Annotated in this window: 106 protein-coding genes and 1 pseudogene (2 of these 107 running past the window's edge); 45 read left to right on the top strand and 62 right to left on the bottom strand. The window is 64.4% G+C overall.

The features are described from left to right. From JHD77_RS18535 to JHD77_RS18520, 4 genes are all read right to left on the bottom strand, one after another. Positions 1–875: the 5' portion of a nucleoside recognition domain-containing protein gene (locus tag JHD77_RS18535; RefSeq protein WP_003096953.1), read on the bottom strand. 355 nt of this gene lie to the left of the window's left edge; only the first 875 of its 1,230 coding nucleotides appear in the window; it begins with the start codon at positions 873–875; its stop codon lies beyond the left edge, outside the window. A 104-nt stretch (positions 876–979) separates the two neighbouring features. Beyond that, entirely contained in the window at positions 980–2,314 is a 1,335-nt protein-coding gene (gene gltP, locus JHD77_RS18530) for a glutamate/aspartate:proton symporter GltP (RefSeq protein ID WP_003096956.1), read from the bottom strand. A 712-nt stretch (positions 2,315–3,026) separates the two neighbouring features. Further along, positions 3,027–3,494: an inhibitor of vertebrate lysozyme family protein gene (locus tag JHD77_RS18525; RefSeq protein WP_003102842.1), complete on the bottom strand. Its 468-nt coding sequence runs from the start codon at positions 3,492–3,494 to the stop codon at positions 3,027–3,029. Between the two features lie 21 nt (positions 3,495–3,515). Continuing rightward, positions 3,516–3,677: a DUF1328 domain-containing protein gene (locus tag JHD77_RS18520; protein ID WP_003096961.1), complete on the bottom strand. Its 162-nt coding sequence runs from the start codon at positions 3,675–3,677 to the stop codon at positions 3,516–3,518. 474 nt (positions 3,678–4,151) lie between these two features. On the opposite strand from JHD77_RS18520, the gene algB reads away from it, so the two are divergent. Together algB and JHD77_RS18510 are read left to right on the top strand one after the other, a co-directional pair. Further along, positions 4,152–5,501 carry a sigma-54-dependent response regulator transcription factor AlgB gene (algB, locus tag JHD77_RS18515; RefSeq protein WP_003102840.1) on the top strand — a complete coding sequence of 450 codons (1,350 nt, stop codon included), beginning with the start codon at positions 4,152–4,154 and terminating at the stop codon, positions 5,499–5,501. Beyond that, positions 5,498–7,285, top strand: coding sequence for a KinB sensor domain-containing domain (locus tag JHD77_RS18510; RefSeq protein ID WP_003102837.1), 1,788 nt, complete (start codon positions 5,498–5,500; stop codon positions 7,283–7,285). Before algB ends, JHD77_RS18510 begins: the two co-directional genes overlap by 4 nt. A gap of 34 nt (positions 7,286–7,319) precedes the next feature. On the opposite strand, the gene ampDh2 is transcribed toward JHD77_RS18510, so the two are convergent. From ampDh2 to JHD77_RS18475, 7 genes are all read right to left on the bottom strand, one after another. Further along, positions 7,320–8,099, bottom strand: a complete 780-nt coding sequence (gene ampDh2, locus JHD77_RS18505) for an N-acetylmuramoyl-L-alanine amidase AmpDh2 (RefSeq protein ID WP_003096970.1) — start codon at positions 8,097–8,099, stop codon at positions 7,320–7,322. A gap of 29 nt (positions 8,100–8,128) precedes the next feature. Further along, complete coding sequence (locus JHD77_RS18500; protein WP_003102836.1) at positions 8,129–8,722, bottom strand: MarC family protein; 594 nt, start codon at positions 8,720–8,722, stop codon at positions 8,129–8,131. Between the two features lie 117 nt (positions 8,723–8,839). After that, complete coding sequence (dgcP, locus tag JHD77_RS18495; protein ID WP_031756760.1) at positions 8,840–10,855, bottom strand: diguanylate cyclase DgcP; 2,016 nt, start codon at positions 10,853–10,855, stop codon at positions 8,840–8,842. Next, a complete protein-coding gene (locus tag JHD77_RS18490) occupies positions 10,852–11,730 on the bottom strand; it encodes an endonuclease/exonuclease/phosphatase family protein (protein ID WP_003096975.1) in 879 nt (292 codons plus the stop codon). The genes dgcP and JHD77_RS18490 overlap by 4 nt, the downstream gene beginning before the upstream one ends. A gap of 15 nt (positions 11,731–11,745) precedes the next feature. Further along, positions 11,746–12,381 (bottom strand): thiol:disulfide interchange protein DsbA, encoded by a 636-nt coding sequence (dsbA, locus tag JHD77_RS18485; protein ID WP_003096976.1) that lies wholly within the window; start codon positions 12,379–12,381, stop codon positions 11,746–11,748. Between the two features lie 167 nt (positions 12,382–12,548). Further along, positions 12,549–13,154 (bottom strand): c-type cytochrome, encoded by a 606-nt coding sequence (locus JHD77_RS18480; RefSeq protein ID WP_003102831.1) that lies wholly within the window; start codon positions 13,152–13,154, stop codon positions 12,549–12,551. A 45-nt stretch (positions 13,155–13,199) separates the two neighbouring features. Then, positions 13,200–13,493, bottom strand: coding sequence for a c-type cytochrome (locus JHD77_RS18475; RefSeq protein ID WP_003096979.1), 294 nt, complete (start codon positions 13,491–13,493; stop codon positions 13,200–13,202). Positions 13,494–13,676: 183 nt separating this feature from the next. Here JHD77_RS18475 and yihA point away from each other — a divergent pair, with 183 nt between their 5' ends. Then, positions 13,677–14,324, top strand: a complete 648-nt coding sequence (gene yihA, locus JHD77_RS18470) for a ribosome biogenesis GTP-binding protein YihA/YsxC (protein WP_003161102.1) — start codon at positions 13,677–13,679, stop codon at positions 14,322–14,324. 263 nt (positions 14,325–14,587) lie between these two features. On the opposite strand, the gene polA is transcribed toward yihA, so the two are convergent. After that, on the bottom strand, positions 14,588–17,329 hold the full coding sequence (gene polA, locus JHD77_RS18465) for a DNA polymerase I (protein WP_031756761.1): 2,742 nt from the start codon (positions 17,327–17,329) through the stop codon (positions 14,588–14,590). A gap of 77 nt (positions 17,330–17,406) precedes the next feature. Here polA and JHD77_RS18460 point away from each other — a divergent pair, with 77 nt between their 5' ends. Both JHD77_RS18460 and JHD77_RS18455 read left to right on the top strand, forming a co-directional pair. After that, positions 17,407–17,697, top strand: a complete 291-nt coding sequence (locus JHD77_RS18460; RefSeq protein WP_003096984.1) for a DUF2782 domain-containing protein — start codon at positions 17,407–17,409, stop codon at positions 17,695–17,697. A 33-nt stretch (positions 17,698–17,730) separates the two neighbouring features. After that, positions 17,731–18,681, top strand: a complete 951-nt coding sequence (locus JHD77_RS18455) for a homoserine kinase (RefSeq protein ID WP_031756763.1) — start codon at positions 17,731–17,733, stop codon at positions 18,679–18,681. A 288-nt stretch (positions 18,682–18,969) separates the two neighbouring features. Here JHD77_RS18455 and JHD77_RS18450 read toward each other — a convergent pair whose 3' ends face one another. The 3 genes from JHD77_RS18450 to JHD77_RS18440 form a co-directional block, all read right to left on the bottom strand. Then, positions 18,970–19,659: a TSCPD domain-containing protein gene (locus JHD77_RS18450; protein WP_003096987.1), complete on the bottom strand. Its 690-nt coding sequence runs from the start codon at positions 19,657–19,659 to the stop codon at positions 18,970–18,972. Positions 19,660–19,675: 16 nt separating this feature from the next. Further along, the gene (locus JHD77_RS18445) at positions 19,676–21,880 is read right to left on the bottom strand and encodes an adenosylcobalamin-dependent ribonucleoside-diphosphate reductase (protein ID WP_191519381.1); all 2,205 of its coding nucleotides are present in this window, start codon (positions 21,878–21,880) and stop codon (positions 19,676–19,678) included. Positions 21,881–21,989: 109 nt separating this feature from the next. Continuing rightward, on the bottom strand, positions 21,990–22,913 hold the full coding sequence (locus tag JHD77_RS18440; RefSeq protein WP_003099734.1) for a zinc ABC transporter substrate-binding protein: 924 nt from the start codon (positions 22,911–22,913) through the stop codon (positions 21,990–21,992). 69 nt (positions 22,914–22,982) lie between these two features. On the opposite strand from JHD77_RS18440, the gene zur reads away from it, so the two are divergent. From zur to JHD77_RS18380, 12 genes are all read left to right on the top strand, one after another. Continuing rightward, positions 22,983–23,486 carry a zinc uptake transcriptional repressor Zur gene (gene zur, locus JHD77_RS18435; RefSeq protein WP_003096992.1) on the top strand — a complete coding sequence of 168 codons (504 nt, stop codon included), beginning with the start codon at positions 22,983–22,985 and terminating at the stop codon, positions 23,484–23,486. After that, a complete protein-coding gene (gene znuC / locus JHD77_RS18430; RefSeq protein WP_003099732.1) occupies positions 23,486–24,295 on the top strand; it encodes a zinc ABC transporter ATP-binding protein ZnuC in 810 nt (269 codons plus the stop codon). The genes zur and znuC overlap by 1 nt, the downstream gene beginning before the upstream one ends. Continuing rightward, the gene (gene znuB, locus JHD77_RS18425; RefSeq protein WP_003096998.1) at positions 24,288–25,076 is read left to right on the top strand and encodes a zinc ABC transporter permease subunit ZnuB; all 789 of its coding nucleotides are present in this window, start codon (positions 24,288–24,290) and stop codon (positions 25,074–25,076) included. The genes znuC and znuB overlap by 8 nt, the downstream gene beginning before the upstream one ends. 41 nt (positions 25,077–25,117) lie before the next feature. Further along, positions 25,118–25,906, top strand: a complete 789-nt coding sequence (locus tag JHD77_RS18420; protein ID WP_003122325.1) for a PA5502 family lipoprotein — start codon at positions 25,118–25,120, stop codon at positions 25,904–25,906. Positions 25,907–26,094: 188 nt separating this feature from the next. After that, positions 26,095–27,102, top strand: a complete 1,008-nt coding sequence (locus JHD77_RS18415; RefSeq protein WP_003097002.1) for a methionine ABC transporter ATP-binding protein — start codon at positions 26,095–26,097, stop codon at positions 27,100–27,102. Next, positions 27,102–27,779, top strand: a complete 678-nt coding sequence (locus JHD77_RS18410; RefSeq protein WP_003097004.1) for a methionine ABC transporter permease — start codon at positions 27,102–27,104, stop codon at positions 27,777–27,779. Before JHD77_RS18415 ends, JHD77_RS18410 begins: the two co-directional genes overlap by 1 nt. A 76-nt stretch (positions 27,780–27,855) precedes the next feature. Next, the gene (locus tag JHD77_RS18405; protein ID WP_003097007.1) at positions 27,856–28,638 is read left to right on the top strand and encodes a MetQ/NlpA family ABC transporter substrate-binding protein; all 783 of its coding nucleotides are present in this window, start codon (positions 27,856–27,858) and stop codon (positions 28,636–28,638) included. A 202-nt stretch (positions 28,639–28,840) separates the two neighbouring features. After that, on the top strand, positions 28,841–29,698 hold the full coding sequence (qapR, locus tag JHD77_RS18400) for a transcriptional repressor QapR (protein ID WP_003099726.1): 858 nt from the start codon (positions 28,841–28,843) through the stop codon (positions 29,696–29,698). Between the two features lie 4 nt (positions 29,699–29,702). After that, positions 29,703–30,356 (top strand): isochorismatase family cysteine hydrolase, encoded by a 654-nt coding sequence (locus tag JHD77_RS18395; protein ID WP_003099724.1) that lies wholly within the window; start codon positions 29,703–29,705, stop codon positions 30,354–30,356. Continuing rightward, positions 30,353–31,684 carry a glutamine synthetase family protein gene (locus tag JHD77_RS18390; RefSeq protein ID WP_003099720.1) on the top strand — a complete coding sequence of 444 codons (1,332 nt, stop codon included), beginning with the start codon at positions 30,353–30,355 and terminating at the stop codon, positions 31,682–31,684. Before JHD77_RS18395 ends, JHD77_RS18390 begins: the two co-directional genes overlap by 4 nt. 67 nt (positions 31,685–31,751) lie before the next feature. Then, entirely contained in the window at positions 31,752–32,420 is a 669-nt protein-coding gene (locus JHD77_RS18385; RefSeq protein WP_074231497.1) for an N-formylglutamate amidohydrolase, read from the top strand. Between the two features lie 101 nt (positions 32,421–32,521). Next, positions 32,522–33,871 carry an APC family permease gene (locus JHD77_RS18380; RefSeq protein ID WP_003099715.1) on the top strand — a complete coding sequence of 450 codons (1,350 nt, stop codon included), beginning with the start codon at positions 32,522–32,524 and terminating at the stop codon, positions 33,869–33,871. Between the two features lie 18 nt (positions 33,872–33,889). Here the strand turns inward: JHD77_RS18380 and JHD77_RS18375 are convergent, their stop codons facing one another. Both JHD77_RS18375 and JHD77_RS18370 read right to left on the bottom strand, forming a co-directional pair. Further along, positions 33,890–35,233 (bottom strand): sigma-54-dependent transcriptional regulator, encoded by a 1,344-nt coding sequence (locus JHD77_RS18375; protein ID WP_003099712.1) that lies wholly within the window; start codon positions 35,231–35,233, stop codon positions 33,890–33,892. Further along, positions 35,230–36,996: a sensor histidine kinase gene (locus JHD77_RS18370; protein WP_003114131.1), complete on the bottom strand. Its 1,767-nt coding sequence runs from the start codon at positions 36,994–36,996 to the stop codon at positions 35,230–35,232. The genes JHD77_RS18375 and JHD77_RS18370 overlap by 4 nt, the downstream gene beginning before the upstream one ends. Positions 36,997–37,077: 81 nt before the next feature. On the opposite strand from JHD77_RS18370, the gene poxA reads away from it, so the two are divergent. Together poxA and JHD77_RS18360 are read left to right on the top strand one after the other, a co-directional pair. Beyond that, positions 37,078–37,956 (top strand): alpha/beta hydrolase PoxA, encoded by an 879-nt coding sequence (gene poxA, locus JHD77_RS18365; protein WP_003099708.1) that lies wholly within the window; start codon positions 37,078–37,080, stop codon positions 37,954–37,956. 70 nt (positions 37,957–38,026) lie between these two features. Beyond that, positions 38,027–38,815, top strand: a complete 789-nt coding sequence (locus JHD77_RS18360; protein WP_003161965.1) for an OXA-50 family oxacillin-hydrolyzing class D beta-lactamase OXA-486 — start codon at positions 38,027–38,029, stop codon at positions 38,813–38,815. 12 nt (positions 38,816–38,827) lie between these two features. Here the strand turns inward: JHD77_RS18360 and JHD77_RS18355 are convergent, their stop codons facing one another. Continuing rightward, entirely contained in the window at positions 38,828–39,328 is a 501-nt protein-coding gene (locus tag JHD77_RS18355) for a DUF3301 domain-containing protein (protein WP_003121391.1), read from the bottom strand. 32 nt (positions 39,329–39,360) lie between these two features. On the opposite strand from JHD77_RS18355, the gene pdxY reads away from it, so the two are divergent. Genes pdxY through JHD77_RS18345 form a run of 3 tightly spaced genes read left to right on the top strand, consistent with a single transcriptional unit; the run spans position 39,361 to position 41,483 of the window. Then, positions 39,361–40,233: a pyridoxal kinase PdxY gene (pdxY, locus tag JHD77_RS18350; protein ID WP_003458375.1), complete on the top strand. Its 873-nt coding sequence runs from the start codon at positions 39,361–39,363 to the stop codon at positions 40,231–40,233. A 47-nt stretch (positions 40,234–40,280) separates the two neighbouring features. After that, positions 40,281–40,454 carry a hypothetical protein gene (locus JHD77_RS32415; protein WP_233410299.1) on the top strand — a complete coding sequence of 58 codons (174 nt, stop codon included), beginning with the start codon at positions 40,281–40,283 and terminating at the stop codon, positions 40,452–40,454. Positions 40,455–40,463: 9 nt separating this feature from the next. After that, complete coding sequence (locus tag JHD77_RS18345) at positions 40,464–41,483, top strand: acyltransferase family protein (RefSeq protein WP_265341990.1); 1,020 nt, start codon at positions 40,464–40,466, stop codon at positions 41,481–41,483. On the opposite strand, the gene JHD77_RS18340 is transcribed toward JHD77_RS18345, so the two are convergent. The 3 genes from JHD77_RS18340 to JHD77_RS18330 all read right to left on the bottom strand — a co-directional run bounded on the left by JHD77_RS18340 (position 41,480) and on the right by JHD77_RS18330 (position 44,630). Continuing rightward, the gene (locus tag JHD77_RS18340; RefSeq protein WP_003097034.1) at positions 41,480–42,064 is read right to left on the bottom strand and encodes a YqaA family protein; all 585 of its coding nucleotides are present in this window, start codon (positions 42,062–42,064) and stop codon (positions 41,480–41,482) included. The two genes, JHD77_RS18345 and JHD77_RS18340, sit on opposite strands and share 4 nt — an antisense overlap. Before the next feature lies 1 nt (position 42,065). Continuing rightward, positions 42,066–43,769 (bottom strand): YbaL family putative K(+) efflux transporter, encoded by a 1,704-nt coding sequence (gene ybaL / locus JHD77_RS18335; protein ID WP_003099695.1) that lies wholly within the window; start codon positions 43,767–43,769, stop codon positions 42,066–42,068. 378 nt (positions 43,770–44,147) lie between these two features. After that, positions 44,148–44,630, bottom strand: a complete 483-nt coding sequence (locus JHD77_RS18330) for an acyl-CoA thioesterase (protein ID WP_003097040.1) — start codon at positions 44,628–44,630, stop codon at positions 44,148–44,150. Between the two features lie 160 nt (positions 44,631–44,790). Here JHD77_RS18330 and JHD77_RS18325 point away from each other — a divergent pair, with 160 nt between their 5' ends. After that, on the top strand, positions 44,791–45,534 hold the full coding sequence (locus tag JHD77_RS18325; RefSeq protein ID WP_031756766.1) for a hypothetical protein: 744 nt from the start codon (positions 44,791–44,793) through the stop codon (positions 45,532–45,534). Positions 45,535–45,581: 47 nt separating this feature from the next. Here JHD77_RS18325 and JHD77_RS18320 read toward each other — a convergent pair whose 3' ends face one another. The 3 genes from JHD77_RS18320 to JHD77_RS18310 form a co-directional block, all read right to left on the bottom strand. Further along, entirely contained in the window at positions 45,582–46,340 is a 759-nt protein-coding gene (locus JHD77_RS18320) for an SDR family NAD(P)-dependent oxidoreductase (RefSeq protein ID WP_003097046.1), read from the bottom strand. A 94-nt stretch (positions 46,341–46,434) separates the two neighbouring features. After that, positions 46,435–47,802, bottom strand: coding sequence for a glutamine synthetase family protein (locus JHD77_RS18315; protein WP_031756768.1), 1,368 nt, complete (start codon positions 47,800–47,802; stop codon positions 46,435–46,437). 1 nt (position 47,803) lies between these two features. Further along, entirely contained in the window at positions 47,804–49,198 is a 1,395-nt protein-coding gene (locus JHD77_RS18310; protein ID WP_031756771.1) for an aspartate aminotransferase family protein, read from the bottom strand. 115 nt (positions 49,199–49,313) lie between these two features. On the opposite strand from JHD77_RS18310, the gene JHD77_RS18305 reads away from it, so the two are divergent. Beyond that, positions 49,314–50,096, top strand: coding sequence for an SDR family NAD(P)-dependent oxidoreductase (locus tag JHD77_RS18305; protein ID WP_003099690.1), 783 nt, complete (start codon positions 49,314–49,316; stop codon positions 50,094–50,096). Between the two features lie 64 nt (positions 50,097–50,160). After that, positions 50,161–50,841: a GntR family transcriptional regulator gene (locus tag JHD77_RS18300; protein ID WP_003097059.1), complete on the top strand. Its 681-nt coding sequence runs from the start codon at positions 50,161–50,163 to the stop codon at positions 50,839–50,841. Positions 50,842–50,857: 16 nt separating this feature from the next. Here the strand turns inward: JHD77_RS18300 and JHD77_RS18295 are convergent, their stop codons facing one another. From JHD77_RS18295 to JHD77_RS18285, 3 genes are all read right to left on the bottom strand, one after another. Continuing rightward, entirely contained in the window at positions 50,858–51,070 is a 213-nt protein-coding gene (locus tag JHD77_RS18295; protein WP_003097061.1) for a YgdI/YgdR family lipoprotein, read from the bottom strand. Between the two features lie 217 nt (positions 51,071–51,287). Then, positions 51,288–51,689 (bottom strand): SMI1/KNR4 family protein, encoded by a 402-nt coding sequence (locus tag JHD77_RS18290; RefSeq protein WP_003099687.1) that lies wholly within the window; start codon positions 51,687–51,689, stop codon positions 51,288–51,290. A 196-nt stretch (positions 51,690–51,885) separates the two neighbouring features. Further along, positions 51,886–52,740, bottom strand: a complete 855-nt coding sequence (locus JHD77_RS18285) for a Tim44 domain-containing protein (RefSeq protein ID WP_003161092.1) — start codon at positions 52,738–52,740, stop codon at positions 51,886–51,888. Between the two features lie 361 nt (positions 52,741–53,101). On the opposite strand from JHD77_RS18285, the gene JHD77_RS18280 reads away from it, so the two are divergent. Both JHD77_RS18280 and JHD77_RS18275 read left to right on the top strand, forming a co-directional pair. Further along, a complete protein-coding gene (locus JHD77_RS18280; RefSeq protein WP_003099684.1) occupies positions 53,102–54,859 on the top strand; it encodes a cation:proton antiporter in 1,758 nt (585 codons plus the stop codon). Positions 54,860–55,174: 315 nt separating this feature from the next. Continuing rightward, positions 55,175–56,482: an MFS transporter gene (locus JHD77_RS18275; protein WP_003097074.1), complete on the top strand. Its 1,308-nt coding sequence runs from the start codon at positions 55,175–55,177 to the stop codon at positions 56,480–56,482. A 415-nt stretch (positions 56,483–56,897) separates the two neighbouring features. Here the strand turns inward: JHD77_RS18275 and tonB1 are convergent, their stop codons facing one another. Both tonB1 and JHD77_RS18265 read right to left on the bottom strand, forming a co-directional pair. Beyond that, positions 56,898–57,929 (bottom strand): energy transducer TonB1, encoded by a 1,032-nt coding sequence (gene tonB1, locus JHD77_RS18270; RefSeq protein ID WP_023129363.1) that lies wholly within the window; start codon positions 57,927–57,929, stop codon positions 56,898–56,900. A gap of 92 nt (positions 57,930–58,021) precedes the next feature. Further along, a complete protein-coding gene (locus JHD77_RS18265) occupies positions 58,022–58,990 on the bottom strand; it encodes a CobW family GTP-binding protein (protein ID WP_003099680.1) in 969 nt (322 codons plus the stop codon). Between the two features lie 102 nt (positions 58,991–59,092). On the opposite strand from JHD77_RS18265, the gene JHD77_RS18260 reads away from it, so the two are divergent. Next, a complete protein-coding gene (locus JHD77_RS18260) occupies positions 59,093–59,461 on the top strand; it encodes a hypothetical protein (RefSeq protein ID WP_003099679.1) in 369 nt (122 codons plus the stop codon). Positions 59,462–59,613: 152 nt separating this feature from the next. Here the strand turns inward: JHD77_RS18260 and JHD77_RS18255 are convergent, their stop codons facing one another. The 3 genes from JHD77_RS18255 to dksA are packed head-to-tail and all read right to left on the bottom strand — an operon-like array spanning position 59,614 to position 61,873. Further along, complete coding sequence (locus tag JHD77_RS18255) at positions 59,614–60,255, bottom strand: DUF1826 domain-containing protein (RefSeq protein WP_003099676.1); 642 nt, start codon at positions 60,253–60,255, stop codon at positions 59,614–59,616. Beyond that, complete coding sequence (gene zigA / locus JHD77_RS18250) at positions 60,252–61,454, bottom strand: zinc metallochaperone GTPase ZigA (protein ID WP_003099674.1); 1,203 nt, start codon at positions 61,452–61,454, stop codon at positions 60,252–60,254. The genes JHD77_RS18255 and zigA overlap by 4 nt, the downstream gene beginning before the upstream one ends. 14 nt (positions 61,455–61,468) lie before the next feature. Continuing rightward, positions 61,469–61,873, bottom strand: a complete 405-nt coding sequence (gene dksA, locus JHD77_RS18245; RefSeq protein ID WP_015649887.1) for an RNA polymerase-binding protein DksA — start codon at positions 61,871–61,873, stop codon at positions 61,469–61,471. A 112-nt stretch (positions 61,874–61,985) separates the two neighbouring features. Here dksA and JHD77_RS18240 point away from each other — a divergent pair, with 112 nt between their 5' ends. Further along, positions 61,986–62,402, top strand: a complete 417-nt coding sequence (locus JHD77_RS18240) for a hypothetical protein (RefSeq protein ID WP_003099671.1) — start codon at positions 61,986–61,988, stop codon at positions 62,400–62,402. Here the strand turns inward: JHD77_RS18240 and JHD77_RS18235 are convergent. Then, positions 62,380–63,573: an N-acetylmuramoyl-L-alanine amidase gene (locus JHD77_RS18235; protein WP_003114144.1), complete on the bottom strand. Its 1,194-nt coding sequence runs from the start codon at positions 63,571–63,573 to the stop codon at positions 62,380–62,382. The genes JHD77_RS18240 and JHD77_RS18235 overlap by 23 nt on opposite strands. Positions 63,574–63,672: 99 nt before the next feature. Between JHD77_RS18235 and folE2 the strand changes: the two genes are divergently transcribed. Genes folE2 through JHD77_RS18220 form a run of 3 tightly spaced genes read left to right on the top strand, consistent with a single transcriptional unit; the run spans position 63,673 to position 66,466 of the window. Further along, entirely contained in the window at positions 63,673–64,569 is an 897-nt protein-coding gene (gene folE2, locus JHD77_RS18230; protein ID WP_003099665.1) for a GTP cyclohydrolase FolE2, read from the top strand. After that, complete coding sequence (locus tag JHD77_RS18225) at positions 64,566–65,126, top strand: gamma carbonic anhydrase family protein (RefSeq protein ID WP_003099663.1); 561 nt, start codon at positions 64,566–64,568, stop codon at positions 65,124–65,126. Before folE2 ends, JHD77_RS18225 begins: the two co-directional genes overlap by 4 nt. A gap of 2 nt (positions 65,127–65,128) precedes the next feature. After that, positions 65,129–66,466 (top strand): dihydroorotase, encoded by a 1,338-nt coding sequence (locus JHD77_RS18220; RefSeq protein WP_023110558.1) that lies wholly within the window; start codon positions 65,129–65,131, stop codon positions 66,464–66,466. Between the two features lie 44 nt (positions 66,467–66,510). Here the strand turns inward: JHD77_RS18220 and JHD77_RS18215 are convergent, their stop codons facing one another. The 5 genes from JHD77_RS18215 to cfaB form a co-directional block, all read right to left on the bottom strand. Next, positions 66,511–67,755 carry a serine hydrolase domain-containing protein gene (locus JHD77_RS18215; protein WP_023129362.1) on the bottom strand — a complete coding sequence of 415 codons (1,245 nt, stop codon included), beginning with the start codon at positions 67,753–67,755 and terminating at the stop codon, positions 66,511–66,513. 86 nt (positions 67,756–67,841) lie between these two features. Beyond that, positions 67,842–68,240: a DUF1850 domain-containing protein gene (locus tag JHD77_RS18210; RefSeq protein ID WP_003099655.1), complete on the bottom strand. Its 399-nt coding sequence runs from the start codon at positions 68,238–68,240 to the stop codon at positions 67,842–67,844. Further along, complete coding sequence (locus JHD77_RS18205) at positions 68,237–70,261, bottom strand: TRAP transporter permease (protein ID WP_003099653.1); 2,025 nt, start codon at positions 70,259–70,261, stop codon at positions 68,237–68,239. Before JHD77_RS18205 ends, JHD77_RS18210 begins: the two co-directional genes overlap by 4 nt. Positions 70,262–70,335: 74 nt before the next feature. Beyond that, positions 70,336–71,295 carry a TAXI family TRAP transporter solute-binding subunit gene (locus tag JHD77_RS18200; protein WP_003097103.1) on the bottom strand — a complete coding sequence of 320 codons (960 nt, stop codon included), beginning with the start codon at positions 71,293–71,295 and terminating at the stop codon, positions 70,336–70,338. Between the two features lie 163 nt (positions 71,296–71,458). Continuing rightward, positions 71,459–72,643 (bottom strand): C17 cyclopropane fatty acid synthase CfaB, encoded by a 1,185-nt coding sequence (cfaB, locus tag JHD77_RS18195; protein WP_191519382.1) that lies wholly within the window; start codon positions 72,641–72,643, stop codon positions 71,459–71,461. 237 nt (positions 72,644–72,880) lie between these two features. On the opposite strand from cfaB, the gene JHD77_RS18190 reads away from it, so the two are divergent. The 9 genes from JHD77_RS18190 (at position 72,881) to JHD77_RS18150 (ending at position 82,218) form a co-directional block, all read left to right on the top strand. Continuing rightward, positions 72,881–73,504 carry an HAD-IB family phosphatase gene (locus tag JHD77_RS18190; RefSeq protein ID WP_003099642.1) on the top strand — a complete coding sequence of 208 codons (624 nt, stop codon included), beginning with the start codon at positions 72,881–72,883 and terminating at the stop codon, positions 73,502–73,504. Between the two features lie 457 nt (positions 73,505–73,961). Further along, complete coding sequence (locus JHD77_RS18185; RefSeq protein ID WP_017001986.1) at positions 73,962–74,696, top strand: tRNA-dependent cyclodipeptide synthase; 735 nt, start codon at positions 73,962–73,964, stop codon at positions 74,694–74,696. A gap of 2 nt (positions 74,697–74,698) precedes the next feature. Next, positions 74,699–75,667 carry a 2OG-Fe(II) oxygenase family protein gene (locus tag JHD77_RS18180; protein WP_003100204.1) on the top strand — a complete coding sequence of 323 codons (969 nt, stop codon included), beginning with the start codon at positions 74,699–74,701 and terminating at the stop codon, positions 75,665–75,667. Further along, a complete protein-coding gene (locus JHD77_RS18175) occupies positions 75,664–76,605 on the top strand; it encodes a 2OG-Fe(II) oxygenase family protein (protein ID WP_023131430.1) in 942 nt (313 codons plus the stop codon). The genes JHD77_RS18180 and JHD77_RS18175 overlap by 4 nt, the downstream gene beginning before the upstream one ends. Continuing rightward, positions 76,602–78,032: a cytochrome P450 gene (locus JHD77_RS18170; protein ID WP_023131431.1), complete on the top strand. Its 1,431-nt coding sequence runs from the start codon at positions 76,602–76,604 to the stop codon at positions 78,030–78,032. Before JHD77_RS18175 ends, JHD77_RS18170 begins: the two co-directional genes overlap by 4 nt. Before the next feature lie 25 nt (positions 78,033–78,057). Further along, positions 78,058–78,939: a 2OG-Fe(II) oxygenase family protein gene (locus tag JHD77_RS18165; protein WP_003100213.1), complete on the top strand. Its 882-nt coding sequence runs from the start codon at positions 78,058–78,060 to the stop codon at positions 78,937–78,939. Between the two features lie 28 nt (positions 78,940–78,967). Then, positions 78,968–79,915, top strand: a complete 948-nt coding sequence (locus JHD77_RS32870; RefSeq protein ID WP_014603451.1) for a 2OG-Fe(II) oxygenase family protein — start codon at positions 78,968–78,970, stop codon at positions 79,913–79,915. A gap of 47 nt (positions 79,916–79,962) precedes the next feature. Beyond that, positions 79,963–80,853 carry a 2OG-Fe(II) oxygenase family protein gene (locus tag JHD77_RS18155; protein WP_003100219.1) on the top strand — a complete coding sequence of 297 codons (891 nt, stop codon included), beginning with the start codon at positions 79,963–79,965 and terminating at the stop codon, positions 80,851–80,853. A 159-nt stretch (positions 80,854–81,012) separates the two neighbouring features. Beyond that, a complete protein-coding gene (locus tag JHD77_RS18150) occupies positions 81,013–82,218 on the top strand; it encodes an MFS transporter (RefSeq protein ID WP_031756774.1) in 1,206 nt (401 codons plus the stop codon). A gap of 54 nt (positions 82,219–82,272) precedes the next feature. Here the strand turns inward: JHD77_RS18150 and glmS are convergent, their stop codons facing one another. The 22 genes from glmS to rpmH all read right to left on the bottom strand — a co-directional run bounded on the left by glmS (position 82,273) and on the right by rpmH (position 103,510). After that, on the bottom strand, positions 82,273–84,108 hold the full coding sequence (gene glmS / locus JHD77_RS18145; RefSeq protein ID WP_003097120.1) for a glutamine--fructose-6-phosphate transaminase (isomerizing): 1,836 nt from the start codon (positions 84,106–84,108) through the stop codon (positions 82,273–82,275). 15 nt (positions 84,109–84,123) lie between these two features. After that, positions 84,124–84,897: a DeoR/GlpR family DNA-binding transcription regulator gene (locus JHD77_RS18140; protein ID WP_074231487.1), complete on the bottom strand. Its 774-nt coding sequence runs from the start codon at positions 84,895–84,897 to the stop codon at positions 84,124–84,126. A 67-nt stretch (positions 84,898–84,964) separates the two neighbouring features. After that, the gene (locus JHD77_RS18135) at positions 84,965–85,474 is read right to left on the bottom strand and encodes a M23 family metallopeptidase (RefSeq protein ID WP_031756778.1); all 510 of its coding nucleotides are present in this window, start codon (positions 85,472–85,474) and stop codon (positions 84,965–84,967) included. A gap of 13 nt (positions 85,475–85,487) precedes the next feature. After that, complete coding sequence (gene glmU, locus JHD77_RS18130; RefSeq protein ID WP_031756780.1) at positions 85,488–86,852, bottom strand: bifunctional UDP-N-acetylglucosamine diphosphorylase/glucosamine-1-phosphate N-acetyltransferase GlmU; 1,365 nt, start codon at positions 86,850–86,852, stop codon at positions 85,488–85,490. 120 nt (positions 86,853–86,972) lie between these two features. Then, entirely contained in the window at positions 86,973–87,398 is a 426-nt protein-coding gene (locus JHD77_RS18125; RefSeq protein ID WP_003097128.1) for a F0F1 ATP synthase subunit epsilon, read from the bottom strand. Between the two features lie 41 nt (positions 87,399–87,439). Next, a complete protein-coding gene (gene atpD, locus JHD77_RS18120; RefSeq protein ID WP_003097130.1) occupies positions 87,440–88,816 on the bottom strand; it encodes a F0F1 ATP synthase subunit beta in 1,377 nt (458 codons plus the stop codon). A gap of 30 nt (positions 88,817–88,846) precedes the next feature. Next, the gene (atpG, locus tag JHD77_RS18115) at positions 88,847–89,707 is read right to left on the bottom strand and encodes a F0F1 ATP synthase subunit gamma (protein WP_003097132.1); all 861 of its coding nucleotides are present in this window, start codon (positions 89,705–89,707) and stop codon (positions 88,847–88,849) included. 50 nt (positions 89,708–89,757) lie between these two features. Further along, entirely contained in the window at positions 89,758–91,302 is a 1,545-nt protein-coding gene (atpA, locus tag JHD77_RS18110) for a F0F1 ATP synthase subunit alpha (protein ID WP_003097134.1), read from the bottom strand. Between the two features lie 18 nt (positions 91,303–91,320). Next, positions 91,321–91,857 (bottom strand): F0F1 ATP synthase subunit delta, encoded by a 537-nt coding sequence (locus tag JHD77_RS18105; protein ID WP_003097135.1) that lies wholly within the window; start codon positions 91,855–91,857, stop codon positions 91,321–91,323. Between the two features lie 11 nt (positions 91,858–91,868). Then, entirely contained in the window at positions 91,869–92,339 is a 471-nt protein-coding gene (locus tag JHD77_RS18100) for a F0F1 ATP synthase subunit B (protein WP_003100235.1), read from the bottom strand. Between the two features lie 57 nt (positions 92,340–92,396). After that, positions 92,397–92,654, bottom strand: coding sequence for a F0F1 ATP synthase subunit C (atpE, locus tag JHD77_RS18095; protein WP_003097235.1), 258 nt, complete (start codon positions 92,652–92,654; stop codon positions 92,397–92,399). A gap of 49 nt (positions 92,655–92,703) precedes the next feature. Continuing rightward, positions 92,704–93,573 carry a F0F1 ATP synthase subunit A gene (atpB, locus tag JHD77_RS18090; protein WP_003100237.1) on the bottom strand — a complete coding sequence of 290 codons (870 nt, stop codon included), beginning with the start codon at positions 93,571–93,573 and terminating at the stop codon, positions 92,704–92,706. A gap of 16 nt (positions 93,574–93,589) precedes the next feature. Then, positions 93,590–93,970, bottom strand: coding sequence for a F0F1 ATP synthase subunit I (locus JHD77_RS18085; protein ID WP_003118473.1), 381 nt, complete (start codon positions 93,968–93,970; stop codon positions 93,590–93,592). Between the two features lie 163 nt (positions 93,971–94,133). Beyond that, entirely contained in the window at positions 94,134–95,006 is an 873-nt protein-coding gene (locus JHD77_RS18080; RefSeq protein WP_004351900.1) for a ParB/RepB/Spo0J family partition protein, read from the bottom strand. A 9-nt stretch (positions 95,007–95,015) separates the two neighbouring features. Beyond that, complete coding sequence (soj, locus tag JHD77_RS18075; protein ID WP_003097243.1) at positions 95,016–95,804, bottom strand: chromosome partitioning protein Soj; 789 nt, start codon at positions 95,802–95,804, stop codon at positions 95,016–95,018. Between the two features lie 19 nt (positions 95,805–95,823). After that, complete coding sequence (rsmG, locus tag JHD77_RS18070) at positions 95,824–96,468, bottom strand: 16S rRNA (guanine(527)-N(7))-methyltransferase RsmG (RefSeq protein ID WP_024916303.1); 645 nt, start codon at positions 96,466–96,468, stop codon at positions 95,824–95,826. After that, positions 96,468–98,360 (bottom strand): tRNA uridine-5-carboxymethylaminomethyl(34) synthesis enzyme MnmG, encoded by a 1,893-nt coding sequence (mnmG, locus tag JHD77_RS18065; RefSeq protein WP_003100244.1) that lies wholly within the window; start codon positions 98,358–98,360, stop codon positions 96,468–96,470. Before mnmG ends, rsmG begins: the two co-directional genes overlap by 1 nt. Positions 98,361–98,833: 473 nt before the next feature. Further along, a complete protein-coding gene (locus JHD77_RS18060) occupies positions 98,834–99,046 on the bottom strand; it encodes a hypothetical protein (RefSeq protein WP_003458395.1) in 213 nt (70 codons plus the stop codon). A 492-nt stretch (positions 99,047–99,538) separates the two neighbouring features. Next, positions 99,539–100,906 (bottom strand): tRNA uridine-5-carboxymethylaminomethyl(34) synthesis GTPase MnmE, encoded by a 1,368-nt coding sequence (gene mnmE / locus JHD77_RS18055; RefSeq protein WP_003100248.1) that lies wholly within the window; start codon positions 100,904–100,906, stop codon positions 99,539–99,541. 70 nt (positions 100,907–100,976) lie between these two features. Further along, positions 100,977–102,713: a membrane protein insertase YidC gene (gene yidC / locus JHD77_RS18050; RefSeq protein ID WP_003097255.1), complete on the bottom strand. Its 1,737-nt coding sequence runs from the start codon at positions 102,711–102,713 to the stop codon at positions 100,977–100,979. A 240-nt stretch (positions 102,714–102,953) separates the two neighbouring features. Continuing rightward, positions 102,954–103,361: a ribonuclease P protein component gene (gene rnpA, locus JHD77_RS18045; RefSeq protein ID WP_003100251.1), complete on the bottom strand. Its 408-nt coding sequence runs from the start codon at positions 103,359–103,361 to the stop codon at positions 102,954–102,956. Positions 103,362–103,375: 14 nt separating this feature from the next. Beyond that, positions 103,376–103,510, bottom strand: a complete 135-nt coding sequence (gene rpmH / locus JHD77_RS18040) for a 50S ribosomal protein L34 (protein ID WP_003100258.1) — start codon at positions 103,508–103,510, stop codon at positions 103,376–103,378. A 525-nt stretch (positions 103,511–104,035) separates the two neighbouring features. Between rpmH and dnaA the strand changes: the two genes are divergently transcribed. From dnaA to gyrB, 4 genes and pseudogenes are all read left to right on the top strand, one after another. Then, complete coding sequence (gene dnaA, locus JHD77_RS18035) at positions 104,036–105,580, top strand: chromosomal replication initiator protein DnaA (protein ID WP_003109151.1); 1,545 nt, start codon at positions 104,036–104,038, stop codon at positions 105,578–105,580. Positions 105,581–105,608: 28 nt separating this feature from the next. Further along, positions 105,609–106,712: a DNA polymerase III subunit beta gene (gene dnaN, locus JHD77_RS18030; RefSeq protein ID WP_003097262.1), complete on the top strand. Its 1,104-nt coding sequence runs from the start codon at positions 105,609–105,611 to the stop codon at positions 106,710–106,712. Positions 106,713–106,721: 9 nt separating this feature from the next. Beyond that, positions 106,722–107,824 (top strand): annotated as a pseudogene (gene recF / locus JHD77_RS18025) (DNA replication/repair protein RecF). A gap of 3 nt (positions 107,825–107,827) precedes the next feature. Beyond that, positions 107,828–110,248, top strand: a complete 2,421-nt coding sequence (gyrB, locus tag JHD77_RS18020; RefSeq protein ID WP_003097268.1) for a DNA topoisomerase (ATP-hydrolyzing) subunit B — start codon at positions 107,828–107,830, stop codon at positions 110,246–110,248. A 180-nt stretch (positions 110,249–110,428) separates the two neighbouring features. On the opposite strand, the gene JHD77_RS18015 is transcribed toward gyrB, so the two are convergent. Then, the gene (locus JHD77_RS18015) at positions 110,429–113,467 is read right to left on the bottom strand and encodes a type I restriction endonuclease subunit R (RefSeq protein ID WP_031756783.1); all 3,039 of its coding nucleotides are present in this window, start codon (positions 113,465–113,467) and stop codon (positions 110,429–110,431) included. A gap of 5 nt (positions 113,468–113,472) precedes the next feature. Next, positions 113,473–113,603, bottom strand: the 3' portion of a protein-coding gene (locus JHD77_RS18010; RefSeq protein WP_071557652.1) for a restriction endonuclease subunit S. The gene runs 595 nt beyond the window's last position; only the last 131 of its 726 coding nucleotides appear in the window; its start codon lies beyond the right edge, outside the window — the gene reads right to left on this strand; it ends in the stop codon at positions 113,473–113,475.

Here is a 113,603-nt window from a genome sequence, read left to right as displayed (position 1 = left end):
AACACGCCAACCGCGCAAAGCATTGCGACCAGGTACGGCAACAGGTTCCTGGCGACGTCGAAACCTTCCTTCGCCCCCTCCACGAAGCTCTCGTAGACCGGCACCTTCTTCAGCGCGCCGACGATCAGGAACAGCACGATCAGGCTGAACAGCGTCAGGTTGCCCAGCAGCGAGGACAGCTGCGCCAGCGCGGTGGCCGAGAGCGTGCCGAGCACCGCCATGAAGCCGGCCAGCAGCAACGCGCCGGGGATCAGGTAGGCCAGCACCACCGGGTCCCACAGGCGCAGGCGCTGCATCAGCGCCACCGACAGCAGGCCGGCCAGGGTCGAGGCGCTGGTGGCCAGGAGGATCGGCAGGAATACCAGGGTCGGATCGGCCGCGCCCTGCTGCGCGCGGTACATGAAGATAGTCACCGGCAGCAGGGTCAGGGACGAGGCGTTGAGCACCAGGAAGAGGATCTGCGCATTGCTCGCGGTGGTGCTGCTGGGATTGAGCTCCTGCAACGCCTTCATCGCCTTCAGGCCGATCGGCGTGGCGGCGTTGTCCAGACCCAGGCCATTGGCGGCGAAGTTCAGGGTGATCAGGCCGATCGCCGGATGCCCCGGCGGCACTTCCGGCATCAGCCGGCGGAACAGCGGACCGAGCAGCACCGCCAGGCGCTCCACCAGCCCGGCCTTCTCGGCGATGCGCAGGAAACCGAGCCAGAGCGTCAGGGTGCCGAACAGCAGGACCATCACCTCGACCGCCAGCTTGGCCATGGCGAACAGGCTCTCCACCATCGCCGCGAACACCGTCGCATCGCCGCCGATCAACCAGCGCGCCAGCGCACTCGCCGCCGCCACCAGGAAAAAACCCAACCACAAGCCGTTCAGCATTCAGAATCCCCCGCGTTGCGCGGATGATAGCGGCGCAGGCGGTGCCGGCGCCAGAAACGCCGAGGCCCCGGACGATGCCGGGGCCTCCTGGGCGGGAAGCCGCCTTATTCGAGGGTGGCCTGCTTGCCCTTGGCTTCGCCGACCGCCTGCCGCAGGTGCGGCAGCGAATCCCAGTAGCGCTGGCCCTTGGCCGCGTCGTACATGCCTTCCCACTTGGAGATGACCAGCACCGCGAGGGCATTGCCGATCACGTTGAGGGCGGTGCGCGCCATGTCCATGATGCGGTCCACGCCGGCGATGAAGGCCAGGCCCTCGAGCGGGATGCCGACGCTGCCCAGGGTGGCGAGCAGCACCACGAAGGATACGCCCGGCACGCCGGCGATACCCTTGGAGGTCACCATCAGGGTCAGCACCAGCATGATCTGCTGGCCGATGGACAGGTCGATGCCGTAAAGCTGCGCGATGAAGATCGCCGCGATGCTCTGGTACAGGGTCGAGCCATCGAGGTTGAAGGAGTAGCCGGTGGGCACCACGAAGCTGCTGATCGCCTTCGGCGCGCCGTAGGCTTCCATTTTCTCGATGATGCGCGGCAGCACGGTTTCCGAGCTGGCGGTGGAATAGGCGAGGACCAGGTCGTCCTTGAAGATGCGGATCAGGCGCATGATCGAGAAGCCGAACATCCGCGCGATCAGGCCCAGCACCACCAGGGCGAAGAAGACGATGGCCACGTAGACCAGGATCACCAGCTTGGCCAGCGGCAGCAGCGAGGCGAAGCCGAAGTTGGCGACGGTCACCGCGATCAGGGCGAAGACACCGATAGGGGCGTACTTCATGATCATGTGGGTGACCTTGAACATGGTCTCGGAAACGCCCTGGAACACCTTCACCAGCGGCTCGCGCAGGTCGTTGGGCAGGCTCGACAGGCCGAGGCCGAACATCACCGAGAAGAAGATGATCGGCAGCATCTCGCCACGGGCGATGGCGGCGAAGACGTTGGAGGGAATCAGGTTGAGGATGGTCGCGATGAACGCATGGTCATGCTGCACTTCCTGGGTGGTCTTCTGGTACTGGGAAATGTCCACGGTACCCAGGGTGCTCATGTCGATGCCGGTGCCGGGCTGGAACAGGTTGGCCAGCAGCAGGCCGACGACGATGGCGACGGTGGTGACGATCTCGAAGTAGATGATGGTCTTCAGGCCGATGCGGCCAAGCTTCTTCGCGTCGCCGACGCCGGCGATGCCGACCACCAGCGAGGAAATCACGATCGGCACCACGATCATCTTGATCAGACGGATGAAGATGTCGCCGGCCGGTTGCAGCACGTTGGCGATCCACCAGGCCTTTTCGGCGCTGAAATGGTTGAGCACTGCGCCGACGGCGATACCGAGTGCCAGACCGATCACGATCTGCCAGGCGAGGCTTAGCTTGGCTTTACCCATGTTTCGTCACCCTTAATTCTTGTGGAAGTCGGGAGTCGCTCCAACGGGAGAGTCGCTCCCGACAGGCGAAAGGGCGCAATGATTCATGCGCTCCCCTACCCCGTCTAATGCCGTAAGTGACTGCCCCATGCCGAATCGGCATGAGAAATCACTAATGAAACGTCCGTCCCACAGGAAATTGCCCTTGATTTTCGTACAAGAACAGGGAGCGGAAGGCACTCCGTGCAAGGCCCGGGAGCCACGTGCCCATCCTGGGAAGTTGAAAGTCGCTCATCATCGCTGCGATGGATGGTCGCAGGACACGCAACGCCGTCCGGCACGCCATCGCCGGCTGTGGATAAGCGGCATTCTGTGGATAACCGCGCGGTAAAGCCCTTCTGGGAGGGCGCCTCGGAACGCGCGGGCGGTCGATTGTAAAACGACTCCGCCATCCACAGGCATTGATCGATATCAGGGAAGTTCGCGGAGTATCGGTGCGGAAGCCGACGCTCCGCCGGACGGCGGAGCGTCGTACCCCTTCTATATATAGAAGCGCGCCGGAAGGCAGCGAGACAACGGTGGCTCCCCTCCGGCGCGTTTTCGCCTGGCCCGACCCCGAAGGAGGTACTCCCTGTACCCCTGGAACCCGCCGGATCGACCTCACCCAGCGCATCCCGGTCCCCTGGCCATGCCCCGCTGCGGGCGGGGCGGTGTCACGCAAGCCCGTTCCGCCTCAGTACCAGTTCGGATCGGCCTTGAGTTGTTCGTCGAGGATCTTCTGTACCGCCGGTTCCGGCTTGCCCAGCCAGCGGAAGCTGGCGTGCTTGCTCGGCGACTTGTCCTGCGGCAGCCCTTCGGGCACCTGCACGTAGAGCCCGTAGGCATGACTCTTGTCCCAATCGAAGGCGACCAGCAGGCGATGGCCCTTGCAATCGGACTTCTCGCAGAGACCGCCAACCAGATACTTGTCGCCCTGGTCGTCGACGGCATGCATCGGCGTAGCGGTTCCCGAGAGATTCATCACCCAGTCGGGCAAGCGGCTCTCGTCTTCCACCAGGTTCTGCCAGGCCTTGCGGTATCCGGCATCGGTGCTCTGCAGTTCGTTCAAGCGGTATTCGCCGTCCCTGTCGGCCGCCACCGCCAGCGAACTGGCGGCGGCACCGAGCAGCAGTGCGTTCATCAGGTTACGCATGAGTCGCATCGCTTTCTCCTTGGCATCCGGCTAGCCGCGACGGCGTCCGAAGAAGAACGAGACCACGAAGAGCACCAGGAACAGCACGAAGAGGATCTTCGCGATTCCGGTGGCGGCACCTGCGATGCCACCAAACCCGAGGACGGCAGCGATGATGGCGATGATCAGAAAGGTGATAGCCCAACTAAGCATGATGTTTTCTCCTGTGTGCCTTCGGAACTGTCGGTACCGCCTCGGGGCCAGGCCCATCGGGGTAGCGAACCGGCCTGTGTCCATTTTTTCTTCAGGGAGACCGTGACTACCTCATTGCACGCCGCATGCCAGCCTTTCTGAAAAATAAAAAAACTTTTAATTCAATAAGTTATAAAACAACCCAGGTAGTCTGCGCAGTTCATCCTGCACGACGCGACAAATTATTCCGGGCGTTTTGCACGATCGGCGCGGTACGCTGTCACATGCAACAGGGAAGCGACCCGGCACCTGCTACCCGGAGCCATCCGTGGAGCCGCCACGGCTTCCCGAAAACCCAAGAACAGACATCGGCAGGTTGCACGCCGCCCTGGCCGCCCGGATGGGCGGCGGGGCGCTCTGCAACTTGCATGGGCTTTCCGGGGACTAACCCAGAAGCCGAATGGCAGTGAATTCCCTAGAGGATAAAAAGCAACGATGGAAACCACTTCCGAAAAACAGGGGCGCATCCTGCTGGTCGATGACGAGTCGGCGATCCTGCGCACTTTCCGTTATTGCCTCGAAGACGAAGGCTACAGCGTGGCCACCGCCAGCAGCGCGCCGCAGGCGGAGGCCCTGTTGCAGCGCCAGGTATTCGACCTGTGCTTCCTCGACCTGCGCCTGGGCGAAGACAACGGGCTCGACGTTCTCGCCCAGATGCGCGTCCAGGCGCCATGGATGCGCGTGGTGATCGTCACCGCGCATTCGGCGGTGGATACCGCGGTCGACGCCATGCAGGCCGGCGCGGTGGATTACCTGGTCAAGCCCTGCAGCCCGGACCAACTGCGCCTGGCCGCCGCCAAGCAACTGGAGGTGCGCCAACTGACCGCGCGCCTGGAGGCCCTGGAGGACGAAGTGCGCCGCCAGGGCGACGGCCTGGAATCGCACAGCCCGGCCATGGCCGCGGTACTGGAGACCGCGCGCCAGGTAGCGGCGACCGACGCCAACATCCTCATCCTCGGCGAATCCGGCTCCGGCAAGGGCGAACTGGCACGCGCCATCCACACCTGGAGCAAACGCGCGAAGAAGCCCCAGGTCACCATCAACTGCCCGTCGCTGACCGCCGAACTGATGGAAAGCGAACTGTTCGGGCACAGTCGCGGCGCCTTCACCGGTGCCACCGAAAGCACCCTGGGCAGGGTCAGCCAGGCTGACGGCGGCACCCTGTTCCTCGACGAGATCGGCGACTTCCCGCTGACCTTGCAACCCAAGCTGCTGCGCTTCATCCAGGACAAGGAATACGAACGCGTCGGCGATCCGGTGACCCGCCGCGCCGACGTACGCATCCTTGCCGCGACCAACCGCGACCTGGGCGCGATGGTCGCCCAGGGCCAGTTCCGCGAGGACCTGCTCTACCGCCTCAACGTGATCGTGCTCAACCTGCCTCCCCTGCGCGAACGCGCCGAGGATATCCTCGGCCTGGCCGAACGTTTCCTCGCCCGCTTCGTCAAGGACTACGGCCGCCCCGCCCGCGGCTTCAGCGAAGCCGCCCGCGAGGCCATGCGGCAATACCCCTGGCCGGGCAACGTACGCGAGCTACGCAACGTGATCGAACGCGCCAGCATCATCTGCAACCAGGAACTGGTGGATGTCGACCACCTCGGTTTCAGCGCTGCGCAATCTGCCAGCAGCGCGCCGCGGATCGGCGAATCGCTGAGCCTGGAAGACCTGGAGAAAGCCCATATCACGGCGGTGATGGCCTCCAGCGCGACCCTCGACCAGGCCGCCAAGACCCTCGGTATCGATGCCTCGACCCTGTACCGGAAGCGCAAGCAGTACGGCCTATGAGCATGCCGCTGCCGATGAAGCTCCGGACCCGGTTGTTCCTCAGCATTTCCGCGCTGATCACCGTCTCGCTGTTCGGCCTGCTGCTCGGGCTGTTCAGCGTGATGCAGCTCGGCCGCGCCCAGGAACAACGGATGTCGCACCACTACGCGACCATCGAGGTGAGCCAGCAACTGCGCCAGTTGCTCGGCGACCAGTTGGTCATACTGCTCCGCGAAACCCCCGACGGGCAGGCCCTGGAGCGCTCGCAAAACGACTTCCGACGAGTCCTGGAACAGGGCCGGGCGAATACCGTCGACAGCGCCGAGCAGGCCGCCCTGGATGGCGTCCGCGACGCCTACCTGCAACTGCAGGCGCACACCCCGGCCCTGCTCGAAGCGCCCATGGCCGACAACGACGGCTTCAGCGAAGCCTTCAATGGCCTGCGCCTGCGCCTGCAGGACCTGCAGCAACTGGCGCTGGCCGGCATCAGCGAAGCCGAGACCAGCGCCCGCCATCGTGCCTACCTGGTCGCCGGCCTGCTTGGCCTGGTGGGCGTCGCCATCCTGCTGATCGGTTTCGTCACCGCCCACAGCATCGCCCGGCGCTTCGGCGCGCCGATCGAAACCCTGGCGCGGGCGGCGGACAGGATCGGCGAAGGCGATTTCGACGTGACCCTGCCGATGACCAACGTCGCCGAGGTCGGCCAGTTGACCCGGCGTTTCGGCCTGATGGCCGAGGCCCTGCGGCAGTATCGCAAGACCAGCGTCGAAGAGGTGCTTTCCGGCGAGCGGCGCCTGCAGGCGGTACTCGACAGCATCGACGACGGCCTGGTGATCTTCGACAACCAGGGACGCATCGAACACGCCAACCCGGTCGCGATCCGCCAGCTGTTCGTCTCCAACGACCCCCATGGCAAGCGGATCGACGAATTACTCAGCGATGTCGATGTCCAGGAGGCGGTGGAAAAGGCCCTGCTCGGCGAAGTCCAGGACGAGGCGATGCCCGACCTGGTGGTGGACGTCGCCGGCGAGTCGCGCCTGCTGGCCTGGTCGCTGTATCCGGTCACCCATCCCGGCGGGCATAGCGTCGGCGCGGTGCTGGTGGTCCGCGACGTGACCGAGCAGCGCGCCTTCGAACGGGTCCGCAGCGAATTCGTCCTGCGCGCCTCCCACGAACTGCGTACGCCGGTGACCGGCATGCAGATGGCCTTCAGCCTGCTCCGCGAACGCCTGGACTTCCCCGCGGAGTCACGGGAAGCGGACCTGATCCAGACGGTGGACGAAGAGATGTCGCGGCTGGTCCTGCTGATCAACGACCTGTTGAACTTCTCGCGCTACCAGACCGGCATGCAGAAGCTCGAACTGGCTTCCTGCGACCTCGTCGACCTGCTCACCCAGGCGCAGCAGCGTTTCATTCCCAAGGGCGAGGCCCGCCGGGTCTCGCTGCAACTGGAGCTGGGCGATGAGCTGCCGCGCCTGCAGCTCGATCGCCTGCAGATCGAGCGGGTGATCGACAACCTGCTGGAAAACGCCCTGCGCCATAGCAGCGAAGGCGGGCAGATCCACCTGCAGGCCCGGCGCCAGGGCGACCGGGTGCTGATCGCGGTGGAAGACAATGGCGAAGGCATTCCCTTCAGCCAGCAAGGACGGATCTTCGAGCCTTTCGTCCAGGTCGGACGCAAGAAGGGCGGCGCCGGCCTCGGCCTGGCGCTGTGCAAGGAAATCATCCAGCTGCATGGCGGGCGCATCGCGGTGCGCTCGCAACCGGGCCAGGGCGCGCGCTTCTACATGCTGCTGCCGGTGTGACCGGGGCCGCTCCCGGCAGGCTTTTCCACAGGCCTCAGGAAGTCGGCACCGCCAGCAGCAGGGCGGCGGTTTCCAGGTCCGGCTCGCCATCGAAGCGGGCCGGACGGTATTTCATCTGGAAAGCGCCGATGACGTCGCGGGTGTCCTTCTCCAGCTCGCCGGTCTGCGGCACCAGGTAACCGTGCCGCGCCAACTGCTGCTGGAACCAGCGCACATCCGGCAGCTGGCCGTTCAGTTCGGCGAGCCGGCGCGCCAATTCGCCGGGCTTCGGCCAGGGCACCAGGCCGGCGTCGGCGAGGCGCTTCCAGGGGAACAGCGGACCCGGATCGACCTTGCGGCCCGGCGCGATATCGCTGTGTCCGATGATCCGGTCCGGGGTGATGCCGTGGCGCTTGGCGATGTCCTTCAGCAGGGGGATCAGCGCCTGGATCTGTGCTTCGCTGAACGGATACCAGACCCGCCCCTGGGGTGTATCGCGATAGCCCTGGTTGACGATCTCGATGCCGATCGAGGTGGCGTTCAGCCAGGTCCGGCCCTGCCATTCACTGACCCCGGCGTGCCAGGCGCGGCGGTTCTCATCCACCAGGCGGTAGACGGTGGCCGGCTCGTCGTCGCCGATCAGGTAGTGCGCGCTGACGCCGCCGTGGGTGAGGATGCCCAGCGAATGCGGCAGATCGGTGGAGGTGTAGTGGAGGACGATGAACTGGACGCGGCTGTCCTGGTTCGCCGAGGTGTAGTCGGTGTTCAGGCGCGGGCCGCTGGAGCAGCCGGCCAGCAGCGACAGGGTGAAAGCCAGTAGAACGAACGAACGCATGATGACTCCGAAAAAAATGGGCAGCGCGGTCAGGCGGCGATGTGCAACACGCTGCGCAGGTTGTCCAACAGCATATCGACGCTGAGCATGATCAGCAGCATGCCGGCCAGCCGCTCGATGGCGGTCAGCCCGCGCGGGCCGAGGAAACGCTGGAGGAACGCCGCCTGCAGCAGGATCAGCGCAGTAGCGGCCCAGGCCAGCACCACCGCCAGGTAAAGCTCCCACAGCGGACCGTCGAAGGTGGTGCGCAGGGTGATCAGCATCGCCAGCGCCGAGGGCCCGGCCACCGCCGGGGTGGCCAGGGGTACCAGCAGCGGCTCGCCGTCGGGCACTTCGCCGAGCAGCCCTTGGGGCGACGGGAAGATCAGGCGCATGGCGATCACGAACAGGATGATGCCACCCGCGATCCCGGTCGCCTCGCGGGACAGGCCGAGGCCGCTGAGGATGTGCTCGCCGAGGGTGAGGAAGAGCAGCAGCAGGCCCAGGGCGAAGGCCAGCTCGCGAAACGCCACGCGCAGGCGGCGCCCAGGTGCGACGCCTTTCAGCGCGGCGAGGAACACGGCGATGTTGCCGAAGGGGTCGGTGACCAGAAAGATCAGGACGGCGACGCCGAACATATCCATGGGAGTTTCCAGAGCGGGACAGCCGGTCATTCTACCGGGCGGGACCATTCTAGCGAGCCGCGGCAACACCTGCAGGCGAGCCCGTCCCGAGTCGTCGGAATGTGCGCTGGTCGCCCTTCAGGCCACTTCCAGGCGGTCCCGGCCGGCGCGCTTGGCTCGATACAGCGCCTGGTCGGCACGCTCGAAAACCGCTTCGCCGGCCTCGTTGCCTTCGAACGCGGTGATGCCGGCGGAACAGGTGATGCTCAGGGGCTCGCCCTTGAAATGGAACGGACAGGCGGCGATCGCCGCGCGCAGCCGTTCGAGCAGTTGCCGGCCGGCTTCCAGGGACGTGGCCGGGAGCAGGACGACGAACTCCTCGCCGCCGAAACGGGCGATGAAATCGGCCTGCCGCAACCGTTTGCGCAATTCGCCGGCAATGATCTTCAGCACCTTGTCCCCGGCCAGGTGGCCGAAGTCGTCGTTGATCCGCTTGAAGTGGTCGATGTCCAGCACCGCCAGCAGCAGATCGCCGCCGTCCCGGTGCCGGCGCGCCACTTCCTGTTCCAGGCGCTCGCTGAGCGCCGCGCGGTTGGGCAGGCCGGTCAGCGGATCGGTCAGGGCTTTCTGTCGCTGGTCCTCCAGGTGGCTGTGGAACGCCTTGGCATCCTGCTCCATGCTGTTGACCCGCTCCATCAGCGCCTGCAGGCGGCCGGACACCTCCTGTTCGTGCTCGGCCTGTTCGCGCTGGTGTTCGTCCATGGAGGCAAGCAGGCCGTTCAGCCGGCTGTCCACCGCCAGCTTGAGGCTGTTCAGGTCGGTCGCCTGCTGCACGCTGGCCTGCAGGCCACTGACCTGCTCACGCAGCGATTGGTCGAAGCCGCGCGCGTTGTCCAGCACGTCGGTATAGCCGGCGTGGGCGTCGCCCAGGTGGCCGAGGAAGCTTTCCAGGCGCTCGTTGAGTTGCCGCAGGTATTCCTCGAAGTCGCGCTGGCCACTGTCCGCCAGGGACAGCACCAGCACCGCCAGGTCGTCGAGTACCGGCACCAGCTCATACCAGTTCAGGCTGCCATCGATCCGCTCCCGCAGCGCCTCGGCCTGGGGCTGGTGGCTGCTCGGCAGGGACAGGCCGTCGAGCAGCCGCAGCAGGCTGGCCTCGATGTGCGGCGCCACCGCGCTGTAGCCGGGCTCCGGTATCGGCGGCGGCAGTTCGTAGGCCTCGTCTACCGCCTGCCCGTCGAGGTTATCCACAGGAGTGGCCGGAGTTTCGGGCGCGCTTTCAACGTCCGCCGGCATTGCGGGCGACGGCTCCGCACCCGCTTCTTCCAGCGTCTCGCTAAAGCTCAGGCCGGCCGGTAGCGGCAGGCTGTCGAGCCAGATTTCCCGGGGCTCATCCAGCAGGATCTGGTTCGGCTCGCCACGCTCGGCGACCCCGACCCAACCCGCTGGCGCGCTTTCGATGGCGGCGACCGTGCGGGCGGGCAACGGCTGCGGCGGACCGCCTGGCGCCTCGTCGTGCTCGGCGACCGGCAGGGACGGCGCGGCCGCCGCCGGTTGGATCGGTGTATTGCTTGCCGCCACAACGGACGGCACCGATGCGCTCGGCTCCGCGGTGGTTTCCGACTCCTTGCCGCCGAACAGGCGTTGCAACAGGCTCGGGCGACCGTCTTCGGCATCGCCGCCCTTGCGCTCGGCCAGCGCCTGGCGTTGCAGCCTGCTCAGCTCGCTGAGCAGGATCGGAATCTCGCGCGACTGCCGGGCGCGCTCCTCGATATCGCGGGCGAACTGCTTCAGCGGCTTGCGCAGTTCCCGCGGCAGGTCCAGGGCCAGCAACTGCTGGGCCAGTTCGCCGAGAGCATCGATGTTCTGCTGGGTGCGTTGCTGGCGGCGTTGTTCGGAGTCGAGCACGGCCTTTTCCAGGCGCGGAATCAGGCCCGACAGGCCGGCGTCCATGTCGTCGCGACGGAGGATCTCGCGCAGCTCCTTCATGCACTGGTCGACCGCCTTGTCGCTGCCTTCGGCCGCCAGACTGCTACGCACCAGGCCGCGACGCAGCAGGTCGATCCGGGCATCCCAGCGCCGTTGCAGGCGCTCCTGCTGCTCGATGTTCTCCAGGTACTTGTCTTTCCAGCGCTGGACGTCGTCGCGACTCATGGCGGACTCCCGGCATCCCCGCGCACGACCAAGGCCTTGTCGCGCAGGTTGTCCGGCAGGCGAATCTCCACCGATACCGGCAGATGGTCGGAGATCGGCTGGTCGAGCACGTCGACCCGCTCGAGAGCGAGATCGGAACTGAGCAGGATATGGTCGAGATTGCGCTGCGGCCGCCAGCTGGGAAACGTCGCCTCGACCTGCGGCGCCATCAGGCCGAGGTCGCGCAGGGGCGAGTTTTCCAGAAGATCGACGGCGTGGGTGTTCATGTCGCCCATCAGCACCTGGTGGCGGTAGTCGCCAATCAGCTCGCGGATATAGGCGAGCTGGCGAGTGCGGGTGCGAGCGCCGAGAGCGAGATGCATCATCACTACCACCAGCGCGTCGGCGCCTTCGCCAAAGCGCACGAAGATCGCGCCGCGCCCCGGCGGACCGGGCAACGGATGATCTTCCAGCAGGGTCGGCCGCCAGCGGCTGAGCAGGCCGTTGCTGTGCTGGGCGATACGCCCGAGGTTGCGGTTGAGCTGCTGGTACCAGTAGGGGAACGCCCCCAACTGGGCCAGGTGCTCGACCTGGTTGACGTAGCCGGAACGCAGGCTGCCGCCGTCGGCTTCCTGGAGGGCGACGAGATCGTAGTCGGCGAGCAGTTCGCCGATCCGCTTCAGGTTGGTCGCCCGCCCCGCGTGGGGCAGCAGGTGCTGCCAACCGCGGGTCAGGTAGTGGCGGTAGCGCTCGGTGCTGATACCGACCTGGATGTTGAAGCTGAGAAGGCGCAGGCGGCCGTCGTCGGGCAGCTCCCGCGAATCGTCACAGGAGGGGTTCACTCGCGGGTCGCAGCTGCCTGCGACCCGAGGTTCACGCTGCCAGCGGCGCAACATGCCGAATCACCTTGCCTACTTCTTGGCCGCTGCGCGCTCTTTCTCGATCAGGTAGTCGGCCAGCTTGAGGGTTTCCTCCGGACCACCGGCGGAGCCGATGTCGAAGCGGTATTTGCCATTGACCACCATGGTCGGTACGCCGGTGACCTGGTAGGCCATCGCCAGCTTCTTGGCCTTTTCCATCTGGCCCTTGATGGCAAAGGAATTATAGGTGCTCAGGAATTTTTCCTTGTCCACGCCCTTGCCGGCGAGGAAATCGGCCATTTCTTCCGGAGTGGCGAGCTTCTTGTGCTCCTTGTGGATCGCCTCGAACACGGCGTTGTGTACGTCATGCTCGACACCCATGCTTTCCAGGGTCAGGAACATCTGCCCATGGACGTTCCAGATACCGCCGAACAGGGCAGGCAGGCGCACGAAATGGACATCTGCCGGCAGCTTCTCGCTCCACGGCACGATGGTCGGCTCGAACGCGTAGCAATGCGGGCAGCCATACCAGAACAGTTCCACCACTTCGATCTTGCCCGGCTGGGACACCGGCACCGGGCTGCTCAGCTCGACGTATTCCTTGCCGGCGGTATAGTCGTCGGCCTGGGCGGCCATGCCGAACAGGCTGGCCATGGCCAGCATGGCGGTGAGAATCAGGTTACGCATCGTTCACTCCTAGGCGAGGTCAGTGCCGCTCTCCGGCCGGGTTCGGCCCGGTCAGTTCGACCGGGGGGAGCGGTCACGGGTTCCAGCATTGTAGCGATGGCGGACGCAAAAAAGGGCAGCCGAGGCCACCCTTTTTCATACATCTTTTTTGCCGTGCTACGCAGCGATCAGTGCAGACCCTGGATGTAGCTGGAAATCGCGGCGATGTCCTTGTTCGACAGCTTGGCGGCGATGGACTGCATGATCTTGGTGTCGCCGTCGTTGGTGCGGGTACCTTCGCGGAAGTCGGTCAGCTGCTTGGCCACGTAGGTCGCGTGCTGGCCGCCCAGGTGCGGGAAACCGGCGGTTGCGATGCCGACGCCGCTCGGGGAATGGCAACCGGTGCAGGCCGGCATGCCTTCGGCGATCTTGCCGCCGCGGAACAGCGCTTCGCCCTGGGCCACCAGGTTCGGATCGGCCATGCCGACGCTCATCTTCTGGCTGGCGAAGTAGGCGGCGATGTCGGCCAGGTCCTGGTCGCTGAGGTTGGTCAGCAGCCCGGTCATTTCCAGCACGGTACGCTTGCCGTCCTTGATGTCATGCATCTGCTTGAGCAGGTAACGCTCGCCCTGGCCGGCCAGTTTCGGGAAGTTCGGCGCCGGGCTGTTGCCATCCGCACCGTGACAGGCGCCGCACACCGCGGCTTTCGCCTGGCCCGCGGCGGCATCGCCAGCGGCATGGGCAAGGCCGGTCAGACCCAGGGTCAACAGCAGACTCACGAGAAGTTTGTTCATCAGCTAATCCAATTACGGCTAAGGGTGAAAGATAGTGGGCTTCGGCTACTTCTTCACCATCCACTGGATGGTTGCCTGGTAGTCTTCGGCACTGCAGTCGGTGCACAGGCCGCGGGGCGGCATGGCGTTGAATCCGTTGGTCACATGCTGGACCAGGGTCGGCATGCCCTTGGCCAGCCGCGGCTCCCAGGCGGCATGGTCGCCCTTTTTCGGCGCCATCGGCAGCTGGCCGTCGTGACACGCGCCACAGGTCCGGTTGAACACTGCTTCCGGGTCCTGCGCCGCCTGCGCCGTAACGGCCACCGCAACGACTGTCGCTGCGAGCAGCAGTTTCTTCATGATCGTCCTCATCAGGGGGAACGCCCGCGTTCTACCGCGCGGAAAATGCTCTGTCCGTTCCCGCGCGCGCTCGACCCTGGGGGATAAAGCGCACACAAAATCCGCGGCATTATATACTTCCGATACCGAAACGGAAACGAAACAGCCCCCCGCGACACCGAGTCGCACCCCTGTGGATAACCCATGTCAGAGAAGAACCCCATCGTCGGCCTGTGCCAGAAGGCCAGCTTTCTCATCAGTGCCGCCCAGGTCGACCAGTGCCCCCCCGACGAGGGCCTGGAAGTCGCTTTCGCCGGGCGCTCCAATGCCGGCAAGTCGAGCGCGCTGAACACCCTCACCCACGCCAACCTGGCGCGCACCTCGAAAACCCCGGGACGTACCCAACTGCTCAATTTCTTCGCCCTGGACGACTCGCGGCGCCTGGTGGACCTGCCCGGCTACGGCTACGCGAAGGTGCCGATCCCCCTGAAGCAGCACTGGCAGCGCCACCTGGAAGCCTACCTGAGCAGCCGCGCAAGCCTGGCCGGGGTGTTCCTGATGATGGACATCCGCCACCCGCTCACCGACTTCGACCGACTGATGCTGGATTGGGCACAGGCCAGCCAGCTGCCGATCCATGTGCTGATGACCAAGGCCGACAAGCTGGCCTTCGGCGCGGCCAAGAACGCCCTGCTCAAGGTACGCCGGGAAGTCCAGCAAGGCTGGGGCGACGTCGCCACCCTGCAACTGTTCTCCGCGCCCAAGCGCCAGGGCATCGACGAGGCGCAAATGGTCCTGGCGCAATGGCTGGGCCTGCTGGACGAGGAACAAGAGGCGTTCGAGGAAGCCTGAATTCCAGGCAAAAAAAACCCCGAGCTTCGTATGGGGAGGGGGAAGTTCGGGGTTCAAGTCCGGACCGCTAGGGCGGGGTCCAGGAATCTGCCAACACTAAACACTGCAAAGGAGCATCGAAGGGCTCAAGAAGCCATTCGTGTGTTCTGACTGTCGGCAAAACGGGAAAGTTCAGCGCACCGCGAAAAACTTTTCCACGGCACCCTCACCGGGCACTCCGGACCTGCTCGCAAGGCCCGCCACACGGGCCTCGCAACCGTTCATCAGTGGGCTTCGTCCCAGTTCGAACCGACACCCGCCTCGACCACCAGCGGTACGTCCAGGGTCGCCGCTCCGCTCATCAGCGGGCGGATTCCCTCGCACACCTGCTCGACCAGCTCCTCGCGCACTTCCAGCACCAGTTCGTCGTGCACCTGGAGGATCACCCGGGCATCGAGGCCGCTTTCCTGCAGCCAGTTATCCACAGCGACCATGGCGCGCTTCATGATGTCCGCCGCGGTGCCCTGCATCGGCGCGTTGATCGCGGTGCGCTCGGCGGCCTTGCGCATGGCGCCGTTCTTCGAATGGATCTCCGGCAGGTACAGGCGACGGCCGAACAGGGTTTCGACGAAGCCCTGCTCCGCGGCCTGGGCGCGGGTCCGTTCCATGTACGCCAGGACGCCGGGGTAGCGGGCGAAGTAACGGTCGATGTAGGCCTGGGCCTCCTTGCGCTCGACACCGATCTGCTTGGCCAGGCCGAAGGCGCTCATGCCGTAGATCAATCCGAAGTTGATCGCCTTGGCGCTGCGTCGCTGGTCGCCGCTGACGTCTTCCAGCGGCACGCCGAAGACTTCCGCCGCGGTGGCGCGGTGTACGTCCAGGTCGTGGCGGAAGGCATCCAGCAGGCCATCGTCCTTGGCCAGGTGGGCCATGATCCGCAGCTCGATCTGCGAGTAGTCCGCGGCCAATAGCTTGTAGCCCTGCGGCGCGACGAACGCCTGGCGGATGCGCCGGCCCTCCGCGGTACGGATCGGGATGTTCTGCAGGTTCGGGTCGCTCGACGACAGCCGCCCGGTAGCCGCCACCGCCTGGTGGTATGAGGTATGGATGCGTCCGGTACGCGGGTTGATCTGCTCGGGCAGGCGGTCGGTGTAGGTGCTCTTGAGCTTGCTCATGGAGCGGTACTGCATGATCACCTTGGGCAGCTCGAAGTCCTGCTCGGCCAGTTCGGCGAGCACCGCCTCGGCGGTGGACGGCTGGCCGGTCGCGGTCTTGCTCAGCACCGGCAGGCCGAGCTTGTCGTAGAGGATCGCGCCGAGCTGCTTGGGCGAGCCGAGGTTGAATTCCTGCCCCGCCAGGTCGTATGCCTGGCGCTCCAGGGCGACCATCTTCTCGCCCAGTTCGCGGCTCTGGATGCCCAGCAGGTTGGCGTCGACCAGCGCGCCGTTGCGCTCGATCCGCGCCAGCACCGGTACCAGCGGCATCTCGATATCGGTCAGGACCCTGGCCAGGGACGGGATCGCCTCCAGCTTCTGCCACAGGGCCTGGTGCAGGCGCAGGGTCACGTCGGCGTCCTCCGCCGCATAGGGCCCGGCCTGTTCGATGGCGATCTGGTCGAAGGTCAGTTGCTTGGCGCCCTTGCCGGCGATGTCCTCGAAACGGATGGTGCTGTGGCCGAGGTACTTCAGGGCCAGGCTGTCCATGTCGTGGCGAGTGGCGGTGGAGTCCAGCACATAGGACTCGAGCATGGTGTCGTAGGCTACGCCCCGCAGCGCGATGGGGGTGCTGGCATTGGCCAGGACATTGATGTCGTACTTGGCATGCTGGCCGACCTTGAGCCTCTTCGGATCCTCCAGCAGCGGTTTCAACGCACGCAGCACCGCGTCACGGTCCAGTTGCTCGGGAACGCCCATGTAGCTGTGGGCCAGCGGCACGTAGGCGGCCTCGCCCTCCTTCACGGCGAAGGACACCCCCACCACCTGCGCCTGCTGGGCGTCGATGCTGGTGGTCTCGGTATCGAAGGCGATCAGCTCGGCCTCCTCCAGCTTCTTCAGCCAGGCGTCGAACCCGGCCTGGTCGAGCACCACGTCGTAGTCGACCTCGGCCTGGATAGGCGTTTCCGCCTCGCCGTTCTCGCCGGCCTCCTTGGCCTCGCGCAGGAGGTCGTCCAGCCAGTTCTTGAACTCCAGCTCGCGGTACAGGGCGATCAGCGCTTCGCGCTGCGGCTCGCCGGGATACAGCTTGTCGATCTCCACGTCCAGTTCGACGTCGGTCTTGATGGTCGCCAACTGATAGGACAGGAACGCCTGCTCGCGATTTTCCTCGAGCTTCGCCGGCAAGCCCTTGGCGCCGCGGATCGGTAGCTCGGGCACCTTGTCCAGGCTGGCGTAGAGCACCTTCAGGCCGCCACCGACGCCGGTCAGCAGGCCCAGCGCGGTTTTCTCGCCGACGCCGGGAACGCCGGGGATGTTGTCGACCTTGTCGCCCATCAGGGCGAGGAAATCGATGATCAGCTCAGGACCGACGCCGAATTTCTCTTTCACGCCATCCACGTCGAGGCGGCTACCGGTCATGGTGTTGACCAGCGTAATGTGCCCGTCGACCAGTTGCGCCATGTCCTTGTCGCCGGTGGAAATCACCACCGGGCGGCCGGCCGCGGCGCTGCTGCGCGCCAGGGTGCCGATCACGTCGTCGGCCTCGACCCCCTCCACGCACAGCAGCGGCAGGCCGAGGGCGCGGACGCTGGCATGCAGCGGCTCGACCTGGACCCGCAGGTCGTCGGGCATCGACGGCCGGTTGGCCTTGTACTCGGCGAACAGCTCGTCGCGGAAGGTCGGGCCCTTGGCGTCGAAGACCACCGCGAACGGGCTGTCCGGGTACTGCTTGCGCAGGCTCAGGAGCATGTTCAGCACGCCCTTCACCGCACCGGTGGGCTTGCCGGTCGAAGTGGTCAGCGGCGGCAGGGCATGGAAGGCGCGGTACAGGTACGAGGAACCGTCCACCAGGACGAGGGGCGCTTGGCTCATGAGGGGAATCAACCTTTTCCGGAGACCAGGGCGTGTAGAATGAACCCTGGACGATTCGATAAAGGAGCAAGGTTACCATGCGTACGCTGAACCGCTTGATGCTCGCCGGACTGCTGGCGTTCGCCCCGCTCGTCGCGATGGCGGCGGACGACGACGCGCCTTCCGGCGAGCCCGACGTAACCATCCGCCAGGAGGGCGACAAGACCATCCAGGAATACCGCGTGAATGGCTTCCTCTACGCCATCAAGGTGGTTCCCAAGCATGGCAAACCCTATTTCCTGGTCCGCGCCGACGGCAGCGATGGCAACTTCATTCGCTCCGACCAGCCGGACAAGCTGATTCCACAATGGGAGATCTTCAGTTGGTGATGTGCACTTCCAACCTGGCGAGGCCGCGCTGACATGTCGGTGTTCACCCCACTCGAACGCTCGACCCTGGAAGCCTTCCTCGCCCCCTACGACCTGGGCCGCCTGCGGGATTTCCGTGGCATCGCCGAAGGCTCCGAGAACAGCAACTTCTTCGTCAGCCTGGAACACGGCGAGTTCGTCCTGACCCTGGTCGAGCGCGGCCCGGTGCAGGACCTGCCGTTCTTCATCGAACTGCTCGACGTGCTCCACGAGGACGGCCTGCCGGTGCCCTACGCCCTGCGCACCCGCGACGGCGAGGCCCTGCGCCGTCTCGAAGGCAAGCCGGCGCTGCTGCAACCGCGCCTGGCCGGCCGCCACGAGCAGCAGCCGAACGCCCACCACTGCCAGGAAGTGGGCGATCTGCTCGGCCACCTTCACGCCGCCACCCGCGGGCGCATCCTCGAACGCCCCAGCGACCGTGGTCTGCCCTGGATGCTGGAACAAGGTGCCAACCTCGCCCCGCGACTACCGGAACAGGCCCGCGCCCTGCTCGCCCCGGCCCTGGCGGAGATCGCCGCGCTGGATGCCGAGCGCCCTGCGCTGCCGCGCGCCAACCTGCATGCCGACCTGTTCCGCGACAACGTGCTGTTCGACGGCCCGCACCTGGCCGGTCTGATCGACTTCTACAATGCCTGCTCCGGCTGGATGCTCTACGACCTGGCGATCACCCTGAACGACTGGTGCTCCAATGCCGACGGCAGCCTGGACCCGGCCCGCGCCCGCGCCCTGCTCGCCGCCTACGCCAACCGCCGGCCGTTCACCGCGCTGGAAGCCGAGCACTGGCCGAGCATGCTGCGGGTCGCCTGCGTGCGCTTCTGGCTGTCGCGACTGATCGCCGCCGAGGCGTTCGCCGGACAGGACGTGCTGATCCATGATCCGGCGGAGTTCGAGATGCGCCTGGCGCAACGGCAGAACGTGGAGATTCATTTGCCGTTTGCGTTGTAGGCAGGAACCACAGGAGCACGGCCGTCCTGCGGCCGTTCGCCCTTCAAAAACCATGCGGTTCGGCGTCTTGGAGTGAGGCCGAGCCGACATCCTGTCGAGGCTTCGTCGTTCAGCCCACCCCCGGCCCGGCCATCCTGGCCGGTCGTTCGCCCTTCAAAACGCATGCGGTTCGGCGTCTTGGGTAAGGCCGAGCTGACATCCTGTCGAGGCTTCGTCGTTCAGCCCACCCCCGGCCCGGCCATCCTGGCCGGTCGTTCGCATTGAAAAACGCATGCGTTTTTCAAGTGCTCACCCACATTTCGAGTGTCCGCAGTTGAGGCAGGTGGCGCAGCCGTCCATCTGTACCACCGCCATGCTGTTGCACTTGCCGCACAGTTGCGCGCCGGCGGGGAAGCCTTCGCCCGGCTCGACCTTGCTGGTGCCCTGGGCGGCCTCGTAGGCGGCGCGTTTTTCCGCGAGGAAAAGGCGCTGTTCCTCGTCCAGTTCAGGGCCACGCAACAAGCCGATGGCCGTCAGGTGGCGCTCCAGCACGCCGCCGATCTCGGCGACGATGGAAGGCATGTAGATGCCGCCTTTCTTCAGGTAGCCCCCGCGCGGGTCGAATACCGCCTTGAGTTCCTCGACAAGGAAGGTACAGTCGCCGCCCTTGCGGAAAACCGCGGACATGATGCGGGTAAGTGCGACGATCCACTGGAAATGATCCATGTTCTTCGAGTTGATGAAGATCTCGAAGGGACGCCGCTGCTCGTGCGCCGTGCCCGCATTGAGGACCATGTCGTTGATGGTCACGTAGAGCGCGTGCTCGAACAGCGGCGACTTGATCTTGTAGGTGGCGCCGATCAGGGTATCCGGGCGCTCCAGGGTCTCGTCCATCTGCACCACCGACGCGGCTTCCGCGGCGGCGGCAAGGGCCTGCTCCTCGGCTTCGTTGACGACCTTGAAGCCCTTGATCTTCTGCGTGATCTTGACTGCTGACATATCGATTCCCCCGGCCTCAGTACTTGCCGTAATAGCCTTCTTTCAAGGCGTCGAAGAGGTTGGCGGCGGTATGGATCTCACCGTCGTACTCGACCTGCTCGTTGCCCTTGAACTCCACCACGCTGCCGTCCTCCAGTTCGAAGCGGTAGCGGGTCTTCTCCAGGTCGGACTCCTTGACCAGCACGCCCTGGAACGCCTCGGGATTGAAGCGGAAGGTGGTGCAGCCCTTGAGTCCCTGGTGCCAGGCGTAGCGGTAGATGTCCTTGAAGTCCTCGAACGGGTAGTCGGTGGGCACGTTGGCGGTCTTGGAGATCGACGAATCGACCCACTTCTGCGCCGCCGCCTGGATGTCCACGTGCTGCGCCGGGGTGACGCTGTCGGCGGTGATGAAGTAGTCCGGCAGGCGTCGCGCCGGGTCGTCGCTGTCCGGCAGGGCCTGGGCGTTGACCAGGGTCCGGTATGCCAGCAGCTCGTAGCTGTAGACCTCGACCTTTTCCTTGGTCTTGCGGCCTTCGCGGATAAGGTTGCGCGAATAATGGTGGGCGAAGCTCGGCTCGATGCCGTTGGAGGCGTTGTTCGCCAGGCTCAGGCTGATGGTCCCGGTCGGCGCGATGGAGCTGTGGTGGGTGAAGCGCGCGCCGGTTTCAGCCAACGCCTCGATCAGTTCCGGAGCATGTTCGGCGACCCGCTGCATGTAGCGGGAATACTTGGCGTGAAGCACGCTGCCGCGGATGCGGTCGCCGGCCTTATAGCCATCGGCGGCCATTTCCGGACGCTTGCGAAGCATTTCCGCAGTGACTTCGTAGTCCTGCGCCAGGATCGGCGCCGGGCCCTTCTCCCTGGCCAGCTCCAGGGCCACTTCCCAGCCCACCAGGGCCATTTCCCGCGCCACTTCCTCGGTGAATACGCAGGCCTCGGGACTGCCGTAGCGCAGCTTGAGCAGGGTCAGGGTCGAGCCCAGGCCGAGGAAGCCCATGCCATGCCGGCGCTTGCCAAGGATTTCCTGGCGTTGCTGTTCCAGCGGCAGGCCGTTGATTTCCACCACGTTGTCGAGCATCCGGGTAAACACCCGCACCACTTCGCGGAAACGGTCCCAGTCGAAGCGCGCCTCGTCGCCAAATGGCTGCTCGACGAAGCAGGTGAGGTTGACCGAGCCGAGCAGACACGAGCCGTACGGCGGCAGAGGCTGCTCGCCGCAGGGGTTGGTGGCGCGAATCGCCTCGCACCACCAGTTGTTGTTCAGTTCGTTGACCCGGTCGATGAGGATGAAGCCCGGCTCCGCATAGTCGTAGGTGGAGACCATGATCATGTCCCACAGGTGGCGGGCGCGGACCTGGCCGTAGACCTTGCAGGCGACCAGCCCGTCGGCGCGCTGGACGTAGTCGTCCTGGATCGGCCATTCGCGCCAGACCACCGCGTTGGGGTCGTCGAGGTCGATCTCGTCGCGCTCCTTCACGTGCACCGGGAATACCAGCGGCCAGTCGGCGTCCTGTTCCACCGCCTGCATGAACTGGTCGGTGATCAGCAGGCTCAGGTTGAACTGGCGCAAGCGCCCGTCCTCGCGCTTGGCGCGGATGAATTCGCGGACGTCCGGGTGGCTGACATCGAAGGTGCCCATCTGCGCGCCGCGGCGGCCGCCGGCGGAGCTGACGGTGAAGCACATCTTGTCGTAGATGTCCATGAACGACAGCGACCCGCTGGTGTAGGCACCGGCACCGGAAACGTAGGCGCCGCGCGGGCGCAGGGTGCTGAACTCATAGCCGATGCCGCAGCCGGCCTTGAGCGTCAGGCCGGCCTCGTGGACTTTCTCGAGGATGTTGTCCATGGAGTCCTGGATGGTCCCGGACACCGTGCAGTTGATGGTCGAGGTGGCCGGCTTGTGCCCCAGGGCGCCGGCATTGGAAATGATCCGGCCGGCCGGGATGGCGCCGTTGCGCAGGGCCCAGAGGAAGCGCCCGTACCAGTGTTCGCGGGAGGCCTTGTCCTCGACATCGGCAAGGGCGCGGGCGACGCGTTGCCAGGTACCGTCGACGCTGGCATCCACCGGCGTACCGTCCTTGCTCTTGAGCCGGTACTTCTTGTCCCAGATATCCTGCGACGCGTCCTGCAGGGCGATGGTCCCGCGTTCGGTGCGGGGACTGCGTGCGTCTGTCTTGGCCATCCGCTGATTAACCTCCCGATGGTTGTTGGGGCGTCCGAAGCCGGCCACCGTACGCAACATCTAGTTATCCGTACCTGACGGGAATCAATATCTTGTGTCAGGCAGCAACAGACAACCTTAGTCATCGGGACGCCGCGCGCAAGAGGGCGCGGCCATCAGTCACGGGTTTTCAGAGCTTTTCCAGACAGCCGGCAAATTCGCCTGCCAGGTTGTTCAGAAGATTCTCATAGCCGTTGGCGTCCACGCTCACGTTCACGCCCAGGTCGTCCAGTTCGGCCAGGCGCACCGGCAGGCCTTCGCTGAGGGTGTCGGCCAGCCGCGGTCGAAGCGGCGGCTCGCTGAAGATGCAGGCCGGACCGGCGGCCTTCAGCTGGGCGCGCATGGCGGCGACATGGCGTGCTCCCGGCTGGACCTCCGCGGATACCGCGAACACGCCGGTATGGCGCAATCCGTAGGCTTCCTCGAAATAGTCGAAGGCTTCATGGAAGACGAAGAAAGGCTTGCCGGCAAGCTTGCCCAGGCGTTCGCGGAGTTTGCCGTCGAGCCCGCCGAGGCGCTCCTCGAAGGCCTTCAGGTTGGCCCGGTAGCGCCCGGCGTTGGCCGGGTCGACCTGGGCCAGGTCCTCGGCCATCCGCGCGGCGATGGTGCGGGCGTTGGCCGGCAACAGCCAGAGGTGGGCGTCGAGCATGCCGGGACGATGGTCATGGTCGTGCTCGTCGTGCCCGGCATGCTCCTCTTCCTCGAAATTGACGAACTTGCGCAGGTGCATGCCCGGCAGGTCCTGCACCGCGACGCTGGCGCCCTGGCGGCCGGCGAGCACCTTGGGCAGGAAGTTTTCCAGGTCCGGGCCGATCCAGTAGAACAATTGCACCTCGCGCAGCCGCCGTACGTCGGAAGGACGCAGGGCGTACTGGTGCGGCGAGGCGCCCGGCGGCAGCAGTACGTCCGGCTGGCCGACGCCGTCCTGGATGGCCGCGGCGACCAGTTGCAGCGGTTTGATGCTGGTCAGCACGCTGACCTCGGCGCGCGCCGGCGAAGCCAGCAGGAACAGGGCGAAGCAGGCGGACAGCAGGGCAAAGGGACGCAGGGTCACGGCGGCACTCACATGAAAGGTGGTTAGCGGGTAATATAATAACGTCTCTACCCTCGAGCGTCGCAGCCCATGTACAAGATTGCGCCCAAGACCCCGCTGGCCTGCCAGCCCCATGACCACAGCCAGTGCGTCAGCACCGCGCTGGCCGAGGCCGATGCGCTGTGCGCGCGCCAGGGCGTACGCCTGACCGAATTGCGGCGGCGCGTGCTGGAGCTGGTCTGGCAGAGCCACAAGCCGCTGGGGGCCTACGATATCCTCGCGGTGCTCAGCGAAACCGACGGCCGCCGCGCCGCGCCGCCGACCGTCTACCGCGCGCTGGACTTCCTCCAGGAGAACGGCCTGGTGCACCGCATCGCCTCGCTCAACGCGTTCGTCGGCTGCAACAACCCGGAGCACAGCCACCAGGGCCAGTTCCTCATCTGCCGCACCTGCCACACCGCGATCGAGCTGGAACAGCCGGATATCAGCCGGGCCATCGTCGCCGGAGCGAACAGCGTCGGCTTCGCCGTTGAAAGCCAGACCGTCGAGGTGGTCGGCCTCTGCGGCACCTGCCGGGACCAGAAGGACGCCTGATGGACAACGCGCTGGTGCGGCTGACCCAGGTCGGCGTGTCCTTCAACGGCCAGGCGGTGCTGAGCGATGTCGACCTGGCCATCGAGCCCGGCCAGATCGTCACCCTGATCGGCCCCAACGGCGCCGGCAAGACCACCCTGGTACGCAGCGTGCTCGGCCTGCTCAAGCCGCACGTCGGCGAGGTCTGGCGACGGCCGCGGCTGACCATCGGCTACATGCCGCAGAAACTCCACGTCGACGCCACCCTGCCGCTCAGCGTACTGCGCTTCCTCCGCCTGGTACCCGGGGTCAGGCGCGAGCAGGCGCTGGCGGCGTTGCGCGAGGTCGGCGCGGCGCACGTGCTGGAGCGCCCGCTGCAAAGCATTTCCGGTGGCGAACTGCAACGCGTGCTGCTGGCCCGCGCTCTGCTGCGCAAGCCCGAGCTACTGGTGCTCGACGAGCCGGTGCAGGGCGTCGACGTCGCCGGCCAGGCCGAACTCTACCGCCTCATCGGCAAACTGCGCGACCGCTACGGCTGCGGTGTGCTGATGGTCTCCCACGACCTGCACCTGGTGATGAGCGCCACCGACCAGGTGGTCTGCCTGAACCGCCATGTCTGCTGCTCAGGGCACCCCGAGCAGGTCAGCGGCGACCCGGCCTTCGTCGAGCTGTTCGGCCAGGACGCTCGCAGCCTGGCGATCTACCACCACCATCACGACCACGCCCACGACCTCCACGGCGAGGTGGTCAAGGCCGGTCCCGGCGCCTTGCCTCCAGGCACCCGCTTCACTCCTGTCCACAAGCACGGCCCCGACTGCAACCATGGCTGACTTCCTGCTCAACGCCCTCCTCGCCGGCCTCGCCCTGGCCCTGGTGGCTGGCCCCCTGGGCTCCTTCGTGGTCTGGCGGCGGATGGCCTATTTCGGCGATACCCTGTCCCACGCCGCACTGCTCGGGGTAGCCCTGGGTTTCCTCCTCGATGTCAGCCCGACCCTGGCTGTGACCGTCGGCTGCGTGCTGCTCGCAGTGCTGCTGGTGACCCTGCAGCAGCGCCAGCCGCTGGCCGCCGACACCCTGCTGGGCATCCTCGCCCACAGCACCCTGTCGCTGGGCCTGGTCACCCTGAGCTTCATGAAGGAAGTGCGGGTCGACCTGATGGCTTACCTGTTCGGCGATCTGCTGGCGGTAAGCGCCAGCGACCTGCTGTGGATAATCGCCGGCAGCGCGCTGGTCCTGGCACTGATCTGCTTCCTCTGGCGGCCGCTGCTGGCGATCACCGTGCACGAGGAACTGGCGAAGGTGGAAGGCCTGCCGGTCGGAGCGATCCGCCTGGCGCTGATGTTGCTGATCGCCATCGTCATCGCCGTGGCAATGAAGATCGTCGGCGTACTGCTGATCACCTCGCTGCTGATCATTCCCGCCGCCGCCGCCCAGCGCCATGCCCGCAGTCCCGAGCAGATGGCGGTCGGCGCCAGCCTGCTGGGACTGGTCGCGGTGTGCGCCGGCCTGGCCCTGTCCTGGTTCAAGGATACCCCCGCCGGCCCCTCAATCGTGGTCAGCGCCGCCGGCCTGTTCCTGCTGAGTTTTGTCCTGCCCCGTCGCACGGTGTAGAATCTGGCGATTTTTTGACCAAACGAGAACCCGCAGGAATGATGTCGTCCTTCTTTCGCCTGCTGTCCGTCCTGGCGGCGGCGCTGCTGGTCAGCGCCTGCCAGGGCAATGCGTCGTCGCAACCGACGCCGGTGGTCGCGCCCCAGGCGCAGCCCGCCGATCCCTATGCCGAACTGCAGCAAACCCTGGCCGCCGGCAAGCTCGAACAGGCCGAGCAACAATGGCTGGCCCTGCGCAGCGCAGCCGCCGGCGACGAGCGCGTCGAAGCGTTCCGCCGCCAGTTGGCCGAGGCCTACATGCAGCGCGGGGAAACCGCGCTGCGTCAAGGAGACCTCAACACCGCCACCAGCGCCCTCGGCCATGCCCGCGGACTGATGCCCAAAGCGCCGGCGCTGACCGCCGGGCTGGACGGTGCGATCAACCGCGCCAAGGTCGATCCCGCCCGCGCCGAGCAGGCCCGACGCATGCAGCAGGCGGCCCAGCAGCAGATGCAGCAGATCATCCAGACGCCGCCCGGCGGCGAGCTGAAGCCGCTGCCCGGCGCTCCCCACCTGATCGATCCGCAAGCGGCCAGCAGCGCCGTGCCCCTGCCGATGCTCGACGGCACCGGCCAGGGCGGCCTCGGTGCGGTGCTCGACGCGGTGGCCGCGGATGTCGTCGCCTACCGTTGCAGGGTGCATATCGAAGTGCGCCGGGACAGCGACTATCCGCTGGTTTCCGACCAGCTCCTGGCGCGGGTGAAGAAGCTCTCACCCGATTTCGACCTGCATCTCAGCCATGTCGTACAGGCCGACAAGCCAACCCGATTGATACTTACCCCCCGGAATTGAGACCGGTCCTGCCCCGGCCGCAGCAGAAAGCGCTTGTCGGGAGCGCACCAGACGCTTATTCCATTTCAATGATTTTTCATCACCAATAAATATTAATAATGCATAAGAAAGCAAGGTAAAATGCTCGGTTTAGCTGACCGCCCGTGCTCCAGCCGTAACAGCATCGCCGCACCCACAAGGTTCGCCCAGTGATCGAATTCCACGACGTCCACAAGACCTATCGAGTTGCCGGTCGGGAAATCCCCGCCTTGCAACCGACCCGCCTGAACATCCAGGCCGGGCAGATTTTCGGCCTGATCGGCCATTCCGGTGCCGGCAAGAGCACCCTGCTGCGCCTGATCAACCGCCTCGAGGAGCCCAGCGGCGGCCGCATCCTGGTCGAGGGCGAAGACGTCACCGCCCTCGACGCCGAAGGCCTGCGCCGTTTCCGCCAGCGCGTCGGGATGATCTTCCAGCACTTCAACCTGCTGTCCTCGAAGACCGTCGCCGACAACATCGCCATGCCCCTGCGCCTGGCCGGCGGCTTCAGCCGTGCCGAAGTCGATGCGCGGGTCTCCGAGCTGCTCGCGCGGGTCGGCCTGTCCGACCACGCGCGCAAGTATCCGGCCCAGCTCTCCGGCGGACAGAAACAGCGCGTCGGCATCGCTCGCGCCCTGGCCTGCCGGCCGAGCATCCTGCTCTGCGACGAGGCCACCAGCGCCCTCGATCCGCAGACCACCGCCTCGGTCCTGCAACTGCTGGCGGAAATCAATCGCGAGCTGAAGCTGACCATCGTCCTCATCACCCACGAGATGGACGTGATCCGCCGTGTCTGCGACCAGGTCGCGGTCATGGACGGCGGCGCCATCGTCGAGCAGGGCGATGTCGCCGATGTCTTCCTCCATCCGCAGCACCCGACCACCCGCCGCTTCGTGTTCGAGGCCGAACGAGTCGACGAGGACGAGCGCCACGACGATTTCGCCCACGTGCCGGGTCTCATCCTGCGCCTGACCTTCCGCGGCGAAGCCACCTATGCGCCGCTGCTGGGCACCGTGGCGCGGCAGACCGGGGTCGACTACAGCATCCTTTCCGGACGCATCGACCGCATCAAGGACACGCCCTACGGCCAGTTGACCCTGGCCCTGGTCGGCGGTGACCTGGAAGCCGCCATGAGCCAGTTGAACGCCGCTGACGTACATGTGGAGGTACTGCGCTGATGGACTTCTTCGAAACCATGAGCTTCGCCAACATCGACTGGTACGAAATCTGGCTGGCCAGCGTCGACACCTTCTGGATGCTCGGCGGTTCGCTGCTGTTCACAGTGGTCCTCGGCCTGCCCCTCGGCGTCCTGCTGTTCCTTACCGGGCCACGGCAGATGTTCGAGCAGAAGGCGGTCTACACCCTGCTCTCGCTAGTGGTGAACATCCTCCGTTCGTTGCCGTTCATCATCCTGCTGATCGTGATGATCCCGCTGACCGTACTGATCACCGGTACCTCGCTGGGCGTCGCCGGGGCCATCCCGCCGCTGGTGGTGGGCGCCACGCCGTTCTTCGCGCGCCTGGTGGAAACCGCGCTGCGCGAGGTCGACAAGGGCATCATCGAGGCAACCCAGGCGATGGGCGCCAGCACCCGGCAGATCATCTGGAACGCCCTGCTGCCGGAAGCCCGGCCGGGCATCATCGCCGCCATCACCGTCACCGCCATCACCCTGGTCTCGTACACCGCGATGGCCGGAGTGGTCGGCGCCGGCGGGCTGGGCGACCTGGCGATCCGCTTCGGCTATCAGCGCTTCCAGACCGACGTGATGGTGGTCACCGTGGTGATGCTGCTGATCCTCGTCCAGATTCTGCAAACCGTGGGCGACAAGCTGGTGGTGCACTTCTCGCGCAAGTAAGCTTGCCGGCCAAGCCCAAAACCCTGAGCGCCGCGGTTATCCACAGCCGCCAGGAACACCTCGAAAGGAGTTGAAGATGAAAAAACTGCTTGCTGCTTTCTCCGCTGTCGCGGCGCTCGGCCTCACCGCCGCCCAGGCCGCCGAGTCCCTCACCGTCGCGGCCACCCCGGTGCCGCACGCGGAGATCCTCAACGTGGTCAAGCCGCTGCTGGCCAAGGAAGGCGTGGACCTGAAGATCAAGGAGTTCACCGACTACGTGCAGCCGAACGTGCAGGTCTCGGAAAAGCGCCTGGACGCCAACTTCTTCCAGCACCAGCCGTACCTCGATGAGTTCAACAAGGCCAAGGGCACCGACCTGGTCGCCGTGACCGGCGTACACATCGAGCCGCTGGGCGCCTACTCGAGCAAGTACAAGAAGCTCGACGAACTGCCTTCCGGCGCTACCGTGGTGATCCCCAACGACGCCACCAACGGCGGCCGCGCCCTGCTCCTGCTGGACAAGGCCGGGGTGATCAAGCTCAAGGACAACAAGAGCATCACCGCCACGCCGAAGGACATCGTCGACAATCCGAAGAACATCAAGATCCGCGAACTGGAAGCCGCGACCCTGCCGCGCGTGCTGACCCAGGTCGACATGGCGCTGATCAATACCAACTACGCCCTGGAAGCCAAGCTGAACCCGACCAAGGATGCGCTGGCCATCGAAGGCAGCGACTCGCCCTACGTGAACATCCTCGTCGCGCGGCCGGACAACAAGGACAGCGACGCCATGCAGAAGCTGGCCAAGGCCCTGCACAGCGCCGAGGTCAAGCAGTTCATCCAGGAGAAATACAAAGGCGCGGTGGTACCGGCGTTCTGAGCCAAGCCGCGTAACCGCCCCTGGAAAAAGCCCGGTCTTCGACCGGGCTTTTTCGTTTCCGTCCCCGCCGTACGTCTGCCTGCCGTACCACAACAGAGGTCATTCGGCCGTTTGCGGGAAATGTAGTGAAAAAAACATTCCGTCACATATTGAACAATCTGAAAAATTCACTACACAATCGACCCACCTTCGAGGATGCCCCATGCAAGAACTAAAACAACGCCTGGCCTCCCCGCCCGCCGAACTGACGCCCGCGGAGCGCAAGGTGGTGCGTGCCCTGCTCGATGACTACCCGCGCCTCGGCCTCGGTCCGATGACGCGCCTGGCCCGGCACGCCGGAGTCAGCGACCCGACGATCATGCGCCTGGTGAAAAAGCTCGGCTTCGCCGGCTACGGCGACTTCCAGGAAGCGCTGCTGGCCGACGTCGACGACCGCCTGCGCTCGCCGCGCACCCTGCTCGCCGAACGCCGCGAGCGGATGGGCCGCGACGACACCTGGGCGCGCTACCTCGACCAGGCTGGCCAGAGCCTGCAACAGACCCTCGGCCTGACCCGCCCCGATGACATCCAGCGCCTCGCCGACTGGCTGCTCGACAGCCGCCTGCGCGTGCACTGCCACGGCGGACGCTTCAGCCGTTTCCTCGCCGGCTACCTGGTCACCCATCTGCGCCTGCTGCGCCCGCAGTGCCGATTGCTCGACGACGGCGCCCTGCTCCCCGACCAGCTCTACGACCTCGGCCGCCAGGACCTGCTGGTCCTGTTCGACTATCGCCGCTACCAGAGCCAGGCCCAGCACGTGGCCCAAGCCGCCAAGGCACGCGGCACACGGCTGGTGCTGTTCACCGACATCTACGCCTCGCCGCTGCGCGAACACGCCGACCTGATCGTCAGTTCGCCAGTGGAATCCGCCTCGCCCTTCGACTCGCTGGTGCCGGCCATGGCCCAGGTCGAGGCACTGGTAGCGACCCTGGTGGCGCGCATGGGCGCGCCGCTCGACGAACGCCTGGAGGGCATCGACCAGCTCCGCAACGCGTTCAGCAGTCATATTCTGGAGGAATGACCCGATGTTCAGTCTGCCCCACCACTCGCCGCGCGACCTGCCATTCGGCCGCCGGCAGACCGCCATCCTGTTCGTCGACATGCAGCGTGCCTGGGTCGAGCCGGGGCGCGACCCGCACGTCGATCCGCAGGCAGCCGGTTACTTCTACGAGCGCGTGCAGAACCAGGTGATCCCCAACCAGCAGCGCCTGCTCAGGGCCATGCGCGCAGTGGACGAGAACGTCCTGCACACCGTCATCGAGAGCCTCACCGCCGATGGTCGCGACCGCTCGCTGGATCACAAGCTGTCGGAGATGCACCTGCCCAAGGGCAGCCCGGACGCCAGGGTGATCGACGCCCTGGAGCCGACCGCCAACGAGATCGTGCTGCCGAAGACTTCTTCCGGCGTTTTCAACTCCACCGCCATCGACTACGTACTGCGCAACCTCGGCACCCGCCACCTGATCGTCTGCGGGGTGGTCACCGACCAGTGCGTGGACATGGCCGTGCGCGATGCCGCCGACCGCGGTTACCTGGTCACCCTGGTCGAGGATGCCTGCGCCACCCATACCCCGGAACGCCACCAGGCCTGCCTGGAAGCGATCAAGGGCTACTGCTGGATCAGCGACACCGAGACCGTCCTGCAACGCATCGCCGCCCTCGGCCGGAGCAACCTGTGAACCGCCTGCAGCCGGTACGCCTGGTCAGCTTCGTCACCACCGACCTGGCCGGCATCACCCGCGGGCGTTCGCTGCCCCTGGCGACCCTGGAGGAGCAATTGGCCAGCGGTTGCGGCTGGGTACCGGCGAACAGCTCGCTGACCCCGCAGGACCTGATCGACGAGAGCAGCCCCTGGGGCAGCCACGGCGACCTGCGCCTGCTGCCCGACCCGAACAGCCGGGTGCGCGTCGAGCAGGGTCCCGACGCCGCTGCGCCGGCGCTCGACTACCTGCACGGCAACCTGGTGGAAACCGACGGCACGCCGTGGCCGGCCTGCCCGCGCAGCCTGCTGCGGGCCGAGGTGGAACGCTATCGCGACAGCGGCCTGCAGGTCATCGCGGCGTTCGAACACGAATTCAGCCTGCTCGGCCTGCCCGGTGAGCGTCCGGCCGCGGCGTTTTCGCTGCAGGCCCAGCGTGCCGCCGGGCAGTTCCCCGGCTGGCTGGTCAGCGCCCTGGCCCAGGCTGGCACCGAGCCGGAGATGTTCCTCCCCGAATACGGCCAGCGCCAGTACGAGGTCACCTGCCGCCCGGCGCAGGGCGTGGCCGCCGCCGACCGCGCGGTGAACGTCCGCGAGGTCACTCGCGAAGTGGCGCGGCAGATGGGCCTGCGTACCTGCTTCGCACCGCTGCCGGCCCCCGGCGCGGTGACCAACGGGGTGCACCTGCACCTGAGCCTGCAACATGCCGACGGCAGCCCGCTGCTGTACGAGCCCGGTCGACCCAACGATCTCTCCGAACTCGGCGAGCACTGGGCCGCCGGCGTGCTCGCGCACCTGCCAGCGCTGTGCGCGCTGACCGCGCCTACCGCCGCCTCCTACCTGCGCCTGAAACCCCACCACTGGAGCGCCGCCTACGCCTGCCTGGGACTGCGCAACCGCGAAGCGGCGCTGCGCATCTGCCCGGTGGTGAGCGTCGGCGGCAAGCCGCTGGGCAAGCAGTACAACCTGGAATTCCGGCCGATGGACGCCACCGCCTGTCCGCACCTGGCGATGGCCGCGGTGCTGATCGCCGGCCGCCTGGGCATCGAACGACGCCTGCCGCTGCGCGCCCTGGCCGATGTCGATCCGCACGGCCTCAGCGACGAAGAGCGCCAGGCCCGCGGCATCCAGGCCCTGCCGGCGACCCTCGGCGATGCGCTCGACTGCCTGCAACGCGACGAGGCGCTCTGTGCCGAGCTGCCAAAGCCGCTGCTGGACACCTACCTCGCCATGAAGCGCCACGAACTGGCGCTGACGGCGGGCCTTTCCGACGACGACCTGTGCCGCCACTATGCCGAGCTCTACTGACAACCCCGAACTCGGCATCTACCAGCTGCCGCCCTACCACCTGCTCAATCCCCAAGGGCGCAGCCCGGTGGTCCTGGTCTGCGAGCATGCCAGCCGGCACATTCCGCTGGAGTTGCAGCGCCTCGGCCTGGACCAGGCCGCGGCGGAAGAACACATCGCCTGGGATATCGGCGCCCTGGCGCTGGCCGAAGAGCTTTCCCGGCGGCTCGACGCGCCATTGCTGGCGGCCGGCTACTCGCGCCTGCTGATCGACCTGAACCGACCGCTGGAGGCACCCGACAGCATTCCGCCGCACAGCGAGATCTACCCGGTTCCCGGCAACCGCGAGCTGTCCGAGACGGTGCGCCGCTATCGCCAGGATTGCCTGTTCCATCCGTTCCACCAGCGCCTGACGCAACTGCTCGACGAGCGCCAGGCCGCCGGCGTGCCGACCCGCGTGGTCGGCGTGCACAGTTTTACCCCGGTGTACCACGGCAGACCCCGCCCGCTGGTTGCCGGGGTGCTTTATCGCAACGCCGGCGCCTACGCCGGGCGCATCCTCGACGGTTTGCGCCGGCACGGCCTGGAAGTCGCCGGCAACCAGCCCTATGCGATCGACCCGGCGGAAGACACTACCGTTCCGGTGCATGGCGACGCACGCGGTCTGGAAGCGGTGCTGCTGGAGATCCGCAACGATGGATTGCGCACGCCGGATGCGGTGTACGCCTGGGCCGAGCGTCTGTATCCCTGGCTCTGATGCGATGACCGGCGCCGCCGGTCGCCAATAACGAGAAAGAGGCCCGCTTCGCGTGCGGCGCCGATAACGACAATACGCTGCCTTTTCCCGAGGAGCCCGTCATGGCCATCGAACAGTTCGGATACCGGCAACAGCTGCGCCGCAGCCTGTCCCTGAGCGACCTGATCATCTACGGGATGATCTTCATGATCCCCATCGCCCCGTTCGGGGTCTACGGCTGGGTCCATGCCGACGCCCACGGCATGGTGCCGATGGCCTACCTGGTGGGCATGCTGGCGATGCTCTTCACCGCCCTCAGCTACGGAGCCATGGCCAAGGCCTTTCCGATTGCCGGCTCGGTGTATTCCTACGCCCAGCGCGGCATCCACCCCCATGTCGGCTTCATCGCCGGCTGGGTGCTGCTGCTCGACTACCTGCTGATCCCGCCGCTGCTCTACGTGTTCAGCGCGCTGGCGCTGAACCACTTGTTCCCGGCGATCCCCAAGCTGGCCTGGATGCTGCTGTTCCTGGTCTCGGCGACCCTGGTCAACCTGCGCGGCATCACCTTCGCCGCCCGCGCCAACCTGTTGTTCCTGATCGGAGAGCTGGTGGTGCTGGCGATCTTCCTGGTGGTCGGCTACCAGGCGCTGGAAGGCGGCCTGGGCAACGGCCGGCTGACCCTCGAACCGCTGTATCGCCCGGAAGCCTTCGATCTCGGCCTGGTAATGAAGGCCGCCTCGATCGCCGTACTGTCGTTCCTCGGCTTCGACGCCATCTCCACCCTCGCCGAGGAGGTCAAGGGCGATCCCGCCCGGCAGATCGGCCGCGCCGCGCTGATCGCGCTGTTCATCATGGGCGGCATCTTCATCGCGCAGACCTGGCTGGCCACCGACCTCGCCGCCGGGATGAACTTCAAGTCGGCGGACACCGCCTTCTACGAGATCGCCGAAGCGGCCGGTGGCCAGTGGCTGTCGATGCTGACCGCGGTAGCCACCGCGCTGGCCTGGGGTGTCACGGTGTCGATCACCTCGCAGGCAGCGGTCTCGCGCCTGCTCTACTCGATGGCCCGCGACGGCAGACTGCCGCGCGCGCTGGCCAGGGTCCATCCGCGCTACCAGACGCCGCACGTCAGCCTGTACCTGGTGGCGGTGCTGTCGCTGGGAATCGGCTGGGCCTTCCTCGACGCACCGGACGTGCTCACCTCACTGGTGAACTTCGGTGCCCTCACCGGCTTCTGCCTGCTGCACCTGAGCGTGATCAACCACTACTACCGCCGCCAGCGCTCCGGCCAGTGGTTGCGGCATCTACTGTTCCCGCTGGTGGGCCTGGCGATCATCGCCTACGTGCTGTACAGCATGAGCCTCGACGCACAGTTGCTCGGACTGGCCTGGATCGCGGTGGGGCTGGTCTACCTGGCGTTGCTGCAACGCGGCGGGCGCCAGGCGCCAACGGAGTTGGCGAAGGATCTCTGACGCCTCGCGAGGGCTGGTTCAAGCCGGCTCTTCGCCGACGAAATCGCTGCGGCTGAGGCCATGCCGCAGCATCTTTTCGTTGAGTGTCCGGCGCGGCAGTTGCAGCAACTCCATCACCGCCTTGATATCCCCGCGGCACTGGCCGAGCGCCTGGCGCAGGCACTCCGCCTCGAAGGCTTCCATGCGTTCCGCCAGCCCCGAGGTAAGGCCGCCGCCTTCCTCCGCGTCCCCACGCTCCAGGCCGAGGACATGACGCTCGGCGGCGTTGGCCAGCTCGCGTACATTGCCAGGCCAGTCGTGGGCCATCAGCCGCGCCAGTTCCGCCGGCGCGGCGGGCTGCGGCTCGCGGCCGAGGCGCTGGCTGGCAACGCTGGCGAAATGTTCGAAGAGCAGCGGGATGTCCTCGCGACGCTCGCGGATCGGCGGCAGGCGCAGCTCGGCGACGTTCAGGCGATACACCAGGTCCTCGCGGAAGCGTCCGGCACGTGCTTCGGCCAGCAGGTCGGGCTTGGTCGCGGCAATCACCCGCAGGTCGACGTGGATGCTCTGGTTCGAGCCGAGCCGCTCCAGTTGCTGCTCCTGCAGGACGCGCAGCAGCTTGACCTGCTGCGCCAACGGCATGCTTTCGATCTCGTCGAGGAACAGGGTGCCGCCATGGGCATGCTCGAGCTTGCCGATGCGCTTGCCCTGCGCGCCGGTGAAGGCGCCGCTCTCATGACCGAACAGCTCGCTCTCGAACAGTTGCTCGGGAATCGCCGCGCAGTTCAGCGCCACGAACGGCTTGTCGGCGCGCGGCCCGAAGTCGTGCAGGCAGCGGGCAACCAGTTCCTTGCCGCTGCCGGTCTCGCCACGGATCAGGACGTTCACCGGGGTCGGCGCCAGGGCCAGAACCTGCCGGCGCAACGCTTCCATCGGCTTGGACACGCCGAGCAGACGCGCATCGACCTGGTCCTTGAGACTGGCCTGCTCCTTCAGGCGCCGGTTCTCCAGCACCAGGCGGCGCTTTTCCAGCGCGCGCCGCAAACTGCCGAGCAGGCGCTCGGGCGTGAAGGGTTTCTCGATGAAGTCGTAGGCACCCTGGCGCATGGCCTCCACCGCCATCGGCACGTCGCCGTGCCCGGTGACCATGATCACCGGCAGGTCGCGATCGACCGCCTGCAGGTTGGCGAGCAGTTGCAGGCCGTCCATGCCGGGCATGCGCACATCGCTGATGACCACCCCGGCGAAGGACTTGTCCAACGCTCCCAGGCACTCCTCGGCGCGCAGGCACAGGCGCACCTCGAAGCCGGACAGCTCCAGCCATTGCTGCACCGCTTCGCGGATCGTCGCTTCGTCGTCGACGAAGATCACCTGGTCGCTCATGTCGTTACGCTCGTGTCATCGGGGGCCGCCGGCAGGATCAGGCTGAACACCGCTCCCGCTTCGGCATTGGCGACCTGCAGGCGGCCGCCGAGTTCGTGGACGATCCCATAGGATACCGCCAGGCCGAGGCCGAGTCCCTCTCCCACCGGCTTGGTGGTGAAGAACGGATCGAAGACGCTGCCCAGGTGCTCGGCGGGAATCCCGCCGCCGTTGTCGGCGACGCTCAGCACCCAGTCGCCACCAAGCCGTTGCAGGGCCAGGCGGATCCATGGCCGCTCCTGGCCGGCAACGGCATCCAGGGCGTTGCGCAGCAGGTTGACCAGCACCTGTTCCAGGCGGATCGCGTCACCCATCACCCAGGCCGGCCAGAGCAGCGCCTGCTCGATCTCCACCCGTTCGGCGCGGATTCGCGGCAGCAACAACTGCTGCGCCTGTTCGACCACGTGACCCAACTCGATACGCTCGCGCAGGCCGCCGGCGCTCTTGCGCGCGAAGGTCTTCAGGTGGCCGGTGAGCGCGGCCATGCGTTCGAGCATCTGGTCGATGCGCGGCAACGCCTGGCGCGCCTCGTCGTGGCGTCCGGCGTCGAGCAGGAGGCGCAGGCTGGCCAGTTGCATGCGCTGGGCGGTGAGCGGCTGGTTGATCTCATGGGCCAGGGCTGCCGACATCTGCCCCAGGGCGGCCAGCTTGGCCGCCTGCACCAGGCCGTCCTGCGCGGTACGCAGGTCGGCGGTGCGCTGCTCGACCAGGCGCTCCAGCTCCTCCCGGCTACGTTGCCGCAGGCGGGCGATACGCCAGCGCTGGTGCAGGAACAAGCCGAGGAAGACCAGCGCCAGCCAGGTGCCGGCGGCGGCCAGGCGCGCGGTGGCGACGTCGTCCTGGATGCTCGCGGTGTCGCGCAGCAAGTGGAGGGTCCAGCCGTCGTTGGGCAGGTCCAGCGATTGCCAGAGGTAGTCCTTCTCGCCGTCGGCGCTTTCCACCCGCGCCAGACGGCGGTCTTCGCCGTAGCTGCGCAAGGTCTGGTGGCGCAGGGGTGTCAGGGGCTGGCGATCGTATTGCCGGGTCTCCGCCAGTTCGAAGCGGTCCACGGTATCCAGCGGTTCCAGTTCGCGGTAGCGCCAACCGGCGTGGTTGGCGAGGAACACGATGCCCTTGGCGTCGCTGGCCAGGACCAGGTCGGGGGTCTGGTTCCACTGCCGTTCCAGATCGGGAAACTCCAGCTTGACCACGATTGCGCCCAGGAAGCTGCCGTCCTCGGCGCGCACCGCGTGGGACAGGAAATAACCGGGAATCCCGCTGATCACCCCGACCGCATAGAAACGTCCGGAGCCTTGGGCGATGGTCTGGCGGAAATAGGGACGGAAACCGTAGTTGTGGCCCACGTAGCTGGTCGGCAGGTTCCAGTTGCTCGCCGCCACGGCCAGCCCGGTACGGTCGAGCAGCTCCAGGGTGGAGGAGCGGGCGGCCAGGTTGATGCTTTCCAGCTTGAGGTTGAGGCGCTGCTGCAACTCGCCGTCGATCGGCCCGGCCAGCGCCGCGCGCAGGTCCGGATCCAGCGCCAGTACCGCCGGCAGGCTGCGGAAGCGTTCGATCAGGGTCTGCAGCGAGCCGGCGTAGAGGTCCAGCTGCTTGCGCACCTGTTCGCCCTCGGCGCGTAGCGCCTGCTGCCGCGCCTGGCGACCCGCCCAGTCCATGGACAGCAGCAGGCCGCCGAGCAGCGGCAGCAACAGCAGGAACAGGCGCAGCGGACGGGACAAGGACATCAGCGGATCGAAACGGCGGCGGGAAGCGGCGACGATAGCACGGCGCCCGGTTACACTGCGCGCCGTACGAGGAGTCCGCCCATGTCGCTATCCCCCTGGTCCCATTCCTGCTCGGCCGGTTTCACCCTGCGCGGCTGGCGCAGCGAACCGAGCGGCAAGCCGTTGCTGCATTTCCTCCATGGCAACGGCTTCTGCGGCCGCACCTACGAACCGATGCTGCGTCTGTTGGCGGAGGATTTCGACCTCTGGCTGTGCGACATCCAGGGCCACGGCGAAAGCGACCACGGCGGCCGCTTCCACGGCTGGAACCGCAACGCCGAGATGGCGGTGGAGGCCTTCGAGGCCGGGCGCGGTCCCTATGGAGATGTCCAGCGACTGGCCTGCGGGCACAGCTTCGGCGGCGTCCTCAGCAGCCTCGTCCTGGCCCGCCATCCCACCCTGTTCGCCCGCGCCGTGCTGCTCGACCCGGTACTGTTCACCCCGGCGATGATCGGCGTGATGGCACTTTCCGAGACCCTCGGCCTGCAATTGCGCGGCAGCCTGGCGAAGAAGGCGCGCCTGCGCCGCAGCCAGTGGCCCGATCGCGCAGCCGCCTACGCCGGCTTGCGCGGCCGCGGTATCTTCAAGGGCTGGACCGACGAGGCGCTGTGGGCCTACGTGGAATATGCGCTGAAGGAGAGCGACGGCGGAGTCGAGCTGAAGTGCCGGCCAAGCCGCGAAGCGGAGATCTTCAGCTCCTTCCCCAGGCGGCTGTGGCCGTCGCTGGGCAAGATCACCACGCCGACCCGCGTGCTCTACGGTGACCGCACCTACCCTTTCGTCGCCAAGTCGGTGGCGCGCTGGTGCTCGCTCAACCCCCAGGTCAGCGCCCACGTGGTGGTCGGCGGCCACTGCTTCATGCAGGAAGACCCGGCCGATGCCGCCGAACGCGTACGCGACTTTCTCCTGCCCAATCCATGAACGCTCCTTCCGTGGGGAATCCGGCGCTCATCCATCGGTCCCAGGGAGGATGACTCCACAGGACCGAGCCATGCGCCCTCTCCTCTTCAGTGCCCTTCTCCTGCTTTCCGGGCATACCCAGGCCAGCGAATGGAACGACAGCCAGGCCGTGGACAAGCTATTCGGCGCGGCCGGGGTGAAAGGCACCTTCGTCCTCTACGATGTGCAGCGGCAGTGCTATGTCGGCCATGACCGGGAGCGCGCGGAAACCCGCTTCGTTCCCGCTTCCACCTACAAGGTGGCGAACAGCCTGATCGGCTTATCCACAGGGGCGGTTAGATCCGCCGACGAGGTTCTTCCCTATGGCGGCAAGCCCCAGCGCTTCAAGGCCTGGGAGCACGACATGAGCCTGCGCGAGGCGATCAAGGCATCGAACGTACCGGTCTACCAGGAACTGGCGCGGCGCATCGGCCTGGAGCGGATGCGCGCCAATGTCTCGCGCCTGGGTTACGGCAACGCGGAAATCGGCCAGGTTGTGGATAACTTCTGGTTGGTGGGACCGCTGAAGATCAGCGCGATGGAACAGACCCGCTTTCTGCTCCGACTGGCGCAGGGAGAATTGCCATTCCCCGCCCCGGTGCAGTCCACCGTGCGCGCCATGACCCTGCTGGAAAGCGGCCCGGGCTGGGAGCTGCACGGCAAGACAGGCTGGTGCTTCGACTGCACGCCGGAACTCGGCTGGTGGGTGGGCTGGGTGAAGCGCAACGAGCGGCTCTACGGCTTCGCCCTGAACATCGACATGCCCGGCGGCGAGGCCGACATCGGCAAGCGCGTCGAACTGGGCAAGGCCAGTCTCAAGGCTCTCGGGATACTGCCCTGACGCTCTGCCGCCTCAGTCGCCGACCTTTTTCTGCCGGGACTGCCGCCACTCGTCGAGGCGAATCACCTCGGCGCTATGCACCGGCGGGTTGTCGACCTCGGCGGCCGCCTCGAAGCGATGCGGGGCCAATTCGATGGCGCCGAGGTGATAGCCATACATGACGATGCGCCCGGCGTAGCGTTCCTCGCCGCTGACGGTGAATTCGAAACCGAACTCGCGGCTCAGCCGCCACTGACCACGGTGGTCACGGGCCAGGCGCAGGCGCCGGCGCGCGACATTCTCGTCGAGCAGTTCCACGCCCTGCTTGGCGCAATGCTGCTTGGCCAGCAGCAACGCCCGCTCGCGCACGCCATGGGCGCGCCACCACCAGGCTGCGGCGGCGCCCAACAGGAGCATGACGAAAAGGTTACCCAGGGTCACGAGCGGAATCCGGTGTAGGGGGACGGCCAGCTTACCCGTTCTCCCGGCAGGCAGCGAGTGGGGGGTGTTTTCGCCATGTGAATTAGCCCCCATACTGCGCCGACTCAGCTGTAGGAAGTCGTCTCATGCCACGCACGCCCCACCTGCTCGCCATCCAGTCCCATGTGGTCTTCGGCCACGCCGGCAATGCCGCGGCGGTGTTCCCGATGCAGCGCATCGGAATCAACGTCTGGCCGTTGAACACGGTGCAATTCTCCAACCACACCCAGTACGGTCGATGGACCGGGCAGGTGCTGCCGCCGGAGCAGATCCCGGCGCTGGTGGACGGTATTGCCGGCATCGGCGAACTGGGCAACTGCGACGCGGTGCTGTCCGGCTATCTCGGCAGCGCCGCCCAGGGCCGCGCCATTCTCGATGTGGTGGCACGGATCAAACAGGCCAACCCTCGGGCGTTGTACCTCTGCGACCCGGTCATGGGCCACCCGGAAAAAGGCTGCATCGTGGCCCCGGAGGTCAGCGACTTCCTGCTGGAAGAAGCCGCCGCGGTCGCCGACTACCTGTGTCCCAACCAGTTGGAGCTGGACAGCTTCTGCGACCGCCAGCCGGACTCCCTCGCCGACTGCGTGGAAATGGCACGGAGCCTGCTGGCACGCGGTCCCAGGGCAATCCTGGTAAAGCACCTGAACTATCCGGGCAAGGCCGGCGACACCTTCGAGATGCTGCTGGTGGCCGCCGATCAGGCCTGGCACCTGCAACGCCCGCTGCTGGCCTTCCCGCGGCAACCGGTCGGAGTCGGCGACCTGGCCTCGGGGCTGTTCCTCTCTCGCCTGCTGCTCGGCGACGACTTGCGTAACGCCTTCGAATTCACCGGCGCCGCGGTCCATGAAGTGCTGCTGGAAACCCAGGCCTGCGGCAGCTACGAGCTGGAGCTGGTGCGGGCGCAGGATCGGATCGCACATCCACGTCTCAAATTCGAAGCTCGCTCACTCGCAATGTAGGAATCTGACATATCATTCTCGGTCTTCCGACAGAGATAGACCGACGAATGAGCCCCACCAGCGCCCTACCTGCCCTAGCCTGCCTGGCTGTTGCGCTCGCCACCTGTGAGTTCATTCGTCGCCTTGGCAGCGCGCGCCTGCCCGCTTCCCGGTTCGTCACCATCGACGGCCTGCGCGGTTACCTGGCGTTCTTCGTTTTTCTCCATCACTCGTCCATCTAGTACTACTATCTGAAGGATGGTCTCTGGCAACTACCGCCGTCCCGGCTCTACGCCCATTTCGGCCAGACCAGCGTCGCGCTGTTCTTCATGGTCACCGGCTTCCTCTTCGCTCACAAGCTCCTGCACAGCCGCGGCACGCCGATCAGATGGCTGGATGTCTATGCATCGAGGATTGCCCGGCTGCTCCCAGCCTATCTCCTGGCAATGGCACTGCTATTCCTTTTGGTGTTCACGGCCACCGGCTTTTCCCTACGCGAGGCGCCCTCGGCCCTGCTTGGCAAGATGCTCGACTGGTTGCTCTTCTCGATACCGAGCAAGCCTGACATGAACGGTTTCATCGGGACATTCCGCATCGTGGCAGGGGTGACCTGGACGCTGCCCTATGAGTGGTTGTTCTACTTCTGCCTGCCATTCCTCGGCGTCCTGCTCGGGAACCGTCCTTCCCCAGTAGCCATGGCCATCATGGCAGGCATGATCTGGCTGGTACTGAAAGCCTGGCAGCCGAACTGGACGCTCGCCTATATGTTCGTCGCTGGTGGGTTGTCAGCGCTCGCGGTACGCTCGACGCACCTGCAGCGATTCGCCGCGAGTATCCCCGGCAATCTCCTATGCCTGGCGCTCCTGCTCCTACCCGGAGTGCTCTTTCCCAGCGCCTATCAGGAAACGGCGATCCTCATTCTCGGCCTGGCTTTCCTGCTGATTGCGGCGGGTTCGAGCCTATTCGGCCTGCTGACTCAAGCACTGTCCCGCTTCCTCGGCGAAATGACCTACAGCATGTATCTGCTGCACGGGTGCATCCTATTCATCAGCTTCGAACTGCTGATCGGCAGGGACAACGCCAAGGCGTTTTCCGCTCTGGAACACTGGCTGGTCATAGGTGCGATCACTCCCCTGGTAGTGCTCGCGTCGTATCTATCCTTCCGTTTCATAGAAAGTCCGGCCATGCAACGCTCCAGACAACTCAGCGCTCTGCTGGGCAAACCGATGCTGGCGCTCAAGCGCCTGGGCCGTCACCCGACTGCTGGCTAAAGAACGTATTTCCCCAACATCAACCCACCGACCACCATCACCGCCATCAGCACGAAAGCCATGCCCAGACGCCGCTCGATCAGGGTCTTCAGGCGTGGGCCAGCCCAGAACAGCAAAGCGCAGGTAGCGGCGAAGCGCAGGCTGCGGGCGACAAGGCTGAGGCCGACGAACAGCCAGAGGTCGAGCTGGGTCACTCCGCTGGTAATGGTGATCACCTTGTACGGCAGCGGCGTGAAGCCGCCGCCCAGCAGCACCATCAGCCAGCCCAGTTCGTTGTAGCGTTCGGCGACCTGTTCGAAGTTCTCCAGCAAGCCGTAGAACGCCAGGATCGGCATGGCCACGCTCTCGAACAGCAGCAAGCCGATGAAATAGCCGGCGATGCCGCCCAGCACCGAGCTGATCGCGCAGATCGTCGCGTAGCGCCAGGCCTTGGCCCGGTTGGCCAGGACCATCGGCACCAGCAAGGCGTCCGGCGGAATCGGGAAGAACGAGCTTTCGGCGAAGGTCACCCCGCCCAGGGCCAGCTCCGCGCGGGGATGGCCGGCCAGGCGCAGGGTCCAGTCGTAGAGACGGCGCAACATGTCAGGCCGACTGCGGCAGCGGTGCGTCGGCGCCGCGCTCGTCACGGTCGAGTCCCAGGCGATGGACCATGCCGCAGGCGATCTCGCGCTCGCCCATGATCACCAGGTTGGCGCCGTTCTGCTCCAGGTAGTCCACCTCGGCGTCGAAATGCGCCCGGGCGACGATGTCCAGCGGCGGGTTCACCGCGCGGGCGTGGCTGGCGATCTGCCCGGCCTCGAAGCCGTTGGGAATGGCGATCAGCAACCAGCGCGCCTCGGCGATGTTGGCCAGTTCCAGCACGCCGGGACTGGCGGCGTTGCCGAGGACCACGCTGTAGCCCTGTTCGCGCAGTTCGTCGGCCTTATCACGCTTGTCCACCACCACCACGAAGGGCGTCCCGGCGGCGCGCAGGCGAGCGCTGACCAACCCGCCAACCCGGCCATGACCGATCAGCACCGCATGCTCGCGCTCCAGGATCGGCGGCGGCAGGTCCTGCGCCGGCATCTCGCGAACCCCGCCAGCGGCCTCCGCCAGGCGCTGCTCCTTGCGTTGCTGCAGGCGATCGATGGCGATGAACAGCAGCGGATTGACCAGGATCGACAGGATCGCCCCGGCCAGCACCAGGTCGCGGCTCTGCTCCGGCACCAGTTCGAGGCCAATGCCCAGGCCGATGAGAATGAAGGAAAACTCGCCGATCTGCGCCAGGCTGGCGGCGATCACCAGTGCGGTGCTGTTCGGATGGCCGAAAGCGCGGACGATCAGGTAGGCGGCCACCGACTTGCCGAAGACGATGACCAGGAAAGTGGCCAGGACCGTCAGCGGCTCCTGCAACAGGATCATCGGATTGAACAGCATCCCTACCGAGACGAAGAACAGCACCGCGAAAGCGTCGCGCAGCGGCAACGAGTTCTCCGCCGCCTCGTGGCTGAGCTCGGACTCGTTGAGAATCATCCCGGCGAAGAAGGCGCCTAGCGCGAAGGACACCCCGAACAGCACCGCCGAGCCATAGGCGATGCCCAGGGCAATGGCCAGCACGGCCAGGGTGAAGAGCTCCCGCGAACCGCTGGCGGCGATCCTCTCCAGCACCCAGGGCACCACCCGGCGACCGCCGAAGATCATCAGGGCGACGAAGGCGGCGACCTTGCCCAGGGTAATCAGCAGCGGCCAGAGCAGACCGGCGTCGCCGCCGTCGGTCTTGCCGCCGAGGGTGCCGGCGAGCGCCGGCAGGAGCACCAGGGTCAGGACCATCGCCAGGTCCTCGACGATCAGCCAGCCGATGGCGATCCTGCCACGCTTGGTGTCCAGCAACTGGCGCTGCTCCAGGGCGCGCAACAGCACCACGGTACTGGCCACCGACAGGCTCAGGCCGAATACCAGGCCGCCGCCGAAGCTCCAGCCGAGCAGCTTGGCCAGGCCGATGCCAAGCAGCGTGGCGACGCCGATCTGCACCAGCGCCCCGGGAATGGCAATGGCCTTCACCGAGAGCAGGTCCTTGAGCGAGAAGTGCAGGCCGACGCCGAACATCAGCAGGATCACGCCGAGTTCGGCGATTTCCTGCGACAGCGCCTGGTCGGCGACATAACCGGGAGTGAACGGCCCGGCCAGGACGCCCGCGAGCAAGTAGCCGACCAGCGGCGAAATGCGCAGGCGATTGGCCAGGGCCCCGAAGAGGAAGGCGAGGACGAACCCCGCGGCGAGTGTAGTGAGTAACGGCGTATGGTGCATCAGGACTCCCGGCAACACGGGGAACGCGTCCTCCGCGGCCTGGCCGGCGGACGACGACGTTCGAAATGGATCACGGACCCGCGCCCGTGACGGCAAGGCGGAAAGGCTTTCCGCCAACGGAGCCGGGCAGAGCGACCGGCCCATGGCATTCGAGCGACCCGACGGCGGCTATGGTTCCTGGCGAAACCCGGCGCGATACCGACAGGTTAACCCGTTGACGTTGCTGGAGTTTTAACAGGCACGCCGGTTTCTTATCAAGAAATGTCAGGAATGGACGCCAGCAGAGGCAAACCTCTGCGTTTTCTTATGAAAAGCTGCGAAAATTCGCGAAACGGCAGCAGGTCCGAAGCGGGCTCGACCGGACACTGGCAGCCTTCCTCATCCGTCTTCGCGAATCGCCTGGTAGCGGGCCTCCAGCTCCGCGCGCAGCTGGCGGCGTTGTTGGGCCTGGGCGAAGCGGCGCTTCTGCTCGGCGGTTTCCAGCTCCAGCGGGCGGACGGCCACCGGCTTGCGCTCGTCATCCAGGGCGACCATGGTGAAGAAACAGCTGTTGGTATGACGCACGGACTGCTCGCGGATGTTCTCGGTGATGACCTTGACGCCGATTTCCATGGAAGTCCGCCCGGTGTAGTTGACCGAAGCGAGGAAGGTCACCAGTTCGCCGACATGCACCGGCTCGCGGAAGATCACCTGATCCACCGACAGGGTCACCACGTAGCGACCGGCATAGCGACTGGCGCATGCATAGGCGACTTCGTCGAGATACTTCAGGAGGGTACCGCCATGGACATTGCCGGAGAAATTGGCCATGTCCGGGGTCATCAGCACGGTCATCGACAGTTGGTTGTTTCCGGGTTGCATAGCGCTTTTTCTCTCATCAGGACGGGCGGGGGACACCATAGACGCAAACGAAGACGGCAGCGGCCACAAATTTTCAATCGTCATGATCGAAATCGCGCCGGGTCGTGCAGACATCCGCGGGCTTTTCTAGACTGGCCCTTTTCCACCGGGAATCGCGCCAATGCCTGCCGCCATTCGCATCCTTCTCCTGGCCCTGGCCGTGCTTGCCGGCATCGGTGCCGCTGCCATCCAGGCCGAGGATACGCCCTGCGCCACCGCCGCGGAATGCAACACGCGCGGCACCCAGGCTTATCGACAGGGGAGTTATCCACAGGCGCTGGACGCCTTCGCCTGGCAATTGCGCCTGGCCGAACGCCAGGAACAGGGCGGAGCCGACTCGGAACAGGCGCTGAACAATCTCGCGCTGACCAGCCTCAAGGCCGGGCAACCGGGACGCGCCCGCGCCTGGATGAACCTGGCGCTGGATCGCGGCTACAGCGGCAAGGCCACGCGCCACAACCTGGAACAGGTTGCCCTGAAAGTCGACTATCCGTCCCTCCAGGGCCTCGCCGGGCACTACCTGCGCTACGCCGGGCAGGCCGAATGGGAAAGCCTGCAGATCGAACCGGTGAAGGGCGGCTACCAGGCGAGCTTCGCCCTGATGCGCATCGGCAATCCGGAGAAACTGATGGAATATGGGCCCGTGGCGGTCGGCGAGTTGTCCGGTCGGCTGGAGGGGCAAGGCGCCCTCTACCGACTGCGCAGCGAAGGCCTGGGCGCCGGCTGCAGCCTGCTGGTATGGCAGGAAGGCATCGACCTGCGAGTGGTGGAGAGCCTTGGCGGGGACTGCCAGGGTTACGGCGGCATGGGCATCGCCGCCGCCGGTAACTGGGTGAAGATATCCAGTCAGGCCAGGGACGACTGAAACTTTTCCACAGGCCGCTCCAGCGGAGCGACCCGTGGAAAATCCACTCAGCGGCCAGCGGACAGGCCGAAGTCCACCGCCAGGTCGGCGCCCGTGATCGCTTCGGCCTGAGGGCCGCAGAGATACCAGACCAGCTCGGCGACTTCTTCCGGGCGGATGAAGCGTGCCGCCTTGCCCTGTGGATAATCCTTCAGCAGCGCGCGCTTGTAGCCATCCGGATTGCCCATCCCATAGCGTTCGGCCTGGTAGTCGAGCATCGGCGTGGCGATATCCGCCGGCGACACGGCGTTGACCCGCACGCCCTGCTCGGCCAGTTCCAGCGCCAGGGTCTTGCTCAGCATGGTAAGCGCCGCCTTGCTCGCGCAATACGCCGCCGAACCCCGGTAGGCCTGGCGTCCGGAGTCGCTGGAGATGTTGACGATGCTGCCCTGGTTTTCCTTCAGGTAGGGAATCGCGGCCTGGCACATGTAGAAGGAGGCCTTGAGGTTGACTCCCAGGACCAGGTCGAAATCCTCCTCGGTGAAGTTTTCCACAGGCCCCTCGCGCCAGACGCCCGCGGCATTCACCAGGGCGTCGAGACGTCCGGTACGGGCGAGAATCTTCGACATCAGGGTATGGCAGTTATCCGCGCTGCGCAGGTCGGCGACCCCGCTGGCGTCCAACGGCACCTGCGCGTTCAGCGCGTGCAGGCCCTCCTTATCCACATCCGTGGCGGCGATGCGCCAATGACTCTGGGCGAAACGCTTGGCGATTGCCCGGCCCAAGCCGCCGGCTGCACCAGTGATAAGAACGACGGGCGTGCTCATCTGCTTTTCCTTACTCCTGTGCCGCGTGGAAAACACCGACGGCCAATCGGCCGCCCGCTTCAATGACTGACCGGCAACGCCGGCAGCCGTTCATTCAGGCCTGGTTGAGATACCAGCGCCAGTCCTGCTCGCCGACCTCGCCCATGAAGGCACGGTATTCGGCCTGCTTGATCGCCAGGTAGATCTTCAGGAAATCCTCGCCGAGCGCCTCGCGCGCCCAGGCCGAGCCCTCCAGCGCGCGCAGCGCAGTCAGCCAGTCGCTCGGCAACACCTGGGTGGCTTGAGCGTAGCCGTTGCCAGTGATCGGCGCACCGGGGTCGAGTCGCTCGCGAATCCCCAGGCGCACCGCCGCGAGCAACGCCGCCGCCGCCAGGTAGGGATTGGCGTCGGCGCCGCAGATGCGGTGCTCGATGTGCCGGCTGGACGGCGGGCCGCCGGGAACCCGCAGCGACACGGTGCGGTTGTTGATTCCCCAGGTCGGCGCCAGCGGCGCGTAGCTGTTCGCCTGGAAGCGGCGGAACGAGTTGGCGTTCGGACAGAACAGCGCCAAAGACTCCAGCAGGCACGCCTTCATTCCACCGATGGCCTGGCGCAGCAGCGGGGTCCCGGCCGGGTCCTCGCTGGCGAACAGATTGTTGCCAGCGGCGTCGGCCAGGCTGACGTGCAGGTGCAGGCCGCTGCCGGAAAGATCGGCGAACGGCTTGGCCATGAAGCAGGCCTGCAACCCATGGCGATTCGCCACGCCCTTGACCAGGCGCTTGTAGCGCACGCCTTCGTCGATCGCCTGGAGCGTGTCGAAGCGATGCTGCAGGGTAATTTCCACCTGCCCCGGCGCGTACTCCGAAATCGCCGTGCGCGCCGGCAGGCCCTGGGCCTCGCAGGCGGCATACAAGTCATCGAGGAATGGCTGCAACTGCTCCAGCTCGTAGACGCCATAGACCTGGGTCGCCCGCGGCCGCTGGCCATTCATCTGTAACGCCGGCAACGGCCGGCCGTCGCTGTCGCGTTCGCGGTCGAGCAGGTAGAACTCCAGTTCCACCGCCATCACCGGGTGGAAACCCTCCGCCTGCAGGCTGTGGATAACCCGCTGCAACACATGCCGGGGATCGCCCGCCGCGGCCGGTAGCCCGAGCTCGGGATGCATGCTGACCTGCACCTGGCCGGTCGGTGACTGCCGCCAGGGTTGCAGGGTCAGGCTGCCGGGCAGCGGGAAGGTCCAGCAATCGGCATCGCCGACGTCCCAGACCAGGCCGGTCTCCTCGACGTCATCGCCATTGATGGTCAGGCCGAGGATGGTGCTCGGCAGCGGCCGCCCGCTTTCGTAGACCGCCAGCAGCTCGTCGCGATGCAGCAGCTTGCCGCGCGGCACGCCGTTGGCGTCGATCAGGAACAGCTCGATGCTGCGCACCTCGGGGTGTGCGGCGAGGAACTCGCGGGCTTCCCGCGGATCGGCGAAATGCATCTCAGGCCTCCCGCGCGCCGGGTATGGCGAGCAGCTCGCCGAGCGCCTCGTCGAGGCTGGAGAGCAGGCGGTCGACATCTTCTTCGCGAGTGTCCGGGCAACACAGGGTCATGTTGTGGAACGGCGTGATGAGGATGCCGCGGTTGATCAGATACAGGTGCAAGGCCATCTGCAGGCTGTCGTGGAACGCCGCCTCGGCGGCCGCGCCGTCGCGTGGGGGTTGCGGGTAGAACTGGAACTCGCTGCGCGCGCCGAGCTCGGTCACCGACCAGGCCAGGCCGTGCTTGTGGATAATCCTGCGGAAGCCCTCGGCCAGACGCGCCGCCAGGGGCAGCATGTGGGCGTAGGCGGTATCGGTCATCACCTCTTCCAGGTTGGCGCGCATACAGCGCATCGCCAGGGCGTTGGCCGACAGCGTGGTACCCATGCCGCTGTGGCCGTGGCCTTCGCTCTGCTCGCTGGCACGTGCCCTGGCCAGTTGCATGGCGCTGGCCATCGCCGCGCTGCAACCATACACCGAGCACGGTACGCCGCCGGCGATCGGCTTGCCGAGGGTGATGAAGTCCGGCTCGAGCTTCCAGGCGCGGGTACAGCCGCCAGGACCTGTGGAGATGGTGTGGGTCTCGTCGATGATCAGCAGCGTGCCGTGACGACGGGTCAGCTCGCGCAGCTTCTGGTGGAAGCCGGGTTGCGGCAGGACCATGCCGATGTTGGTCATCGCCGGCTCGCAGAGCACGGCGGCCACGTCTTCGCTGGCCAGCGCCCGCTCCAGGGCCTGGAGGTCGTTGAACGGCACCGCGCGGCTGAACTGGGTGAGGTCGTGGGCCTGGCCGAGCAGGCCGGAGCGATGCACGGTGCGGCCGTCGCGGCAGCGAACCAGGGTGTCGTCGACCGTGCCGTGGTAGCAACCGTCGAATACCAGCACCACCTTACGACCGGTGATCGCACGCGCCCAGCGCAGGACGAAGCGGTTGGCGTCGGTAGCGGTGGTCGCTACCTGCCAGAACGGCAGGCCGAAGCGCTGCGCCAGCAGCTCGCCTGCGACGATGGCATCCTCCCCCGGAAGCATGGTGGTCAGGCCGTTCGCGCCCTGCTCGGCGAGCGCCCGGGCGATCGACGCCGGAGAATGGCCGAACATGCTGCCGGTATCGCCCAGGCAGAAGTCCACGTAGGCGTGGCCGTCCACATCATGGAAACGCGCGCCGTGGGCACGCGCCACGAACAGCGGACAGGGTGTTGACCAATCGCTCATCCAGTGCATCGGTACGCCGTCGAACAAGGCGCGCCGGGCTCGCTCGGCGAGCGCGACGGACTGTGGATTCTGCGCAAGGAAACGTTGCTGCTCGCGGGCCATGAAGGTTTCCACGGCGGCTTCGGCGATGCCACTGGCGGTCATTTCGAACACCTCGTTTTTTATTTCGCACAACTTTCATTTGTGATCACAAAAAAGTCAATACAGTATTTGAAAGCACTGATAATCTGTTTTCTATGTCAATTTTGTGATCACAAAAATGAATGACTTTTCGAAGTGGACAGGCCAGGTCGCGCTCATCAGCGGCGCCGGCAGCGAACTCGGCATCGGTTTCGCCATTGCCCGGCGGCTGGCCCGCGAAGGCGTGCGTCTGCTGATCACCGCCAGCAGCGAGCGGATTAGGCAACGAGCGGAGGAATTGAGCGCATGTGGTCACGACGTGCGCGCCGCGAGCGCCGACCTGACCGACGAAGCCCAGGTGCAGGGCCTGCTGGACTGGGCCGAAGCCCAGTGGGGACGGGTCGACATCCTGGTGAACAATGCCGGCATGGCCCAGTTGGACAGCGCGGAGCCCTTCAGCGCAGTGGAAGCGACCTCGCTGCGGGATTGGCAACTGTCCCTGTCGCGCAACCTGACCAGCGCTTTCCTGCTCACCCGCGGCCTGCTGCCGGGCATGCGCGAGCGCGGCTACGGGCGGATCGTCAACGTCGCCTCCACCACCGGAACCCGCGGCAGCAACCCGGGCGAAGCCGCGTATAGCGCGGCCAAGGCCGGTCTGGTCGGCTGGAGCATGGGCCTGGCGCTGGAGGTGGCGAAGAGCGGCATCACGGTGAACAGCGTCGCGCCGGGCTGGATCGCCACCGCCTCGAGCACCGCCGAAGAACGCCAGGCCGCCCTGGCCAGCCCCAGCGGACGTGCCGGCCGGCCCGAAGAGGTGGCCGCCGCGGTGGCCTTCCTCGCCTCGCCCGAAGCCAGCTTCGTCAACGGCGAACTGCTGGTGGTGGACGGCGGCAACTGCCTGATCGAAAACAAACGGAGCTGAACATGCGCAACTGCAACCTGACGCTTTCCCAGCTTCCGGCGCCACCGGCGACCCGGAGCTGACCATGGCCGAGAATCTCCAGGAACGACTCTACCAACGACTGCGGGAAGACTTGCTGGCCGGACGTTTCCAGCCCGGCGAGCGACTGAAGATCCGCGACCTGGCGAACCAGTGGGGCACCAGCCCGATGCCGGTTCGCGCCGCCCTGCAACGGTTGGTGGCGGAAGGGGCGCTGGAGGGCGAGGCACAACGCTCGCTCAGGGTGCCGCTGATGACCCGCGAGCGTTTCCTGCAGATCCTCCAGGTGCGCCTGTCCCTCGAAGGGCTGGCGGCCGAAAGCGCCAGCGGCCGGCTGGACGAGCAGGCACTGGAAGGACTCGAAGGTTGTCTGCGGCGAATGGAGGACGCCTTGCGCCGACGCGAGGTACAGGCCTACCTGGAAGCCAATAGCGAATTCCACCTGACGCTCTACCGCGCCTGCGGCAACCCGGTGCTGCTGCGTCTCATCGAGACGCTCTGGCTACAGGTCGGGCCGTTCTTCAACCGGCTGTTCACCGAGGCCGACCTCTCCCTACGTCTGAACGATTTCCACGAGGACGCCCTGGACGCGCTACGCCGCGGCGACGGCCCGGCCGCGCGCGCGGCGATCGAACAGGACCTGGCCTACTTCGGTCAGTACCTGCTGAACCTCCTGGAGCTGGAGGCCCGGCCACGAAAGCGACACCGTTCCGGCGAGCACGCCTGACGGGAGATAAGCGCCGCTACTGCGGGCGAATGGTGCGCACATTGTCCTTCTTGATCAGGATGGTGTCGCCATTCAGCTGTTCGAACTCGTAGTAGTCATTGTATTTGTCGTAATCCGACTGATCCTTGACCAGGACCTCGCTGCCATCTTGCAAAGTGACCACCGCCTGGTTGGCGCAACCCGCCAGGCTGGTCAGCAGCAATGCAGCGAACAGAGCTTTGAACTTCATAGAATCTCCACACGGGGCAGCGCACTTGCCTACATCCGGAGCGACAAGTGCGGAATTGCCCTTGTGACCGTCGCAATCGAGGGAAATTCCTTAGCGCAGCGGCGCTTTGTCGGAGACGAAGCGCCGACGGCGCCGCGCAGGGCCTCCAGGCAGCCTCGCGCGACGTCGGGAAGTCAGCGGCAAAGGCGCGTTGCAGAGCCTTTGCGGCGGTTCAGGCTCAGCTCTCCAGCCAGACGTCGCGAGCCCAGACCCACACCGAATCCCAGCTTTCATCGGTGAGGTCGCCATCGGCCCAGAGCACCACCTCGCCGTCCTCCGCCACGCAGTAGTAGCTGCCGTCGTCCTCGCAAAGCGGGATCAGCTCGCGCGGAACGCCCAGGTCCCAGGCAGTGGCCGCCACTTCGGGCAGGTAGGTGTGCGAGTGCGGATCGGTCACGGTCACCGGCTCCAGGCGGCCGTAGACCACATCGCTGACCAGCAGGAGGAATTCGCGGAACTCGGCGGGAATGCCGATCAGCAGCTCTTCCTCGATTTCCACCAGCAGTTCTTCTTCCGGCAGTTCCAGGGGCACCGGAACCGGTTCGTTGAGTTCACGCAGTTTTTCGATGACGTCTTCCACGACAGGCTCTCTCGCAACGGGTGGCGCGCTTTTTATACAGTAGCCGCACCGAGCGCAAGACAAGTGTCGCGGCTGGCCTTCGGCCATGGCGCCGGACGAATGGTCGGTCAACCCGCCAACGGAGATGAAAAAACCCCCGTTCCCTGGCGGAAGCGGGGGTTTCGGCGGCCCCCGAAGGGACCGCAACCACTCGGGATCAGTTCTGCCGGATACCGGCCACCAGCCATGGCTGGTTCTCGCCCTGGGCGCGCTCCATCCGCCAGCTTTCGCTGAAGGCTTCGCCCTGGTCGAAGCGCGAGGTCTTCGACACACCGCTGAAGGTCAGGGTGGCGATGGTCTTGTCGGCCTGGTCGTCGACGCCGTCCAGTTGCACGTCCAGGTTGTCGATGTAGGTGGACTGGTAGGCGTCGCCGATCTCGGCGCGCTCCTGCTTCAGCCATTGCAACATCTGCGGGGTGACGAACTCGGCGATCTTGTCCATCTCGTTGGCATCCCAATGCTGCTGCAGGGACATGAAGTGTTCGCGAGCGGCACCGACGAAGCGCTCCTCGTTGAACCAGCTCGGCGCGTTGATCACCGGGCTCGGCGCAGCGGCAGCAGCGGCGGCGCCACCGAAGATCGGCGCCTGGGCCGGCATTTCGCGCTGCATCGGCGCGTGCCCGGCCATTGCAGGCTGGCCCTGGTTCTGCTGGCGCCGGCGAGCGGCGATGAAGCGGAAGGCGATGAAGGCCACCAGGGCGATCAACAGGATGTCGAGCATCTGGATGCCCTCGAAGCCGTCGCCCATGAACATGGAAGCGAGCAGGCCGCCCGCGGCGATACCGGCCAGCGGGCCGAGCCAGCGCGAAGCACCGCTGGCGGCAGCGGCGGGACGAGCGGCGTTGGGGGCGGCAGCAGTGGCGTTCGGCGCAGTGGCCGGCTGCGCCTGGCGGGTCTGGTGGCTGGGTGCCGAGCCGAGGCTCTTGCCGCCGCCGAAGCGCTTGGCATTGGCATCCAGGCTGACGGTCAGCGCCAGGCAGAAGGCGAGGGCGATGCTGAGAACACGCTGCATTGTAGTCTTTCTCTCTTGGGGGAATCGACGCGCGCCATGTTGCGGCGGTACGGGCGACAGGACCAGCCGGATTTTGTTTCGGGCTATTGCTCCCCGGCCGCCGTTTTTTCGCCCGCCGCGTCTGGCTCGCGGGTCGGCGCCAGGGTACACCTTCGTTGCCGGGGACGACAGGCATGCACGCGGATCGGCGCGCGAAGATCCGCCCGGCGACCCGGGAAGCACAACGCAGAGCCTCGCCGAAACGTCTGTTACAGTTTTTTTCAGCCCACCGATCAAGCACTTGCGGATGCTAGTCTGCGGGTCTGCGAGGCCGCCCGGTCGCCGCGTCTGCCGACCCATTCCCCAAGCGAGGACCGCCGCCATGCATGCCGTCGATTTCATCCAGGACCTCGCCGTGATCATGCTGGTGGCGGGTGTGGTCACTATCCTCTTCCACCGCCTGCGCCAACCGGTGGTCCTCGGCTACATCGTCGCCGGCTTCATCATCGGCCCGCACACCCCGCCCTTCGGACTGATCCACGACGAAGACACGATCAAGACCCTGGCCGAACTCGGGGTGATCTTCCTGATGTTCTGCCTCGGCCTGGAGTTCAGCCTGCGCAAGCTCTTCCAGGTCGGCGCCACGGCGTTCATCGCGGCGTTCCTGGAAATCGTCCTGATGATCTGGATCGGCTTCGAGATCGGTCGCTTCTTCGAGTGGAGCACCATGGACTCGCTGTTCCTCGGCGCGATCCTGGCGATCTCCTCCACCACCATCATCGTCAAGGCGCTCGGCGACCTGAAGATGAAGAACGAGCGCTTCGCCCAACTGATCTTCGGCGTGCTGATCGTCGAGGACATCCTCGGCATCGGCATCATCGCCCTGCTGTCGGGAATCGCCGTGAGCGGTTCGGTGGAAACCGGCGAGGTGTTCTCCACGGTCGGCAAGCTCAGCCTGTTCATGATCGTCGCGCTGGTCGTCGGCATCCTCCTGGTGCCACGCCTGCTGGCCTACGTGGCGAAGTTCGAGAGCAACGAGATGCTGCTGGTCACCGTGCTCGGCCTGTGCTTCGGCTTCTGCCTGCTGGTGGTGAAGCTGGAATACAGCATGGTGCTCGGCGCCTTCCTGATCGGCGCGATCATGGCCGAGTCGCGCCAGTTGGTGCAGATCGAACGATTGATCGAGCCGGTCCGTGACATGTTCAGTGCGATCTTCTTCGTCGCCATCGGCCTGCTGATCGACCCGAAGATCCTCGTCGAGTACGCCTGGCCGATCGCCCTGATCACCGTCGCGGTGGTGCTCGGCAAGATGTTCTCCTGCGGCATGGGTGCGTTCATCGCCGGCAACGACGGACGCACTTCGCTGCGGGTCGGCATGGGCCTGTCGCAGATCGGCGAGTTCTCCTTCATCATCGCCGCCCTGGGCATGACTCTGAAAGTCACCAGCGACTTCCTCTACCCGGTGGCGGTAGCGGTCTCGGCCATCACCACCCTGCTCACCCCGTACCTGATCCGCGCCGCCGACCCGCTCTCGCAGCACCTGGCCAACGCCATGCCGCAGCGCATGGCGAGGATCTTCGGCCACTACGGCGACTGGCTGCGCAGCATCCAGCCGCAGGGCGACCGTGCGGTGCTGGCGGCGATGATCCGGCGCATCTTGCTGCAGGTCGGGGTGAACCTGGCGCTGGTGATCGCGATCTTCCTCGCCGGCGGTTATTTCGCCGATACGCTTTCCGCCTGGATGAGCCAGTGGGTCGCCTACGACGGGCTACACAAGGCATTGATCTGGGGCGGCGCGCTGCTGGTCTCGCTGGCCTTCCTGATCGCCGCGTACCGCAAGCTCAAGGCCCTGTCGATGCTGCTGGCCGAACTCGGGGTCAAGCCGGAGAAAGCCGGACGCCATACGGCGCGGGTACGTCGGGTGATCTCCGAGATAATCCCGCTGCTGTCGCTGGCCGGCATGATGGTGCTGCTGGCGGCGCTCAGCTCGAGCATCCTGCCGCCGGGCGAGTTGCTGGTCGTAGTGGTGCTGGTCGCCGGCCTGGTGATCGCAGTGCTCTGGCGCTGGCTGATCCGCGTGCATTCGCGGATGCAGATCGCGCTGATGGAAACCCTCGACCAGGAAAAGGGCAGCCACTGAGAGCCAAGCGATCCCGGCCTGCCGTCGAATCGGCGGATAACCACGCTGCGGTTATTCGCCCTCGCCTGCACCTGGTGTCGCTATCGGACCCTTTGCCCTGAAGGATCGGCGGATTTCCGCTTATCCACTCTCCCGGTCGGCGGACTCCCGCTCGGCCAAGACCACCCCGCTCCTCTTCCAACCCAGTCCCCACGCGGCTTTCCCGCGTTGGCACGGCACCTGCTATCGAGCCATCCAATACGTCGCCCTCGCGATGTGCCGGTGTGCTGCGCCCTGATCAGCACATCCAAGACAACAACGAAAAGAGGAAACACGATGGAAAGCGCCAACGCCATTTCCGCGTCTGCCCAGCCCCGCACCACTTCGCAACGCATCAAGTCGATCTTCAGCGGTTCCGTCGGCAACCTGGTCGAGTGGTACGACTGGTACGTCTACGCCGCCTTCTCGCTGTACTTCGCAAAGGCATTCTTCCCCCAGGGCGACATGACCGCCCAACTGCTGAACACCGCAGCTATCTTCGCCGTGGGCTTCCTGATGCGCCCGATCGGTGGCTGGCTGATGGGTATCTATGCCGACCGCAAGGGCCGCAAGGCGGCGTTGCTGGCCTCGGTGCTGCTGATGTGCTTTGGCTCGCTGATCATCGCCCTGACCCCCAGCTATGAAACCATCGGCGTCGCCGCGCCGATCCTGCTGGTGGTCGCGCGCCTGCTCCAGGGCCTGTCGGTCGGCGGCGAATACGGCACCTCCGCCACCTACCTGAGCGAGATGGCGAACAAGGAACAGCGCGGGTTCTTCTCCAGCTTCCAGTACGTGACCCTGATTTCCGGCCAGCTCATCGCCCTGGCGGTGCTGATCGTCCTGCAACAGACCCTGACCGTAGAACAACTGGAAAGCTGGGGCTGGCGCGTCCCCTTCTTCATCGGCGCGCTGTGCGCAGTGGTGGCGATGTTCCTGCGTCGCGGCATGGAAGAGACCGAGTCCTTCTCGAAGAAGAAGGAAGAGCCGAAGGAAAGCCTGCTGCGCACCCTGCTGCGCCACCCGAAGGAAGTGCTGACCGTGGTCGGCCTGACCATGGGCGGCACCCTGGCCTTCTACACCTACACCACCTACATGCAGAAGTACCTGGTGAACACGGTAGGCATGAGCAAGACCGATTCGACCATGATCTCGGCTGCCACCCTGTTCCTCTTCATGCTGCTGCAGCCCATCGTCGGCGCCCTCTCCGACAAGATCGGCCGGCGGCCGATCCTGATCGCCTTCGGCGTACTCGGCACCGTCTTCACCTACCCGATCCTCAGCACACTGCACAGCGTCGACAGCTGGTGGGGAGCGTTCTTCCTGATCATGGCGGCGCTGGTGATCGTCAGCGGCTACACCTCGATCAATGCGGTGGTGAAGGCCGAACTGTTCCCCACCGAGATCCGCGCCCTGGGCGTCGGCCTGCCGTATGCCCTGACCGTGTCGATCTTCGGCGGCACCGCCGAATACGTTGCCTTGTGGTTCAAGAGCGTCGGCCTGGAGAGCGGCTTCTACTGGTACGTCACCGCCTGTATCGCCTGCTCGCTGCTGGTCTATGTGTTCATGAAGGACACCCAGAAGCACTCGAAGATCACGACCGATTGATTGAGCCTCGTGCTCATGGCCCCGACACACTCCGGGCCTTTTTATCCACAGGACGGCGACCTTCGGGTCGCCGTCCTGCTTTTTGGCGCGGCAACCGACTCCCCCACACCCGCCGACTGTTGGTCTACGGCACGGCATCCCGACCGGAGCCCTAGGGCGCGCAACGCCGGCGGCGTAATCCTCCGGTGTCCCTGCGTTCCACGGCGGATAACCGCAAGCGGTTATTCGCCCTGCGGCTCGTCATTCCGGCGGGGCTGGAACCTTGGCGCGCAAACGCCGATCTCCTCGCGTTCCCACGGTGGAACAGCGCAAGGGGCCTGCCGTCCCCAGGCAGCGAAGCCCCGTCTGCGAGACCTACCGGGAATAAAAAAACCGCGCTCGAAGGCGCGGCTCTTTTCGTTGTCAGAGAACCGCCTCAGCGGCGCTTCTCGATCTTGAAGAAGAACATCTTGGTCGCCTGGCGGGCGACAATCTTGCCACCACTGACACGCGGCTCGAAACGCCACTTGGCCATGGCCTGGCGCACTTCACGGTCGAACATGCGCGACGGCACCGACTCCAGCACCTGGATGTCGTCAATGCGGCCATCGCTGGTGATGGTGAACAGCACCTTCACCCGGCCTTCGATACCCCGGGCCTGGGCCATCCGGGGATAGATCGGAGGATCCATGCGCAACGGCTTGATGTCACTGTCGTTGAGGCTGCCGCTGGGCAGGCCGGCCGGACCTTGCGAGCCGCTGGGCGCGGTCTGCGCGCCGGGCGTGCTCTGCCCGACGGTAGGTGCGGGCGGCGGCGGGGCGGCGCTGGACGGGCTGGGCTGGCTGGATGCCTCCGTGCTCGGCTCGGGTTCCGGCTTGGGTTTGGGTTCCGGCTTCGGCTTGGCCTTGGGAATGGCGTTTTCCACCGGTTTGGGCTTGGGTTTCGGCTTGGGCTTGGGTTTTTCCACCGGCTTCGGCTTCGGCGGCTCCGGCTTGGGTTCCTCGATCTTCGGCGGCGTCGGCTCCGGCGCGGCAGCCGGCGGCTGCGGGGTCGGCTCGGCCTTCTTCTCGAGCTGGACGAAATTCACCTGCATGGTCTTCGGCAGTTCGCCGTGGCCAAGGTTGAGTTCGGCCGGGGTCGGCATCACCCACACCAGCGCACCGATGATCGCCACATGCATCGCCACCGCCGCGCCGGAGGACAACCACCAGCGCGACTTGGGCGGCTCGCCGGGGACGTCTTCGGGATCGCTGCCATGGGCGTAGGGGATCAGCACTTCCTCGACCGCCACTTCCTCGTCGCGGCGCGCGCCGGAGCAGTCCACCACGCGCAGGTTGGGTTCTCCGCGCTGGGCATTCACGCATGGCAGGGACTCGCTTTCGTCTCCCTGGGCGGGAGCGGTGGGGTGGTCTTCGGCGAGCGCGGCCAGCGAAAAACGGTCAGGCGACCGTGAAGGCTGTGGCGACATGAGGGCGACCTGCGGAGAAGTGAAAGGTAAGGAAGTAGAGTCTTCTGATAATTATTATCATTCAGTCGCGTCCTCAGGGCAACCTTGGCGGATCATTCCGCGACCATCCGACACGCCAGGAACGCCTCTTCGAGCGCCTCTTCATCCGCGCCTGCGGCGAGGATCAGTTCCAGCCGATTATCCCGCCGCCACGAGGACTTGCCCCAGTTATCCACAAACGGCGCGGCATTCGCTGCATACCAACCGTCCGCGCAATGCAGCACCGCCTTGGCCCGCCGCAGTCCGGACAAACGGTTCAGCCAGGCGTCCACTGCGGCCCGATCGAAACGCACCGACGGCGCCAGCCGCCAGCCGATGGCGAACTGGCCGTCCTGCTCGCGCACGGCGCGCAGCGGTCGCTCGGCGGGCAGCACCGTTCCCAACTGAGCAGGCGCCTCCGGCAGGGCCGCCCAGGTCGTCGCGCTACCTTCCCCGGCAACGCTGGTCGGCAGATCGCGCAATGCCAGGTGACCGCGCACGCTCCAGCGCAACGGCAGGACCGGCAGGCGCGCGCGCACAGCGCAGCGCTGCGTCGCGTCGAGCGTTTCGGATTTGTTCAGCAGCAACATGCCAGCCGCTTCCAGCGCCTGTTCCTGTGCCTCCGGCAGCGGTTGGCCGGAGGCCAGCGCGGCGGCATCCAGCACCACTACCAGGGGTTGCAGGGCCAGGACGCCGGACCAGGGAGGAGCCTGCAGCTGTTTCCACAGCGCCAGCGGATGTCCCAACCCGGAGGGTTCGATGAACAGCCGGTCCGGCCGTGCCCGACGCAACAAGCGACCGAGCCCCACCTGGAACGGCACGCCATTGACGCAGCAGAGGCACCCGCCCGCCACCTCGCCGATGGCCACGCCGTCGACGTCCGTGGCCAGCAGCGCGGCATCCAGGCCGATCTCGCCGAACTCGTTGACCAGCACCGCCCAGCGCTCGCCCGCCGGCTTCTGCGCCAGCAGCGAGCGGATCAGGCTGGTCTTGCCGGCCCCCAGGGGGCCGCCGATCAGGTGTGTGGGTATCTCTCGAAGCATCTGCGCAACCGGAATGTGAAAGCCTGTGGATCAATGCGGTCCTTGCCTGCGGGGAGCCAGGCCCCGTGCTAGAGTCGCGCCCGTCTGCAATGGAGTCCTCGCATGCGTCCGTTCCTGTTCTTCCTGTCCTGCCTGCCGGGCCTGGCCCTGGCCGAAGCCTGCATCGTCCATAGCCAGGCGAAGAATCTCGACGTGAAGGTCTGCCAGCAGAACCGCAGCATCCCGGCCAAGCTGTTCCGCGAAGGCTTCTGCCAGCCACAGCTGCAGGGCCAGAAGGTCGAGGTGACGTTCGCCGAGGAGTGTCCGACGGGCGCCTTCGGTGTCTGCCGCGACGCCAGGGTACCCAACGCGCCCTATCGGCAGGACATCTTCTACTACGGCATCGCGACCGACGCACGCTACCTGGAGCCGTTCTGCGCCAGCCAGAGCCAAGGTCGCTGGGAAGAGCCTAGCGCCGCGAAAAAGCCCTGAGCGCGTCATCAGCCTGTCACAGCGTCAGGGCTAAATGGGAGTCGGGTACCTCAGCACCCTTCGTCCCCATCCCCAAGGTAGGACGACTTTTTGGTGATAGGCCATCTGCGGATGGCCTTTTTTTATTCCTCGAAAGACACTTGTCCACAGGCTCAGGCAAGCCAGTCCAGGGTCAACAGCAGGCGCGCCAGCCCGGGCTCCGCTCGCGGCGAGCGATGCACCAGCCCGGCACCTTCGTTACCCTCCCAGCGTTCGCCCTTGAGCAGCGCCACGTCGCCCGTGGACAAGCTGTGTATAAGCTGTTCATCGACAACTTCCGCCTGCGCTCCGCCAAGCAGCCGACGGTCCAGGCCGGACTCGTCCAGCCATTCGCTGGCGGCGCCCTGGTAGGTGGTGACCAGCCGCAGCGGCACGTGGTCGACGTGGAAACGCGGGCACATCGGTTTATCCAGAACGCGCAGGCGCAGGCCGATACGCCGCGCCCCGGTCAGGCAGGAGAAGGCCTCGACCAGCCAGCCCAGGTCGTCGAGGAAATCGGTTTGTCCCGGCAGTTGCTGCGCGTCGAGCAGGCCGTCCAAGACGGGTAGCCGTTCCTCTTCCATCTCCAGCGTCTGGCTCAGCGCCAGTCCCGGCCGGTTGCGCACCAGGGCGGCGGCGAAGTCGCGCAGCGCCGGGCTCAACCGGCGTGTCCAGACCGCCAGGTTGACGCCCTCGCGAAGCACCTCGGCCAGCACCTGGGGGTCGTCATCGAACGCCTGGCACGGCAACGGTTTTTCCTGCGGCAGTGCGCTCATGCGGCGTGCCCCCAGTCCTCGAAGGGGTCGTCCAGGCCCTGCCAGCCGGGGATGCCCAGGTTCATCTCGGCGTCATCCAGCAGGCAGGCGTCCAGGGCTGCGCGCAGGGCCGCGAAGTCCAGGTTCTGACCGATGAAAACCAGCTCCTGGCGACAGTCGCCGACGCCTTCCTCCCAGTGCCGCATGATCGCCCGCAGGCCCTCTTCGTCCTGTGGCCACTGTCCGGTCGGCACGAAGCGCCACCAGCGGCCCGCCAGGCCGTAGCGCATCAGGCCGCCGGCCTGCGACCAGCTGCCGGCCTCGCGGGGCCGGCTGGCGAGCCAGAAGAAGCCCTTGGAGCGCAGCAGCCGCCCCTGCTTCAGCGGATTGTGCAGGAAGGCGTGGAAGCGCGCGGGGTGGAACGGCCGGCGCGCCCGGTAGGCCATGGAGGCGATGCCATATTCCTCGGTTTCCGGCAGGTGCTCGCCGCGCAGTTCCTTCAGCCAGCCCGGCGCGGACGCCGCGCGATCGAAATCGAAGCGACCGGTATCGAGGATCTTCGCCAGCGGCACCTGACCCATCACCATCGGCAGGATCTCCGCCTCGGCATTGAGCTGGCGCAGGATCGCCAGCAGTTCCTCGCGCTGCTCGCTGGAGATCAGGTCGATCTTGCTGACCAGGATCACGTCGGCGAATTCGACCTGGTCGATCAGCAGGTCGGTGATCGAGCGCTGATCCTCCTCACCGAGGGTTTCGCCACGACTGGCCAGGCTGGCGGCCTCCTGGTAGTCGCGGAGAAAATTCATCCCGTCGACCACCGTGACCATGGTATCCAGTCGCGCCACGTCGGACAGGCTGCGGTCCAGCTCGTCGCGGAAGGTGAAGGTCTCGGCCACCGGCATCGGTTCGGAAATCCCGGTGGACTCAATCAGCAGGTAGTCGAAGCGGCCTTCCCGGGCGAGACGGCCGACCTCTTCCAGCAGGTCTTCGCGCAGGGTGCAGCAGATACAGCCGTTGCTCATCTCCACCAGGCGTTCTTCAGCGCGGTTCAGGCTGACATCGCGCTGGACCTCGCTGCCATCGATATTGATTTCGCTCATATCGTTGACGATCACCGCAACCCGTCGGTTCTCGCGGTTCTTCAGCACATGGTTGAGCAGCGTGCTCTTGCCGGCGCCGAGAAAGCCGGACAGCACGGTGACAGGTAGGCGTTGGTTCACGGTTGGTAACCTCTTCAGTTGTGCCGCACGTGGCGTTCGCGCTTCTCCTGGCGCTCTTTCGCCTCGATGCAGAGGGTGGCGGTGGGACGCAACAGCAGGCGGCGCAGGCCGATCGGCTCGCCGGTTTCCTGGCACCAGCCGTAGTCGCCGCGGGCCAGGCGCTCCAGCGCTTCGTCGATCTTGTCGAGCAGCTTCTTCTCCCGCTCCAGCAGGCGAAGTTGCCATTGCCGCTGTTCCTCGCGGGAAGCCAGGTCGGCCTCGTCGCTGGGGCGTTCGAGATCGCGCAGCTCGCCGAATTCGCCTTCGATGCGCGCCTGAAGTTCCTGGCGCTGACGCAGCAACAGGTCGCGGAAGAAGTCCTGCTGGGTTTCGTCCATGTAGGCAGCGTCGGGCTGGGCAAGCAGTTCCTGTTCGGTCATGGGCTGAACCTGGGAAATTTAAAACGTTATACTATAACAATTAACACCACAATCGATGGCCCGCCAATCGCCTTCCGGCTACCCTGGGCCCACGTCATCCCGGGATCCACCGATGCGCCGCGTCCTCCGCCTTTACTGCCTGGCCCTCCTGCTGCTCGCTCCGGCGGCACAGGCGCAGGGCTTTCTTCCCGGCACCCGCCCGGCGGAATGCGCCTACCTGCGTACCGTTCTGGCCTGCATGGATCGGCTGGGCAACCACTACAGCGTCGCCACCGGCGGCAACGACACCTGGCTGCGCGGCTACGACGCGGCGAGCGGACGACGCTGGGCCCAGACCAATACGCGCTACGGGCGCCTGACCTTCTTCAGCGGCATCGCCAGCGATGGGGAAATCTGGGTCGGCCTCAGCCGCAACATCGGCTGGACCAGCATCAGCCGCCTGAGCAGTTCATCGGGCCAGCGCCAACGCCTGACCTGCGGGCGGGTCAGCGGCTGCAGCGAAGGCCCTAGCCGGGAGGCTGCGCGCTGAGCGCCGCCAGGTAGCTGCCGGCGGGAGGGCGTTGCCGGAAGTAGCCCTGCACGCCAGCGAAGATCGCCTCGGCCAGGCGCTGGCGATGGCGTTCGTCCATCAACCGGCGACAATCGCCGCGATTCGAGATGAAGCCGGTCTCCACCAGGATCGAAGGGATGTCCGGCGACTTGAGCACGGCGAAGCCGGCCTGCTCGACACGCTTCTGGTGCAGCGCGGTGACGTCCGACAACTGGCCGAGAACGCTGTGGCCGAGGTCCAGGCTGCTGGCGATGGTCGAACTCAGGGCCATGTCGAGGATCACCCCGGCGAGTACCTTGTCGCGGCCCTGTAGCGGCAGGTTGCCGCTGTTGCCGATCAGGTCGGCGCCGTTCTCGCGCTCGGCCATCCAGCGCGCCATGGTCGAGCTGGCGCCATGCTCGGAGAGGGCATATACCGACGCGCCGGAGGCGGTCAGTCGCGGCGCCGCGTCGGCGTGCACCGAAACGAACATGTCGGCGTTGTAGCGCCGGGCCACTTCCGGCCGCTTGCGCAGCGGGACGAACACATCGCCGTTGCGCACCAGGCGCGCCTTGAAGCCTTTCTCACGGTCGATCCGCCGCGCCAGCAGGCGGGCGATGGCCAGCGCCACGTCCTTTTCGCGCTCGCCCTTGCTACCGACCGCGCCGGGGTCCTTGCCGCCATGGCCGGCATCGACCACCACGAGGATGTCGCGGCCCGTCGAGGGTAGCGGGCGGGCCAGCGCCAGCATTGGCTCGGGGGGCGCCGCCAGCGCCTGTGGATATAGGTCTAGGACCAGGCGATGGCCCTTTCCCGCCTGCGGTTCCAGGGCGAAGCTGCGCGGCCTGACCGCTTGGCGCAGATCGAGGACGATGCGCGTCCCGCCGCCACCCAGTTGGCCACTGCGTATGGCGCGCACGGGGCCGTCCAGCGGTAGCTCGGAGAGCGTTGCGAGCAATTGCGCGTCGGGCAGGTCGAGGATCAACCGCTCGGGGGCCTGCAGGGAAAAGGTTCGATAACGCGGCGGGCCGTCCAGTTCCAGCACCAGGCGCCAGCTTTCCGAGGAATTCCAGGCCCGGGCCTGGCGGATTCGTACATTGGCGCTGGCGGCCAGGAACGGCTGGAGGGCCAGGCCGGCGAGCAGGCTTTGCAGGAGACGACGGCGCTTCATCGACGAAATACCCGATTGCAAGGGTCGGCATTAGCTAATACGTTATATTATAACATTCAAGCCATTTCCAGGCCTTGCCTACCCTTCTTCGAGTTCTCCATGAATGCCTTGACGCTTCCCGATATCGCCCGCCAGACCACCACCGCCGATCTTCCCCTGGACTGGGTCGGCATGCAGGGCATCGCCCTTCCCGTGCAGATCGGCGGGCAGAGGGTCGCCGCCGAAGCCGATGCCGGTGTCAGCCTGGACGACCCGCAGGCCCGCGGCATCCATATGTCGCGCCTCTACCTGGCGCTGGCCGAACTGGAACAGGGCGAGCTGGACCTTTCCTGCCTGCGCGCCGTCCTGCAACGCTTCCTCGACAGCCACGCCGGCCTGTCGCGTCGCGCCTACCTGCGCCTACGCCTCGCGCCGCTGCTGCGGCGTCCGGCGCTGGTCAGCCCGCTGAGCGGCTGGAAACGTTATCCACTGGTGCTGGACACGCGCCTGGAAGGCGATGACTTCCAGGCCGAAGTCCATCTCGAGCTGACCTACTCCTCGACCTGCCCCTGTTCGGCGGCACTGGCCCGGCAATTGATCCAGGAGCGCTTCGACCAGGACTTCGCCGGACAGCCGCTCGATCATGCCAGCGTGCTCGCCTGGCTCGGCAGCAGCGCCGGCATCGTCGCCACCCCGCACAGCCAGCGCAGCAGCGCGCACCTGCGCATCGGCCTGGCGGAAGACTGCATCGGACTGCCCCTGGAAGAGCTGGCGGATCTCGGCGAAAGCGCCCTCGGCACCGCGGTGCAGACTGCGGTGAAACGCGCCGACGAGCAGGCCTTCGCCCTCGCCAACGGGCAGAACCTGATGTTCTGCGAGGACGCGGTGCGCCGGCTGCACCGCGCCCTGCAGGGTTATCCACAGGCGAGCCGGTTCTCCATACGGGTCGTCCATGCGGAAAGCCTGCATGCCCATGACGCCGTCGCCGAAAGCCATTGGCAGCGAGGTGCAGCATGATCCGCAAGAATCCCTCCGGCGACCTGCCGGTGATCGACGAATCGGCCTATGTGGACAAGACCGCGATCATCTGCGGCAAGGTGATCATCCAGGCCAACGTCTTCGTCGGTCCCTACGCAGTGATCCGTGCCGACGAAGTCGACGCCGACGGCGGCATGCAACCGATCGTGATCGGCGCCAACTCGAACATCCAGGACGGCGTGGTGATCCATTCCAAGTCGGGTGCCGCGGTGACCATCGGCGAGCACAGCTCCATCGCCCACCGCTCCATCGTCCACGGTCCTTGCGAAGTCGGCGACCGGGTCTTCATCGGCTTCAACAGCGTGCTGTTCAACTGCCGGGTCGGCGATGGCTGCGTGGTCCGCCACAACGCGGTGGTCGACGGCTGCGACCTGCCAGCGGGTTTCTACGTACCGTCCACCGAGCGCATCGGTCCGCGCACCGACCTGGCGAGCATGCCGCGGGTCAGCGTTTCCGCCAGCGAGTTCTCGGAAGACGTGGCGCGCACCAACGTCGACCTGGTACGCGGCTACAAGTCGCTGCAGAACGAGTTCTGAACATGCAAAGCCTGCTGATCCGCAATGCCCGGATGGTCAACGAGGGGCAGGTACGCGAAGGCGATCTGCTGGTCCGCCACGGTCGCATCGAACGCATCGCCGGCTGCCTGGAAAACTGCGGCGCCAGCCGGGAGATCGATGCCGCCGGACGCTACCTGCTGCCGGGAATGATCGACGACCAGGTGCACTTCCGCGAGCCGGGTTATCCACAGAAGGGCTCGATCGCCAGCGAATCCCGCGCCGCCGTGGCGGGCGGCATCACCAGTTTCATGGACATGCCCAATACCCGCCCGGCGACGCTGAGCCTCGAAGCGCTGGCGGAAAAGAAGCGCCTCGCCGCCGCCCATAGCGTGGCCAACTACGGTTTCCACTTCGGCGTCAGCCGCGACAACCTCGACACCGTGGCCGCCCTCGATCCACGCGAGGTCGCCGCGGTGAAGGTGTTCATGGGCGCCTCCACCGGCGACATGCTGGTGGACGACCTGCCGACCCTGGAGCGCCTGTTCGCCAGCGTTCCGACCCTGCTGCTGAGCCATTGCGAAGACACGCCGCGGATCGAAGCCAACCTGGCGCGCTGGCGACAACGCTTCGGTGAACGTATTCCGGCAGCCGCCCACCCGCGCATTCGCGACGCCGAGGCTTGCTACCGTTCCACCGCCCTGGCGGTGGAACTGGCGCAACGACATGGCACGCTGCTGCATGTCCTGCACTTATCCACAGCGCGTGAACTGGCCCTGTTCGAGGACAAGCCGCTGTGCCAGAAACGCATCACCGCGGAAGTCTGCGTCCACCATCTGCTGTTCGACGACAGCGACTACGCCCGCCTCGGCCATCTGCTCAAGTGCAACCCGGCGATCAAGAGCCGCGAGGACCGCGACGCCCTGCGCAGGGCGCTGGCCGGCAACCGCCTGGACGTGATCGGCACCGACCACGCGCCGCACGCCTGGGCCGAGAAGCAGCAGGCTTATCCACAGGCGCCGGCCGGCCTGCCACTGGTCCAGCATGCGTTGCCGGCACTCCTGGAGCTGGTCCGCGAAGGCTGGCTGTCGCTGGCCACCCTGGTGGCGAAGACCAGCCACCGGGTCGCCGAACTGTTCGCCATCGCCGATCGCGGTTTCCTCCGCGAAGGTTACTGGGCCGACCTGGTGCTGGTCAGCGAACTGGAGCACCCGGCGCTGGCCAGCGCCATGCCGCTGCTGTCGCGCTGCAACTGGACGCCGTTCCGCCACCGGGCATTCCACCATCGGATCGATACCACCATCGTCTCCGGGCAACTCGCCTGGCACGCGGGACGCCTGTTCGACGATTGCCAGGGACTGCCCCTGCGGTTTTCCCGCTGAAGTCTTGTCCACAGCCTGCTGTGGATATCCGTTAGCCCACGGCCCTAGCGCAGGGCTTTCACCGCCGCGCCAAGGAAGGCATAGGTCTCCTCCTCGCGATCGTCCATCTCCGGCTTCGGCCAGGCGCTCCAGACCACCGCCACGATCTTCTCCTTGCGGTTGATGTAGAGGTACTGGCCGAAGATGCCCTGGGCTTCGAAGGCCCCGCCGTCATGCTCGGGCAGGGCCTTGGCGCCCACCGGGAAGGTCCACCACTGGTAGCCGTAGCCGAGCGCGTATTCGCCATCGTAGAGCTTGCCCGGGGCCAGGTGGGAAGAAGCCTCGACGCGACTGGCACGATCGACCCAACCTTCGGGGAGGATACGTTCGCCATCGATCACCCCGTCCTCGAGGACGAACTGGCCGAAGCGGCCATAGTCGCGCAGGGTCGCGCTCAAGCCGCTGCTGCCGATCTCTTGCCCGGCCGGCGATTCCAGTTGCCAGAAGCCGTCGCTCTCCATGCCCATTCGCGCCCAGATCCGCTCGGACAGGTAGTCGCTCACCGGAATGCGGGTCGCCGCGTGCAGCAGCTCGCTCTGCAGGTGCGACTCGCCGGTGCTGTAGGTGAAGTGGGTACCGCTCGGGTACTGCCGCGGCAGACTCGCCAGCAGCCGCAGGATGCCACCGGGACGTTCGGCGAGCTGGGCGTCGAACATCTGCCGGCGGTCGGACTTCGGATCGCGATAGGTCTCGTTCCAGCGGACCCCGGAACTCATCTGCAGGACCTGCTCCACCGTCACCCCCTGGTAGGCGGAGCCGGCCAGGCTCGGCAGGTACTTGTCCACAGGCTGGTCGAGAGCCAGCAGGCCCTGCTGCACGGCGGCGCCCACCAGGGTCGCGGAGATCGACTTGACCACCGAGAACGAGGTCCAGCGCGTGCGTTCGTCGTTGCCCAGGCCGTAGCGCTCCAGGGCGACCTTACCATCCTTGAGGACCAGCACCCCGCCAACGCGGTTGCGCCGCATGAAATCGTCGACGCCGTATTCCTCGCCGCCGATCCGGTAGCGCGGCGCGATGGCCACACCCGCCGGCAGCGGACGGACCTTGGTCCCCTTGTGGATAACCCGGGTCGGATAGACCTTGTCCATGTTCCGGTAGGTGTCCGGCTGGTATTCCGGGATCAGTTCATAGAGATCGGCGGCACGGCCGATCCGCGGGTTTTCCACAGCCGCGTCGGCGCCGGCCGAGCCGCTTGCCGAGACGAACAGCGCCAGCAGGGCCGGCCGGAAGACTGATATACAGCTACGCATGGACGTTTTCCTTATGACCGGAAGCAGCTCCGGCTTCGTCGTTTTTATGGATGTGGACTGGCGTCTCACGGTTATCCACAGGACGTTCAGTCGCTCGGGTCCCGTATCGGACACGCCCAGAGTTCGACCGCCGGGCGCTCAGGGTCCGGCGGACCGATCCAGCGCGCCAGCGCATCGCAGCGCCCCTGACGGCAGATCCGGTAGTCGCCGGCCTCCGGTGTGCGCCCCAGCCGCAACGGTTGCAGCGGCGGCACCCCACGGTGGTAATGCCAGGCGCCGTCACGCAGCACGGCGCCCTCGGGAATCTCCATCCCCGCCCCGCTGCCCCGCACCCGGGCCTCTTCCAGCAGCAGGCCGCGCTCACTCAGGCGATAGTCTTCTTCCCAGAGCACCTTCTCGACCGTGTGTTGCCAGGCCAGGGTGAACGACTGCAGCGGCAGCGTCGCCCAGACGCTGCCGGCCATGCCCAGACACAGCGCGATCACGCCACCGCCTCGCGCGCACGCTGGCGCCAGAGGTGCCAGCCGATCACCAGCGCGCCGAGGACGAAGCCCAGCTCGTCGCTGATCGGCAAGGCCAGGACCAGGCTGGCCCCCGCGGCGAACGCCACCAGGCGCTCCCACCAGGCCAGCGGCCCCTGCAGGTAGCCGATGGAAGCCATGCCCCACAGGCCGATGGCCAGCACCGCCTTGCAGGTGACATAGAGCGTCGCCCCCCAACCGCCTTCCTGCAGCATCAGCGCCGGGGAATACACCGCCATGAACGGCACCACGAAACCCGCCAGGGCGATGCGCACCGCCCAGAAGCTGATCTTCAATCCCCTTTCCTTGGCGATCGGCGCGGCCGCGAAACAGGCCAGCGCCACCGGAGGGGTGAGGTCGGCGAGGATGCCGAAGTAGAAGACGAACATGTGCGAGACGATCAGCGGCACCCCCAGTTCCAGCAGCGCCGGCGCGGCGATGGAGCTGGTGATGATGTAGTTGGGGATGGTCGGGATGCCCATTCCCAGGACCAGGCAGGTGACCATGGTCAGGACCAGCGACAGCAGCAGGTTCTCCCGTCCCAGGTCGAGCACGTAGCTGGCGAAGGTGGTGGCGATGCCGGTCAGCGAAATCACCCCGATGATGACTCCCACCAGGGTGCAGGCGATGCCCACCGGGATCGCATGTCGCGCACCTTCGGCGAGGGCGCGGACGCAGATGCGCAGGGTTTCCCGGCCGCCACGGACGAACCAGCAGGCCAGGGCCAGGGCCGCGATCACGACGAAGATCACTCCGATGCCGAGGCGGAAGAACCCCGCGCAGAGCAGCCCCAGCGCCACCCAGAAGGCGATGCGCAGGCCGAGCGAGGACACCCGCAGGATGATCGCCGAACCGAGGATGACGATGGCGGTCAGCGCCAGGCCGATGGTTCCGGAGAACAGCGGCGTGCGCCCGGAGAACAGCAGCGCGATCAGCACCAGCAACGGAATCAGCAGGAACCAGCGCTCGCGGACGGCACCCCAGGCGCTGGGACACTGATCGCGCGGCAGGCCCTTTAGATCGGCCCGGCGGGCCTCGAGGTGGACCATCCAGTACACCGAGCCGAAATACAGCAGGGCCGGGATCAGCGCCGCCTTGGCGATCTCCACGTAGGGGACGTTGATGGTCTCGGCCATGATGAACGCCACCGCCCCCATCACCGGCGGCATCAGTTGGCTGCCCATGCTCGCGGTCGCCTCGACGCCGCCGGCGAACGCCGGCTTGTAGCCGAAACGCTTCATCAGCGGGATGGTGAACTGTCCGGTAGTGACCACGTTGGCCACGCCGGAGCCGGTGATGGTGCCCATCAGCGCCGAGGAGAATACCGAGACCTTGGCCGGCCCGCCGACCCGGTGACCGAACAGGCCCATGGCGAAATCGGTGAACAGGCGGATCATGCCGGCCTGCTCGAGGAAGGCGCCGAACAGGATGAACAGATAGATGTAGGTGGCCGATACGTAGGTCGGCGTGCCGTAGAGACCTTCGGTACCGAACGACAGCTGGTTGACGATCTGGTCGAAGCCGTAGCCGCGGTGGGCCAGGTCGCCCGGCAGGTGTTCGCCGAACAGGCCATAGGCAAGAAACAGCGCGCAGATGATCGGCAAGGCGATGCCCATCACCCGTCGCGCCGCCTCGAAGACCAGGACGATCAGCACCACGCCGACGACCATGTCGGCCTGGGTCAGCTCTCCGGAGCGCTGGATCAGGTCGCCCTCGAAAACCCACTGGTAGACCGCCGTGCCCAGGCCGGCCATGCCCAGCAACCAGGCCAGCGGCTGCCAGGGGCGACCTATGCCGAAGGCGGGATAGCTGATGTACACCACCAGCAACAGCAGTCCGACGTGCATTGCCCGCAGGACCTGGGTGGAAATCAGGGGAAAGGCCGCGGTGACGACCTGGAACACGGAAAAGGCCAGGGCCACGGCGAACAACGCGCGCGGCCAGTTTTCCGCCTCAAGATGCAGCCCGTTCTGATGATCGCTCATGCATCGACTCCCTACAGCCGGAAACGCGGGGAACCCGGTCCGCCGCACGGACCGGGGCTACGGAGAAACGGGCCTCACTCGGGCAGTACGCCCTTCTCCTTGTAGAAGCGCTCGGCGCCGGGATGCAGCGGAATCGGCAGGTTCTTCGCCGCCTTGTCCAGGGCGATGTCCTTGGCGGCAGCATGGGCGGTGACCAGGCGCGGCAGGTTGTCGAACATCAGCTTGGTCATCTGGTAGGCGAGCTCGTCGCTGACCCCGGAGTGGCTGACCAGGATATTGTCGATCGCCACCGTCGGCACGTCCTGCTCCTGGCCGTCGTAGGTGCCGGCGGGAATGCTCGCGGCGTGGTAGGCCGGGCTGTCGATCTTCGCCACCACGTCCGCCGGGATCGCGACGAAGGTGATCGGCATGGTCGAGGCCAGGTCGCGGATGGCCGCCATGCCCAGGCCGGAGGATTGCAGCGTAGCGTCGAGCTGGCGGTTCTTGATCAGCTCCACCGACTCGGCGTAGGGCAGGTACTCCACCTTGCCCATGTCCTCGTAGCTCAGGCCGGCGGCCTTGAAGATCGCCCGGGCGTTCAGCTCGGTACCGCTCTTGGGCGCGCCCACCGAAATGCGCTTGCCTTTCAGGTCGGCCAGGGTCTTGATGCCCGAGGCTTGGCTGGCCACTACCTGGATATAGTTCGGATAGGTATTGCCGATAGCCCGCAGCTTCTTCAACGGCGCCTTGAAGCCGGCGTCGGCGACCCCGTTCCAGGCGTCGGCGACCGAGTCGCCCAGCGCCAGCGCCAGTTCTCCACGCCCGGCCTGCAACAGGTTGAGGTTCTCGACCGAAGCCTTGGTGGCCTGCACCGAGGTTTTCGCGCCCTGGATATCGTGCCCATAGATCTGCGAGAGGCCGACCCCTATGGGGTAATAGACCCCGCTGGTGCCGCCGGTGAGGATATTGATGAAGGTCGGCGCGGCAAAGACCGCGGTACTGAAGGTCACCGTTGCGGCAAGCGTGAAAAGACCGAAGCGTCTGCTCAGCGACATGGGAAGTCTCCTGTTCTTATCGTTGTTGTCGCGCTGTCGCGGAAGCGTCCCGGCTTCCTTCGACCGCGCAGGACTTCGTGCAGACTAGACCGCCCCGCCACGCAGGACAATCAGCAAGGACCGATTGCGCGACCGGCTCCGCAAGGGAGCCGGTCGCCGGCGTTCAGGCGTACAGGTCGCGCCGCGACCAGGGCAGCTCGTGGGAGCCATCCTCGTGGGGGCGAATGGAGAGGATCTGGTGCAGGTTGATCCAGCCGCGCTTGAAGCCGTAGGCGCATCCGGCCAGGTACAGCCGCCAGATCCGCAGGGTTTCCTCGGGCACCAGGCGAGCCGCCTCCTTCAGCCTGGCTTCCAGGTTGGCGCTCCAGAAGTCCAGGGTCCGGGCGTAGTGCAGACGCAGGCTTTCCACGTCGACTACTTCCAGCCCGGCTTCGCTCATCCGCGCCACCGCCAGCGACAGGTGCGGCAGCTCGCCGTGGGGAAACACGTAGCGATCGATGAAGTCGCCGGCCCCCTTGCCAACCGGGCGGCCGTCGGTGTAGCGCGAGGTGATGCCGTGGTTCATCACCAGGCCGCCGGGACGCACCGCATCGTACAGTTGCTGGAAGTACAGCCCCAGGTTGGCGTGCCCGACGTGCTCGAACATGCCGACGCTGACCACCTTGTCGAAGCGGCCATCGCGCGGCAGGTCGCGGTAATCCAGCAGCTTGAGGGTGACCCGGTCCTCCAGGCCTTCGGCCTTGACCCGCTCCCGGCCGAGCGCCAGCTGCTCCTTGCTCAATGTGATGCCGGTGACCTCGACGCCGAACTCGCGAGCGGCCAGGCGCGCCAGCCCCCCCCAACCGCAACCGACATCGAGCAGCTTCTCGCCCGGCTGCAAACGCAGCTTGCGGCACAGGTGACGGAGCTTGGCCAGTTGCGCGGTGGCGAGGTCTTCCTTGCCGGTCTCGAAATAAGCGCAGGAATAGACCATTTCCGGATCCAGCCAGAGCTGGTAGAAGTCGTTGGACAGGTCGTAGTGGTAATGGATGGCTTCGGCGTCGGTGTCCTTGTCATGGCTTTCGCGAACCGGCGGCGCGCCGCCATCGGGTTCGCCGAGCGCTTCGCTGAGGGCATCGCCGATACCGATGACCTGGCTGATCGGTCCTTCGATGTCGAGACGCTTCTCGACGTAGGCCTTGCCCAGCGCATCGAGGCTGGGATGGGTGATCTCGGTTAGCAGCGAGGGGTCGCGAATGACCATGGTTACCTGTGGATCCGGCCCCAGATCGAACGCCTGAGCATCGCCGATGCGGATCCGCAACGGCAGTTGCAGGGACAGCAACTCAGAGGGGAGCTGTGCAATCATGCCAAACCTCCTGGTCACAAGACGGGAACACTATAGTCCAGTACCTGATAGAGTTTTGCTATCGACTACTTAGCCTCCTATCTATCGATGCAAAACCCCTGAGCACTCCGATTCAGGTTAGCAGCCAGTCTGCCCATGGATAGTTGACAGTTCTGATATACAAACTTTCCCTTGCTGCAATAACGGAATGACGCATACACCCTGTCAAAGGAAGCGGAAGCGACATAAGGAATGCCGATGAACGAGACCGTATCCCTCGAAACACGCGAAGTACGCTTTCTCTCCGTGTTCGACTTCGACGGTACCCTGACATACCGAGACAGCTTCGTGCCCTTCCTGCGTTTCGCCTTCGGCAACCGGGTGTTCGTCCGCCGCATGCTGCGCATGGCAGGACCCAGCCTGGCCTATCTCTGCCGGCGTATCGACCGCGACGACCTGAAGGCGCGCCTGATCGCCACCTTCCTCACCGATGTGCCCGTACATGTGCTGGAAGAGCGGGCGCTGGCCTACCAGAACCGCTTCTGGGAAACACTGATGCGTCCCCACGCATTGACCGCGGTGGCCGACCAGGTCAGCAGCGGCAGCACCGTGACCATCTGTTCCGCCTCCCCTTCGCTGCTACTCAGGCCGTTCGCCGAGAAGCTCGGCGTGCACCTGATCGCCACCGAGCTGGAAGTGGTAGACGGCGTACTGACCGGCAGGATCGTCGGCCGCAACTGCCGGCGCGACGAGAAAGTCTGCCGCCTGGAGCGGCACTACGGTCCGCTGACCCAATACTCCCTGCGCGCCTGGGGCGACTCGCGCGGCGATACGGAACTGCTGGCGGCGGCGCTGGAGCGCTTCTGGAAACCGTTCCGCTGACCGGTTCGCCTCAAGGCACCGTAACCCACTTGAAACGGGACTGCTGGTAGCGCTCCCCCTTCGGAGCCGAAGAAAGCTGGCTGGCCTGAAACCATCGCCTGCGAAAAAGCCGATGCCCGCAGAAAAATAGCCTTTCGCCATCAACCGATGGCCAAAACCAGATCGACGTTTGGTCGGAACCGGCAAGAGGAATCTGGTCTGCCGGAAACCTCTTCGGTCATCTCGAAGCGGCAGTCAGCGAAAAAGAAAATTCTCGGTCTGGCTTGGACTTAGGGCTATTGGTGGCTATTTGCCCTATAGGGCTTCCGGCAATATCCGGAAATCTGGATTTCTTCTCCGCCCATTAAAATTAATAGTTGTTCGATATTCTACAGCGCTTACCCTCACAACGCCCAGAAGTTGCGAAAACCAATTTACGCAAATAATTCGAACAATTCATTATTTCTGGAATTAGCCAATGAACCTGATAGCGGAAGATTTCAGCACACGAAGCCTTCTAGCGGGTGAGCGGTATAAAGCGAAGATCGCTTTCGTTTCACCACACACCAGGCGTAACAGTTTTGAGGACGAGCCAAAGTGCTTTCTGGGCGTCAGCCTGGAAAATAGAAATTTCACTCCCAACCGCTTCCATTCCATGGTCGAGTGGGCGGCTCGGCGCTTTGAGAAATGCAGTATTTTGATAGGCGACCATATTCACCGGATTACCTTGCAGTCCACGCGGGACATGCCCGAGGAAGATGCCCGCCGCGAGGCCGTCAGACTGGGCGACGCGTTCATGGAGGAAAGCCGGCTCATCGTCGATGCCTACCGACACGCCACGGACTTCGAGTACATAACCTGTTCGGAGATCCAGGCCAGTACAGAATGCAAGGATTTCTATACAAGTTTGCGTAACTATTTCCTGGAGCACTCTGGATTCCGAGATTCGGTGGAAAAGTTTGGAAGAAACTACCACCGGCATAATTGGGAGAAGTTGAGTGAAGAACAGCAGAGGCATCGCCTCGACTTTTCCTCGCGATATTTTCTCGAAGAGTTTTCCGTATTCGCCTGCCTAGTAAGAAAAGGCTTCAAAGTCATGGCCTATCCCGGTGCTTTCAGTACGTTGGCAGAAATAGCAGCGGGTGACTTTCCAGGAATGCTCGATGAATTGCAGAAACTTACCGTGGTTTCCCTGCAATTGAAAAGGAGATAGGAATGAGTTCCTCTCCCAAGCCGGTGGCCTGGCAATTGAACCGAGGTTCGATCTACCAGGATGTCTACGAGAAGAGAATCGATAAACGTCCTGTAGATACCCTGGCAAAACTGCAAGAGGCCTATCTGGAGGACGAGCATCTGGTCTTCCCCTCCGAACAAACCCGCGTGGCGGCGTTGAGAGATGGCGTTTTCCTGTTGCGAATACCGGACGATTTCCAGGTCCGCGACTGCGACCTGTTCGCCAGCAATTTCTTCAAGGGCCCGGCCATCGCCCCCTACGGTGCATTTCGCGAACTCACAGCGGAAACCTTCGACGATCCCCTGCTGGGTTTTCATGAACGAATCAACCAGATCGAGCAATTCCTGCTGGAACGACGCTTCTGGAAAACCCACTACCCAGAGGAAATCCTCCAGGCCGGCGAACAGCTGACCGCTTACAGTCGGCAGTTGCTGCGTGCCATCCTGTCGCTCACCGACATCGATCCGGAATTCTGGAGCCTGGCTACCGGCGGTGCCTCGGACGCCCAGGGTTCCTACCATTTAACCTTCAATCACTATCGCCCGCGCTTCGCGGGTGTCGGGCTGGCTTCCCACAAGGACGATGGGTTCCTGACGCTGTTACGCACCACCGAACCGGGGCTGGAAGTCAACCGCAATGATCGCTGGGAGGCGCTGGAGCCCTCACCCGATCATTTCGTGGTCAACTTTGGTCTCTCCATGGAAGTGCTTACTCGCGGCTCCTCCACACCCGTCAGGGCCATCATGCACAGGGTCAGGCATCAGACCCACGACCGCTGCAGCTTCGCTCATTTCACCTCCAGTCACTGCACTCCCGGCACCGAGGCAGGCATCTACAGCTATGCAACGGGAGAGGGACTCAGGAGAGTCTGCAGTTCGCGCGACATCATCGACGCGAACGACGAGGAGATCTACCAGGGTACGGTCATCAGGGAGACGGACAATCCATGAGCGGGCTTCCCCAGTTCCATCCCTGCAAGGCCTATCTGGATGATTCCAGGCACCTGGTCTTCAGCCAGGCGGATGGCTTTGCGCGGGCGCTACGCGACGGCTTCTTCGCCCTGCGTATTCCAGAAGAACTGGATCTCGCACCAGGTATCCGCTTCGCCCAAGAGTTCTACCAACCTGCCGTGGAAGAGCCCCATGCAGACGCCCGTTACCGGGGTTTCAGGAACCTTCCCGACATCTATTTCGACCGGGAGAACTTCCAGACCGAACATATCCTTGCCGACGCCAGACAACGCCAGGCGTCGTTTCCAGACGAAGTGAACCGACTGTGCGAACGGATGCACGAGATCGCCCGGCTCATCCTGCGTGAGATCCTCGGCAGCCTCGGCGTAGCGCCACGGTTGTGGCCCGACGTCACCGGCGGGACCAGCGAAGGGAAGGGCGTCACCTGGTTCGCCGTCAGCCACTACCGACCCGAGCGCAACATGCAGGGCGCTCCAGCGCACAAGGACACCGGCTTCGTCACCGTCTTGTACTGCGACCAGCCAGGCCTGCAGGCGCGACTCGAGGAAGGATGGGTCGAGGTCCCCCCCATGGAAGGGCATTTCCTGATCAATTTCGGGGGCAGCCTGGAACTTCTCACCGCCAGGTTGCCAATCCCGGCCGCCGCGGTTCTCCACCAGGTCCGACAGAGTTCATCGACGGTGGAGCGGGGCGATCGCTACTCCTTCGCGGCATTCCTCAATCCACCTGCGACCGGCGCGCTCTACAGCCTCACCGCCGACGGCCAGCGCGCCGAGCCGGTCATTCCGGTAGAGACCTTCCTTCGCGAATTCAACGAGCAGACCTGGAAGGACAGCTATACCGATTTCGGCATCGCCGAAGGGCCTGGGGCCGCCGCCCCAGCCGACGACCACGCAAACCGGTACCTGCGCCCATGAACAGCAAAGAGAATAGCGCGCCCTTCCCCGGCCTCATCGCCCATCATTCCGGCTCTTGTCCGGCTACCGGACACGCCGAGGCTTTCCACCATGCCACGGTGTGCCAGGGCCTGGACGCCTCCACCTACTTCGCCCGTTCCGGCATCGCGGAACTGGCGGAGAACAACGAAGGACTCTGTACCTTCTGGCTCGGAGACGACCTGGCGCTCTACCAGACGACCAACGCGCCCCTCGTCGACGACGAGGATCTGGCGCCCTCGATCAATGCGAACGCCGAGCTCTTCGGTTCCTTCCTCGGTTCCCTGCCCGCGCAGGACGAGCGACGCAAGGCCAAGCGCGCCGTGGTCGAACGCGTGCTCGGCAGCAACCGGTTCGTTACCAGTCTGGACCCGCATGTACGCGAAATGGCCCAACACTACCTGCGAGAGGTGGCAGGTCGCTCGCTGCCCTTGCAGGACTTCTGCCTGCACATGGTAGCGCGCATCGACAGCGGGTTGCCCGGCGTCCTGGATTTTCATCAGAAGCCCCTGACCCACTACCTGCAAAGCACCGAATACGGAGTGATCGCCAGGGACTTCTTCGAGATCGCCTCGGAGGTCATCAGCAAGATGAATCCGGAATCGATCGAGAACGCCGACATGATCGTCGAGATGACGCGCGACATGCTGGATTCGAACTACGAATCGATTGTCCGGGCTCCTCCAACGAACATGATCCTCGCCCAGTTCGACTGCTTCTCCCGGCCCTTCACACGCGAAACCATACGAGCGCTGGATGCCGCATCACTCAAGGAACTGGGTACGATCATCGTCGCGACCTATGACACCACGGCCCTCAGTCTGCTCTGGACGCTCACCTACCTGGAGGACAATCCAGCCGAGAAAGAACGTCTGCTGGGTGTAGTAGACAACCCGGAACAAGCGCTGGACGAGGCCTACCTACTGGTGCTTGAAGCGATCCGCCTGGGTGGCAGCAACCCCACTGCATTGTGGCGCCGGACCAACCGGCCGATACGCATCCGCCATCGCGGCACCGAGGTTACGATTCCCGCCAATACGATGCTCTGGCTCGATCGACGGCGGGCCAATCGCGACGCGTCGCTGTTCCCCCACGCCGAGCGGTTCGATACGGACAACATCCGGCAGCTCATCCGCAACCAGACCAGCCACGGCCAGGCCGTGTCGCTGCTGGCCAGGAACCGCTACGAAATCAACTCCTTCAACATGGTCAACACCCATAGAAGCCCGCGCAAATGCCCAGGCCGCCTGTTCTCCGTCAGGGAACAGGCGCTGATCCTGACGGAGCTGTACCGCCTCTACAAGGTCTGCGTGACAGAAGCCGACTCCACGCTGGCACCTCACAGTTCCATGCCGCGGCCCCGACGTTCGGGAAACATCATCCTCACTGCCAGGGCCGCCGCCCTGTGAACCTGTACGTCATGGAGAACGCTTGATGAGCAATATCCTTCCATCCGCCCGGATGCTCGACGGCATGCTGCACTTCAAGGAAGAAGACGGTTTCAGTCGCGCGCGCAAGCTAGGTGCCTTCCACCTCGAGCACCCACGGGGCTGGGACTTTTCGGCCGGCATCGCCCTGGCCCAGAGCTATTATCTGGAACCCGAGGTAGACGCCGACAACGCCTTCCGGGGGTTCCATCGCAAGGATCTCGGCAAGTCCCTGCTGGGCTATTCCCGCACAGGTGCCGACCAGGACGAACTGCTGCAGATCGAATGCGGCCTGTGGCGGGAATATCTTCCCGCCCCCGCCGCCGACCTGCTTTGGGCAATGAACGACCTGAACCGCAGTGTTCTCTCGCAACTGTTCGCGCTGGTCGGCATCGAGGAAAGACATTTCGACCTGATAGCCGGCGGCATGTCTTCCAACCAGGCGCTGCAGTACTGCATCTTCAATCATTTCCGCGCTGACAGCGCCCACCCGGTGGGTCTCACCGCCCACAAGGACAGCGGTTTTACCACCCTGCTCTACACCACGGAGCCTGGGCTGGAGTCGCTGGAAAATGGCTCCTGGATTCCTTTCGATCCCATGCCCGGCCATTTCACCCTGGTACTTGGACACTCCTTCGAACTCCTAACCGAGAAGTCCGCCACCCCTGTCCAGGCCAGCTATCACCGCGTCCGCAGAATGGAACCGCAAGAGCGAAAAGCGGACAGGTTCACCTTCGGTTCCTACATCGGTCCGCGCTGGGACCAGGACCTGTACCAGATCAGCGGCGAGACCGTTAAGCCGGTGCAATCCTTCCTCGAGTTTCAGAAACGCAAAGCCGCGGAAATGGGTTACGAATTCCATCCCAAGGTGGAGACGGCTCATCGCTGAGCCCATACATCCTTCGCAGGAGGCGCCAGTGAACACGAAACCGAAAACCGCCAGCTCTCCGACGCTACGCGCTCCGGTCAACCTTCCGGCAATGCCACTGGAGAGCCAGGTCCACCAATACCCACCCATCGAGATGGCGCGATCGCGCCTGCTGGAAAGCAGACTCGTCTTCGATCATCCAGACGGCTTCGAACAGGCGCGCAGGCACGGCTTCTTCCTGCTGGAAGTTCCAGCTCGGATGGACTTCTGCCCTGGCGACCTATTCGTCCGCAATTGCTTCCTTCCCCGAGCAGAGGGCGCCTTGTCCACCTATACGGGGTTCAAGGAATGCCAGATACCAGGGGCCTACCAAGGCTATTTCGACAGGGAGCACGATCAGTGGGAGAACGTCTACATCGAACGAGGCAACTGGTCTCTTATACCTGAGGCCGTGGCTGCACTGGGCGTACAAATGGCGGAGCTGGGTATTGGCGTCCTGCGCGCGGTGCTCGCGGAGCTAGACATCCCCCGCGCGGAATGGGCACGCCTGACCAGCGGCCTGTCCGAAGGACAGGGCCACCAGATGTTCGGCTTCAATCATTTCCGCGCCAGCAAGCCGATCCGTGGTTCCAAGTTCCATCGAGACTCGGGCTGGGTCACCGTCCTGCGCTCCACCGAACCCGGACTGATCGCCTATATCGACGGCCAGCTCCGCTCGATCAACCCACTGCCTGGCCATCTCATCATCAACTTCGGCAGTTCCATGGAAGTACTTTCCGAACACCTGTCGAGAAAGGTCCACGCTAATGTCCACGGGGTAGCCCGCACCGAGCGCGCGAGCCCGGACGAACGCTACTCCTATGTCGTTTTCCTGGATAGCGATCTGGGCGGCGACATCTACCGATACGGTCCGGCCGGAGCCCAGAAGGTACAGACGGTCCTCGAATTCGCCGAACAGGAGGTCAGCCGGACCTACAACGACGACATCCTCCTCTGACCCCATGCCAGAGGAGTTCACCCAACCGGTCCCGGGGATGACAAACGATGAACCCAAACGCCACCTATGCTCTGGCTTCGGCCGAACTGATCGACGGAAAGCTACGCTTCGACAGCAGCGATGGCTTCGCCCGCGCCATCGCCGACGGGTTCTTCTTCGTCAAGTCACCGAGCCTGGACCTGGCAGCCGGCGATACCTTCGCCCGCAACTTCTACCTGCCTCGCCAGGAGGGCCTCGGCGCGCCCTACCAGGGTTTCTCGCAGTGGACCGAAGATCGGCTGGCGCGCCGGGAAGGATATTTCTCCCGCGACGTCGACCAGGTCGAGCAGTTCTTCCTCGAGAGCCGATTCTGGCAGACAGTGTTCCCAGGCCCTTTGCTGCGGCAGGCCGAACGGATGCGGAGTTTCAGTCTCGAGGTGCTGCGGGCCGTACTCGCGGAACTGGACCTGCCGGTAGAGCTGTGGGACGAGGCCACGGGACGCTGCCTCTCCATGCAAGGCACCTATCACCTGACCTTTAACCATTTCCGCAGCCACGTCCGGGCCCGCGGGCTGAATGTGCACAAGGACTCGGGTTGGGTGACCATCCTGCGCTCGCTGGAGCCTGGACTTGAGGTTCTTCGCGAGGGAGACTGGCTGCCGGTCTCGCCCCGTCCCGGCGAATTCATCGTCAACTTCGGCTGCGCGATGGAGATACTGACCCGTCACTCGGCCACTCCTGTCGCCGCCGTCGCTCACCGAGTGCAGGAACAATTGCCAGGCCAAGCCGATCGCTTCTCCTATGCCCTGTTCGTGGATAGCAGCCTGGACCCACGGACATGCCCTGGCCTGTTTCGCTATCTTCCAGGCCACGGCCTGGTGCTGGAAGCAGATTTCGAAATGTTCCTCAACGAAATTCTGCACAATACTTACCAAGAGAATACCCAGGGTCTATATTGACCCTCCTCCCCGCAGTACCTGCATTCCCCGGAGAGCCGCCGCAAAGTCGGCTTTCCTTCCCCAGTCCTCGGCAGATCAACTCATCCCTGACCCTGGCGCCGGCTCCACGAGCCGGCGCCCACTTGGCGTTCGTCCGCTCATTCAGCCAAAGAGAACATCATGAACCAGAAAATTTCCCCGCCTTCACAGAAGCTCGACGGCCTGTTCCTGCTGGCCCTGTCGATGGCCGTATTCTTCGTCGGCGTGACCGAGTTCATGCTGTCCTCCATGCTCGGGCCGCTGGCGCAGGCGTTCCACACCACCACCAGCGGCGCCGCCTGGCTGATCTCCAGCTACGCGTTCTCCTATGCGATCGCCGCGCCGTTGCTGGGCTACTTCTCCGACCGCATGCAACGCAGGAAGCTGCTGCTGCTCGCCCTGATCCTCTTCGCCGTCGATACCCTGGCCATCGTCATCGCCCCGACCCTGGAAATTGCCGTCGTCCTGCGGGTAATCGGGGGCATCGCCTCGGCAATCATCATTCCGACCACCTTCGCCCTGGTCGCGGAGGTGGTCGCCCCGCAAAGACAGGCCGGTGCCATGGGCCAGGTGATGCTCGGCATGACCCTCGGCATTGCCGCCGGCCCGGCACTGGCCGGCCTCCTCTCGGACTTCTTCGGCTGGGCGGCGCCCTTCCTGTTGGTCTCGTGCGGTTGCGTGCTGGTCTTCCTGATGGCACGCCAGCGCCTTCCCGTGCAAGCCGTGGCACCGCGCGCCGAGGGCCATGCGCTGGGCTGGTGCAGGCAATGGAGCATCCTCAGGCCACTGATCGCCAAGGGTGCCTGGAACGGCACCGGGGTCGCCGGCCTGCTTCTCTCGGGAGAGGTGCTGCGCCAGCGCTACGGCTTCAGCACCGCGCAGATAGGCGTCAGCATCGCCGCCTTCGGCGTGGGCCTGGCCGTGGGCAACCTCGCCGCGGGTTACCTGCGACGTTATCTGAAGCGCGACGAAGACATGCTCCTGCTGGTGCTGGCGCTCCTGGTGTTATCGATGTCGACCTTCATGCTCCTGCCGCTACCGTTACCCGTGGCGCTCTGCTGCCTGGGCGCCTGGGGCGCCGCGCTGGGCCTGGGCGCGCCGGCGGGCACGGTGGTACTCGCCTCGCGCTCCGGGCCGGACAAGGGCATGGTGCTGTCGTTCGCCGAGACGTTCAACAACATCGCCATTCTCGCCAGCGTGCCCCTGGCTGTGCGACTGCTGGAGCTGAAGGGGCCGCCCGCCACCCTGTGGGTATTGGGCATCGGCCTGGGGATCGGCGCCTGGCTCACCGTGCTGGACTGGTTCGCCAGCCGCAGGAGCGACGAGGCGCTGCCGTTGCGCGATTGACGGCGAGCGCCGGGGCCGCATGCCTGCCCCGGCTTCTCGGGCACGCGGCCGGCGTTACTCGACGGTGACCGACTTGGCCAGGTTGCGCGGCTGGTCGACGTCGGTGCCCTTGAGCACGGCGACATGGTACGAGAGCAATTGCAACGGGATGGTGTAGAGGATCGGCGAGAGCACGTCGCCGATGTGCGGCATGCCCACCACATGGGTGCCCTCGCCAGCCTCGATGCCCGCGCCTTCGTCGGCGAACACCACCAGTTCGCCGCCGCGGGCGCGGACTTCCTGCAGGTTCGACTTGAGCTTCTCCACCAGCTCGTTGTTCGGCGCCACGGTAACCACCGGCATGTCGCTGTCCACCAGCGCCAGCGGGCCATGCTTGAGTTCGCCGGCCGGGTAGGCTTCGGCATGGATATAGGAAATTTCCTTAAGCTTCAGCGCGCCTTCCAGGGCCACCGGGAACTGCGCGCCACGGCCGAGGAACAGGGTGTGGTGCTTCTCGGCGAACAGCTCGGAAACCTTCTCCACCGTACGGTTCATCGCCAGCGCCTCGCCCAGCCGGGTCGGCAGGCGACGCAGTTCGTCCACCAGCTCGGCTTCGACGCCATCGGCCAGGCGCTTCTGCACCTGGCCGATGCCCAGGGTCAGCAGCAGCAGGGCGACCAACTGGGTGGTGAAGGCCTTGGTCGAGGCCACGCCGATTTCCGGGCCGGCCTGGGTCAGCAGGGTCAGGTCGGATTCGCGCACCAGCGAACTGGTGGCAACGTTGCAGATCGCCACGCTGGAGAGGAAGCCCAGCTCCTTGGCGTTGCGCAGGGCAGCCAGGGTGTCGGCGGTCTCACCGGACTGGGAGATGGTGACGAACAGGCAATCCGGCTGCACCGCGACCTTGCGGTAGCGGAACTCGCTGGCGACCTCCACCTGGCAGGGAATCCCGGTCAGGCTTTCCAGCCAGTAACGGGCGACCATGCCGGCGTGGTAACTGGTGCCGCAGGCGACGATCTGCACGTTGCGGACCTTGGCGAACAGCTCCGCCGCCTGCGGACCGAAGCTTTCAACCATTACCTGGTTCTGCCCGAGGCGGCCTTCCAGGGTGCGCTGCACGACGCTGGGCTGCTCGTGGATTTCCTTGAGCATGAAGTGCCGGTACTCGCCCTTGTCGGCGGCTTCGGCGCCTTCGTGGTACTGCACGGTCTCGCGCTGCACGTCGTTGCCCTGGACATCCCACAGGCGCACGCTGTCGCGACGGATCTCGGCGATATCGCCTTCTTCCAGGTAGATGAAGCGGTCGGTCACCTGGCGCAGCGCCAGTTGGTCGGAAGCGAGGAAGTTCTCGCCAAGCCCGAGGCCGATCACCAGCGGGCTGCCGCTGCGAGCGGCGACGATGCGGTCCGGCTGCGCCGCGCTGATCACTGCCAGGCCATAGGCCCCGTGCAATTCCTTGACCGCGTCCTTCAGCGCCAGGGTCAGGTCGCCGATGGACTGCAGCTTGTGATGCAGCAGGTGGACGATGACCTCGGTGTCGGTTTGCGAGGTGAACACGTAGCCCAGGCCCTTGAGCCGCTCACGGAGAGGTTCGTGGTTCTCGATGATGCCGTTGTGCACCACCGCCAGTTCGTCGCTGGAGAAATGTGGGTGGGCGTTGCCTTCGGTTGGCGCGCCGTGGGTCGCCCAGCGGGTATGGGCGATGCCCAGGCGGCCGAGCAGCGGCGTACCGGCCAGGCCTTCCTCCAGGCTGGCGACCTTGCCGACCCGGCGGCAGCGCTGCAGCCTGCCTTCGTTATCGAAGACCGCCACGCCGGCGCTGTCGTAGCCGCGATACTCGAGGCGCTTGAGGCCTTCGATGAGGATGGGGGTGATGTTGCGCTCGGCGATCGCGCCTACGATTCCACACATGGGGTCTTTCTCCTTTCAGGCCTCGACCGGGGAGCAGATCAGCGTGACGCCCCGGGCGGTTATCTGTTCGCGCGCGGAAGGTTCCAGGCGCTCGTCGGTAATCAGGGTATGGATGCTGCTCCAGGGCAATTCCTGGTTGGGAATGCGCCGACCGACTTTGTCGGCCTCGGCCATGACGATCACCTCGCGGGCGACCTCGGCCATCACCCGGCTCAGGCCCAGCAATTCGTTGAACGTGGTCGTCCCGCGTTCGAGATCGATGCCGTCGGCACCGATGAATAGTTGGTCGAAGTCATAGGAACGCAGCACCTGCTCGGCAACCTGCCCCTGGAACGACTCGGAATGCGGATCCCAGGTCCCCCCGGTCATCAGCAGCACCGGCTCGTGCTCCAGTTCGCGCAGGGCGTTGACCACGTTCAGCGAGTTGGTCATCACCACCAGGCCCGGCTTGTGCCCAAGCTCGGGGATCATCGCCGCGGTGGTGCTGCCACTGTCGATGATGATCCGCGCATGCTCGCGGATGCGCGCCGCGGCGGCGCGACCGATAGCCTGCTTGTAGGGCGAGACGGGCTGTGCGGCTTCGCCGATCAGTTCCTGCGGCATTGGCACCGCACCGCCGTAGCGACGCAACAGCAGGCCGTGGCTTTCCATGGCGGCGAGGTCCTTGCGGATGGTCACTTCCGAGGTGGAAAAGCGCTTGGCGAGTGCGTCCACGCTGACCTCGCCCTGCTCGGAAAGCAGCGCGAGGATGGCATGGCGACGTTGCGGCGTATTACGTTTCGAGATCACTTAAGTTTCGTTTCGAAAGAAAAGTGTGCGAATCAAAACTTATCCGGCGATTCCCGTCAATGACTTTTCATCGGCTCGGCAGCACCGTATTGGGATCGAGGTAGAACATTTTCTTCCAACCCTGGGTGCTGGCGTCGGCCAGCCAGGGATAGGGCAGCAAGGTGATGATCGCGTAGTGCAGGTGGGCTGGCTTGCCGCGCGCGTTGCCGGTGGTTCCGACCGCACCCAGGCGGGAACCGGCGAGGACCGGCTGGCCCGGATAGGTGTCGAGGCTATCGAGATGGGCGTAGTAATGCAGGCGCCACTTGGGCGCCAGCACCAGGACGACCTTGCCGCCGAGGGCGATCTCCCCGCGATAGAGCACCAGGCCGTAGCTGGCGGAGCGTACGGGGGTGCCGCTGCGGGCGAAGATGTCGATGCCCTTGTGCACTCCGGAGCGCCCCCAGGGCTCGAACCAGAAGGTTCGCGGATTCCAGTCGCGGGCACTGGCGCCTTCGACGGGTATCCGCGGCCATTCGGGCAGCACCGCCCCGGCTATGAGCAGCCCCAGCACGATCCATTTCGCAGGCTTCGGCATCCGTGCCGCTCCGTTACTTCTTGATTTTTTCCGGGCGCTTCCAGTTTTCCAGGTTCTTCTGCCGGGCGCGGCCGAAGGCCAGGTTCTTCGCCGGAACCTCATGGGTGATGGTGGAGCCGGCCGCGGTCGTCGCGCCATCGCCAATCTTCAGCGGCGCCACCAGCGAGTTGTTCGAGCCGATGAACACATCGTCGCCCAGCTCGGTGCGGAATTTGTTCGCGCCATCGTAGTTGCAGGTGATGGTGCCGGCGCCGATATTGCAGTTGGCGCCCAGCTCGGCATCGCCCAGGTAGCTCAGGTGGCCGGCCTTGCTGCCCTCGCCCAGGCGGGCATTCTTCAGTTCGACGAAGTTGCCGACATGGGCCCGAGCGCCGAGCACGCTGCCCGGACGCAGGCGGGCGAACGGACCGGCATCGCTACCCTCGCCCAGCTCCGCGCCTTCCAGGTGGCTGTTGGCCTTGATCACCGCGCCACGCCGCAGGACGCTGTCGCGAATCACGCAGTTCGGTCCGATGTGCACGTCGTCCTCGATCACCACGCGGCCTTCCAGCACCACGTTGACGTCGATCAGCACGTCGCGGCCGACCGAGATTTCGCCACGGACATCCAGGCGCTGCGGATCGAGCAGGGTCACGCCCTGGCGCATCAGCTCCTCCGCGCGCAGGCGCTGGTAGTGACGCTCCAGCTGGGCCTGTTGCATGCGGTCATTGACGCCCTGCACTTCCATCGCGTCCAGCGATTGGGCGCTGGCTACCACCAGGCCGTCGCCGACCGCCATGGCGATCACGTCGGTCAGGTAGTACTCGCCCTGGGCGTTGTCGTTGGACAGGCGGCCGAGCCAGTCGGCAAGGCGCTTGCCCGGCACCGCGAGGATGCCGGTGTTGATCTCGCCGATCTGGCGCTGCGCCGGGGTCGCGTCCTTGTGCTCGACGATGGCCTGCACCGCGCCCTGGTCGTCACGGACGATGCGGCCGTAGCCGGTGGGGTCGAGCATGTCGACGGTGAGCAACGACAACTGGTCCGGGGTGACTTGCGCCAGCAGGCGCTGCAAGGTGTCCAGCTGGATCAGCGGCACGTCGCCGTAGAGGATCAGCACCTGGTCTGCACTGAGGAACGGCAGGGCCTGGGCCACCGCATGGCCCGTACCGAGCTGTTCGGCCTGGAGCACGAAATTCAGGTCGTCGGCGGCCATCCGCTCACGCACCAGATCCGCGCCGTGGCCGATCACCACGTGGATCCGTTCCGGCTGCAACTGGCGCGCGCAGTCGATGACGTGGCCGAGCATCGGCTTGCCGGCAATGGGATGGAGGACCTTGGGCAGGGCCGAACGCATGCGGGTGCCCTGGCCGGCGGCGAGAATCACGATTTCAAGGGACATGGACTGGACTACCGTTCCTGGTGGTCACAGGCAAAACCTGTGAGTGAAGATGCAAAACGAAAAAAGGGTAGCCCACAGGCTACCCTTTTCCCTGACACCGCTAGAAGTACCGGCTGGAAATCAGCCGCCGAACTTCTTGCGCAGTTGCTGGACGGTGCGCAGCTGGGCTGCGGCTTCGGCCAGACGCGCGGCAGCGGCGCTGTAGTCGAACTCGGCGCCCTTGCCCTGCAGCGCCTTTTCGGCAGCCTTCAGGGCTTCCTGGGCGGCCGCTTCGTCGAGGTCGCCGGCACGAACCACGGTGTCGGCGAGGACCTTGACCATGTTCGGCTGGACTTCGAGGAAACCGCCGGAGATGTAGTACACCTCCTGCTCGCCGCCCTGCTTGACCAGGCGGATGGGGCCCGGTTTCAGGTCGGTGATCAGCGGCGCGTGGCCCGGGGCGATACCCAGGTCACCCAGAGCGCCGTGCGCGATAACCATCTCGACCAGGCCGGAGAAGATCTCCGCCTCGGCGCTGACGATGTCGCAATGGACTGTTATGGCCATACGCTTGCCTCACATGAGCGCCCGTCGCCGGGCGCACAGGATTACAGTTTTTTGGCTTTCTCGACCGCTTCTTCGATACCGCCGACCATGTAGAACGCCTGCTCCGGCAGGTGATCGTAGTCGCCGTTGAGAATGCCCTTGAAGCCAGCGATGGTGTCCTTCAGGGAAACGTACTTGCCCGGCGAGCCGGTGAAGACTTCCGCTACGAAGAACGGCTGGGACAGGAAGCGCTGGATCTTACGAGCGCGCGCCACCAGCAGCTTGTCGGCTTCGGACAGTTCGTCCATGCCCAGGATCGCGATGATGTCCTTCAGCTCCTTGTAGCGCTGCAGAACATACTGGACGCCGCGAGCGGTGTCGTAGTGATCCTGGCCGATCACCAGCGGATCGAGCTGGCGAGAGGTGGAGTCCAACGGGTCGACCGCAGGGTAGATACCCAGCGAGGCGATGTCACGGGACAGTACGACGGTCGCGTCCAGGTGGGCGAAGGTGGTCGCCGGGGACGGGTCGGTGAGGTCGTCCGCGGGAACGTATACGGCCTGGATCGAGGTGATCGAGCCTTTCTTGGTGGAGGTGATGCGCTCCTGCAGAACGCCCATCTCTTCGGCCAGGGTCGGCTGATAACCCACCGCGGACGGCATACGGCCCAGCAGTGCGGACACTTCGGTACCGGCGAGGGTGTAACGGTAGATGTTGTCGATGAACAACAGAACGTCACGGCCTTCGTCACGGAACTTCTCGGCCATGGTCAGGCCGGTCAGTGCGACGCGCAGACGGTTGCCCGGCGGCTCGTTCATCTGGCCGTATACCAGGGCTACCTTGTCCAGTACGTTGGAGTCCTTCATCTCGTGGTAGAAGTCGTTACCCTCACGAGTACGCTCGCCCACACCCGCGAACACGGAATAACCGCTGTGCTCGATGGCGATGTTACGGATCAGTTCCATCATGTTGACGGTCTTGCCCACGCCGGCGCCGCCGAACAGGCCTACCTTGCCGCCCTTGGCGAACGGGCAGACCAGGTCGATCACCTTGATGCCGGTTTCCAGCAGCTCGTTGCCGCCAGCCTGGTCGGCATAGGACGGAGCTTCGCGGTGGATGCCCCAGCGCTCTTCTTCGCCGATGGGACCGGCTTCGTCGATCGGGTTGCCCAGTACGTCCATGATCCGGCCCAGGGTCGCTTTACCGACCGGCACGGAGATGGCAGCACCAGTGCTGTCCACGTTCAGGCCACGCTTGAGGCCTTCGGTGGAACCCATCGCAATGGAACGAACCACGCCGTCGCCCAGCTGCTGCTGGACTTCCAGGGTGGTTTCAACGCCCTGAACCTTCAGGGCTTCATAGATGCTCGGCACGGCATCGCGCGGGAATTCCACGTCGATCACGGCGCCGATGATTTGAACGATACGTCCGCTACTCATGTCTGGTTCCTCTGAATTTTGAACCTGTTCTTACACCGCGGCAGCGCCGCCGACGATTTCCGAGATTTCCTGGGTGATCGCCGCCTGACGCGCCTTGTTGTAGATCAGCTGCAAATCGCTGATCAGCTCGCCGGCGTTGTCGGTAGCGTTCTTCATTGCAATCATCCGGGCCGCCTGCTCACAGGCGTTGTTCTCAACCACGGCCTGGTACACCTGGGATTCCACGTAACGCACCAGCAGCCCGTCGAGGAGCGACTTGGCGTCGGGTTCGTAGAGATAGTCCCAGTGGTGCTTCAGCTCCTGATCGTCATCGGCCACCAGCGGAATCAGCTGTTCCACGGTCGGCTTCTGGGTCATGGTGTTGACGAACTTGTTGGAGACCACGAACAGGCGATCGATACGGCCTTCGAGGTATGCGTCGAGCATCACCTTGACACTGCCGATCAGGTCGTTGATCGAAGGCTCTTCGCCGAGGTGGCTGATAGCTGCCACGACGTTGCCGCCGAAACTGCGGAAGAACGAAGCGCCCTTGCTACCGATCACGCAAAGGTCGATTTCCGCCCCTTGCTCGCGGTAGCCGCTCATGTCCTTGACGAGGGACTTGAACAGGTTGATGTTCAGACCGCCGCACAGACCACGGTCACTGCTCACCACGATGTAGCCGACGCGCTTGACTTCACGCTCGACCATGAACGGGTGACGGTATTCCGGGTTGGCGTTGGCCAGATGGCCGATCACCTGGCGAATACGCTCCGCGTAGGGACGGCCGGCCGCCATGCGCATTTGTGCCTTGCGCATCTTGCTCACCGCCACTTTTTCCATGGCATTGGTGATCTTTTGCGTGCTTTTGATGCTCGCAATCTTGCTGCGAATCTCTTTTGCGCCTGCCATTTGACACCTATCGGGTTAGCAGGCGGGAGCCTCGCGGCTCCCGCTGCGGCTTACCAGGTTTGGGTGGCCTTGAACTTCTCGATGCCGGCCTTGATGCCCGCGTCGATTTCGTCGTTGAAGTCACCTTTCTCGTTGATCTTCGCCAGCAGAGCGGCATGCTCGCGCTGGAAGTAGGAGATCAACGCCTGCTCGAAGCTACCGACCTTGGCGATTTCGACGTCCTGCAGGAAGCCACGCTCGGCGGCATACAGGGACAGCGACATCTCGGCGATCGACATCGGCGCGTACTGCTTCTGCTTCATCAGCTCGGTAACGCGCTGACCATGCTCCAGCTGCTTGCGGGTCGCTTCGTCCAGGTCCGAGGCGAACTGGGCGAAGGCGGCCAGTTCACGGTACTGGGCCAGAGCGGTACGGATGCCGCCGGACAGCTTCTTGATGATCTTGGTCTGGGCCGCGCCACCTACGCGGGATACCGAGATACCGGCGTTGACGGCCGGACGGATACCCGAGTTGAACATGGCGGATTCCAGGAAGATCTGGCCGTCGGTGATCGAGATCACGTTGGTCGGAACGAACGCGGAAACGTCGCCGGCCTGGGTCTCGATGATCGGCAGCGCGGTCAGCGAGCCAGTCTTGCCGGTCACGGCGCCGTTGGTGAACTTCTCGACATACTCTTCGGAAACGCGGGAAGCGCGCTCCAGCAGACGGCTGTGGAGATAGAACACGTCGCCCGGGTAGGCTTCGCGGCCCGGCGGACGGCGCAGCAGCAGGGAGATCTGGCGATAAGCCACGGCCTGCTTGGACAGGTCGTCGTAGACGATCAGGGCGTCTTCACCGCGATCACGGAAGTATTCGCCCATGGTGCAACCGGAGTACGGCGCCAGGTATTGCAGGGCGGCGGACTCGGAAGCGCTGGCGGCGACCACGATGGTGTTGGCCAGGGCACCGTTCTCTTCCAGCTTGCGTACGACGTTGGCGATAGTGGACTGCTTCTGGCCGATGGCCACGTAGACGCACTTAATGCCGCTGTCTTTCTGGTTGATGATGGCGTCGACCGCGAGGGCGGTCTTGCCGATCTGGCGGTCGCCGATGATCAGCTCGCGCTGGCCACGGCCTACCGGGATCATGGCGTCGACCGACTTGTAGCCGGTCTGTACCGGCTGGTCTACCGACTTACGCCAGATCACGCCCGGAGCGACCTTCTCGACCGCGTCGGTGGCCTTGGCGTCGATCGGACCCTTGCCGTCGATCGGATTGCCCAGTGCGTCGACTACGCGACCCAGCAGTTCCGGACCGACCGGAACCTCCAGGATGCGCCCGGTGCACTTGGCGTTCATGCCTTCGGCGAGGCCCTGGTATTCACCCAGGACCACGGCACCCACGGAATCCTGCTCCAGGTTCAGCGCCATACCGTAGACGCCGCCCGGGAACTCGATCATCTCGCCGTACATGACGTCGGCCAGACCGTAGATGCGCACGATACCGTCGGACACGCTGACGATGGTGCCTTCGTTTCGTGCTTGGGAGGCGACGTCGAGTTTCTCGATGCGCCCCTTGATGATTTCACTAATTTCGGAAGGATTGAGTTGCTGCATGCCGCTGCCCCTTCAAACTCAAGATTTCAACGCTTCGGCCAGTTTCGCGAGCTTGCCGCGCACCGAGCCATCGATTACCAAGTCACCGGCGCGAATGATCACGCCGCCGATCAGGCTCGCGTCTTCCGACGCATGTAGCCGCACTTCGCGACTGAGCCGGGCGCTGAGAGCCTTGGCGAGTTTGTCCTGCTGTTCTTTGCTCAAGGTGAAGGCACTGGTGACTTCTACCTCGACCGACTTTTCCTGCTCGGCCTTCAACTGCTCGTACATCTCAGCGATGGTCGGCAGCAGTTCGAGCCGCTTGTTCTCAGCCACAGTCCGGACGAAGTTCTGGGCTGGTGCATTCAGCTTGTCGCCGCACACATCGATCAGGCTCTGGGCCTTGGCCGAAGAGGTCAGCTGAGGCTCTTTGAGCAGCTGGCGCACGGTGTCGTCCTGCGACACTGCGGCCAGCACACCCAGCGCAGCCGACCAATCGGCCAGTTGCTGATGAGCCTGGGCGTACTCGAAAGCCGCCTTTGCGTAGGGACGAGCCAACGTGGTCAGTTCTGCCATAGCGCCCTCGCTTAGATCTCGGCTGCCAGTTTGGAAACCAGCTGCTCGTGCGCGTTTGCGTCGATCGAAGCACCCAGGATCTTCTCTGCGCCGGTGACGGCCAGGGCACCCACTTGGGCACGCAGGGCGTCCTTGACGCTGTTCAGTTCCTGTTCGATTTCCGCTTGGGCCTGGGCCTTCAGGCGTTCGCCTTCGGTACGGGCCTGGTCGCGGGCTTCATCGACGATCTGGTTAGCGCGTTTCTTCGCCTGTTCGACGATTTCGGCTGCCTGAGCCTTGGCTTCGCGCAGTTGCTGGCCCGCTTTCTCATGAGCCAGCTCCAGATCACGAGCCGCGCGGTTGGCAGCGTCCAGGCCGTCAGCGATCTTCTTCTGACGCTCTTGCAGAGCCGCGATGACCGGAGGCCACACGAACTTCATGCAGAACAGCACAAAGATGAAGAACGCAACGGACTGGCCAATCAGGGTTGCATTAATGTTCACGCCAACACCTCGCTCGTTCGTTGTCCGTCAAACACTCAAATCGAATGATTCGAGTGATTAGCCGGCGATTTGACCAACGAAGGGATTCGCGAAGGTGAAGAACAGGGCGATACCCACACCGATCATGGTCACGGCGTCCAGCAGGCCGGCGACGATGAACATTTTCACCTGCAGCATCGGAACCATTTCAGGCTGACGAGCTGCGCCTTCCAGGAACTTGCCACCCAGCAGACCGAAACCGATGGCGGTACCCAGGGCACCCAGGCCAATCAGCAGAGCAACGGCGATAGCAGTCAGTCCAACTACAGTTTCCATTTTTCCTCCCGACTTTTTGTCGTGTTGGTTAAAGGTTGAAGCGAATCGATTAATGGTTGTCTTCGTGCGCCATCGACAGGTAGACGATGGTCAGCATCATGAAGATGAAGGCCTGCAGGGTGATGATCAGGATGTGGAACACAGCCCACGCCCAGTTCAGGGCTACGCCCAGGGCACTCAGCAGGAACATTCCGCTACCGAACATGACGGCGATCAGAATGAAGATCAGTTCGCCGGCATACATGTTGCCGAACAGACGCAGCGCCAGCGAAACCGGCTTGGCGATCAGGGTCACGAACTCGAGCAGGAAGTTCACCGGAATCAGCAGGATCTGAACGACGATGTTCTTGCTGCTGAAGGGGTGCAGGGTCAGTTCACCGAGGAAGCCGCCGATGCCCTTGACCTTGATGCTGTAAAAGACGATCAGGGCGAACACCGAGATCGACAGGCCGAGGGTGGCGTTCGGGTCGGTGGTGGCCACCGCGCGGAAGAACAGGTGCTCGTCGCCGGTGATCTTCGCGGCCAGCATCGGCAGGTAGTCCACCGGTACCAGGTCGATCAGGTTGAGCAGGAAGATCCAGACGAACACGGTCAGGGCCAGGGGCGCGATCAACGGGTTACGCCCGTGGAAGGTGTCCTTGACGCTGGTGTCGACGAACTCGACCATCACCTCGACGAAGTTCTGCAGTCCACCCGGCTGGCCGCTGGTGGCCTTCTTGGCCGCCAGGCGGAAGATGAACAGGAACACCACGCCGAGCAGTACCGACCAGCCCAGGGTGTCTACGTGGAATGCCCAGAAGCCCATTTCCTTGGCTTGCTCGGCGGTGTGGGCGAACCCCCAATCACCATTAGGCAGACGCCCGAAGGTCAGGTTCTGCAAGTGGTGCTGGATGTAACCCGAAGCGGTTTCTGCTGCCATGTTTGCCTCAATCGCTCTAAGGTCTTGTAAATGTTTTTCCCATCAGCAGGGGTGCGCACCAGCTGACCATCAGGGTCAGCAGATAGACACCGAACAGAGCCGGCGCCATCAGTGGCTTCACGCCTGCGAACGTCAGTGCGAAGAGCACCGCCGTCAGAATCAGTTTCCCGGCTTCGCCCGCATAGAAAGAGCGAACGATTTCCCGGGCAGCCCGCGCTCCGCTGAAACGGAACGCCTTGTAGGCGAAATAACAATTCGGCAACCAGGCGATCATCCCTCCCAGCAGTCCGGAATATCCGGCTACCGGTCCCCAAGAAATCCACAGGGAGATCGCAGCAACAAGCACTACTACCAGTTGGACGAGCAGCAATCTGAATGCCGGCAGGCGACTTGGCATGCGGGACTCCATCGCGCTCTCAGTCTTCTGGTGTCGGCACTGCCAAATCAACGACTTGGCATAAAAAGTGCCCACAAAATAGCGCGCAGAGTATAGGGGGGGAGTCCCCCCTGTTCAACTGGCTGGTAGTGATTTCCGACTACCCGCTACAACCCAAAGTGTGTCAACGGATGTGGGCGAGAACGCCCTGCAGTTCATCCAGGGAGCTGTAGCGGATGACCAACTGTCCCTTGCCCTTCTGACCATGCCGGATCTGCACCGAAGCGCCCAGGCGCTCGGCCAGGCGCTGTTCCAGGCGGGCAATGTCCGGGTCGCTCTTGACCGGTCCCGCAGGCTTGTCCGGGGCATGCGTCCACTGCCGAACCAGGGCTTCGGTCTGACGTACGGTCAGCCCGTGTGCGACAACATGTCGCGCCCCTTCCACCTGCCGTTCCGCCGGCAGACCGAGGAGCGCACGGGCATGGCCCATTTCCAGGTCGCCATGGGAAAGCAGGGTCTTGATCTCTTCCGGCAGGCCGATCAGGCGCAGCAGGTTGGTGATGGTCGCGCGCGACTTGCCGACCGCTTCCGCGACCTGCTGCTGGGTCAGCTGGAACTCCTGCTGCAGGCGTTGCAGGGCAGCGGCTTCCTCGATCGGGTTGAGGTCCTCGCGCTGGATGTTCTCGATCAGCGCCATGGCGATGGCCGCTTCGTCCGGCACGTCGCGCACCAGCGCCGGGATCTTTTCCAGTCCCGCCTGCTGGCTGGCCCGCCAGCGCCGCTCGCCGGCGATGATCTCGTAGCGGCCATTGGCGATCGGCCGCACCACGATGGGCTGCATCACCCCCTGGGCCTTGATCGACTGCGCCAGTTCCTCCAGGGCTTGAGGGTCCATGTCGCGACGTGGCTGGTACTTGCCGCGCTGCATCAGGTCGAGGGGGATCTGCTGCAACTCGCGGCGGTCGGCCTGTACGGCTTCTTCCTGCAGTTTGGCGGGACTCGAGCCGCCCAGCAGGGCATCGAGCCCGCGTCCCAGTCCACGTTTCTTGGCTGCCATGCGGGTTCCTTATGCGGTTGCGGCGCGGCCTTTGGCGCGCTGGCGGCGGACCAGCTCGCCGGCCAGCGCCAGGTAGGCGATGGCGCCGCGGGATTGCTTGTCGTAAACCAGCGCCGGCATGCCGAAGCTCGGGGCCTCGGCCAGGCGCACGTTACGCGGGATGACGGTGCTGTAGAGGGTGTCGCCGAAATGCTCCTGCAACTGCGCGGAGACATCGTTGGTCAGGCTGATGCGCGGGTCGTACATGGTCCGCAGCAGGCCCTCGATCTTCAGCGTCGGATTGAGCAACTGGCCGATGCGCTGGATGCTGTTCATCAGGTCGGTCAGTCCCTCCAGCGCGTAGTACTCGCACTGCATGGGAATGATCACGCCGTCCGCGGCGGTCAGCGCATTGACGGTGAGCATCGACAGCGACGGCGGGCAGTCGATGAGGATGTAGTCGTAGTTCTCGCGGATCGGCGCCAGCGCGTTGCGCAGGCGGTTTTCCTTCATGTCCATTTCCAGCAGCACCACTTCCGCGGCGGTGAGGTCGCGGTTGGCCGGCAGCAACTGGTAGCCGCCGTGTTCGGAGAACTGCATGGCCTCGGCGAGGTTGCATTCGCCGGTGAGCACGTCGTAGATGGAGTGCTCCAGGTTGTGCTTGTCGATGCCGCTGCCGGTGGTGGCGTTGCCCTGGGGATCCAGGTCCAGCAGGAGGACGCGGCGCTTGGTCGCCACGAGGGAGGCCGCGAGGTTGATACAGGTCGTGGTCTTGCCGACACCGCCTTTCTGGTTGGCGATCGCGAATACCTTAGCCATGGTTATCCCTGTTCCCCCCTCATGCTGTGCGCCGCAGTATCAGCAGATGCCGCTGACCTTGGCAACCGGGTACCGCCAGCGCGTGCTCGGCTTCGACCCGGAAATCCTCCGGGAGTGCCGCCAGCTCTTCGTTCGGATGCACACCCTTCATCGCCAGCCAGCGGGTTTCCTGGCCACCTAGGTGGCGGGTCCAGCTGGCGAAGTCCTCCAGGCTGCTGAAAGCGCGGGAAACGATGCCATCGAAGGGGCTCTCGGGACGGAAGGCTTCCACCCGGCTGTGCACGACTTCGAGGTTGGCCAGCTTCAGTTCGAGCTTCACCTGGGTCAGGAAGCGAGTCTTCTTGCCGTTGCTGTCGAGCAGGGTCAGGCGCTTTTCCGGGAACAGGATGGCCAGCGGGACGCCGGGCATGCCACCGCCACTGCCGACATCCAGCCAGTTATCCCCAGCCTCGGCATAAGGCACGATGCTCAGGCTGTCGAGCAGGTGGCGCGAAACCATCTCGTCCGGGTCGCGTACGGCGGTCAGGTTGTAGGCCTTGTTCCATTTGATCAGCAGGGCCAGGTAGGCCAGCAGCTGGCGTTGCTTGTCGGCGTCAAGGGCGACGCCGAGCTCGTCAGCACCACGCGCGAGTTCGTCGGCATGGTGTTGGGTTACCGCAGACATCAAGCGCTCTGCTCCAGTTGGCGGCCAGAGGCACGCTTCTTCAGGTGGATCAACAACAGCGAAATCGCAGCCGGCGTGACGCCGGGGATCCGCGAAGCCTGTCCGAGGGTTTCCGGACGGGCCTGGTTCAGCTTGTTCTGGATTTCCTTCGACAGGCCGGAAATCCCCAGGTAATCGATATCCACAGGCAGGCGGGTATCTTCGCTGGCGCGCAGCCGGGCGATTTCCTCCTGCTGGCGGTCGATGTAGCCGGCGTACTTGGTGCGAATCTCCACCTGCTCGGCCACCTGGGGGTTATCCACAGCGTCGCCGGTGATCTCCACCAGGCCGGCGTAATCGATCTCGGGGCGGCTCAGCAGGTTGAGCAGGTTGTATTCATGGGTCAGCGGCGTACCGAAGCGCTCGGCGATGGCGTCGCCCTGCGGGGTATTCGGCCGCACCCAGGTGCTCTTCAGCCGCTGTTCCTCGCGTTCGATACCTTCGCGCTTGGCTTCGAAGGCAGCCCAGCGCCGATCGTCGACAAGGCCCAGCTCGCGTCCCTTCTCGGTGAGACGCAGGTCGGCGTTGTCCTCGCGGAGGATCAGGCGGTATTCCGCCCGCGAGGTGAACATGCGGTACGGCTCCTGGGTGCCGAGCGTGATCAGGTCGTCCACCAGCACGCCGATGTAGGCCTCGTCGCGGCGCGGGCACCAGCTGTCCTTGCCTTGCGAGCGCAACGCAGCATTGGCGCCGGCCAGCAGGCCCTGGGCGCCAGCTTCCTCGTAGCCGGTGGTGCCGTTGATCTGGCCGGCGAAGAACAGGCCGCCGATGACCTTGGTCTCCAGGCTGTACCTGAGATCGCGGGGATCGAAGAAGTCGTACTCGATCGCATAGCCCGGCCGCACGATGTGGGCGTTTTCCATGCCACGGATGGAACGCACGATCTGCAGTTGCACGTCGAATGGCAGGGACGTGGAAATGCCGTTGGGATACAGCTCGTGGGTCGTCAGGCCTTCCGGCTCGAGGAAGACCTGGTGGCTTTCCTTGTCGGCGAAGCGATGGATCTTGTCTTCGATCGAAGGGCAGTAGCGCGGGCCGATGCCTTCGATCACACCGGAATACATCGGCGAACGATCGAGATTGGCGGCGATGATCTCGTGGGTCCGGGCGTTGGTATGGGTGATCCAGCAACTGACCTGCTCGGGATGCTGTTCCTTCGAACCGAGGAAGGACATCACCGGGATCGGCGTGTCGCCCGGCTGCTCGGTCATCACCGAGAAGTCCACGCTGCGCCCGTCGATCCGCGGCGGCGTACCGGTCTTCAGCCGGCCGACCCGCAGCGGCAATTCACGCAGACGACGCGCCAGTGCGATGGACGGCGGGTCGCCGGCGCGTCCGCCTGAGTAGTTCTCCAGGCCGATGTGGATAAGTCCGCCGAGGAAGGTGCCGGTAGTCAGGACCACGTTGTCGGCATGGAAGCGCAGTCCCATCTGAGTCACTACGCCGCGGACCTGATCCTGCTCGACGATCAGGTCGTCGCAGGCCTGCTGGAATATCCACAGGTTCGGCTGGTTTTCCAGTGTATGGCGGATAGCGGCCTTATAGAGCACGCGATCGGCTTGTGCACGAGTGGCGCGCACTGCCGGCCCCTTGCGGCTGTTAAGGATGCGGAACTGGATACCGCCCTTGTCGGTGGCTTCGGCCATGGCGCCGCCAAGGGCGTCGATTTCCTTGACCAGATGGCTCTTGCCGATGCCGCCGATGGCGGGGTTGCAGCTCATCTGCCCCAGGGTTTCCACATTGTGGGTCAACAGCAGGGTTTTCACACCCATGCGCGCAGCCGCGAGTGCGGCTTCGGTGCCTGCATGGCCACCGCCGATCACGATTACGTCAAAACGGGTAGGGAAATCCACCACGCACCTCGGCCTGTTCAGAAGCAGGAATTCAGGAAAGCCGGACAGTATAAGGATTTAGCGAACCTGAATGAAGACTCCTGGACAAAAAATAGCCAATCCATATCGAGGGAGCAAAACGGCTCGGCGGGCTTACAAAAAATAAAAGGAAAGGAATGTTTATATCTTTTTAGAACTTGTGTTTATTACTTAGCAGCGGCTTTTCTGTTGATAAGTACGTCGAGCCCAGTAAAGACATAGCCTGTAGCGAATGATAAGGCTGTCCCAAACCCTATCTGGGCCCTGTTGATAAGCGTTTTTTAGCTGTGGATGGAATGGCTCGTTATCAACATGTGGAGTTATGCACAGAGCTTCGGCGGGTTTATCTACCCTCCTGTCCCTGGGGTTTTCCACAGGTTTCAGGCGAGTGTATCCGGGCCGCGGCAGGACCGCAGCCAGGTAGGAAGAAGGAGATGGAAAGGCGTGGGAAAGGCTCAGTCGTTGCCGCTTTCCAGCGTATCGATAGATGACGACAGGCGCTCGAAGCGGCGCTTGGCGGAGACCTGGAAATCCCGCTCGGAGCCCTCGTTAGCGGGTTTGCGCAGCGGTAGCCGAGCACTGAGCCCGCTAGTGCGGTCGTAACTGATCATCTGTCCGGCCTGGCATTCGCCGCCGAGCCACACCGCCAGGTTGGCTACGATCTCCATGCTGTAGTGTCCGAGTGCTCGCCGTGGGACGCCTTGGGAGCCGAAGGCGAGGGCCCCGCCTGGCCGGTATCGACGGAGTCCAGGGTCTGCAACAGCTCTTTTCGCAGAATCTCTTCCAGGCTTGTGGATAAACCGCTTACCGGGTTGACTTGCGTGCACGGAACGTCCCGGCGCGTGGCGATAGCGCCAGGCGAGACAACGGGATAGATACGCCGTTCGAGAGGGGCGAGCAGATAGAGATTGACCACAGCGCAGCGCCTTCGCGGACGCCGGATCGGAGCGCGGTGCCTGTGCATAAACCTCTCCCAGGTGGATATCCATCCCATGCAGACCGACATCGGCGCAGATGGTTTTCTCGGGGACGAAGCGGCGCGCCGGCAATCCATGCCTGCGTGGTTGAGTGCCGGCGAAGGGGCACAGTGAAAGGAAAGTACGCAGAACCGGAGCGAACCTTGCCCTGGTTATCCACAACTCGGCGTGGGCCGAGCCCCATTACTTGCCGATGCAGAAACTCGAGAAGATGCGACCCAGCAGGTCGTCGGGGGTGAATGCGCCGGTGATTTCGCCCAGGTGCTGCTGGGCCTGGCGCAGATCCTCGGCCAGCAGTTCGCCGGCGCCATTGTGGATAAGTTGGCTGTGGCCATGCTCCAGCGCCTGCCCTGCCAGGCGTAGCGCTTCCAAGTGGCGCCGGCGGGCGCTGAAACCGCTTTCCGCGGTCTGTTCGAAGCCCATGCAGGCCTTCAGGTGTTCGCGCAGCAGCTCCAGGCCGGCGCCGGTGCGCGCCGAGAGGGTGATGGTGACGTGGCCGTCCGCGCTTTCCTCGAGGCCAATGGACTCTGTGGACAAATCCGCCTTGTTGCGGATCAGGGTGACCTTGCCCGGTTCCGGTCGCTGGTCGAGAAACTCCGGCCATAGGGAAAACGGGTCCGCTGCTTCCGGGGCGGTGGCGTCCACCACCAGCAGCACGCGATCGGCTTCGCCGATGGCTTTCAGCGCACGTTCCACGCCGATCTTTTCCACATGGTCCTCGGTATCCCGCAGGCCTGCGGTGTCCACCACATGCAGGGGCATGCCATCGATGTGGATATGTTCGCGCAGTACATCGCGGGTGGTGCCGGCTATGTCCGTGACGATGGCCGCCTCGCGACCGGCCAGGGCATTCAGCAGGCTGGACTTGCCGGCATTCGGTCGTCCGGCGATGACCACGGTCATGCCGTCGCGCAGCAGGGCGCCTTGGGAAGCTTCGCGCTGCACTGTGGATAATTCTGTGCGTACTTTTTCCAGAAGCCCCAGTACATGGCCATCGGCGAGGAAGTCGATTTCTTCCTCGGGGAAGTCGATGGCGGCTTCGACATAGATGCGCAGGGAAATCAGTTGCTCGGTCAATGCATGTACCCGGCGTGAGAATTCGCCTTGCAGGGAACGTAATGCATTGCGCGCGGCCTGCTCCGAGCTGGCCTCGATCAGATCGGCGATGGCTTCGGCCTGGGCCAGGTCGAGCTTGTCGTTGAGGAACGCGCGCTCGCTGAACTCGCCCGGTCGCGCCTGGCGGGCGCCCAGTTCCAGACAACGCTGCACCAGCAGGTCGAGTACCACGGGGCCGCCGTGCCCCTGCAGTTCGAGTACGTCTTCGCCGGTGAACGAGTTCGGGCCGGGGAAATACAGTGACAGGCCTTCGTCGATCACCTGCCCACCGGCATCGAGGAACGGTCCGTAATGCGCATGCCGGGCTTTCAGCTGGCGTCCGCTCACGGCCACGGCCATCTGTCCGGCGAGAGGTCCGGAGACGCGGACGATTCCCACGCCGCCGCGGCCCTGGGCGGTAGCGATCGCGACGATGGTTTCGGTGGCGGCTTGCATGTGGATATCTCCGGATAGCAAGACGCCCCTCGAGGGGGCGTCTTGTTGTGGACAGTTTTCGCGATAGACGTCAGGCGGTCTTCGCGGCTGCCTCGATCTTGCGGGTAATGTACCACTGCTGTGCGATCGACAGGCAGTTGTTGACTACCCAGTACAGCACCAGACCGGCTGGGAACCAGAGGAAGAAGAAGGTGAAGATGATCGGCATCAGTTTCATCACCTTGGCCTGCATCGGGTCCGGCGGGGTCGGGTTGAGCATCTGCTGGATCAGCATGGTGCCGCCCATGACGATCGGCAGGATGAAGAACGGATCCTTCACCGACAGGTCGGTGATCCAGCCGAGCCACGGCGCCTGGCGCATTTCCACGCTTTCCAGGAGTACCCAGTAGAGGGAGAGGAAGACCGGCATCTGGACCAGGATCGGCAGGCAGCCGCCCAGCGGATTGATCTTCTCCTTCTTGTACAGCTCCATCATCGCCTGGGACATCTTCTGCCGATCGTCGCCGTGCTGTTCCTTGATCGCCTGCATCTTCGGCGACACCGCGCGCATGCGCGCCATCGAACGGTAGCTGGCGGCGGACAACGGGAAGAAGGCCAGCTTGATCAGGACGGTCAGGGCGATGATCGACCAGCCCCAGTTGCCGATCAGGCTGTGGATATGTTGCAGCAGCCAGAAGATCGGCTGGGCGATGAACCAAAGGAAACCGTAGTCGACGGTCAGTTCCAGGCCCGGGGAGAGTTCCTTCAGGTGCTTCTGGAGTTTCGGGCCGGCATACAGGGTCAGGTCGGTTTCCACCTTGCTACCCGCCGGAACGCTCAGGGTCGGGCCGGTGAAACCGACGATGTAGTTGCCCTGGCCGTCCTTGCGGGTCATGACCTGGTGCTGCTCGCCCTTGGTCGGAACCCAGGCGGTCACGAAGTAGTGTTGCAGCCAGGCGACCCAGCCACCCTGCACGGACTCCTTGAACTGTTCCTTGTCCATGTCCTTGGTGGAGATCTTCTTGTACGGCGAATCCGGGGTCCAGACCGCGGCGCCGAGGTAGGTGGACACCCCGGTGGCGGTGGTCGAGGACGGGTCGGCGCTGCCGTCGCGCTTGAGCTGGGCGAACAGGTTGCCGCTCCAGGTCTTGCCGCTCTGGTTGTCGATCAGGTAGCTGACGCCGACCTGATAGGCGTTTTCATTGATGCACTCGATCTTCTTCTGGGCCTTTTCCTTGTCCGAGCAATCGGCTTTCAGGCCACGGTGGAAGGTGAAGCGCTTGATGTAGTTGACACCGTCGTGGCTGAAGCTCAGGTCCACGACCAGTTCGTTCTGGCCGTCGGCCAACTGGTAGCTGCTCTGCGCACTGTGGAACAGCGGGCGGCCGGCGCTGCTGGCGTCCGGGCCGTCGGCACCGGTGAGGCCGCTCTGCGCCAGGTAGGTACGTTCGCGACCGTTGTCGAACAGCGGGAACGGCACGTCCGGACGGTCCAGGCGGCGCGGATACTGCAACAGGCCGAGCTGGACGATATCGCCGCCACGGGGATCGATGGCCAGGTCGAGGACGTCGGTCTTCACCTGGATCAGCTTGTCGCTGACCGCAACCGGCTTGTCGGCGGCTTCGCTGCCGGCCGCGCTGCTCTGGGCAGTGGGAACGTCACTGCTGGTGCCCGAGGCGGACGGAGTGTCCGGCAGGCCTTGCGTGGTGTTCATCGAAGCGCTGGCGGCGGGCAGCTCAGGCTGACCGTAATCCTTGTTCCACTGGAGAACCAGCAGGTAGGACACGACTGCAAGGGCGACGATGAGAATCGAGCGTTGAATGTCCATGGTTACTCGGCCATCGAGAAAGGGCGGTGCTTGAAGGAAACTGACAGTAGCAGATCGCGGCTACGGGATTGCCAGTGATGGAGCCGAGTGGAGGAAACCGCACTCGGGCGACCATTGCGTCGCGGGCCATGCTGCGCGATAGCCTCGTACGCTAGGGAAGTACAACTTGGCTGGGAACGACGGTGCCGGGTCATCGAAGGGGGGATGACACTACAGGGATCGGGATGCGCGGGCATCGACCTATGCATGAGTACCGTCGGCCACGCCAGGGGCGTCAGCAGGGCTTTCCGTGCGAGGTCGATTGCGCAACAGGCGTTTCCAGAGCTTGCCGAACTGCTGGTGCAGCTCCGGATTTTCCAGTTCGCCCAGGCCTTTGCGCGCGATCACCACGATATCCCAGCCAGCCAGGGTTTCCTGGTTATGGCGGAACGATTCGCGGATCAGGCGTTTGAGGCGATTGCGCTGGACGGCGAGCTTGACGTTCTTCTTGCCGATCACCAGGCCCAGGCGGGGGTGATCGAGACCGTTCTCGCGCGCCAGCAGCAGGACGTGCTTGCCGGGGACCTTGCCGGTCGGAGAGTCGAAGACTGCGCTGAATTGCCGGGCTGTCAGTAGACGCTTGTCCCGGTCGAAGTCCCGACTCACCACCCGTACCGGATAAATCAGACGGTCAGACGCTTACGGCCTTTGGCGCGACGACGCGACAGAACCTGACGGCCGTTCTTGGTGGCCATACGGGCGCGGAAACCGTGGACGCGAGCGCGCTTGAGGGTGCTGGGTTGGAAAGTACGTTTCATGATTCGGTACCTGGGTTGACGACTTGAGGTCGCAGTGACCCCGTTTAAAGAGACCGGCGATTCTAGTGAAATCGAACGGGCAGGTCAATTTCCAACCAGCGATGACGTAATAGATAGATACAAGGAAGTCATTTTTCTTTTAAAGGATAGAAACGGTTAATGCTCTTGGGACGGCGCTTTTCTGTGCATAACTCGATGAAGCCCAGCAATTGCGTGTTTCTCCGGCAGGCAAAAGGTTGTCGAGAACCGGTGTCGACGCTGTTTCCTTCCTGAGCGAAGCCTGGGGATGAACGAGATGGTTATCCACAGCGGTTTTTTCCACACGGCTGTGCGCAGGGATGTACCCCCTTCAAAGCAAGGGTTATCCACAAAGTCCAGGACGACCGTCCGTCGGCCTGCCTGCTTTTATTAAGGTCTTGATTTGCTTGGGGCCTCAGCGCATCGGCATGTGGATAAGTCCGGCCCGTCCGGCTACAATAGGCGCTTATTTCGTTGTGCCGCCTTTCCAATCTTTGGGGGATATCCGTGTCCGTGGAACTTTGGCAGCAGTGCGTGGATCTTCTCCGCGATGAGCTGCCGTCCCAACAATTCAACACCTGGATCCGTCCCTTGCAGGTCGAAGCCGAAGGCGACGAATTGCGTGTGTATGCACCCAACCGTTTCGTCCTCGATTGGGTGAACGAGAAATACCTCGGTCGGCTTCTGGAACTGCTCGGTGAACGCGGCGAGGGTCAGTTGCCCGCGCTTTCCTTATTAATAGGCAGCAAGCGTAGCCGTACGCCGCGCGCCGCCATCGTCCCATCGCAGACCCACGTGGCTCCCCCGCCTCCGGTTGCTCCGCCGCCGGCGCCAGTGCAGCCGGTATCGGCCGCGCCCGTGGTAGTGCCACGTGAAGAGCTGCCGCCAGTGACGACGGCTCCCAGCGTGTCGAGCGATCCCTATGAGCCGGAAGAACCCAGCATCGATCCGCTGGCCGCCGCCATGCCGGCCGGAGCAGCGCCTGCGGTGCGCACCGAGCGCAACGTCCAGGTCGAAGGTGCGCTGAAGCACACCAGCTATCTCAACCGTACCTTCACCTTCGAGAACTTCGTCGAGGGCAAGTCCAACCAGTTGGCCCGCGCCGCCGCCTGGCAGGTGGCGGACAACCTCAAGCACGGCTACAACCCGCTGTTCCTCTACGGTGGCGTCGGTCTGGGCAAGACCCACCTGATGCATGCGGTGGGCAACCACCTGCTGAAGAAGAACCCGAACGCCAAGGTGGTCTACCTGCATTCGGAACGTTTCGTCGCGGACATGGTGAAGGCCTTGCAGCTCAACGCCATCAACGAATTCAAGCGCTTCTACCGCTCGGTGGACGCACTGTTGATCGACGACATCCAGTTCTTCGCCCGTAAGGAGCGCTCCCAGGAGGAGTTCTTCCACACCTTCAATGCCCTTCTCGAAGGCGGCCAGCAGGTGATCCTCACCAGCGACCGCTATCCGAAGGAAATCGAAGGCCTGGAAGAGCGGCTGAAATCCCGCTTCGGCTGGGGCCTGACGGTGGCCGTCGAGCCGCCGGAACTGGAAACCCGGGTGGCGATCCTGATGAAGAAGGCTGAGCAGGCGAAGATCGAGCTGCCGCACGATGCGGCCTTCTTCATCGCCCAGCGCATCCGTTCCAACGTGCGCGAACTGGAAGGTGCGCTGAAGCGGGTGATCGCCCACTCGCACTTTATGGGCCGGCCGATCACCATCGAGCTGATTCGCGAGTCGCTGAAGGACCTGTTGGCCCTTCAGGACAAGCTGGTCAGCATCGACAACATCCAGCGCACCGTCGCCGAGTACTACAAGATCAAGATATCCGATCTGTTGTCCAAGCGGCGTTCGCGCTCGGTGGCGCGCCCGCGCCAGGTGGCCATGGCGCTCTCCAAGGAGCTGACCAACCACAGCCTGCCGGAGATCGGCGTGGCCTTCGGCGGTCGGGATCACACCACGGTGTTGCACGCCTGTCGTAAGATCGCTCAACTTAGGGAATCCGACGCGGATATCCGCGAGGACTACAAGAACCTGCTGCGTACCCTGACAACCTGACGCAGCCCACGAGGCAAGGGACTAGACCATGCATTTCACCATTCAACGCGAAGCCCTGTTGAAACCGCTGCAACTGGTCGCCGGCGTCGTGGAACGCCGCCAGACATTGCCGGTTCTCTCCAACGTCCTGCTGGTGGTCGAAGGCCAGCAACTGTCGCTGACCGGCACCGACCTCGAAGTCGAGCTGGTTGGTCGCGTGGTACTGGAAGATGCCGCCGAACCCGGCGAGATCACCGTACCGGCGCGCAAGCTGATGGACATCTGCAAGAGCCTGCCGAACGACGTGCTGATCGACATCCGTGTCGAAGAGCAGAAACTCCTGGTGAAGGCCGGGCGTAGCCGCTTCACCCTGTCCACCCTGCCGGCCAACGATTTCCCCACCGTGGAGGAAGGTCCCGGCTCGCTGAACTTCAGCATTGCCCAGAGCAAGCTGCGTCGCCTGATCGACCGCACCAGCTTCGCCATGGCCCAGCAGGACGTGCGTTACTACCTCAACGGCATGCTGCTGGAAGTGAACGGCGGTACCCTGCGTTCCGTCGCCACCGACGGCCACCGACTGGCCATGTGCTCGCTGGATGCGCAGATCCCGTCGCAGGACCGCCACCAGGTGATCGTGCCGCGCAAAGGCATCCTCGAACTGGCTCGTCTGCTCACCGAGCAGGACGGCGAAGTCGGTATCGTCCTGGGCCAGCACCATATCCGTGCCACCACTGGCGAATTCACCTTCACTTCGAAGCTGGTGGACGGCAAGTTCCCGGACTACGAACGCGTACTGCCGCGCGGTGGCGACAAGCTGGTGGTCGGTGACCGCCAGCAACTGCGCGAAGCCTTCAGCCGCACCGCGATCCTCTCCAACGAGAAGTACCGCGGCATTCGTCTGCAGCTTTCCAACGGTTTGCTGAAAATCCAGGCGAACAACCCGGAGCAGGAAGAGGCCGAGGAAGAAGTGCAGGTCGAGTACAACGGCGGCAACCTGGAGATCGGCTTCAACGTCAGTTACCTGCTCGACGTGCTGGGTGTGATCGGTACCGAGCAGGTCCGCTTCATCCTTTCCGATTCCAACAGCAGCGCCCTGGTCCACGAGGCCGACAATGACGATTCTGCCTATGTCGTCATGCCGATGCGCCTCTAATCACACTGAATGTCCCTGACCCGCGTTTCGGTCACCGCGGTGCGCAACCTGCACCCGGTGACCCTCTCCCCCTCCCCCCGCATCAACATCCTCTACGGCGATAATGGCAGCGGCAAGACCAGCGTGCTCGAAGCCATCCACCTGCTGGGCCTGGCGCGTTCATTCCGCAGTGCGCGCTTGCAGCCGGTGATCCAGTACGAGGAAGCGGCCTGCACCGTATTCGGCCAGGTGATGTTGGCCAACGGCATCGCCAGCAACCTGGGGATTTCCCGTGAACGCCAGGGCGAGTTCACCATTCGCATCGATGGGCAGAACGCCCGAAGTGCGGCTCAATTAGCGGAAACACTTCCACTGCAACTGATCAACCCGGACAGCTTTCGGTTGCTCGAGGGAGCGCCGAAGATCCGCCGACAGTTCCTCGATTGGGGAGTGTTCCACGTGGAACCTCGGTTTCTGCCCGTCTGGCAGCGCCTGCAGAAGGCGCTGCGCCAGCGGAACTCCTGGCTCCGGCATGGTAAACTGGACCCCGCGTCGCAAGCGGCCTGGGACCGGGAATTGAGCCTGGCCAGCGATGAGATCGATGCCTACCGCAGAAGCTATATCCAGGCGTTGAAACCGGTATTCGAGGAAACCCTCGCCGAATTGGTTTCACTGGATGACCTGACCCTTAGCTACTACCGAGGCTGGGACAAGGACCGGGACCTCCTGGAGGTCCTGGCTTCCAGCCTGTTACGCGACCAGCAGATGGGCCACACCCAGGCGGGACCGCAGCGTGCGGATCTTCGCATACGGTTGGCAGGTCATAACGCCGCGGAGATTCTCTCGCGCGGTCAGCAGAAGCTGGTGGTATGCGCCCTGCGCATCGCCCAAGGCCATCTGATCAATCGCGCCAAGCGCGGACAGTGCGTCTACCTGGTGGACGACCTGCCCTCGGAACTGGATGAGCAGCATCGAATGGCTCTTTGCCGCTTGCTTGAAGATTTGGGTTGCCAGGTATTCATCACCTGCGTGGACCCGCAACTATTGAAAGACGGCTGGCGCACGGATACGCCGGTATCCATGTTCCACGTGGAACATGGAAAAGTCTCTCAGACCACGACCATCGGGAGTGAAGCATGAGCGAGAACAACACGTACGACTCTTCCAGCATCAAGGTGCTGAAGGGGCTGGATGCCGTACGCAAGCGCCCCGGCATGTACATCGGCGACACCGACGATGGCACCGGTCTGCACCACATGGTGTTCGAGGTGGTGGATAACTCCATCGACGAAGCGCTGGCCGGTTACTGCAGCGAAATCAGCATCACCATCCATACGGATGAGTCGATCACTGTCCGCGACAATGGACGCGGTATTCCGGTGGATATCCACAAGGAAGAAGGGGTTTCTGCGGCGGAAGTGATCATGACCGTCCTCCACGCCGGCGGCAAGTTCGACGACAACACCTACAAGGTGTCCGGCGGCTTGCACGGTGTGGGCGTCTCGGTGGTGAACGCGCTGTCCCATGAACTACGCCTGACCATCCGTCGCCACAACAAGGTCTGGGAACAGGTCTACCACCACGGCGTTCCGCAGTTCCCACTGCGCGAAGTGGGCGAGACCGATGGCTCCGGCACCGAAGTTCACTTCAAGCCGTCCCCGGAGACCTTCAGCAACATCCACTTCAGTTGGGACATCCTGGCCAAGCGCATCCGCGAGCTGTCCTTCCTCAACTCCGGCGTCGGCATCCTGCTGCGCGACGAGCGTACCGGCAAGGAGGAGCTGTTCAAGTACGAAGGCGGTCTGAAGGCCTTCGTCGAGTACCTGAACACCAACAAGACCGCGGTGAACGAGGTATTCCACTTCAACGTCCAGCGTGAAGAGGACGGCGTGGGTGTGGAAGTCGCCTTGCAGTGGAACGACAGCTTCAACGAGAACCTGCTCTGCTTCACCAACAACATCCCGCAGCGTGACGGCGGTACCCACCTGGCCGGTTTCCGTTCGGCGCTGACGCGTAACCTGAACAACTACATCGAGGCCGAAGGCCTGGCGAAGAAGTTCAAGATCGCCACCACCGGCGACGATGCCCGCGAAGGCCTCACCGCGATCATCTCGGTGAAGGTACCGGACCCGAAGTTCAGCTCGCAGACCAAGGACAAGCTGGTCTCCTCCGAGGTGAAGACTGCGGTGGAACAGGAGATGGGCAAGTACTTCGCCGACTTCCTGCTGGAGAATCCCAACGAAGCCAAGGCCGTGGTCGGCAAGATGATCGACGCCGCCCGTGCCCGCGAGGCCGCGCGCAAGGCGCGCGAGATGACCCGCCGCAAGGGCGCGCTGGACATCGCCGGCCTGCCCGGCAAACTGGCCGATTGCCAGGAAAAGGACCCGGCGCTCTCCGAACTGTACATCGTGGAGGGTGACTCCGCGGGCGGTTCCGCCAAGCAGGGCCGCAATCGCCGGACCCAGGCGATCCTGCCGCTCAAGGGCAAGATCCTCAACGTCGAAAAGGCGCGCTTCGACAAGATGCTCTCCTCCCAGGAGGTCGGTACGCTGATCACTGCCCTGGGCTGTGGCATCGGTCGCGAGGAATACAACATCGACAAGCTGCGCTACCACAACATCATCATCATGACCGATGCTGACGTCGACGGTTCGCACATCCGCACCCTGCTGTTGACCTTCTTCTTCCGCCAGATGCCCGAGCTGATCGAGCGTGGCTACATCTACATCGCCCAGCCCCCGTTGTACAAGGTCAAGCGCGGCAAGCAGGAGCAGTACATCAAGGACGACCAGGCCATGGAAGAGTACATGACCCAGTCGGCCCTGGAAGACGCCAGCCTGCACGTCAACGAGCACGCTCCGGGCCTGTCCGGAGCAGCGCTGGAGAAACTGGTCAACGAGTATCGCGGGGTGATCGCCACCCTCAAGCGCCTGTCGCGCCTGTACCCCCAGGAGCTGACCGAGCACTTCATCTACCTGCCTACCGTGTCGGTGGACGACCTGGCTAACGAGTCGGCCATGCAGGGCTGGTTGGAGAAGTTCCAGGCGCGTCTGACCGCCGCCGAGAAGTCCGGCCTGACCTACAAGGCCAGCCTGCGCGAAGACCGCGAGCGCCACCTGTGGCTGCCCGAGGTGGAACTGGTGGCCCACGGCCTGTCCAGCTACGTCACCTTCAACCGTGACTTCTTCGCCAGCAATGACTACCGCTCGGTGTCGCTGCTCGGCGACCAGCTGAACAGCCTGCTGGAAGACGGCGCCTACGTGCAGAAGGGTGAGCGCAAGCGCCCGATCAGCGCCTTCAAGGACGGCCTGGACTGGCTGATGGCCGAAGGTACCAAGCGCCACAGCATCCAGCGATACAAGGGGCTGGGCGAGATGAACCCTGAGCAGCTGTGGGAAACCACCATGGATCCGAACGTCCGGCGCATGCTCAAGGTGACCATCGAGGACGCCATCGCCGCCGACCAGATCTTCAACACCCTGATGGGCGATGCCGTGGAGCCGCGCCGCGACTTCATCGAAAGCAACGCGCTGGCGGTGTCGAACCTGGACGTGTGACAGGTGTAGGTGGGCAAAGTTATTTGCCACTTCGGCCAAAGTTAAGTGGTTCGGCCAAAGTACCTAGCTCCTGCTAAAAGCCCCTGTTGGTCGTTAGACCAGCAGGGGCTTTTAGCATTGAAGGAATGATGCCAGTGGCGTCAGTTGGTTGCCTTCACTATGGTGCTGCATGCACGAACCTTAAACATTTTGGTCAGGCCTTCGTATCTGTTGATACACCGCCCTCATCAGATGGCTCGCAGCAACATTCCTAAATGCCTCATCGTTCATTAGACGTACAAAGATTTCCTCGTTGCCATCCATGCGTTCAATGAACAGGTTCTCAAGCTGCTTGTTGAACACTGGCTCAAAGTTCTCGATGCTATTTGCCATAACGGCCTGTCGTAACTGCTCATTGGCTACGGCGGTTTCACGGACTTGATCGAAGAAGAGTTGGTCTGCTGGGGTGAACTCTGTGCCGAAGCGCTCATTGAGCTTGCCTACCAAAGTTGAGAGCTGCACATCCTCGTCCGCTTGGCCTGAACCCACATCACTCGGGCCTTCAAGAGCGTCCGCCTCGCCTGCTTTCAGATCAATTGCACCCTCGCTGATTTTTTGCAGGCGGTAGTATTTGAGCTCGACTTCATCGTCGACCTGCACCGTCCGATTGTCCGTCGTGCGCGGCAGCTTGGTCAGTAGGAAACGGGCATAGGTGTACAGCTTCTCGTGATCGGAGTCTTGGTAAGGGACGATCTGAGAAACAAAGCTGTACAGATTGCGGAAGCTGACCAGCTGCCCCTTGAACAGGTTCTGGTCTTCTTCCCCGAGTTTCTTGAATCGCTCAATCGCCAGATCGAGCAGGCCATTCAATTTCTTGTGCTCGCCACCGGTAGGGTTCAGGCGGTTGCGGAACCAAATCTCGCACCAAGCGCTGACCTCTGCCCCTGTGTAAATTTTCCAGCTAGCCAGACTATGTGCCAGCGTGTTGAGTTGTTGCGGATCGGTGTCGTCGCCCTTGTCCGTTTTCTCGTAATAGGGCTTGAAGGCGGTGTAGATGTCCGCAGGCTCGTTGACAAAATCGAGCACGAAAGTGTCGGTCTTACCCCGTGTCGTGCGATTCAGGCGCGACAGTGTCTGTACCGCCTGGATGCCGGATAAACGCTTGTCGACGTACATGCTGTGCAACAGTGGCTGGTCAAAGCCCGTCTGGTACTTCTCGGCCACCAGCAAGACTTGGTATTCCTCGGTGTTGAACTTCTCAGGCAGCTCAGATTCCTTGATGCCGCTGTTCATGCTCACTTCGGTGAATTTCTTGTCGGCGAACTCTTTGAGCGTGATTTCGCCGGAGAAAGCCACAAGCGATTTCACGTCGGTGTATCCCTTGTCCTTGATGTACTTGTCGAACCCCAGCTTGTAGCGCACGGCGTGTTCACGCGAGCCAGTCACCACCATCGCTTTGGCCCTGCCGCCAATCTTGTGGCGGGTATGGGTGCGGAAGTGCTCCACGATCACTTCTACCTTCTGCGCTATCTCGTAGTCGTGAAACTCGACGAAACGCGCCAGTGCGCGGGCGGCTTTGCGGCGCGGTACCTCCGGATCAGCCTCCACCTTCTGGATCAACTTGTAGTAGCGCTTGTAACAGGTGTAGTGGGCCAACACGTCGTGAATGAAGCCTTCCTCGATGGCTTGCCGCATGCTGTAGTGGTGGAACGGCGCTTTGCCGTTGGGGCCGGGCTCGTTGAAAACGGCAAGGGTCTTGAACTTGGGCGTCGCCGTGAAGGCAAAGAAACTCAGGTTGGGTTGTTTGGCGCGCTTGAGCTGTTCACGCAGCAGTTCTTTCTTCGCCTCTTCGCTCAAGGCATCGTTGTCCATATCCAGCAACTGCTCGGCAATGGCGGATTCAATGCCATCCTTGTTCAGGATCTTGCGCAGCTCCATCGCCGTTTCGCCGCTCTGCGAGCTGTGCGCCTCGTCCACGATCACCGCGAAACGCTTGCCCACCGTCGAGATGGCCACTCCTTTTCCGTTGGTCTCCATCGTGCGAATGGCTTGGGTGATGAAGGGAAACTTCTGGATGGTGGAAATGATGATCGGCACACCATCGGCCAGCGCTTTGGCCAACTGCTGAGTGTTTTCGTCGATCTTCTGTACAACACCCAGCTTGTGCTCAAACTGGAAGATCGTGTCTTGCAGCTGTTGATCCAGCACCCGACGGTCGGTGATCACTACAACTGAGTGAAAGATTTTCTCGTTGTTGGCGTCATGCAGGCTGGAGAGGCGATGTGCTAGCCAGGCGATGGAGTTAGATTTGCCTGACCCAGCGGAATGCTGGATCAAGTAGTTGTGCCCTGAACCATGCACTTGCGCGTGGTTGGTCAGTGCCCGAACCGCATCCAGCTGATGGTAGCGGGGGAAAATCATCGACTCCTTGCTATGGCGCTTGATGCCTTTTTCGGTGACAACGGTCTTTTCCTCGACGTCCAGGTGAATGAACCGAGCAAGGACGTCCATCAAGCTGTCGCGCGTAAGCACCTTGCGCCACAGGTAGGCGGTACGTACATCGCCTTCAACGGGCGGGTTGCCGGCACCGTGGTCATGCCCAAGATTGAAAGGCAGGAAGAATGTGTCCTTGCCCTCCAGCTTGGTCGTCATGAAGACCAATTCGGTGTCCACGGCAAAGTGCACCAGGCAACGCTGTTTGAAGGCGAACAACAGCTCTTTGGGGTCGCGCTCAAAGCGGTACTGGTGCTTTGCGTTTTCCACGTTCCAGCGAGTGGCCGACATCGGGTTCTTCAACTCCAGCGTGGCCACAGGCAAGCCATTCACCGCCAACACCACATCGGGGATCGCCCCGCTCTTGGTGTTGACCTGCCGCACGATGGTCAAGCGGTTATCGTCGTAACGCTCGGTACTTGCCGGGTCGAGCCCAGTGTTGGGCGCAAAGTAGGCAAGCCGCACCGTCTTGCCCACGCACTTGAAGCCCTCACGCAAGATCGCCAGCGCCCCTTTGGCGGCAAGCTCCTTCACTAAGCTATCCAACAACATTGATGAGGGCTTGGCTGCGTCGAGTTGGGTCAGACGAGCCCAGATCTTAGGCTGCGTCTTCTGCACAAAGGCAACGACATCCCCAGGAAACAGCGCGGTATCCGGGTCGTAGGTTTTGGGATCACCTTTTTCGTAGCCGCCGCTGCTGATCAGTGCGTGTTCGATGTCGTTTTCAAAGTCGATTTCTTTGTGCATCTTTTTCACCCTTTATGCGGGATCGGCACTGCCCGGACGTCAATTTGTCCAGTGACTGCATTGGTGATCATGGCGGAGCGATATTCCTGAAGTAGCGAAACCATGCTCTTTTTCTTGGCGTTCTTTTCGATTTCAG

Origin of the sequence: Pseudomonas sp. P20 (genome assembly GCF_016463925.1) — a bacterium.
GTDB lineage: Bacteria > Pseudomonadota > Gammaproteobacteria > Pseudomonadales > Pseudomonadaceae > Pseudomonas > Pseudomonas aeruginosa.
The sequence above is the reverse complement of the archived record's forward strand: the minus strand, read 5'-3'. Positions and strand labels throughout refer to the sequence as shown.

Bases quoted from the DNA above. Each gene is read 5' to 3' on its own strand.
- algB (WP_003102840.1), top strand. From the start codon at position 4,152: ATGGAAACCACTTCCGAAAAACAGGGGCGCATCCTGCTGGTCGATGAC.
- rsmG (WP_024916303.1), bottom strand. From the start codon at position 96,468: ATGTCTGCGGTAACCCAACACCATGCCGACGAACTCGCGCGTGGTGCT.
- JHD77_RS18265 (WP_003099680.1), bottom strand. From the start codon at position 58,990: ATGCTTCGAGAGATACCCACACACCTGATCGGCGGCCCCCTGGGGGCC.
- JHD77_RS32415 (WP_233410299.1), top strand. From the start codon at position 40,281: ATGAGCCCCACCAGCGCCCTACCTGCCCTAGCCTGCCTGGCTGTTGCG.
- JHD77_RS18450 (WP_003096987.1), bottom strand. From the start codon at position 19,659: ATGTCAGCAGTCAAGATCACGCAGAAGATCAAGGGCTTCAAGGTCGTC.
- JHD77_RS18085 (WP_003118473.1), bottom strand. From the start codon at position 93,970: ATGCCAAGTCGCCTGCCGGCATTCAGATTGCTGCTCGTCCAACTGGTA.
- znuC (WP_003099732.1), top strand. From the start codon at position 23,486: ATGGACAACGCGCTGGTGCGGCTGACCCAGGTCGGCGTGTCCTTCAAC.
- tonB1 (WP_023129363.1), bottom strand. From the start codon at position 57,929: ATGTCGCCACAGCCTTCACGGTCGCCTGACCGTTTTTCGCTGGCCGCG.
- JHD77_RS18295 (WP_003097061.1), bottom strand. From the start codon at position 51,070: ATGAAGTTCAAAGCTCTGTTCGCTGCATTGCTGCTGACCAGCCTGGCG.
- yihA (WP_003161102.1), top strand. From the start codon at position 13,677: ATGTCAGAGAAGAACCCCATCGTCGGCCTGTGCCAGAAGGCCAGCTTT.
- yidC (WP_003097255.1), bottom strand. From the start codon at position 102,713: ATGGACATTCAACGCTCGATTCTCATCGTCGCCCTTGCAGTCGTGTCC.
- JHD77_RS18150 (WP_031756774.1), top strand. From the start codon at position 81,013: ATGAACCAGAAAATTTCCCCGCCTTCACAGAAGCTCGACGGCCTGTTC.
- atpD (WP_003097130.1), bottom strand. From the start codon at position 88,816: ATGAGTAGCGGACGTATCGTTCAAATCATCGGCGCCGTGATCGACGTG.
- JHD77_RS18105 (WP_003097135.1), bottom strand. From the start codon at position 91,857: ATGGCAGAACTGACCACGTTGGCTCGTCCCTACGCAAAGGCGGCTTTC.
- mnmE (WP_003100248.1), bottom strand. From the start codon at position 100,906: ATGCAAGCCGCCACCGAAACCATCGTCGCGATCGCTACCGCCCAGGGC.
- JHD77_RS18235 (WP_003114144.1), bottom strand. From the start codon at position 63,573: ATGAAGCGCCGTCGTCTCCTGCAAAGCCTGCTCGCCGGCCTGGCCCTC.
- JHD77_RS18255 (WP_003099676.1), bottom strand. From the start codon at position 60,255: ATGAGCGCACTGCCGCAGGAAAAACCGTTGCCGTGCCAGGCGTTCGAT.
- atpB (WP_003100237.1), bottom strand. From the start codon at position 93,573: ATGGCAGCAGAAACCGCTTCGGGTTACATCCAGCACCACTTGCAGAAC.
- JHD77_RS18165 (WP_003100213.1), top strand. From the start codon at position 78,058: ATGAGCAATATCCTTCCATCCGCCCGGATGCTCGACGGCATGCTGCAC.
- qapR (WP_003099726.1), top strand. From the start codon at position 28,841: ATGCAAGAACTAAAACAACGCCTGGCCTCCCCGCCCGCCGAACTGACG.
- atpG (WP_003097132.1), bottom strand. From the start codon at position 89,707: ATGGCAGGCGCAAAAGAGATTCGCAGCAAGATTGCGAGCATCAAAAGC.
- JHD77_RS18325 (WP_031756766.1), top strand. From the start codon at position 44,791: ATGCCTGCCGCCATTCGCATCCTTCTCCTGGCCCTGGCCGTGCTTGCC.
- JHD77_RS18300 (WP_003097059.1), top strand. From the start codon at position 50,161: ATGGCCGAGAATCTCCAGGAACGACTCTACCAACGACTGCGGGAAGAC.
- polA (WP_031756761.1), bottom strand. From the start codon at position 17,329: ATGAGCCAAGCGCCCCTCGTCCTGGTGGACGGTTCCTCGTACCTGTAC.
- JHD77_RS18480 (WP_003102831.1), bottom strand. From the start codon at position 13,154: ATGAACAAACTTCTCGTGAGTCTGCTGTTGACCCTGGGTCTGACCGGC.
- gltP (WP_003096956.1), bottom strand. From the start codon at position 2,314: ATGGGTAAAGCCAAGCTAAGCCTCGCCTGGCAGATCGTGATCGGTCTG.
- JHD77_RS18080 (WP_004351900.1), bottom strand. From the start codon at position 95,006: ATGGCAGCCAAGAAACGTGGACTGGGACGCGGGCTCGATGCCCTGCTG.
- JHD77_RS18185 (WP_017001986.1), top strand. From the start codon at position 73,962: ATGAACCTGATAGCGGAAGATTTCAGCACACGAAGCCTTCTAGCGGGT.
- glmU (WP_031756780.1), bottom strand. From the start codon at position 86,852: ATGTCCCTTGAAATCGTGATTCTCGCCGCCGGCCAGGGCACCCGCATG.
- ampDh2 (WP_003096970.1), bottom strand. From the start codon at position 8,099: ATGCGTTCGTTCGTTCTACTGGCTTTCACCCTGTCGCTGCTGGCCGGC.
- cfaB (WP_191519382.1), bottom strand. From the start codon at position 72,643: ATGATTGCACAGCTCCCCTCTGAGTTGCTGTCCCTGCAACTGCCGTTG.
- JHD77_RS18490 (WP_003096975.1), bottom strand. From the start codon at position 11,730: ATGTTGCGCCGCTGGCAGCGTGAACCTCGGGTCGCAGGCAGCTGCGAC.
- dsbA (WP_003096976.1), bottom strand. From the start codon at position 12,381: ATGCGTAACCTGATTCTCACCGCCATGCTGGCCATGGCCAGCCTGTTC.
- JHD77_RS18180 (WP_003100204.1), top strand. From the start codon at position 74,699: ATGAGTTCCTCTCCCAAGCCGGTGGCCTGGCAATTGAACCGAGGTTCG.
- dgcP (WP_031756760.1), bottom strand. From the start codon at position 10,855: ATGAGTCGCGACGACGTCCAGCGCTGGAAAGACAAGTACCTGGAGAAC.
- JHD77_RS18220 (WP_023110558.1), top strand. From the start codon at position 65,129: ATGCAAAGCCTGCTGATCCGCAATGCCCGGATGGTCAACGAGGGGCAG.
- rpmH (WP_003100258.1), bottom strand. From the start codon at position 103,510: ATGAAACGTACTTTCCAACCCAGCACCCTCAAGCGCGCTCGCGTCCAC.
- JHD77_RS18460 (WP_003096984.1), top strand. From the start codon at position 17,407: ATGCGTACGCTGAACCGCTTGATGCTCGCCGGACTGCTGGCGTTCGCC.
- JHD77_RS18330 (WP_003097040.1), bottom strand. From the start codon at position 44,630: ATGCAACCCGGAAACAACCAACTGTCGATGACCGTGCTGATGACCCCG.
- JHD77_RS18320 (WP_003097046.1), bottom strand. From the start codon at position 46,340: ATGAGCACGCCCGTCGTTCTTATCACTGGTGCAGCCGGCGGCTTGGGC.
- JHD77_RS18375 (WP_003099712.1), bottom strand. From the start codon at position 35,233: ATGAGCGACCAGGTGATCTTCGTCGACGACGAAGCGACGATCCGCGAA.
- JHD77_RS18380 (WP_003099715.1), top strand. From the start codon at position 32,522: ATGGCCATCGAACAGTTCGGATACCGGCAACAGCTGCGCCGCAGCCTG.
- JHD77_RS18355 (WP_003121391.1), bottom strand. From the start codon at position 39,328: ATGGGGGCTAATTCACATGGCGAAAACACCCCCCACTCGCTGCCTGCC.
- JHD77_RS18285 (WP_003161092.1), bottom strand. From the start codon at position 52,740: ATGCAGCGTGTTCTCAGCATCGCCCTCGCCTTCTGCCTGGCGCTGACC.
- znuB (WP_003096998.1), top strand. From the start codon at position 24,288: ATGGCTGACTTCCTGCTCAACGCCCTCCTCGCCGGCCTCGCCCTGGCC.
- JHD77_RS18135 (WP_031756778.1), bottom strand. From the start codon at position 85,474: ATGCCGAAGCCTGCGAAATGGATCGTGCTGGGGCTGCTCATAGCCGGG.
- JHD77_RS18395 (WP_003099724.1), top strand. From the start codon at position 29,703: ATGTTCAGTCTGCCCCACCACTCGCCGCGCGACCTGCCATTCGGCCGC.
- JHD77_RS18260 (WP_003099679.1), top strand. From the start codon at position 59,093: ATGCGTCCGTTCCTGTTCTTCCTGTCCTGCCTGCCGGGCCTGGCCCTG.
- JHD77_RS18175 (WP_023131430.1), top strand. From the start codon at position 75,664: ATGAGCGGGCTTCCCCAGTTCCATCCCTGCAAGGCCTATCTGGATGAT.
- JHD77_RS18205 (WP_003099653.1), bottom strand. From the start codon at position 70,261: ATGAGCGATCATCAGAACGGGCTGCATCTTGAGGCGGAAAACTGGCCG.
- JHD77_RS18275 (WP_003097074.1), top strand. From the start codon at position 55,175: ATGGAAAGCGCCAACGCCATTTCCGCGTCTGCCCAGCCCCGCACCACT.
- JHD77_RS18190 (WP_003099642.1), top strand. From the start codon at position 72,881: ATGAACGAGACCGTATCCCTCGAAACACGCGAAGTACGCTTTCTCTCC.
- JHD77_RS18310 (WP_031756771.1), bottom strand. From the start codon at position 49,198: ATGACCGCCAGTGGCATCGCCGAAGCCGCCGTGGAAACCTTCATGGCC.
- JHD77_RS18315 (WP_031756768.1), bottom strand. From the start codon at position 47,802: ATGCATTTCGCCGATCCGCGGGAAGCCCGCGAGTTCCTCGCCGCACAC.
- JHD77_RS18200 (WP_003097103.1), bottom strand. From the start codon at position 71,295: ATGTCGCTGAGCAGACGCTTCGGTCTTTTCACGCTTGCCGCAACGGTG.
- JHD77_RS18475 (WP_003096979.1), bottom strand. From the start codon at position 13,493: ATGAAGAAACTGCTGCTCGCAGCGACAGTCGTTGCGGTGGCCGTTACG.
- JHD77_RS18280 (WP_003099684.1), top strand. From the start codon at position 53,102: ATGCATGCCGTCGATTTCATCCAGGACCTCGCCGTGATCATGCTGGTG.
- JHD77_RS18360 (WP_003161965.1), top strand. From the start codon at position 38,027: ATGCGCCCTCTCCTCTTCAGTGCCCTTCTCCTGCTTTCCGGGCATACC.
- ybaL (WP_003099695.1), bottom strand. From the start codon at position 43,769: ATGCACCATACGCCGTTACTCACTACACTCGCCGCGGGGTTCGTCCTC.
- soj (WP_003097243.1), bottom strand. From the start codon at position 95,804: ATGGCTAAGGTATTCGCGATCGCCAACCAGAAAGGCGGTGTCGGCAAG.
- atpA (WP_003097134.1), bottom strand. From the start codon at position 91,302: ATGCAGCAACTCAATCCTTCCGAAATTAGTGAAATCATCAAGGGGCGC.
- JHD77_RS18410 (WP_003097004.1), top strand. From the start codon at position 27,102: ATGGACTTCTTCGAAACCATGAGCTTCGCCAACATCGACTGGTACGAA.
- dksA (WP_015649887.1), bottom strand. From the start codon at position 61,873: ATGACCGAACAGGAACTGCTTGCCCAGCCCGACGCTGCCTACATGGAC.
- zur (WP_003096992.1), top strand. From the start codon at position 22,983: ATGTACAAGATTGCGCCCAAGACCCCGCTGGCCTGCCAGCCCCATGAC.
- JHD77_RS18420 (WP_003122325.1), top strand. From the start codon at position 25,118: ATGTCGTCCTTCTTTCGCCTGCTGTCCGTCCTGGCGGCGGCGCTGCTG.
- JHD77_RS18525 (WP_003102842.1), bottom strand. From the start codon at position 3,494: ATGCGACTCATGCGTAACCTGATGAACGCACTGCTGCTCGGTGCCGCC.
- JHD77_RS18340 (WP_003097034.1), bottom strand. From the start codon at position 42,064: ATGTTGCGCCGTCTCTACGACTGGACCCTGCGCCTGGCCGGCCATCCC.
- poxA (WP_003099708.1), top strand. From the start codon at position 37,078: ATGTCGCTATCCCCCTGGTCCCATTCCTGCTCGGCCGGTTTCACCCTG.
- JHD77_RS18500 (WP_003102836.1), bottom strand. From the start codon at position 8,722: ATGGATATGTTCGGCGTCGCCGTCCTGATCTTTCTGGTCACCGACCCC.
- JHD77_RS18015 (WP_031756783.1), bottom strand. From the start codon at position 113,467: ATGCACAAAGAAATCGACTTTGAAAACGACATCGAACACGCACTGATC.
- JHD77_RS18455 (WP_031756763.1), top strand. From the start codon at position 17,731: ATGTCGGTGTTCACCCCACTCGAACGCTCGACCCTGGAAGCCTTCCTC.
- dnaN (WP_003097262.1), top strand. From the start codon at position 105,609: ATGCATTTCACCATTCAACGCGAAGCCCTGTTGAAACCGCTGCAACTG.
- JHD77_RS18125 (WP_003097128.1), bottom strand. From the start codon at position 87,398: ATGGCCATAACAGTCCATTGCGACATCGTCAGCGCCGAGGCGGAGATC.
- JHD77_RS18170 (WP_023131431.1), top strand. From the start codon at position 76,602: ATGAACAGCAAAGAGAATAGCGCGCCCTTCCCCGGCCTCATCGCCCAT.
- JHD77_RS18305 (WP_003099690.1), top strand. From the start codon at position 49,314: ATGAATGACTTTTCGAAGTGGACAGGCCAGGTCGCGCTCATCAGCGGC.
- JHD77_RS18155 (WP_003100219.1), top strand. From the start codon at position 79,963: ATGAACCCAAACGCCACCTATGCTCTGGCTTCGGCCGAACTGATCGAC.
- pdxY (WP_003458375.1), top strand. From the start codon at position 39,361: ATGCCACGCACGCCCCACCTGCTCGCCATCCAGTCCCATGTGGTCTTC.
- JHD77_RS18405 (WP_003097007.1), top strand. From the start codon at position 27,856: ATGAAAAAACTGCTTGCTGCTTTCTCCGCTGTCGCGGCGCTCGGCCTC.
- JHD77_RS18240 (WP_003099671.1), top strand. From the start codon at position 61,986: ATGCGCCGCGTCCTCCGCCTTTACTGCCTGGCCCTCCTGCTGCTCGCT.
- folE2 (WP_003099665.1), top strand. From the start codon at position 63,673: ATGAATGCCTTGACGCTTCCCGATATCGCCCGCCAGACCACCACCGCC.
- gyrB (WP_003097268.1), top strand. From the start codon at position 107,828: ATGAGCGAGAACAACACGTACGACTCTTCCAGCATCAAGGTGCTGAAG.
- atpE (WP_003097235.1), bottom strand. From the start codon at position 92,654: ATGGAAACTGTAGTTGGACTGACTGCTATCGCCGTTGCTCTGCTGATT.
- JHD77_RS18520 (WP_003096961.1), bottom strand. From the start codon at position 3,677: ATGCTTAGTTGGGCTATCACCTTTCTGATCATCGCCATCATCGCTGCC.
- JHD77_RS18510 (WP_003102837.1), top strand. From the start codon at position 5,498: ATGAGCATGCCGCTGCCGATGAAGCTCCGGACCCGGTTGTTCCTCAGC.
- JHD77_RS18225 (WP_003099663.1), top strand. From the start codon at position 64,566: ATGATCCGCAAGAATCCCTCCGGCGACCTGCCGGTGATCGACGAATCG.
- JHD77_RS18215 (WP_023129362.1), bottom strand. From the start codon at position 67,755: ATGCGTAGCTGTATATCAGTCTTCCGGCCGGCCCTGCTGGCGCTGTTC.
- glmS (WP_003097120.1), bottom strand. From the start codon at position 84,108: ATGTGTGGAATCGTAGGCGCGATCGCCGAGCGCAACATCACCCCCATC.
- JHD77_RS18445 (WP_191519381.1), bottom strand. From the start codon at position 21,880: ATGTTGCGTACGGTGGCCGGCTTCGGACGCCCCAACAACCATCGGGAG.
- JHD77_RS18370 (WP_003114131.1), bottom strand. From the start codon at position 36,996: ATGTCCTTGTCCCGTCCGCTGCGCCTGTTCCTGCTGTTGCTGCCGCTG.
- JHD77_RS18060 (WP_003458395.1), bottom strand. From the start codon at position 99,046: ATGGAGATCGTAGCCAACCTGGCGGTGTGGCTCGGCGGCGAATGCCAG.